101 protein-coding genes, 1 tRNA gene, 3 pseudogenes, 2 riboswitches and 1 other annotated feature (1 of these 108 cut by a window edge) are annotated in these 92,618 nt (G+C 39.8%); of the genes and pseudogenes, 33 read left to right on the forward strand and 72 right to left on the reverse strand.

The annotated features are described in order from the left end of the window. Positions 1-501 carry the 3' portion of a formyltetrahydrofolate deformylase gene (gene purU / locus ACE1TI_RS04375; RefSeq protein ID WP_375006364.1) on the forward strand. The gene continues 372 nt to the left of window position 1, outside the view, so 501 of the gene's 873 nt are visible here — the last part of the coding sequence; its start codon lies beyond the left edge, outside the window; its stop codon occupies positions 499-501. A 36-nt stretch (positions 502-537) separates the two neighbouring features. On the opposite strand, the gene ACE1TI_RS04380 is transcribed toward purU, so the two are convergent. Genes ACE1TI_RS04380 through thpR form a run of 4 tightly spaced genes read right to left on the reverse strand, consistent with a single transcriptional unit; the run spans position 538 to position 3,175 of the window. After that, positions 538-1,488, reverse strand: coding sequence for a nuclease-related domain-containing protein (locus ACE1TI_RS04380; protein WP_375006365.1), 951 nt, complete (start codon positions 1,486-1,488; stop codon positions 538-540). Positions 1,489-1,516: 28 nt separating this feature from the next. Continuing rightward, positions 1,517-2,206: an LrgB family protein gene (locus ACE1TI_RS04385; RefSeq protein WP_375006366.1), complete on the reverse strand. Its 690-nt coding sequence runs from the start codon at positions 2,204-2,206 to the stop codon at positions 1,517-1,519. Next, a complete protein-coding gene (locus ACE1TI_RS04390; RefSeq protein ID WP_375006367.1) occupies positions 2,199-2,564 on the reverse strand; it encodes a CidA/LrgA family protein in 366 nt (121 codons plus the stop codon). Before ACE1TI_RS04390 ends, ACE1TI_RS04385 begins: the two co-directional genes overlap by 8 nt. A 47-nt stretch (positions 2,565-2,611) precedes the next feature. Continuing rightward, entirely contained in the window at positions 2,612-3,175 is a 564-nt protein-coding gene (gene thpR / locus ACE1TI_RS04395; protein WP_375006368.1) for an RNA 2',3'-cyclic phosphodiesterase, read from the reverse strand. Between the two features lie 198 nt (positions 3,176-3,373). On the opposite strand from thpR, the gene cysK reads away from it, so the two are divergent. Together cysK and ACE1TI_RS04405 are read left to right on the forward strand one after the other, a co-directional pair. After that, complete coding sequence (cysK, locus tag ACE1TI_RS04400; RefSeq protein WP_375006369.1) at positions 3,374-4,318, forward strand: cysteine synthase A; 945 nt, start codon at positions 3,374-3,376, stop codon at positions 4,316-4,318. Between the two features lie 554 nt (positions 4,319-4,872). Then, on the forward strand, positions 4,873-5,091 hold the full coding sequence (locus ACE1TI_RS04405) for a DeoR family transcriptional regulator (RefSeq protein WP_375006370.1): 219 nt from the start codon (positions 4,873-4,875) through the stop codon (positions 5,089-5,091). A 46-nt stretch (positions 5,092-5,137) separates the two neighbouring features. On the opposite strand, the gene ACE1TI_RS04410 is transcribed toward ACE1TI_RS04405, so the two are convergent. The 5 genes from ACE1TI_RS04410 to ACE1TI_RS04430 all read right to left on the reverse strand — a co-directional run bounded on the left by ACE1TI_RS04410 (position 5,138) and on the right by ACE1TI_RS04430 (position 10,287). Beyond that, on the reverse strand, positions 5,138-5,860 hold the full coding sequence (locus ACE1TI_RS04410) for a pseudouridine synthase (protein ID WP_375006371.1): 723 nt from the start codon (positions 5,858-5,860) through the stop codon (positions 5,138-5,140). After that, positions 5,857-6,543 carry a hypothetical protein gene (locus ACE1TI_RS04415; protein WP_375006372.1) on the reverse strand — a complete coding sequence of 229 codons (687 nt, stop codon included), beginning with the start codon at positions 6,541-6,543 and terminating at the stop codon, positions 5,857-5,859. Before ACE1TI_RS04415 ends, ACE1TI_RS04410 begins: the two co-directional genes overlap by 4 nt. Positions 6,544-6,612: 69 nt before the next feature. Continuing rightward, positions 6,613-7,743, reverse strand: a complete 1,131-nt coding sequence (gene ftsW, locus ACE1TI_RS04420) for a putative lipid II flippase FtsW (protein ID WP_375006373.1) — start codon at positions 7,741-7,743, stop codon at positions 6,613-6,615. Between the two features lie 125 nt (positions 7,744-7,868). Then, the gene (locus ACE1TI_RS04425) at positions 7,869-9,533 is read right to left on the reverse strand and encodes a putative polysaccharide biosynthesis protein (protein ID WP_375006374.1); all 1,665 of its coding nucleotides are present in this window, start codon (positions 9,531-9,533) and stop codon (positions 7,869-7,871) included. Positions 9,534-9,882: 349 nt separating this feature from the next. Beyond that, a complete protein-coding gene (locus tag ACE1TI_RS04430) occupies positions 9,883-10,287 on the reverse strand; it encodes a secondary thiamine-phosphate synthase enzyme YjbQ (RefSeq protein WP_375006375.1) in 405 nt (134 codons plus the stop codon). 148 nt (positions 10,288-10,435) lie between these two features. Between ACE1TI_RS04430 and ACE1TI_RS04435 the strand changes: the two genes are divergently transcribed. Then, positions 10,436-11,707 carry a BaiN/RdsA family NAD(P)/FAD-dependent oxidoreductase gene (locus ACE1TI_RS04435; protein ID WP_375006459.1) on the forward strand — a complete coding sequence of 424 codons (1,272 nt, stop codon included), beginning with the start codon at positions 10,436-10,438 and terminating at the stop codon, positions 11,705-11,707. 264 nt (positions 11,708-11,971) lie between these two features. Here ACE1TI_RS04435 and leuS read toward each other — a convergent pair whose 3' ends face one another. Further along, positions 11,972-14,389, reverse strand: coding sequence for a leucine--tRNA ligase (gene leuS / locus ACE1TI_RS04440; protein ID WP_375006376.1), 2,418 nt, complete (start codon positions 14,387-14,389; stop codon positions 11,972-11,974). A gap of 159 nt (positions 14,390-14,548) precedes the next feature. Further along, positions 14,549-14,783: a binding site (T-box leader), on the reverse strand. A 230-nt stretch (positions 14,784-15,013) separates the two neighbouring features. Here leuS and mnmL point away from each other — a divergent pair. The 3 genes from mnmL to ACE1TI_RS04455 all read left to right on the forward strand — a co-directional run bounded on the left by mnmL (position 15,014) and on the right by ACE1TI_RS04455 (position 17,244). Then, a complete protein-coding gene (gene mnmL / locus ACE1TI_RS04445) occupies positions 15,014-15,985 on the forward strand; it encodes a tRNA modification radical SAM protein MnmL/YtqA (RefSeq protein ID WP_375006377.1) in 972 nt (323 codons plus the stop codon). Then, complete coding sequence (gene mnmM, locus ACE1TI_RS04450; RefSeq protein WP_375006378.1) at positions 15,982-16,554, forward strand: tRNA 5-(aminomethyl)-2-thiouridylate-methyltransferase MnmM; 573 nt, start codon at positions 15,982-15,984, stop codon at positions 16,552-16,554. Before mnmL ends, mnmM begins: the two co-directional genes overlap by 4 nt. A gap of 132 nt (positions 16,555-16,686) precedes the next feature. Next, positions 16,687-17,244: a beta-class carbonic anhydrase gene (locus tag ACE1TI_RS04455; protein ID WP_375006379.1), complete on the forward strand. Its 558-nt coding sequence runs from the start codon at positions 16,687-16,689 to the stop codon at positions 17,242-17,244. A gap of 148 nt (positions 17,245-17,392) precedes the next feature. Here the strand turns inward: ACE1TI_RS04455 and ACE1TI_RS04460 are convergent, their stop codons facing one another. Together ACE1TI_RS04460 and ACE1TI_RS04465 are read right to left on the reverse strand one after the other, a co-directional pair. Further along, on the reverse strand, positions 17,393-18,472 hold the full coding sequence (locus ACE1TI_RS04460; RefSeq protein ID WP_375006380.1) for a tetraprenyl-beta-curcumene synthase family protein: 1,080 nt from the start codon (positions 18,470-18,472) through the stop codon (positions 17,393-17,395). A gap of 27 nt (positions 18,473-18,499) precedes the next feature. Continuing rightward, the gene (locus ACE1TI_RS04465) at positions 18,500-19,279 is read right to left on the reverse strand and encodes an alpha/beta hydrolase (RefSeq protein ID WP_375006381.1); all 780 of its coding nucleotides are present in this window, start codon (positions 19,277-19,279) and stop codon (positions 18,500-18,502) included. A 135-nt stretch (positions 19,280-19,414) separates the two neighbouring features. Between ACE1TI_RS04465 and ACE1TI_RS04470 the strand changes: the two genes are divergently transcribed. Both ACE1TI_RS04470 and ACE1TI_RS04475 read left to right on the forward strand, forming a co-directional pair. Further along, complete coding sequence (locus ACE1TI_RS04470; protein WP_375006382.1) at positions 19,415-19,948, forward strand: gamma carbonic anhydrase; 534 nt, start codon at positions 19,415-19,417, stop codon at positions 19,946-19,948. Between the two features lie 660 nt (positions 19,949-20,608). Further along, positions 20,609-21,508, forward strand: a complete 900-nt coding sequence (locus tag ACE1TI_RS04475) for a helix-turn-helix domain-containing protein (RefSeq protein WP_375006383.1) — start codon at positions 20,609-20,611, stop codon at positions 21,506-21,508. Between the two features lie 298 nt (positions 21,509-21,806). On the opposite strand, the gene metK is transcribed toward ACE1TI_RS04475, so the two are convergent. Continuing rightward, a complete protein-coding gene (metK, locus tag ACE1TI_RS04480) occupies positions 21,807-23,015 on the reverse strand; it encodes a methionine adenosyltransferase (protein ID WP_375006384.1) in 1,209 nt (402 codons plus the stop codon). Between the two features lie 147 nt (positions 23,016-23,162). Further along, positions 23,163-23,279: riboswitch (SAM riboswitch) on the reverse strand. 28 nt (positions 23,280-23,307) lie between these two features. Then, positions 23,308-23,724: a thiol-disulfide oxidoreductase DCC family protein gene (locus tag ACE1TI_RS04485; protein WP_375006385.1), complete on the reverse strand. Its 417-nt coding sequence runs from the start codon at positions 23,722-23,724 to the stop codon at positions 23,308-23,310. Between the two features lie 210 nt (positions 23,725-23,934). On the opposite strand from ACE1TI_RS04485, the gene pckA reads away from it, so the two are divergent. Continuing rightward, positions 23,935-25,539, forward strand: coding sequence for a phosphoenolpyruvate carboxykinase (ATP) (gene pckA / locus ACE1TI_RS04490; RefSeq protein ID WP_375006386.1), 1,605 nt, complete (start codon positions 23,935-23,937; stop codon positions 25,537-25,539). A gap of 38 nt (positions 25,540-25,577) precedes the next feature. Here the strand turns inward: pckA and ACE1TI_RS04495 are convergent, their stop codons facing one another. Further along, positions 25,578-25,742, reverse strand: a complete 165-nt coding sequence (locus tag ACE1TI_RS04495; RefSeq protein ID WP_375006387.1) for a hypothetical protein — start codon at positions 25,740-25,742, stop codon at positions 25,578-25,580. 178 nt (positions 25,743-25,920) lie between these two features. After that, positions 25,921-26,691 carry an alpha/beta hydrolase family protein gene (locus tag ACE1TI_RS04500; protein ID WP_375006388.1) on the reverse strand — a complete coding sequence of 257 codons (771 nt, stop codon included), beginning with the start codon at positions 26,689-26,691 and terminating at the stop codon, positions 25,921-25,923. An 85-nt stretch (positions 26,692-26,776) separates the two neighbouring features. Here ACE1TI_RS04500 and ACE1TI_RS04505 point away from each other — a divergent pair, with 85 nt between their 5' ends. Genes ACE1TI_RS04505 through ACE1TI_RS04515 form a run of 3 tightly spaced genes read left to right on the forward strand, consistent with a single transcriptional unit; the run spans position 26,777 to position 29,354 of the window. Then, positions 26,777-27,778, forward strand: a complete 1,002-nt coding sequence (locus ACE1TI_RS04505; RefSeq protein WP_375006389.1) for an ABC transporter substrate-binding protein — start codon at positions 26,777-26,779, stop codon at positions 27,776-27,778. Between the two features lie 15 nt (positions 27,779-27,793). Next, positions 27,794-28,573, forward strand: coding sequence for an ABC transporter ATP-binding protein (locus ACE1TI_RS04510; protein ID WP_375006390.1), 780 nt, complete (start codon positions 27,794-27,796; stop codon positions 28,571-28,573). Further along, positions 28,545-29,354 (forward strand): ABC transporter permease, encoded by an 810-nt coding sequence (locus ACE1TI_RS04515; RefSeq protein ID WP_375006391.1) that lies wholly within the window; start codon positions 28,545-28,547, stop codon positions 29,352-29,354. The genes ACE1TI_RS04510 and ACE1TI_RS04515 overlap by 29 nt, the downstream gene beginning before the upstream one ends. Before the next feature lie 36 nt (positions 29,355-29,390). On the opposite strand, the gene ytkD is transcribed toward ACE1TI_RS04515, so the two are convergent. The 4 genes from ytkD to ACE1TI_RS04535 form a co-directional block, all read right to left on the reverse strand. Next, positions 29,391-29,879, reverse strand: a complete 489-nt coding sequence (ytkD, locus tag ACE1TI_RS04520) for an RNA deprotection pyrophosphohydrolase (protein WP_375006392.1) — start codon at positions 29,877-29,879, stop codon at positions 29,391-29,393. Positions 29,880-29,979: 100 nt separating this feature from the next. Further along, the gene (locus ACE1TI_RS04525; RefSeq protein WP_375006393.1) at positions 29,980-30,447 is read right to left on the reverse strand and encodes a YwpF family protein; all 468 of its coding nucleotides are present in this window, start codon (positions 30,445-30,447) and stop codon (positions 29,980-29,982) included. A gap of 171 nt (positions 30,448-30,618) precedes the next feature. Beyond that, positions 30,619-30,783 (reverse strand): hypothetical protein, encoded by a 165-nt coding sequence (locus tag ACE1TI_RS04530; RefSeq protein WP_375006394.1) that lies wholly within the window; start codon positions 30,781-30,783, stop codon positions 30,619-30,621. 176 nt (positions 30,784-30,959) lie between these two features. Continuing rightward, positions 30,960-32,123 carry a MalY/PatB family protein gene (locus ACE1TI_RS04535; RefSeq protein WP_375006395.1) on the reverse strand — a complete coding sequence of 388 codons (1,164 nt, stop codon included), beginning with the start codon at positions 32,121-32,123 and terminating at the stop codon, positions 30,960-30,962. A 926-nt stretch (positions 32,124-33,049) separates the two neighbouring features. On the opposite strand from ACE1TI_RS04535, the gene sda reads away from it, so the two are divergent. Continuing rightward, positions 33,050-33,211, forward strand: coding sequence for a sporulation histidine kinase inhibitor Sda (gene sda, locus ACE1TI_RS04540; protein ID WP_375006396.1), 162 nt, complete (start codon positions 33,050-33,052; stop codon positions 33,209-33,211). Between the two features lie 652 nt (positions 33,212-33,863). On the opposite strand, the gene ACE1TI_RS04545 is transcribed toward sda, so the two are convergent. The 4 genes from ACE1TI_RS04545 to ACE1TI_RS04560 form a co-directional block, all read right to left on the reverse strand. Continuing rightward, positions 33,864-33,939: transfer RNA gene (locus tag ACE1TI_RS04545), tRNA-Ala, on the reverse strand. Positions 33,940-33,996: 57 nt separating this feature from the next. Next, the gene (locus ACE1TI_RS04550) at positions 33,997-34,155 is read right to left on the reverse strand and encodes a hypothetical protein (protein ID WP_375006397.1); all 159 of its coding nucleotides are present in this window, start codon (positions 34,153-34,155) and stop codon (positions 33,997-33,999) included. Positions 34,156-34,232: 77 nt separating this feature from the next. After that, on the reverse strand, positions 34,233-34,631 hold the full coding sequence (locus ACE1TI_RS04555) for a YugN-like family protein (RefSeq protein WP_375006460.1): 399 nt from the start codon (positions 34,629-34,631) through the stop codon (positions 34,233-34,235). 146 nt (positions 34,632-34,777) lie between these two features. Further along, a complete protein-coding gene (locus tag ACE1TI_RS04560) occupies positions 34,778-36,136 on the reverse strand; it encodes a glucose-6-phosphate isomerase (RefSeq protein WP_375006398.1) in 1,359 nt (452 codons plus the stop codon). Between the two features lie 194 nt (positions 36,137-36,330). Between ACE1TI_RS04560 and ACE1TI_RS04565 the strand changes: the two genes are divergently transcribed. Next, entirely contained in the window at positions 36,331-36,558 is a 228-nt protein-coding gene (locus ACE1TI_RS04565) for a DUF378 domain-containing protein (protein WP_375006399.1), read from the forward strand. 97 nt (positions 36,559-36,655) lie between these two features. Here ACE1TI_RS04565 and yugI read toward each other — a convergent pair whose 3' ends face one another. Next, entirely contained in the window at positions 36,656-37,069 is a 414-nt protein-coding gene (yugI, locus tag ACE1TI_RS04570; protein WP_375006400.1) for a S1 domain-containing post-transcriptional regulator GSP13, read from the reverse strand. A 171-nt stretch (positions 37,070-37,240) separates the two neighbouring features. On the opposite strand from yugI, the gene ACE1TI_RS04575 reads away from it, so the two are divergent. Further along, on the forward strand, positions 37,241-38,587 hold the full coding sequence (locus ACE1TI_RS04575; RefSeq protein WP_375006401.1) for a sodium-dependent transporter: 1,347 nt from the start codon (positions 37,241-37,243) through the stop codon (positions 38,585-38,587). Positions 38,588-38,734: 147 nt separating this feature from the next. On the opposite strand, the gene ACE1TI_RS04580 is transcribed toward ACE1TI_RS04575, so the two are convergent. Together ACE1TI_RS04580 and ACE1TI_RS04585 are read right to left on the reverse strand one after the other, a co-directional pair. Further along, the gene (locus ACE1TI_RS04580) at positions 38,735-39,916 is read right to left on the reverse strand and encodes an aminotransferase (protein WP_375006402.1); all 1,182 of its coding nucleotides are present in this window, start codon (positions 39,914-39,916) and stop codon (positions 38,735-38,737) included. Continuing rightward, positions 39,913-40,359, reverse strand: coding sequence for an Lrp/AsnC family transcriptional regulator (locus ACE1TI_RS04585; RefSeq protein ID WP_483860639.1), 447 nt, complete (start codon positions 40,357-40,359; stop codon positions 39,913-39,915). Before ACE1TI_RS04585 ends, ACE1TI_RS04580 begins: the two co-directional genes overlap by 4 nt. A 232-nt stretch (positions 40,360-40,591) precedes the next feature. Here ACE1TI_RS04585 and ACE1TI_RS04590 point away from each other — a divergent pair, with 232 nt between their 5' ends. Then, a complete protein-coding gene (locus tag ACE1TI_RS04590; protein WP_375006403.1) occupies positions 40,592-41,212 on the forward strand; it encodes a cysteine hydrolase family protein in 621 nt (206 codons plus the stop codon). Positions 41,213-41,242: 30 nt separating this feature from the next. Here the strand turns inward: ACE1TI_RS04590 and ACE1TI_RS04595 are convergent, their stop codons facing one another. Both ACE1TI_RS04595 and ACE1TI_RS04600 read right to left on the reverse strand, forming a co-directional pair. Beyond that, positions 41,243-41,713, reverse strand: coding sequence for an S-ribosylhomocysteine lyase (locus ACE1TI_RS04595; RefSeq protein ID WP_375006404.1), 471 nt, complete (start codon positions 41,711-41,713; stop codon positions 41,243-41,245). A 76-nt stretch (positions 41,714-41,789) separates the two neighbouring features. Then, complete coding sequence (locus ACE1TI_RS04600) at positions 41,790-42,518, reverse strand: glycerophosphodiester phosphodiesterase (protein WP_375006405.1); 729 nt, start codon at positions 42,516-42,518, stop codon at positions 41,790-41,792. A 217-nt stretch (positions 42,519-42,735) separates the two neighbouring features. Between ACE1TI_RS04600 and ACE1TI_RS04605 the strand changes: the two genes are divergently transcribed. Further along, entirely contained in the window at positions 42,736-43,950 is a 1,215-nt protein-coding gene (locus ACE1TI_RS04605) for an MFS transporter (protein WP_375006406.1), read from the forward strand. Between the two features lie 90 nt (positions 43,951-44,040). Continuing rightward, the gene (locus ACE1TI_RS04610) at positions 44,041-44,640 is read left to right on the forward strand and encodes a biotin transporter BioY (protein WP_375006407.1); all 600 of its coding nucleotides are present in this window, start codon (positions 44,041-44,043) and stop codon (positions 44,638-44,640) included. Positions 44,641-44,678: 38 nt separating this feature from the next. On the opposite strand, the gene ACE1TI_RS04615 is transcribed toward ACE1TI_RS04610, so the two are convergent. The 3 genes from ACE1TI_RS04615 to ACE1TI_RS04625 are packed head-to-tail and all read right to left on the reverse strand — an operon-like array spanning position 44,679 to position 47,643. Next, positions 44,679-45,755, reverse strand: a complete 1,077-nt coding sequence (locus ACE1TI_RS04615) for a TRAP transporter substrate-binding protein (protein WP_375006408.1) — start codon at positions 45,753-45,755, stop codon at positions 44,679-44,681. A 46-nt stretch (positions 45,756-45,801) separates the two neighbouring features. Continuing rightward, positions 45,802-47,067 (reverse strand): TRAP transporter large permease, encoded by a 1,266-nt coding sequence (locus ACE1TI_RS04620; protein ID WP_375006409.1) that lies wholly within the window; start codon positions 47,065-47,067, stop codon positions 45,802-45,804. A gap of 27 nt (positions 47,068-47,094) precedes the next feature. Next, the gene (locus ACE1TI_RS04625) at positions 47,095-47,643 is read right to left on the reverse strand and encodes a TRAP transporter small permease (RefSeq protein ID WP_375006410.1); all 549 of its coding nucleotides are present in this window, start codon (positions 47,641-47,643) and stop codon (positions 47,095-47,097) included. 546 nt (positions 47,644-48,189) lie between these two features. Here ACE1TI_RS04625 and ACE1TI_RS04630 point away from each other — a divergent pair. Both ACE1TI_RS04630 and ACE1TI_RS04635 read left to right on the forward strand, forming a co-directional pair. Beyond that, positions 48,190-48,669, forward strand: coding sequence for a divergent PAP2 family protein (locus ACE1TI_RS04630; protein WP_375006411.1), 480 nt, complete (start codon positions 48,190-48,192; stop codon positions 48,667-48,669). 15 nt (positions 48,670-48,684) lie between these two features. Next, positions 48,685-49,497, forward strand: coding sequence for a cobalamin-binding protein (locus ACE1TI_RS04635; RefSeq protein WP_375006412.1), 813 nt, complete (start codon positions 48,685-48,687; stop codon positions 49,495-49,497). Here ACE1TI_RS04635 and ACE1TI_RS04640 read toward each other — a convergent pair. From ACE1TI_RS04640 to ACE1TI_RS04655, 4 genes are all read right to left on the reverse strand, one after another. Further along, complete coding sequence (locus tag ACE1TI_RS04640) at positions 49,455-50,171, reverse strand: 3D domain-containing protein (RefSeq protein ID WP_375006413.1); 717 nt, start codon at positions 50,169-50,171, stop codon at positions 49,455-49,457. The genes ACE1TI_RS04635 and ACE1TI_RS04640 overlap by 43 nt on opposite strands. A gap of 377 nt (positions 50,172-50,548) precedes the next feature. Beyond that, positions 50,549-50,878: a YuiB family protein gene (locus tag ACE1TI_RS04645; RefSeq protein WP_375006414.1), complete on the reverse strand. Its 330-nt coding sequence runs from the start codon at positions 50,876-50,878 to the stop codon at positions 50,549-50,551. Positions 50,879-51,110: 232 nt separating this feature from the next. Further along, positions 51,111-51,233 carry a YuiA family protein gene (locus tag ACE1TI_RS04650; RefSeq protein WP_375006415.1) on the reverse strand — a complete coding sequence of 41 codons (123 nt, stop codon included), beginning with the start codon at positions 51,231-51,233 and terminating at the stop codon, positions 51,111-51,113. A 949-nt stretch (positions 51,234-52,182) separates the two neighbouring features. Beyond that, positions 52,183-53,388, reverse strand: a complete 1,206-nt coding sequence (locus ACE1TI_RS04655) for an NAD(P)/FAD-dependent oxidoreductase (RefSeq protein WP_375006416.1) — start codon at positions 53,386-53,388, stop codon at positions 52,183-52,185. A gap of 466 nt (positions 53,389-53,854) precedes the next feature. Here ACE1TI_RS04655 and ACE1TI_RS04660 point away from each other — a divergent pair, with 466 nt between their 5' ends. Beyond that, positions 53,855-54,859, forward strand: coding sequence for an NAD(P)/FAD-dependent oxidoreductase (locus ACE1TI_RS04660; RefSeq protein WP_375006462.1), 1,005 nt, complete (start codon positions 53,855-53,857; stop codon positions 54,857-54,859). Between the two features lie 63 nt (positions 54,860-54,922). Here ACE1TI_RS04660 and erpA read toward each other — a convergent pair whose 3' ends face one another. Together erpA and ACE1TI_RS04670 are read right to left on the reverse strand one after the other, a co-directional pair. After that, complete coding sequence (gene erpA / locus ACE1TI_RS04665) at positions 54,923-55,276, reverse strand: iron-sulfur cluster insertion protein ErpA (protein ID WP_375006417.1); 354 nt, start codon at positions 55,274-55,276, stop codon at positions 54,923-54,925. Between the two features lie 76 nt (positions 55,277-55,352). Next, on the reverse strand, positions 55,353-55,574 hold the full coding sequence (locus tag ACE1TI_RS04670; RefSeq protein ID WP_375006418.1) for a Spo0E family sporulation regulatory protein-aspartic acid phosphatase: 222 nt from the start codon (positions 55,572-55,574) through the stop codon (positions 55,353-55,355). A 256-nt stretch (positions 55,575-55,830) separates the two neighbouring features. Between ACE1TI_RS04670 and mqnE the strand changes: the two genes are divergently transcribed. Continuing rightward, the gene (gene mqnE, locus ACE1TI_RS04675; RefSeq protein ID WP_375006419.1) at positions 55,831-56,928 is read left to right on the forward strand and encodes an aminofutalosine synthase MqnE; all 1,098 of its coding nucleotides are present in this window, start codon (positions 55,831-55,833) and stop codon (positions 56,926-56,928) included. A gap of 42 nt (positions 56,929-56,970) precedes the next feature. On the opposite strand, the gene dapF is transcribed toward mqnE, so the two are convergent. From dapF to ACE1TI_RS04690, 3 genes are all read right to left on the reverse strand, one after another. Then, entirely contained in the window at positions 56,971-57,828 is an 858-nt protein-coding gene (gene dapF / locus ACE1TI_RS04680) for a diaminopimelate epimerase (RefSeq protein ID WP_375006420.1), read from the reverse strand. Beyond that, positions 57,825-58,079 carry a hypothetical protein gene (locus ACE1TI_RS04685; protein WP_375006421.1) on the reverse strand — a complete coding sequence of 85 codons (255 nt, stop codon included), beginning with the start codon at positions 58,077-58,079 and terminating at the stop codon, positions 57,825-57,827. The genes dapF and ACE1TI_RS04685 overlap by 4 nt, the downstream gene beginning before the upstream one ends. Before the next feature lie 214 nt (positions 58,080-58,293). Next, complete coding sequence (locus ACE1TI_RS04690; RefSeq protein WP_375006422.1) at positions 58,294-58,530, reverse strand: YuzB family protein; 237 nt, start codon at positions 58,528-58,530, stop codon at positions 58,294-58,296. Positions 58,531-58,775: 245 nt separating this feature from the next. On the opposite strand from ACE1TI_RS04690, the pseudogene ACE1TI_RS04695 reads away from it, so the two are divergent. Continuing rightward, positions 58,776-58,895: pseudogene (locus ACE1TI_RS04695) on the forward strand (TetR/AcrR family transcriptional regulator); the annotation flags it as partial. A gap of 450 nt (positions 58,896-59,345) precedes the next feature. After that, complete coding sequence (locus ACE1TI_RS04700) at positions 59,346-60,416, forward strand: NAD(P)/FAD-dependent oxidoreductase (protein ID WP_375006463.1); 1,071 nt, start codon at positions 59,346-59,348, stop codon at positions 60,414-60,416. A gap of 19 nt (positions 60,417-60,435) precedes the next feature. On the opposite strand, the gene ACE1TI_RS04705 is transcribed toward ACE1TI_RS04700, so the two are convergent. Further along, positions 60,436-60,765: a YuzD family protein gene (locus ACE1TI_RS04705; RefSeq protein ID WP_375006423.1), complete on the reverse strand. Its 330-nt coding sequence runs from the start codon at positions 60,763-60,765 to the stop codon at positions 60,436-60,438. A gap of 197 nt (positions 60,766-60,962) precedes the next feature. Here ACE1TI_RS04705 and ACE1TI_RS04710 point away from each other — a divergent pair, with 197 nt between their 5' ends. After that, positions 60,963-61,205 (forward strand): NifU family protein, encoded by a 243-nt coding sequence (locus ACE1TI_RS04710; RefSeq protein ID WP_091581395.1) that lies wholly within the window; start codon positions 60,963-60,965, stop codon positions 61,203-61,205. 93 nt (positions 61,206-61,298) lie between these two features. Here ACE1TI_RS04710 and thrB read toward each other — a convergent pair whose 3' ends face one another. The 4 genes from thrB to yutH all read right to left on the reverse strand — a co-directional run bounded on the left by thrB (position 61,299) and on the right by yutH (position 65,836). Continuing rightward, positions 61,299-62,219 (reverse strand): homoserine kinase, encoded by a 921-nt coding sequence (gene thrB / locus ACE1TI_RS04715; RefSeq protein ID WP_375006424.1) that lies wholly within the window; start codon positions 62,217-62,219, stop codon positions 61,299-61,301. Then, entirely contained in the window at positions 62,209-63,279 is a 1,071-nt protein-coding gene (gene thrC / locus ACE1TI_RS04720) for a threonine synthase (protein WP_375006425.1), read from the reverse strand. Before thrC ends, thrB begins: the two co-directional genes overlap by 11 nt. Further along, positions 63,279-64,580, reverse strand: a complete 1,302-nt coding sequence (locus ACE1TI_RS04725; RefSeq protein ID WP_375006426.1) for a homoserine dehydrogenase — start codon at positions 64,578-64,580, stop codon at positions 63,279-63,281. Before ACE1TI_RS04725 ends, thrC begins: the two co-directional genes overlap by 1 nt. Positions 64,581-64,789: 209 nt before the next feature. Continuing rightward, positions 64,790-65,836, reverse strand: coding sequence for a spore coat putative kinase YutH (gene yutH / locus ACE1TI_RS04730; RefSeq protein ID WP_375006427.1), 1,047 nt, complete (start codon positions 65,834-65,836; stop codon positions 64,790-64,792). A 149-nt stretch (positions 65,837-65,985) separates the two neighbouring features. On the opposite strand from yutH, the gene ACE1TI_RS04735 reads away from it, so the two are divergent. Next, on the forward strand, positions 65,986-66,477 hold the full coding sequence (locus tag ACE1TI_RS04735; protein WP_375006428.1) for a phosphatidylglycerophosphatase A family protein: 492 nt from the start codon (positions 65,986-65,988) through the stop codon (positions 66,475-66,477). Between the two features lie 12 nt (positions 66,478-66,489). On the opposite strand, the gene ACE1TI_RS04740 is transcribed toward ACE1TI_RS04735, so the two are convergent. Both ACE1TI_RS04740 and ACE1TI_RS04745 read right to left on the reverse strand, forming a co-directional pair. Continuing rightward, positions 66,490-67,254, reverse strand: a complete 765-nt coding sequence (locus ACE1TI_RS04740) for a TIGR01457 family HAD-type hydrolase (RefSeq protein WP_375006429.1) — start codon at positions 67,252-67,254, stop codon at positions 66,490-66,492. Between the two features lie 21 nt (positions 67,255-67,275). Next, complete coding sequence (locus ACE1TI_RS04745) at positions 67,276-67,719, reverse strand: DUF86 domain-containing protein (RefSeq protein ID WP_375006430.1); 444 nt, start codon at positions 67,717-67,719, stop codon at positions 67,276-67,278. Positions 67,720-67,887: 168 nt separating this feature from the next. Between ACE1TI_RS04745 and glpX the strand changes: the two genes are divergently transcribed. The 3 genes from glpX to ACE1TI_RS04760 are packed head-to-tail and all read left to right on the forward strand — an operon-like array spanning position 67,888 to position 69,504. Then, positions 67,888-68,862, forward strand: coding sequence for a class II fructose-bisphosphatase (glpX, locus tag ACE1TI_RS04750; RefSeq protein WP_375006431.1), 975 nt, complete (start codon positions 67,888-67,890; stop codon positions 68,860-68,862). 12 nt (positions 68,863-68,874) lie between these two features. Beyond that, positions 68,875-69,144: a DUF3055 domain-containing protein gene (locus tag ACE1TI_RS04755; RefSeq protein WP_375006432.1), complete on the forward strand. Its 270-nt coding sequence runs from the start codon at positions 68,875-68,877 to the stop codon at positions 69,142-69,144. Positions 69,145-69,201: 57 nt separating this feature from the next. Beyond that, complete coding sequence (locus ACE1TI_RS04760) at positions 69,202-69,504, forward strand: cytosolic protein (protein ID WP_375006433.1); 303 nt, start codon at positions 69,202-69,204, stop codon at positions 69,502-69,504. A gap of 102 nt (positions 69,505-69,606) precedes the next feature. Here ACE1TI_RS04760 and ACE1TI_RS04765 read toward each other — a convergent pair whose 3' ends face one another. Then, a complete protein-coding gene (locus ACE1TI_RS04765) occupies positions 69,607-69,912 on the reverse strand; it encodes a YutD family protein (RefSeq protein ID WP_375006464.1) in 306 nt (101 codons plus the stop codon). A gap of 135 nt (positions 69,913-70,047) precedes the next feature. Here ACE1TI_RS04765 and ACE1TI_RS04770 point away from each other — a divergent pair, with 135 nt between their 5' ends. Then, the gene (locus ACE1TI_RS04770; RefSeq protein ID WP_375006434.1) at positions 70,048-70,647 is read left to right on the forward strand and encodes a YhcN/YlaJ family sporulation lipoprotein; all 600 of its coding nucleotides are present in this window, start codon (positions 70,048-70,050) and stop codon (positions 70,645-70,647) included. A 51-nt stretch (positions 70,648-70,698) separates the two neighbouring features. Here ACE1TI_RS04770 and lipA read toward each other — a convergent pair whose 3' ends face one another. Continuing rightward, positions 70,699-71,607, reverse strand: coding sequence for a lipoyl synthase (gene lipA, locus ACE1TI_RS04775; protein ID WP_375006435.1), 909 nt, complete (start codon positions 71,605-71,607; stop codon positions 70,699-70,701). 199 nt (positions 71,608-71,806) lie between these two features. Between lipA and ACE1TI_RS04780 the strand changes: the two genes are divergently transcribed. Next, positions 71,807-72,802: a M23 family metallopeptidase gene (locus tag ACE1TI_RS04780; protein WP_375006465.1), complete on the forward strand. Its 996-nt coding sequence runs from the start codon at positions 71,807-71,809 to the stop codon at positions 72,800-72,802. A gap of 47 nt (positions 72,803-72,849) precedes the next feature. Here ACE1TI_RS04780 and ACE1TI_RS04785 read toward each other — a convergent pair whose 3' ends face one another. From ACE1TI_RS04785 to ACE1TI_RS04880, 20 genes are all read right to left on the reverse strand, one after another. Beyond that, the gene (locus ACE1TI_RS04785) at positions 72,850-72,966 is read right to left on the reverse strand and encodes a methionine/alanine import family NSS transporter small subunit (RefSeq protein WP_375006436.1); all 117 of its coding nucleotides are present in this window, start codon (positions 72,964-72,966) and stop codon (positions 72,850-72,852) included. Positions 72,967-72,968: 2 nt separating this feature from the next. Continuing rightward, positions 72,969-74,495 carry a sodium-dependent transporter gene (locus ACE1TI_RS04790; RefSeq protein ID WP_375006437.1) on the reverse strand — a complete coding sequence of 509 codons (1,527 nt, stop codon included), beginning with the start codon at positions 74,493-74,495 and terminating at the stop codon, positions 72,969-72,971. Positions 74,496-74,719: 224 nt separating this feature from the next. Beyond that, positions 74,720-75,583: a sporulation protein YunB gene (gene yunB, locus ACE1TI_RS04795; protein ID WP_375006438.1), complete on the reverse strand. Its 864-nt coding sequence runs from the start codon at positions 75,581-75,583 to the stop codon at positions 74,720-74,722. A 61-nt stretch (positions 75,584-75,644) separates the two neighbouring features. Continuing rightward, positions 75,645-76,133, reverse strand: a complete 489-nt coding sequence (locus ACE1TI_RS04800) for a dihydrofolate reductase (RefSeq protein ID WP_375006440.1) — start codon at positions 76,131-76,133, stop codon at positions 75,645-75,647. After that, a complete protein-coding gene (locus ACE1TI_RS04805) occupies positions 76,130-76,924 on the reverse strand; it encodes a thymidylate synthase (protein ID WP_375006441.1) in 795 nt (264 codons plus the stop codon). Before ACE1TI_RS04805 ends, ACE1TI_RS04800 begins: the two co-directional genes overlap by 4 nt. Before the next feature lie 156 nt (positions 76,925-77,080). Further along, on the reverse strand, positions 77,081-77,380 hold the full coding sequence (locus ACE1TI_RS04810; RefSeq protein ID WP_375006442.1) for a YunC family protein: 300 nt from the start codon (positions 77,378-77,380) through the stop codon (positions 77,081-77,083). A gap of 75 nt (positions 77,381-77,455) precedes the next feature. Beyond that, positions 77,456-78,859 (reverse strand): bifunctional metallophosphatase/5'-nucleotidase, encoded by a 1,404-nt coding sequence (locus ACE1TI_RS04815; RefSeq protein ID WP_375006443.1) that lies wholly within the window; start codon positions 78,857-78,859, stop codon positions 77,456-77,458. A gap of 47 nt (positions 78,860-78,906) precedes the next feature. Next, positions 78,907-79,731 (reverse strand): sulfite exporter TauE/SafE family protein, encoded by an 825-nt coding sequence (locus tag ACE1TI_RS04820; protein WP_375006444.1) that lies wholly within the window; start codon positions 79,729-79,731, stop codon positions 78,907-78,909. Positions 79,732-79,821: 90 nt separating this feature from the next. Beyond that, the gene (locus ACE1TI_RS04825) at positions 79,822-80,685 is read right to left on the reverse strand and encodes a DUF72 domain-containing protein (protein ID WP_375006445.1); all 864 of its coding nucleotides are present in this window, start codon (positions 80,683-80,685) and stop codon (positions 79,822-79,824) included. A gap of 81 nt (positions 80,686-80,766) precedes the next feature. Next, positions 80,767-82,164, reverse strand: coding sequence for a Fe-S cluster assembly protein SufB (gene sufB, locus ACE1TI_RS04830; protein ID WP_375006446.1), 1,398 nt, complete (start codon positions 82,162-82,164; stop codon positions 80,767-80,769). A gap of 125 nt (positions 82,165-82,289) precedes the next feature. After that, complete coding sequence (gene sufU / locus ACE1TI_RS04835) at positions 82,290-82,736, reverse strand: Fe-S cluster assembly sulfur transfer protein SufU (protein WP_375006447.1); 447 nt, start codon at positions 82,734-82,736, stop codon at positions 82,290-82,292. Then, positions 82,723-83,946 carry a cysteine desulfurase gene (locus tag ACE1TI_RS04840; protein ID WP_375006448.1) on the reverse strand — a complete coding sequence of 408 codons (1,224 nt, stop codon included), beginning with the start codon at positions 83,944-83,946 and terminating at the stop codon, positions 82,723-82,725. Before ACE1TI_RS04840 ends, sufU begins: the two co-directional genes overlap by 14 nt. Further along, positions 83,946-85,256: a Fe-S cluster assembly protein SufD gene (sufD, locus tag ACE1TI_RS04845; protein WP_375006449.1), complete on the reverse strand. Its 1,311-nt coding sequence runs from the start codon at positions 85,254-85,256 to the stop codon at positions 83,946-83,948. Before sufD ends, ACE1TI_RS04840 begins: the two co-directional genes overlap by 1 nt. Before the next feature lie 18 nt (positions 85,257-85,274). Continuing rightward, a complete protein-coding gene (sufC, locus tag ACE1TI_RS04850; RefSeq protein ID WP_375006450.1) occupies positions 85,275-86,069 on the reverse strand; it encodes a Fe-S cluster assembly ATPase SufC in 795 nt (264 codons plus the stop codon). 331 nt (positions 86,070-86,400) lie between these two features. Continuing rightward, on the reverse strand, positions 86,401-86,535 hold the full coding sequence (locus tag ACE1TI_RS04855; RefSeq protein ID WP_375006451.1) for a YuzK family famiily protein: 135 nt from the start codon (positions 86,533-86,535) through the stop codon (positions 86,401-86,403). Positions 86,536-86,785: 250 nt separating this feature from the next. Beyond that, the gene (locus ACE1TI_RS04860) at positions 86,786-87,172 is read right to left on the reverse strand and encodes a carboxymuconolactone decarboxylase family protein (protein WP_375006452.1); all 387 of its coding nucleotides are present in this window, start codon (positions 87,170-87,172) and stop codon (positions 86,786-86,788) included. 423 nt (positions 87,173-87,595) lie between these two features. Next, the gene (locus ACE1TI_RS04865) at positions 87,596-88,510 is read right to left on the reverse strand and encodes a MetQ/NlpA family ABC transporter substrate-binding protein (protein WP_375006453.1); all 915 of its coding nucleotides are present in this window, start codon (positions 88,508-88,510) and stop codon (positions 87,596-87,598) included. A 20-nt stretch (positions 88,511-88,530) separates the two neighbouring features. Continuing rightward, a complete protein-coding gene (locus ACE1TI_RS04870) occupies positions 88,531-89,211 on the reverse strand; it encodes a methionine ABC transporter permease (RefSeq protein WP_375006454.1) in 681 nt (226 codons plus the stop codon). Next, positions 89,211-90,230: a methionine ABC transporter ATP-binding protein gene (locus ACE1TI_RS04875; protein ID WP_375006466.1), complete on the reverse strand. Its 1,020-nt coding sequence runs from the start codon at positions 90,228-90,230 to the stop codon at positions 89,211-89,213. Before ACE1TI_RS04875 ends, ACE1TI_RS04870 begins: the two co-directional genes overlap by 1 nt. Positions 90,231-90,512: 282 nt before the next feature. After that, positions 90,513-90,632, reverse strand: a riboswitch (SAM riboswitch). A gap of 399 nt (positions 90,633-91,031) precedes the next feature. Next, positions 91,032-91,205, reverse strand: coding sequence for a hypothetical protein (locus ACE1TI_RS04880; RefSeq protein ID WP_375006455.1), 174 nt, complete (start codon positions 91,203-91,205; stop codon positions 91,032-91,034). A 232-nt stretch (positions 91,206-91,437) separates the two neighbouring features. Here ACE1TI_RS04880 and ACE1TI_RS04885 point away from each other — a divergent pair, with 232 nt between their 5' ends. Next, positions 91,438-91,803: an HlyC/CorC family transporter associated domain-containing protein gene (locus tag ACE1TI_RS04885; protein ID WP_375006467.1), complete on the forward strand. Its 366-nt coding sequence runs from the start codon at positions 91,438-91,440 to the stop codon at positions 91,801-91,803. Here ACE1TI_RS04885 and ACE1TI_RS04890 read toward each other — a convergent pair. Together ACE1TI_RS04890 and ACE1TI_RS04895 are read right to left on the reverse strand one after the other, a co-directional pair. Then, positions 91,742-91,879 (reverse strand): annotated as a pseudogene (locus ACE1TI_RS04890) (hypothetical protein); the annotation flags it as partial. The gene ACE1TI_RS04885 and the pseudogene ACE1TI_RS04890 overlap by 62 nt on opposite strands. A gap of 80 nt (positions 91,880-91,959) precedes the next feature. Then, positions 91,960-92,185 (reverse strand): annotated as a pseudogene (locus ACE1TI_RS04895) (ABC transporter ATP-binding protein); the annotation flags it as partial. Between the last annotated feature and the right edge of the window lie 433 nt (positions 92,186-92,618).

A 92,618-nucleotide genomic window follows, 5' to 3' on the forward strand; every position in this document is an offset into this window, starting at 1 on the left:
ATCGTTATCAGCAATCATGAAGATTTAAGAGATATCGTTGAAAGTTATGGTATTACTTTTCATTATATTCCAGTCACGAAGGAAACAAAACAAGAAGCAGAAACAGATGCAAAATCTATAATGAAAGATTATCAGGTAGATTTCATTGTGCTTGCTCGCTATATGCAAATTCTTTCTCCGGAGTTTGTTAAATCATTTGAACACCGTATTATAAATATTCACCATTCCTTCTTACCAGCTTTTATCGGGGCTAATCCGTATAAAAAAGCCTTTGATCGAGGCGTAAAATTAATCGGCGCCACCGCCCACTATGTTACCAATGATCTTGATGAAGGTCCGATTATTGAACAGGAAGTGCTTCGCGTTAACCACCGTTATGATACCGGAGAATTAAAAATAGCAGGTCGTAATGTAGAAAAAATTGCTTTAGCTAGAGCCGTAGATTGGCATATTAATGATAAAGTCCTCGTTTACGAAAACAAAACTATTGTATTTAATTAAGAAAATCAGCCCTGCAATACCAGCTTTTGTGCAGGGCTAATTTTCGATGTTTTCATTTTCATCAAATAGATCTTTACGCCGGAAAGAAGTTGTTAAGGTGTGCTGAAGTAGTAATTCTGCCATTTCCAGCTGAATTTTCTTTAATGGAGAAGGATGTCTTTTCATTTTTTCAAGCCATCCTTCGTGATTTCTTTTATCTATCATCTTTACTTTCATTCCTGCTGCTCGATGATCGATTATAGCATTCGGAGTTAAAACGATCTTCTGCAAGTTCATGCTTATTTTTTTATCTTGAATAATATCTTGAACGATGCCGATCATCCGATTTAATGAAATCACTGGACTCACTCTTCTTTTTCGAATTCCATCCACATATTCATTCCAGAATCTTCCGGAAGAGGTTTCAAAAACGCTCGTTTGTTTCCCATCTATCGTGGTAATAAAGTAAACGTCAGTAGGGCTTAGTAAAATAATATCCATTTCCACCCTGGCAGTCCCAATTAAAAAAACTGGATTATACAGAACCATGTAGTTATCTGGAAATTCGCGCAAAAAATAGCGAAGGTTCCGGTCGTATTTATATTTAGGATTCAACCCGGATTCATCGAAGAGAGATGAACTTGCCCAGCGAAGCTGAGCTTGAAATAAATCCTCATAAAATATATCTTTTAACTTTTCTACTGTTTTTCCTTTATAAAAATTAGCAGCGTCATCTTGCTCTTCTAATAATTCATCTAATACTCGTTTTCTACCTGAGAAATTTTTCAGGCGATCGAGAGCAAAAGAGAAAAAACCGTTGTTCACCTCTTCAAACCAATCATCCAATTTATCTGTGTCTTCTTTTGCTGTTTTCCGATTCACTCTTATCCATTCTCTTCTCATATACTGCCAGCGATCTTTTTTTAACCGTGTAAATTGACTTGGGTAGCGCTGGATGTCGTGTTGGTATCTTGACGTGTAATCTTCCACTTTTAATAAATGGGCCACTTTTTCACCCCTTTCCGTTATAAGTTTACTAGAAGAGAAGGAGAGCAAGCACCGGAATGATAATAGAGACTATAATGGCACTCAATGTCATAGCCACTGAGCTGGCAGCTCCCTCTTTTTCACTGTTTTCAAGTGCTTTAGCTGTTCCAATTGCGTGAGACGCATTTCCTATTCCTATACCCTTTGCAAGAACATGATTAATCCTGAACCATTTGAAAAGATAAGGTGCCACCACAACTCCCCCAATACCCGCAACCATTACAAATACGGCCGCAAGCGGAGGAGGCCCTCCTATGGATGCTGCCACTTCCATTGCTACAGGAGTAGTAACAGATTTAGGAAGCACGGATGCGATAAACTCTTGTTCCACACCTGCCAGCCGTGATAAATAATAGCCGGATAAAACTCCGGTGAATGCGCCAATTGTCACACTAATAATAAGGGGTAAAAAATAAGTTTTTAACATTTCTCTTTGTTTATATAATGGATAAGCAAGTGCTACTACAGCAGGTCCCAGCAGGTGCTCTATCCATTGACCGCCAAGCATGTAAGTTTCATAAGAAATTCCTGTTCCTAATAATACAGCAATAATGACAATAGTGCCTGTTACAATTGGAAGAGTTATGGGGTGAGAAAAACGCTGGTAAAATTTCCTTGCTCCAATATACACCCCTACGGTACCAGCTGCCCCCAATATAGCAGCTATCCAGTCAATCATGCTGTTCCCTCCTCCTTGCAAAAAACTGAGCTGTTAATCCTGAAACTGCCATAACGAATAAAGTGCTGATAAATGCTATTGCAATCAGCCACAAACCTGACCCGGAAAATAATTCTAAGTAAACAATGGTTCCTGCAGTTACCGGCAAAAATAAAAGAGGCATATGAGAGAGCACTAAACTTGTTCCCATTGCTATCCATTTCGGTTTAATAAGCTTTGTATAAAAAAACATAAGCAATAAAAGCATACCTATAATACTTCCAGGTATGACCAGCTCAAACCACTCTTGAATCCACACTCCTGCATAATAAAAAAGATAAAGTATTCCAATGTGCATTACCATGCGTACGACATCCATTATTACGTTTCTCCTTCTCCTTCAGAAAACAAAAGAAAACTTCTCTTTTATTTATCGGCTTTTAATGGAAATGTTTCCACTGTTTCGTATTTCGGTTCACGGTCCAGATGCGTTCTGTATATCACAAACTTTTCAACGGTCCAAAAAACAGTATCAATCGGCGATAACGGTATTGACTTTTGAAATGATTCTTTCCCCACCCATTTTCTAGCAACAGTGATATGCGGCTTGTATGGCCTTTTATCCGCAGAAAAACCAATTTCTTCGCATCGATTAGAAATGGATGTTTGCAAATGGTACAATGCTGAAGAGCCCTCTGCGCCCATCCAAAAAATTCTTGGCTGAGCAGGTTTTCCAAACCATCCGGATTGAGTTAACTGCATGAAAAAACTTTGCTTTGATAACGATATCCTCTTCATCTTCTCTGATAATTTTTTAAGCTCGTCATTATTTGAAGCTCCTAAGAAAAAGAGCGTTATATGAAAATCTTGAGGATGAACCCATTTTTTAAAAGAAAGCTTGTCCATCGTTTTTTTCTTCCAGTCGTTAATGTGGTCTTTTACCTCAGGTGGCAGAGGTATAGCTATAAAATAATGGGGATTTGTAGTCACTCTGATTCCTTCCTTTTTTTCAATTGTTAATTTATCTTTCAGCTATTCCTATCATAGTTTAACGAATAATGTACAGACCGGCTAAAATTGGAATCTATATAATTCTAACTAATGTTATGGGATTTATAAAGTTAGGTATGTTAATATTAATTTTAAAAGTGTTTATTATGAGGATGCAGATAAAGGAAGTGACCGTGAATGCATGTAGTTAATAACATGTCAGACCTTGTAGGACAAACTCCATTAGTAAAATTAAACCGTCTTCCTGACCCAAAAGGCGCAGCTGTTTATTTAAAATTAGAATTTCAAAACCCAAGCGGCAGTGTGAAAGATAGAGCTGCCAAAAATATGATAGTACAAGCAGAAAAACAAGGTCAGCTGAAACCAAATTCTGTCATTATAGAGCCAACATCCGGAAATACAGGGATTGGATTAGCTATGAATTCTTCTGCTAGAGGCTATCGTTCCATCTTGGTGATGCCGGATACAATGTCCCAGGAAAGAATTAACTTACTTAAAGCGTATGGAGCAGAAGTAGAGCTAACTCCTGGAGATAAAAAAATGCCCGGAGCCATTGAACGGGCTCATGAGCTGGTAAAAGAAATTCCCAACAGTTTTATGCCGATGCAATTTGAAAACGAAGCAAACCCGGACGCTCACCGCCATACGACAGCTTTAGAAATTAAAGAAGCTATGGATGAAATCGGTAAGCCGCTTGGTGCGTTTGTAGCTGCCTCAGGAACAGGCGGTACCATTACCGGAACAGGAGAAGAGCTCAAAAAATATTATCCAGGTCTTCCCGTATTTGTAGTAGAACCATTCGGCTCCCCCGTGCTGTCAGGCGGTAAACCAGGACCCCACAAACTTGTTGGTACAAGTCCTGGTTTTATTCCTCCAGTTTTAAACCAGGAGGTTTACAATAAAATTTATAAAATAAAAGATGAAGACGCTTATTCTGCCACACGCGGTCTTGCCAGAGAGGAAGGGGTTTTGGTCGGACCTTCATCTGGAGCAGCTTGCTTTGCCGCAATGGAAACCGCTAAAAAGATGTCGCCTGAAGAAACAGTCGTAGCTATTGCATGTGATACGGGAGAACGCTATTTATCAACCGACCTTTTTGATTTTGTAAATAAAAGCAAGTAACAGAAGATTCTAATGAAGCTGCCTTAAAAACCAAGGCAGCTTTTTTCAGGGTGTTAGACCAGTTCTACATCCTCTATCTCACATTCAAAAGCTGTAAACCTTTTTACAAAAATTTGATCTTGTTTACATACTAATAAAATAAATTAAAATAAATTGTCCTTTCTTCTTACGAATACAGCTCTAAAACCGCTTTCTTTCAGTATAACAGAGCAGCTCATAGTTACCATTATTGTAAAATATATATTAAAATTATCCCGTTTTTCCTTATCTTTACTCCTATTCAATATCCTGTGCTTTGCGAATTGTTCGAAATTATTGTACAATACTCATTAATAAATGGGGCCATTGATAAGGTGAAATTTATTATTGCTTGTATCATTTCCACTCTGGCTTAATCATACTATTAAACACAGTACCATTCCATGTAACGTTATAAATTGATTGCTGAATCGTAGACCTGTCAATGTTACATCATGCAGTTCACACTGATTTATGCCCCGGGAAGCATAGCTTCTACTGTGCTTTCCTATCAATTAATGCTAAGGAGTGGTTTTTTGAGGCCTTCAACCGACCGAATGATCACCCGTGTAAAATCCATTTACCTTTATATTAAAGAGAAAGGAACGGTGACAACAAAGGAATTGGTTGACGAATTCGGAATCACCCAGCGTACGATTCAGCGAGATCTGAACGTCCTGGAATATAATCACCTCGTGCATAGCCCGTCAAGGGGGAAATGGACAGCAACCCGGAAAAAAGTAAAAGCATCTTAGTTAGAATAGCAGCAACAAACTAAACCGTCTCTTCAAGAGGGACGGTTTAGTTTTTCGTATAAGCTTCTTGAAGCAGCTCCTCCACTTCCTTCTCTGACATATCACGGTATTCACCAGGCTCTAGTGTTTCATCGAGTGTAAGATTTCCAATAGAAATCCTTCTTAAAAACAGAACTCTCTTCCCTACAGCTTCAAACATTCTTTTTACCTGATGATATTTCCCTTCTGTAATAGTTAAATAAATTTCCGTAGCAGAATGCTCTTTTATTTGGAGATCAGCAGGTTTCGTTTGGTACCCGTCATCAAGCACAATTCCTTTAGAGAAAGATACTATATCTTCTTCTGTTACAGCTTGGTCAATGATTGCTTCATATGTTTTCGCAGCTCCTTTTTTCGGGGAAGTCAATGCATGAGCAAACTTTCCATCATTTGTAAGAAGAAGCAGTCCTTCTGTATCTTTATCGAGCCGTCCAACGGGAAAAGGTTCACGTACCGCATCGTCAAATTCTAAAATATCCAGCACCGTTTTATGTATATCATCCACGGTAGCTGAAATTACACCCTGAGGTTTATTCATTAACAGATAAATAAATTCCTTGTATTCAATAACTTCTCCCAAAACAATAATTTCCTGTGAATCTGGATCTACCTGAGCTGCTCCGCTTTTCAATTTTTGTCGATCGACTTCTACCGCTCCTTGCTTTAAGAGCTTTTTTACTTCTTTTCGGCTTCCATACCCTGTATTGGCCAATAGTTTATCTACTCTCATTTACTTTCGTCCCCTTTTAACCCTTCCATTTTGTCTAACACCTGTCTTGCAAACGCTCCATGTCTTCCTTCTAAATGAGCATGAAGAACACCTGCAGGAATTTGAGAGATAACGGCTTCTCGTATAGGTTTAGAAACTCCCTCCTTTTCTAAACGCTCAGCTAATTCAATCGCCAGTTTAATGGTTTCTTCTACGGCTTTCTTATTTGCTTTTTTTACCATATCTTCCGTACCGTTTACCACTGTAAACGCATCACCCAGCCACCTGTCTAAAGAAGCACTTTCATTTTTAAACTCACCCGGTACCACAAACGTGCCTCCCCTTTTTTCTCTTACAGCCTGTTTTGCATGTCCTGCAAACTTAGCTGGAATAATGTAATGACGCGGTGCTGTTTTTTTCAGGTCATCAGCTTTGAGGTTTGTTGAGGTATGAAAAATAACCGTGTCATCTGGAAACAAACTTTCAAATTGTTTTAAAAATGAAAAGCAGGCTTCGGGCGGTAACGCAAGAAATACAGTCGTAAATGTATGGAAGCGATGAGACGAAGTATATTGGAGTCGTTTATCTTTCATAGCATCTTTCTGAACTTTTTCAGCTGTGCGATTAAAAATATAAAAGTTCTTCTGTTCTTTATTTAAAGCAATAATCATTTGAACCAGCTTTCCATAACCTGCTAGTAACATGTTACGTTACCCCTTTCAAACTCAAGGTTCAAAGCTTTGAAAAAACGCTGTCCAAAGGGGACAACGTTTTTAAGCAGCTTCAGTTGATATCTGTCTTCTCTTTTCTATTTTGTTTACTCTCGATATGTTTGCCAGAATTCCTATAGCTGCAAGAGATACCAAGAGCGAGGACCCTCCATAGCTAACGAAAGGAAATGGCAAGCCGGTAATAGGAAGCAGTCCGGTAGCCGCTCCAGCGTTAACTAAAGCCTGACTGACTAATTGAAACACAAGACCAAATGCAAGCAATGTTCCAAACGTATGTTTACTGCGTGAACCAATCAGTAAGCCGCGCCAGGCAATTATCGTCAAACAAACCAGTACAAATCCAATTCCAAAAAAACCCAGCTCTTCAGAGATGACAGCCAAAATAAAATCTGTATGCGGCTCCGGCAGAAAGTGCATTTTCTGGACGCTTTGCCCAAGACCAGCCCCTGTGAGACCTCCGTGAGCAATAGCAACATATGCCTGAATCAGCTGGTAACCTCCGCTTGCCGCCTCTGCCATTTCAAATGGATCCTGAAATGCAGTTAATCTCTGAATACGATATGGTTCACTTATAGCAAAAAAACTAATAACAGAAACAGACAGACTCATAAGGACTGCGAGGTGCCTCATTTTCGCACCTGAGAGAAAAACAATAATTCCTGCCGTCATAAGGATAGCCGCAGCGGTTCCAAGGTCGGGCTGAAGCATAATTAATGAAAAAATGAAAGTAATGACGACAAGAGGCGGGATTACTCCTCTTATAAATTTATTAATATAAGCTTGTTTTTGCGAATAAACTTGAGCTAAATAAATAATAACTGCCAGTTTTACAAACTCTGCAGGTTGTATACTAAAAGGGCCAAAGGCAATCCAGCTTTTTGCTCCATTCACTTCCCTGCCCACTATAATTACTAATAAGAGAATGATAATGGAACCAAGAATGAAAATTGGAGAAAGCTTTTTTAAAAAAGAATAACGGAAGTGCATAAAGAATAATAGCAAAACAAGCCCGGCCCCCAACCATATTAGCTGTCTAACAAAAAAATAGGAAGGGTTCTCATATAAATCAATGGCAAGAGGAAAGCTTGCACTGTAAATCATAATAACTCCAAACAGGCTTAAAGCGATTGCTGCTCCAATCAACCACCAATCGTAATCTTTATATCGTTTCATAGTTCCTCCCGGCGGTAAGCCGATTTTTCTTCTTAATATAAAAAAAGGAATAAATTTCTGATTTCTGATATGGTTGTTATATTATACCACCTCGTCCCCCTTGAAAAAAGAGCATATTGGTGTGATTATGAATTAGGTTTTTTCAGTATAGAAAATCTTTCACCGAGTACTATGCCGGCAAGACCGCTTTTAACACTAATTATGAAATATAAACCAGCTCCGGTAATAACGCTGAATAACTCCACTAAAAACGCGTTTCTCCAAGACTGAAGCGGAAACATAGTTAATGCCCCTTCTTTCACCACAATAATAGCCGCCGCCATACACAACGTTATAAACAAAATGAGTAAAGTGTGTTTAAGGAGCTTTCCGTAATGAAACTCTGCAAATTTGCCAATGGCCCATATATTAAAAGCAGTCGCTGCTCCAAAACCCGCTATGGTACTAAAACTGCCGCCAACAGGGCCCAATATATACAGAAAAGTATAAGCTGTTAATCCTTTAATCGTTAAACCTATTACTAATGAAAATACAGCATAGCGCTGCCGGTTGATTCCTTGCAATATAGCAGCAGTCACAGAAAATAGGGAAAACAAAACTGCTGCAGGAGCATAATACCGAAGTAGATATCCTCCTATATTTACATCCTCAAATCCAAACAATACGGAAAAAGTAGGGTATGCAAGGATGAATAAACCTGCTGCTGCAGGGATAGAAAGAAATAGAATCACTTGGAAAGTTTGAGTGACCTGTTGTTGTAATAACGACTTATCTTGATTCGTAAACGAGTTCGTTATCGTTGGAATTAATGTGACTGACATCGCCGTAGCTATAGCTACCGGGATGAGTATTAGTTTATGTGCCGATCCTGCAAACGCACCATAAGCAGTTTCTGCTTCCCCCTGGGAATACTCCCCCGTGGCCATTAGTGCATTGTTAAAAGTAAACAGATCAACCATTTGAAAAAGCGGGATGGCCAATCCAACAAACGAAAGAGGCAGCGCATAAGAAATCAGCTCTTTATACATGGAAGACAAGGGGATATCATAATCCGCAGTACTTTGTTCAACTTCCTTTTGAATAAAGGATTTGCGTTTTTTCCAATAAAACAGCAGCACCACTAAGGCTCCAAGTCCTCCAATAAATGCTCCGAAGGTTGCAAAGCCAATAGCAGTTCCCAGTTCTCCTTCCCATATGTATAAGATCGTAAAAGCCATTGATAAAATAAAAATAATACGAACAATTTGTTCGACCACTTGAGATACTGCAGTAGGACCCATAGACTGAAACCCTTGAAAATAGCCGCGGAAAACCGACATTGCTGGAATCAAAAGCAACGCTACGCTCACCATCCTAATGGTAAATACTACATCAGCTATAGAGTTTCCATTTAAGTCATCAGGCTTGGAAATGATCCATCCTGCGATCACAGGGGCAAGAAAAAATAATAATAAAAACGCGATAAATCCAGTGATGGTCATAAAAAAGAGACCGGAACGAAACAAACGCTGTCCTGTCCTGTAATCACCTAACGCATTATATTTTGATACAAATTTAGACACTGCCATTGGCACTCCTAATGTTGCCAAACTCAATAATATTGTATACGGCTGATAACCGTATTGATATAATGCTAAGCCCTGCTGTCCAACCATTGCGACAAAAGGAAATACATATATCATCCCAAGAAATTTGGATAGAAACGTTGCAATCGATAATATCATGGTACCCCGTAAAAACTTTGATTCAGACATACCTTCATCTCCAATAATCATAACGTCATTCACCATTGAGTGAACTGCTTTCTAAGAAATTTTACCATACTCTCAGGATATATTCTTCCTATGAGAATGCAGGAGCTGTCCTATAAGTCAGTTCTCGGCAAACACAACTGGAATATACTCGCTTTCACCCTTAGGGCACAAGTGCGACATCTACTCCAACTCTCTTTGCTCGTTCTCGTAGTGTCTTCTTTGCCGCGGGAGACGGCTCAGCCTCCTCGTGAGCAAAAACCGCCCACTGCGGGGTCTTCACACTGCCCTTTTTCCCACTGGAGTCTCGCATATTCCAGTTGCTAGATGACTAAATAACCTTTTGAGACAGCCCCTGTTTTCGGTTTAATAGGTATAGAAAATCCATTTAAGCATCATTTACTCCTTTTATATACATGGTGCGGCGCCTTGGGCCGTCAAACTCACAAAAGTAAATACCTTGCCATGTTCCAAGGACGGGCTTTCCTTTTTCAATAATTATCGTTTGCTGAGTTCCTACCGTACTCGCCTTTAAATGAGAAGCAGAATTACCCTCAGCATGTTTATATTTTGGGTGTTCCCAAGGATACACTTCATCAAGTTTCATTAACATATCATGCTTTACATCCGGATCTGCATTTTCATTCACTGTTATGCCTGCTGTGGTGTGAGGACAATACACTACTGCTATTCCATGTTTCATCCCTTCTTCTTTAATAAAAGCTTTAACTTCTCTTGTTACATCAATCATTTCATCTCTTTTATTCGTATCAATCGTCAGTTTTTTTAGCATCTTCCTTCTCCTCCTTCGTTTTCGCGTATTGGAAAGTTTGATATGATAATTTAAGTTTATCATGCATGATAATGTTTCGTTTTCCCTTTAAAGGAAAACATAAATCATAATGATCGAAAAGATCAATACGTAAGGCAGGGAATGAATGATGAAATATAATGTGATTATAGTGGGCGGCGGACCAGCCGGACTTATGGCGTCTGTTGCTGCTGCCCGGCATGGTGCAAGTGTACTCATTGTCGATAAAGGAAAAAAACTTGGCAGAAAACTTGCTATTTCAGGAGGCGGCCGCTGCAACGTTACCAACCGGATGGACCAAAAAGAACTAATTGCTCACATCCCAGGGAACGGAAAATTTATGTACAGTCCCTTTTCTGTTTTTAATAATGAAGATATTATTGCTTTTTTTGAAAATTTGGGGATTGCTCTTAAAGAAGAGGATATGGGCAGAATGTTTCCAGTTAATGACAAGGCTGTCACTGTCGTGCGAACCCTCTTAAATAAAATGGAAGAGCTTGGTGTGGAATCATGCCTAAATACTAAAGTAACTTCTCTTATGTTTGAAAACGATAAAGCAGCAGGGATAGAGTTAGACAATAACGAGAAAATAAAAGCAGATGCTGTAATTATTGCTACCGGCGGGATGTCCGTTCCCCATACAGGCAGTACCGGAGATGGTTACCCGTGGGCTGAAGCTGCAGGTCATACCATTACTGAGCTCTATCCAACAGAAGTACCAATTACTTCTGCTGAACCGTTTATAAAAAATAAACGCCTGCAGGGACTTTCACTTTCCGATGCCGCTTTAAGTGTGTATAACCCGAAAGGAAAAAAAATAATAACACACAGAGGCGGAATGGTGTTTACCCACTTTGGGATTTCTGGCCCTATCGTGCTCAGGTGCAGTCAATTTGTGGTTAAGGCATTAAAAAAATACAAAACAAAAACAGTAACAATGGGCCTTCACCTATACCCAGACACAAACCAAGAAGCTTTCTTTCAACAATTAGTAAAATATAAAAATCACGACGGCGTTAAAGCAAGTAAAAATGCATTAAAAGATATTGCTGCCGAACGGCTTCTTCAATTTCTTTTAGAAAAAGCTAAAATTAATCCCTCCACTCCGCTTCAAGAGATTTCTAATGAACGCCTTCGTAAATTAGCAGCTCTATTTACTGACTTTCATTTTGAAGTAAATGGCACGTTGTCGATTGAAGACGCTTTTGTTACAGGGGGCGGTGTGTCCATTAAGGAAATTCATCCAAAAAGAATGGAATCAAAATTCAAAGAAGGTTTGTATTTTTGCGGAGAAATCTTAGATATTCATGCCTACACAGGCGGTTTTAATATAACTTGCGCATTTTCCACCGGTTATACGGCAGGAAAATCAGCAGCAGAAACTGCTGGGATAAAACAATAACTTTCTCCACAAACTTGTGGATAATTCGGCACGCAACTATGTAGCGAACAAACCGCTTTTTATTAGAGTTTTAAAACGGTTACTTTATTGCAGTGGAAAACATTATGGTTTATTCACAAATTTATACACATGGATAATAGTTATCCACAGGTTTACCCACAAATACACACGTTCGTATCTCAAGCATGCATTAAATAGCATACAAAATACAAAAGGGCTGTCTCATAAGTCCATTTTTACCGACTTGAGACAGCCCCATTTGCTTTAATTCGCCACTATATTAACAAGTTTTCCAGGTACAGCTATTACTTTTCGAATGGTTTTTCCTTCTATTTCTTCTTGAACTTTAGAGTTTTCCTTAGCAACAGCCTCCATCTGCTCTTTATCGGCGTCTTTAGGAATGACTGCTTTGGCGCGAACTTTCCCGTTCACTTGAAGCACAATTTCTACTTCATCTTCTACCAGCATGTTTTCATCGTAAAGAGGCCAAGCTTCATATACAATAGTCTCCTTGTGGCCAAGCAGCTCCCAGATTTCTTCTGCTAAATGAGGAGCCACAGGAGACAGCAATTTCACGAAGCCTTCCATATATTCGCGAGGAAGATTATCCTGCTTGTACGCTTCATTTACAAAAACCATCAACTGGCTGATCCCTGTATTAAAACGAAGATTTGTAAAGTCATCCGTTACACGTTGTACGGTTTGGTGGTAAGTGCGGGCAAAATCTTTGTTTCCATCTGTGTCGGTAATCGATGCTGTCAGCTGATCACCTTCTGTAAATAAACGCCATACTCTGTCTAAGAATCGGCGAGCACCGTCCAAACCGTTTTCTGACCATGCGACCGATGCATCAAGAGGTCCCATGAACATTTCATAGAGACGCAGTGTATCCGCTCCATGAGATTCCAAAATATCATCAGGATTTACTACATTCCCTTTGGATTTGCTCATTTTCTCATTGTTCTCACCAAGGATCATTCCTTGATTATATAAACGCTGAAATGGCTCTTTTGTCGGAACAACACCGATGTCATACAATACTTTATGCCAGAAACGAGCATACAATAAATGCAGTACAGCATGCTCCGCTCCTCCAATATAAATATCTACCGGAAGCCAGCGTTTAAGTTTTTCTTCATCTGCTAATGCTTCCTCATTGTCAGAATCGATAAAACGCAGGTAATACCAGCAGCTTCCCGCCCATTGCGGCATGGTATTTGTTTCACGGCGCCCTTTCATACCTGTTTCTGGATCGGTGACTTCAAGCCATTCTTTTGCATTGGCAAGCGGAGATTCTCCTGTACCAGATGGTTTGAATTCATCCATTTCCGGAAGCTCTAATGGCAGTTCGTTTTCAGGAACAGCGCTCATCGTGCCATCCTCCCAATGAATAACAGGAATAGGCTCTCCCCAATAACGCTGACGGCTAAAGAGCCAATCGCGGAGGCGGTAGGTAATCTGCTTTTTACCTTTCCCCTCTTTTTCTAACCTTTCAATCATTTTGCTAATAGCTTCCTCTGTGTAAAGGCCATTTAAAAATTCTGAGTTTACATGCGGCCCATCCTCTGTGTATGCTTCTTCCTCCAGATTTCCGCCTTCTACTACTTCCACAATTGGAAGCTCAAATTGTTTCGCAAATTCGTAGTCACGTTCATCATGACCTGGTACCGCCATAATTGCGCCGCTGCCGTAACTTACTAATACATAGTCTGCAATCCAGATTGGAAGTTTTTCACCGTTTACCGGATTTACAGCATAAGCACCAGTGAAAACACCTGTCTTTTCTTTTTGAAGCTCCGTCCGCTCCAGATCACTCTTTGTACCAACTTCTTTTTTGTATGCTTCCACCTCATTTTTTTGTTCAGAAGTAGTGATTTTATCAACCAATTCATGCTCCGGAGCAAAAACGCAGTACGTAGCACCAAATAATGTATCCGGACGCGTTGTAAATACCGTAAAAGTTTCGTCTGTACCTTCAATTCCAAAGTGTACCTCCGCGCCTTCTGAACGACCGATCCAATTCCGCTGCATATCCTTTACACTTTCAGGCCAGTCCAACTCTTCCAGGTCTTCGAGCAAACGATCTGCATACTCGGTAATTTTCAGCATCCATTGTTTCATCGGACGGCGTTCTACAGGATGTCCCCCCCGCTCACTTACTCCGTCAATCACTTCTTCATTGGCGAGTACTGTGCCAAGGGCTGGACACCAGTTTACGGCTACTTCATCCATATAAGCCAGACCTTTTTTGTAGAGCTGCAGAAAGATCCACTGAGTCCATTTATAGTATTTGGGATCAGTTGTATTAATCTCACGGTCCCAATCATAAGAGAATCCGAGCGACTTGATTTGTCTTTTAAATGTTTCAATATTTGCCTGGGTGAATTCCCGAGGGTGTTTTCCTGTATCAAGCGCAAACTGTTCTGCAGGTAAACCAAAAGCATCCCATCCCATTGGATGGAGCACATTATAACCCTGCATGCGCTTCATACGTGATAGTATATCCGTTGCCGTATAACCTTCTGGATGACCTACGTGAAGCCCTGCTCCTGAGGGATACGGAAACATATCGAGAGCGTAAAAATCTGGTCCTTCTCCCGGTTTATCAGACGTTTTAAATGTTTTATTTTCTTCCCAATATTGCTGCCACTTTTTTTCTATGTCTTTATGCGAAAACGCCATTGTACGTCAACCTCCTTCATCTTTTTAATACAATCATGAGTACATTCATTCGTGATTAGAACGAGCCTGAGAGTTATAGGCCGCCTTATACTGTTTATCGATAAAACTGGCTGCTTTCTCCAACAATGCAGAAAAACCTCCCATCCCTAGCATGCTTACTTTAGGGACGAGAGGTTATTAGTTGTAGTTCCCGCGGTACCACCCTGGTTGGCATGCTTTTAAAACAAGCATACCCGCTCTTAATATCCGTAACGCGGATGATACGTCAAAGGTTACTTTTCCTTCTCCTTTGCAACTAAAAGGGGAGTTCATGGCAGCTTTCGTCTAGCTTCCACCAACCGCTAGCTCTCTGATACCCGGCATGACCATTACTGATCCTTCTCCATGTTTTTCTTTTATTCATTTTACAATTCGCGGTCGTCTGTCAATACTTGATATTTTATGAATTTCCTATTTTTCTGTCAAGACTTTCATTAATAAAAACAGTGTAATCCAAATTATTAAAAACTAAACGCTCCTGTCCTATTAAAAAAAACTATCATTCACAATTTGGGCTTTATTATTATAACATGCTAAAATACAAGGGAAGAAATGCAAAGGCCTAGTTTTAAGGAGAGATAGATAATGTTTCAGCCAAATCAAGAACCCGTGCCTCTCTCGTGGGGAGAGAAACGGTACCATACATGGAATTATCATCTTCGGGAACATTTCGGAGAAAAAATATTTAAGATACCACTAGATGCCGGATTTAACTGTCCTAACCGCGATGGAAAAGTAGCCTCTGGCGGATGTACGTTTTGTTCAGAGCGTGGATCCGGTGATTTTGCAGGTGACAGGAAAGACGACCTTGTTACTCAATTTCACACAATAAAAAATAGAATGCATAAAAAATGGAAGCAAGGAAAATATATCGGCTATTTTCAGGCTTTCAGCAACACTTATGCACCTGTAGAAGAACTTAGGGAACTTTTCGAAGTCATCCTCGAACAAGAAGATGTTGTAGGGCTGGCAATTGCAACGAGACCAGACTGCCTTCCTGATGATGTGGTGGAATACCTTGCAGAGTTAAATGAACGAACATATTTATGGGTGGAGCTGGGACTGCAAACCGTTCATGAAAGAACCGCTATGATCATCAACCGTGCTCACGATTACCAGTGCTATAAAGATGGAGTAAACAAGCTCCGAAAACATGGTATACGTGTTTGCTCACACATTATTAATGGTCTTCCGCTTGAATCAAACGAAATGATGAAAGAAACAGCAAAGGAAGTTGCCAAGCTGGACGTCCAAGGAATTAAAATTCATCTTCTGCACTTACTGAAGCGGACCCCTATGGTAAAACAATATGAAAAAGGCATGGTTGATCTCATGAACAAAGAAGATTATGTGAAACTGGTTGTTGACCAGCTTGAAATGTTTCCGCCTGAAATGATTGTCCACCGATTAACTGGGGACGGCCCTTCTGATTTAATGATCGGCCCGATGTGGAGTTTAAACAAATGGGAAGTTCTTAATGCGATTGATAACGAGTTAAAAAATAGAAACAGCTGGCAGGGCAAATACTACGAACCAGAGCCAGCAGCTGTAAAATGATCCTGCCCGGCATTCTTCCATTTGTTCGTGAGCTGATCGACCGCTGTTTAACAGAGGGAGATATTGCGGTGGACGCTACCGCTGGAAATGGCTTAGATACTCTCTATCTTGCCAAAAAAGTAGGAGATAGTGGTAAAGTCTACAGCTTTGACATTCAACTTGCAGCCATTGAAAAAACCAAGGCCCGGCTCAAAGAACATCATCTTGCACACCGGGTATCCTTAATACAAAACGGGCATGAACAAGCAGTCACATGCATTCCCAAAGAGGAGCTTACCTTACTGAAAGCAGCAGTTTTTAATCTTGGTTACCTTCCTAGCGGTGACAAATCAATTACCACTAAAGGTGAAACAACTATTCAAGCTGTTTCGCAATTACTTGAAATCATGCAGTCTGGAGCCCTTATCATTCTCGTTATATATCACGGGCATGAAGAGGGTAAGAAGGAAAAACAAAAAGTAGAGACATTTTCTGCACAGCTTGACCAAAGAGAAGTTCAGGTTCTTCGCTATGAATTTATGAATCAGGTGAACAATCCACCGTTTATTATAGCATTAGAGAAAAAATAATCTTGGTGGCCGGGGCGCGCACCCTCAGCCTTTTTTAAGCTAGTTACATGTTATCTGCATTTATCTTATTTCTTGACTTTTATACAAATTTTTCAGAAACTAACCATGTAAAGAAAAAGGAGTGTGAGCAGAATGTCAGTGCTGGATTCTATTCTTGAATTTAATGAAAAATTTGTAGAGAAAAAAGATTATGAAAAATACCAGACGAGCAAATTCCCCGACAAAAAAATTGTCATTCTCACATGCATGGATACCCGGCTTTTGGAGATGCTTCCACGCGCATTAAATCTTTCCAATGGGGACGCTAAAATTATTAAAAACGCAGGAGCTATGATCTCCCATCCCTTTGGAAGTATTATGCGGAGCATTATTGTCGCTTTATATGAGCTACAAGCAGAAGAAGTAGCTGTCATAGGGCACTATGGGTGCGGGATGACCGGGCTCGAATCCAAATCTATTTTAAATAAAGCAGAAGATAAAGGAATCGACCTTACAAAAATTGAAGCAGCCTCCTATGCAGGGGTGGATGTAGATAAATGGCTTCATGGGTTTGACGATGTAGAAGACAGTGTGAAACAAAGTGTGGATATTATTAGACGCCACCCTTTATTACCAGAAAACACACCCATTCACGGTCTTGTAATTTCACCGGACACCGGAAAGCTCACTGTCGTAGAAAAAGGTGAATAAATAAATTTTCAATACACACAGATAGAAAAAAGCAAACGAATCAAATAGGCCGGTTCCAGAATTATTGGAACCGGCTGCTTTTTACATTTAATAAGTCAGGAGCATAATAAGCGTCACAAGAGCCCCGCGCCAGCGCATGTCTTTTTCATTACGTCTCGCCGTGGAGTGCTTGAGTTTTCCGCCTGTAAATCCAGGAGTTAAAATAAAAGAATGCAGTTGGAAGTCCGCTGAAGCGGATGAATCGATTAGCAGTAGATTTCAAATCAGGATTAGTCTGCACTTTATCATCAGCTAAATATATAGCAACTATCCCTTTGCTAATCATATAATGAAATTTAGCGTCAGGGAGAATGGACACACTTTTGACAGCTTGCTGTTTAAAATGCCGAACCCTTTCAACCAGTTTTTCTTCATCTGGATAATAAGCACAGAAATTCAGCTCATCATCTCTAAGATCTTCTTCTTGATCAATAAAGTAATCCATTAAAATATGAAGACCTTGTACATAAGGAAAATAGGCTGCTTTAATAGATTGAGCCTGCACCTTTGCTAAATGACTTCTCGAAGCATATGCAGCAAGTGAAAATATCCCTAATGTAGATCCTGCGCAGGCACTAAACTCATACCACGTCATGTCAGGCAGGTTATTATTATGTTTCTCAAACCAATCTTTCAGCAGCGGCTCTCTATCTGCTTTGACTACATGTTTATATACTTGAAGGTCCCGGTAATATGCTGACAGCTCTTCCATTTCACCTTGAGAGTTTTCAAAGCCTGGAAAAGTATTTAACGTCTGCTGGCATGTCTCCACTAATGACTTCAAATATCCTCCGTCTTCTTTTGCCTGGTGGAATTTATAATAATCGTCTTTATCTGCGGATGGATCAAGAGCATGCTTCATCGCTGAATGAAGCATTCGGAAATCTTCTGGATCCTGTGATTTGCTCCAATCGCACAAGCTGTCTAGATAATCACTAATTGTTTGGTAAGCAATAATAAATTGAAGCAGGTCCGTGCGCTTTTCTTCTCTTGTTAGTAGCGCATAAACACCCGCACCTTCACAATGGAAAGCTTTTTTTTCAATACTCCCAAGAGCATGCTGGCGCAGTTCATCATCTGGTATCTTCTCTGCCCTTTTTTTCCACTCTCCTAGAATTTGATGTACTTCTGGGATAACTTCCTTAAAAATACGATACATAAGTGTCCATGTTTTCGTTGGTACCTTCACAAGGATCCTCCTTTATTATTTCACATGCTATAGTCGTTGGTGAATGAAATTCATCATAAAGCGAAAGACTTCTTCGCGTTCCGGTTCGTTCAGCAGTTCATGATAAAGACTTTTCCATTCTTTCATAGAACGGTCGGCAATTTCCAGCCTATTAAACCAGCGGTGGGATGCATGCTTATCCACAATATAATCTTCTCCAGCCTGCATGACCAAAAGTGGTATGTTCGGAAACCTTTCTGCTTCAAGCAAGCTTCGTTTCATTGCTTTTAATGTTTCTTGATACCATCTGGCTGTAACAACGGAAGTATTAAATTCGTCTTTCTCATAGGCAGCACGCGCTTCAGGGTCACGTGTTATACGTTCTGCTTGCAGTCCCGATTTAGCTGTTAAAGTTGGGGTGATTCTATGAAACATTCTCGTGGCGACATCTGCCAATCTATTCGGGTATTCATATAAGCCTAGACAAGGAGAAGATAGTATAACCCCTTTTACCGGCATATATTTTTCCATTAAAGCACGTATAACGATAAGTCCCCCCACACTGTGCCCGAAAATAAAAACAGGGAGTTCATAAGACGCCGCTTCTTTATACCAGGCGTATAGAGCATCTATGTATTGGTCAAAGTGGTCGATATGCCCCCTTTTTCCTCTTGTCCTGCCATGTCCTGGCAAGTCACCGCTGACGACATGAAATCTTTGCTTATTCAGGTATTGAATGACCCAGCTATAACGGCCGTGATGTTCTCCTGCTCCATGAACAATCAAGACAGTTCCTCGAGCACGATCACACATCCAGTTTTTCATCATTTTCTAAAACCTGCCTTTCCCAACAACCATCCATTACCCTTCTTATCATAGAGATTGCTCTATTCATTTTACTACTTTTTTTGCTAAACTTACATTAGATAATAGGAATTTACTAAAAAGTTGGGAGGACATGTGATGATCTATTCATATAAAGGAACATCCCCAAATATAGCTAAGTCCGCATACATTGCGGATTATGTTACAATTACCGGCGATGTGTCTATTGGAGAGGATTCAAGTGTATGGTTTAATTCAGTCATTCGAGGAGATGTAGCCCCTACGGTAATAGGCAACCGAGTCAATATACAAGACAATTCCGTCCTGCATCAAAGTCCAAAAAACCCGCTCATTCTCGAAGACGATGTTACTGTCGGCCACATGGTCCTTTTACACAGCGCCATTATTCGAAAAAACGCTCTGATCGGTATGGGAGCACAAATACTTGACGGTGCTGAAATAGGCGAAGAAGCTTTCATAGGAGCCGGCAGCCTCGTCCCACCTGGAAAAACGATCCCGCCAAGAACACTAGCCCTCGGACGCCCTGCAAAAGTCGTTCGCGACCTTAACGAAGAAGACTTCCAGGAAATGCAAAGAGTCCGAAACTCGTATATAGAAAAGGGAAAATACTATAAAGAAAACTCGACGATTGACGAGCCTGAAAGGCGATGACAGAGGCGTAGTTGCACTTATACTATCTTTCTAATCATTCTTTTAAGATAGTATAAAGAAAACTCATCGAGTGCCAAGCCGTAAGGCGCCGGCAGAGATGTAGTTGCACTTATACTATCTTCCTTTTATTCATCCAAGATAGTATAAAGAAAACTCGCCGATTGGCGAGCCTCAAAGGCGATGACAGAGGCGCAGCAGCCTATACTATGTTTTAAATAGAGGCAAAGCCAAATCGTTTAAAAGAGGCTTAGCTTTTCTTTCAGTTACATATATTGCAGGCGGCACATGAAACTGTTGTTTTCCTCGTTGGGTAAAAATAAAACCCGCCATTGGCGAGTTGAAAGGAAAGCTTGTCCTTAATGTTTATGTGGAAGATCAAAAACGAGAAACGCATCATAAGAAATATCAAAAGTGCCGCCAGTAGTGCTAAATATAATAGCCAAGGTTAAGAATAAAGCAGAAATTATTGTTTTCATACTACTTGTCACCTCCCCTAACTTCTAACTATGTCGTGGTTCTATTTGAGTATAAAATATGTTGAAAAAACGTGAATTTTGGCTAACGACGTTTCTTATTTCATTTTTCCGAAATTTTCTACTTCCTTCTTCCATTCTCTTCGATTATGATAATTATAGGCATATACGGGGAGGGGACGAAAAAATGGATTTTTCCAGAGTGGGAAAAAAAATTCAAGAGTTAAGAAGGTATCATAGTTTGACACAAGCTGACCTTGCTAATGGAATCTGCACGCAAGCTCAAGTGAGCAAAATTGAAAACGGCACTATCATACCTTACTCCAACACCCTTTTTCAGATTTCCGAGCGTCTTGGAGCCGACATGTATTACTTTTTTGAAGAAGCTAGATCGGACAGGCCTGATTATGTAGAAGAAGTGTTCGAGCAGCTGAAAGAATTTCGGTTTAACCAGGAATACAAAGAAATTCGTTCTATTCTTCAGTATGAAAAAGCCAATCCCCTTTTCCAGCAAGGCTACTATAAGCAATATATGATGTGGCATGAGAGCATCTGTCTTTACCACCTGGATCGAAAAACAGAGGAAGCTGTCCAATTAATAAACGAGGCATTCAGTGTGGATGACAATCCTACATTTACTGAACGTAAAGGGGAAATGATGAACACGCTGGCTATCTTTTATGACCTGGAAAAAGATTATAAAAAGGCTTCAAAAATATGTAAAGAAGCTCTCTATAACCTTCACCAGCTAAAACGAATTAAAAATGTCTCTATAGAACTCCGCTTAATTTATACACTTACGAAATCGTTAACTAATCAAAAGCAGTACGAGAGCTCAGTATTTTGGTGTGAAAAAGGCATTAAACGCTGCATTGATTCCAACAACATGTATGTTTTCGGCGAATTGCTTTATCAAAAAGGAAGAAACTTAATATTTCTTGATAAAAAAGAAGAAGGTGCTAAAAGCTGGAGCAAAGCGCTCGCTGTCTTTGAGGTCACATCCCAAAAGCATCTGGCTGAGATTGTCAGAAAAGAATTACAGCAAATCAATGCCGAAGGAACATTCGAAGATTTAATTTACGAATAATTAGAAAACTCTGCTTGTCATTTAAAAGGTAACCGGCTAAAGAAAAATTGCAGATTGACACGCCTGGAAGGGGATGGCAGTGGCGTTAGTTGCACTTATACTATCTTCCGATTATATTGTCCATTTGATAGTATTAAAAACACCACGCCCTGTGACAACGGCCGCATTAGTACGTCCTGTACGTTGAATGCCGTAGTTTTAACTTATACTGTTTAGAAATAAAATCTCTTATACTTTTATACAGTGCAAGAAAAGAGCCTGCACCCGCTGAAAAGCGATGTCAGGCTCTCTCTTTTTATTATTTTACTTCTGCTGCCATTTGTTTCAATACATCGGCTTTATCGGTTGTCTCCCAAGGAAGGTCGATGTCCGTGCGGCCAAAATGTCCATAAGCAGCAGTCTGCCGGTAAATCGGCCGGCGCAGATTCAGCATTTTAATAATGCCCGCCGGACGCAGATCAAAGTTTTCACGTACTAGCTTAACGAGCAGGTCTTCAGAAACTATTCCTGTTCCGAACGTTTCAATGGAAATGGAAACAGGCTCAGCTACCCCAATAGCATACGCAAGCTGGACTTCGCACTTTTCCGCCAGTCCTGCCGCCACAATGTTCTTGGCAACATAACGAGCAGCATAAGATGCAGAACGGTCCACTTTAGTAGGATCTTTGCCGGAAAAAGCACCGCCGCCATGCCTTGAATACCCGCCATACGTATCAACGATGATTTTTCTTCCTGTCAATCCAGCATCTCCTTGAGGACCGCCAATCACAAAGCGACCGGTTGGATTGATGAAATACTTTGTTTCTTCGTCTAGTAAGTGAGACGGCACTACCGGTTCAATAACATGTTCTTTTAAATCCCGGTCAATTTGTTCTAATGTCACATCCGCATGATGCTGCGTAGAGATAACAATGGTCTCGACACGCAAAGGAGCACCGTTTTCCCCATACTCCACAGTCACCTGCGTTTTCCCGTCCGGGCGTAAATAAGGAATGATTTCATTTTTTCGTACTTCTGTAAGTCTTCTGGCCAATTTATGAGACAGTGAAATAGGAAGAGGCATGAGCTCTTCTGTTTCATTATCGGCATAACCAAACATTAAACCTTGGTCTCCTGCACCGATAGCTTCAATCTCTTCATCTGTCATCTGACCTTCTCTTGCTTCTAATGCCTTGTCCACACCTTGAGCAATGTCAGAAGATTGTTCATCAATAGAAGTTAATACCGCGCAGGTTTCATAATCAAATCCGTATTTTGCGCGTGTATAACCTATGTTTTTTAACGTATCTCTGGCAATTTTTGGGATATCGACATAAGTAGAAGTCGTGATTTCACCAGCTACCAGTACTAATCCCGTGTTAACTATTGTTTCACACGCTACACGAGCATTAGGATCCTTTGTAATAATTTCATCTAGAATTGCATCTGATATTTGGTCACAAATCTTATCAGGATGCCCTTCCGTGACCGATTCTGAAGTAAATAATCTTCGTCCTGCAGTTGCCACGTGTACTGCCTCCTTTACCAAGTTTGGTATTACGGCACTCATACCCTGATACATATTAAGACGAGAAGGAGAAAAAATTTCTGTAAAAAATACAAAATCCCTTTTCCATGGCGAGGAAAAGGGATAGTAGCCGTTCACCTTTTTCGCCTCTTATCTTCCAAGACGATATCCGTCTTTCCAGGTTAGCACCTTTGCCCCTCCTTTTGTACGGGGATGGTTGCCGGGCTTCACAGGGCCTGTCCCTCCGCCAGCTCGGGATAAGAGTATCCGTTCGCGAAATATCATAACGCAGTTAACTGTTTCTGTCAAATGAATCACTTTTTATTTCGCAGGCTCCAGAAGGACATTTCTCTCCTAGTAAAAGATGACGATTTTTTGCAATTTGTTTATAAACCTGCTCTCCAGCCCAATCTGCTCCGGGAAAATATAAAAGGGGTGTAAATATTTTTCCCGCTGGAAATAATTGAAGGATTCTTTTTACAGCAGCAAACCCTGTATATAAATAGGTACCTTCTTCAAGAAGATGCATTTCCTGCTGAATTCTATCTTCTTTTAAAAAGGGGTATTCTTCTAATATAGAAGGATCTTCAATCGAACGCCATGTTAAGACCTGGTGTTTGTCCCACTTTTCTATCTCTTGTTTTGTTTTTTGGCACAATGTGCATGCTCCATCATAAAAAACCACAAAAACCTTATTTGAAATTGTCACTGTACCATCTCCTTCATAGGTTAAACCCATTCTAACACGTGAACTCACTCAAAAATAACGACTGGCTTTTAAAACAGTAAAATGAAAATTATCGTTTTTGTATAAATCTTTTAACAAAATTTGCGAATTAGTATAGACTAAATAAATAAATGTGTTATACTAATTCATAATTAAATGATCATTATTAATCAGAGAAAGGGTTTTGCCGCCATGACGACGATTCATTTTTCAAACGAGCTATCCGAGCTTCTTCATGGAGGAAATGTGCTTCAAGATCTGCCAGTATCTAGATTGATTGAAAAATCCCTGCAGCGTAATGAGGGGGTATTAACGTCTAACGGCGCTTTAAGCGTAGAAACCGGAAAATATACGGGACGGTCTCCAAAAGATAAATATATTGTTGATGAATCTTCAGTTACCAATCAGATTGATTGGGGCCCTGTAAACCAGCCAATCAGCAAAGAGGTTTTTTCCTCCCTTTATAAAAAAGTCATTGAGCATCTTAAAGAGAAAGAAGAATTGTTTGTAACTCGTGGTTATGCCGGTGCAGACCCAGCTTACCGCCTGCCTATTCAAGTTATTAATGAATACGCCTGGCATAATGTGTTTGCAAGACAATTATTTATCCGGCCTGAACAGGAAGACTTGAATAAGCATAACGCTGACTTTACTATCATCGCAGCTCCTAACTTTAAAGCGGACCCTGAAGAAGATGGGACAAAATCAGAAACCTTTATCATCATATCTTTTGAGGAACGAATCGTTTTAATTGGCGGAACAGAATATGCCGGAGAAATGAAAAAATCTGTGTTTTCGGTGATGAACTTTCTGCTGCCTGAACAAGAAGTCCTTCCGATGCACTGTTCTGCCAATGTTGGAACAGAAGGAGATACGGCTCTCTTTTTCGGATTGTCAGGCACAGGGAAAACGACATTGTCTGCGGATCCAAACCGGAGCTTAATTGGTGATGACGAACATGGATGGTCCCATAATGGCGTATTTAATATTGAAGGCGGCTGCTATGCAAAATGTGTTAACCTGTCTCAGAAAAAAGAACCGCAAATTTGGAATGCGATTCGGTTTGGTTCTGTTTTAGAAAATGTTTATGTAAACGAAAACACGGGCGATCCCGATTACGACAACACAGATTTAACAGAAAATACGAGAGCGGCTTACCCAATAGAAAACATTCCAAATACACTACAACCAAGCATGGCCGGCCATCCATCAGCTATTATCTTTTTAACAGCTGATGCGTTCGGGGTTCTTCCGCCTATAAGCAAGCTAACAAAAGAACAAGCCATGTATCATTTCTTAAGCGGATACACAAGTAAACTTGCAGGTACAGAGCGCGGCATTACTCAACCTGAAGCTACTTTTTCTACTTGCTTTGGTTCTCCTTTTCTTCCGCTTGAGGCGTCCCGATATGCAGAAATGCTTGGAGAAAAAATCCTCCAGCACGATGTTAATGTTTTTCTAGTTAACACAGGCTGGTCCGGGGGTCCTTATGGGATCGGTAAACGAATGAACCTTCCTTATACTAGAGCAATGATTCAGGCGGCATTGCTTGGAGAATTAGACGGGGTAGAAACGACAGAAGACCCAATATTTGGTGTTCATATTCCTCTACACTGTCCTGGAGTCCCAGACGAAGTCCTGCAGCCGCAGGAAACTTGGAATGATAAAGAGGCATATCAGCAAAAAGCAAAAGAATTAGCCTCAAAATTCCAGAAGAATTTTCAAAAGTTTAAAGACGTACCAGACCATGTGAAACAAGCAGGCCCCAGAGTGCTGACACCAGAAACCGCCGAATAATAACCTGCTTTAAAAAGGAGCAGCTGTCATAAAAGCCCTTACATGGTAAAAAGCCGGTCGTGAAACGAAATTACGTCCGGCTGTTTTGCTTGTTTTTTCTCTTTTCTGCAGGCGGTGTGATTGCGCTTAATCAGAAAATTGGCAACGGTACTCAACGTGACTTCGATACCGGACGCCAATACCCCTTCTTGGTTACACTGCATCATTGACACTCCAGCACTGGGTTTCAAAACCTCTTCTTTGATGACCGGTTCACCTTTCTTTCTCCTGTCTCGGGTTTCAAGCCCATTGCCTGGCAAGGAGGCGTAAATACTGAAAGAAAACATATAGCTAAGTAAAAGGCCTACCCCTCAAGTACTTTCTAGATCTATTTTGATTTTTTCAGCTGTGATTCTTACCATCCATCCATTTAATCATCTCAGAGATCGCTTTTTGTCGGACTGGTGGAAGAAAATGATGGGGCATGTTTGGGTACACCTGCTTTAACACCGGGAGGCCGGCCGCTTTTAAATAAGCTTCAAGCCGATGCGCATGCTCCACCGATACGTGTTCGTCTTTTTCTCCATGCAGAATGAAGACAGGTGCTTTTAGGTCACCTATTTGTTTCAAAGGGGTCCGCCATTCATATTCGAGGGGGCGTGTTATTGGATCTCCTCCTGTTACTCGTCTTAACATTTTTCTTAGGTCAGATCTTTCTTTATACGTAAGAGTCATATCGCTCACTCCGCTCCAGCAGACAATAGCAGAAGCTGTTTTTTTCATACCTGTAAATAAAGCCATAACGGCTCCACGTGAAAAACCAACAATGTGAAGAGGCTTTCCTTTTGTTTCCTCAAGCGCTGCAAGCACGTCAAAGCCGTTCATTGCATCTTCGCGGTCGTACCCGCAGAAGTCTTCTTGCCCTTCTCCCCCTTCATTTCCTCGGTAATACGGAGCGAACACCACATATCCATTGTGTGCTAATTCCGCAACCCACTCTTTTTTTACCATTCCAACCTTTTTCAAACCACCCCGGAGATAAAGAATTCCGGGAAGAGTTCCAGTTTCATTTGGAACCCCTAAGCAGCCTTTGACTGCATATTTTCCGCTTTTATAAGCCACTTCAAAAAGGTTGATATTATTGATGCTGCCTAGCTTCTTTTTTTCTATCATTTTTTTCTCCTTTTTCTAGGAACGGGATACCAGCCCTGTTCATAAAATGTAAAATCAGCCGCTGTATATAGGAGGAAGAAGAATAATGACTAAAAATATGTTAACTGCACTATTGTGCTTCTTTATGTTTATAGGAACATTAACAGCTTGTAGTTTTCAAAAAGAAACGACAGAAACGATTCGTCTAGCTGAAGTCACACGATCTATATTTTACGCTCCGTTATATGTCGCCATAGAAGAAGGATATTTTGAAAAAGAAAATCTCAACATAGATCTTACCACTACTTGGGGCGGAGACAAAACCATGACTTCCTTATTATCGGACGGAAGTGATGTCGCACTAGTCGGGGCTGAGACATCGATATATGTGAATTCTCAAGAACCGGCTGAGCCAATTATTAATTTTGCCATGCTCACCCAAAGCGATGGAACCTTTTTAATGGCTAGAGAAGAAACAGCAGAGGAATTTGATTGGGAAGATTTAAAAGGAAGCACATTTCTTGGTCAGCGTAAAGGCGGAATGCCTCAGATGACAGGAGAATTCGTATTAAAAAAGAATGGTATTGACCCGCACAATGACCTGGACCTGATCCAAAACATTGATTTTGCAAATATCGCCAACGCGTATGCTTCTGGTACTGGAGAATATGTACAGTTATTTGAACCACAGGCTACCTTATTTGAACAAGAGGGGCTCGGAAACATTGTCGCTTCGTTCGGAGAAGAATCCAGTGCCGTGCCTTACACTGTGTTTATGGCAAAGAAAAGTTATTTAGAAGAAAATGAGGACACTGCCGAACGCTTTACTCGTGCTATTCACAAAGCACAGCAATGGATCTACAACTCAACTCCAGAGGAGATAGCTGAATCGATAACACCTTATTTTGACGACACCCCAGAAGGAATTATTGCTGATGCAGCAAAGCGTTACCGCGACCAAGAATCCTATGCTACAACACCAGTACTAACAGAAGAAGCATGGAATAACCTTCAAGATATTATGGATGAAGCAGGCGAACTGCCGGAACGATCTGAATACAACGAGTTTGTTAATAACACATGGGCTGAAAACGTTATGAATGACTAAGAAGGAGCGTTTTACATGCTTTCTTTAAAAGACGTTGAGAAAGTGTATTTAACCGATAGCGAAGCCGTTCAAGCTGTATCATCTATTCATTTAACCGTAGCAGGCGGTGAGTTTGTATCATTCATTGGACCAAGCGGCTGCGGCAAAACTACAGTACTATCGATGATTGCCGGATTGTTTAAACCGACATCCGGCAAAATTTTAATGAACCATAAAGAAATTACAGGCCCTACAAAAGAGACTGGATATATGCTTCAAGAAGATTATCTGTTTCCGTGGCTTACTATCCAAAAAAACATAGAGCTGGGATTGATTATTACTAATTTATTCAATGAAAAAACGAAAAAAGATGCCATGGATCTTTTAAGCGAATTAGGGCTTGCCGATAAAGCTGATGCTTTCCCTTCAGAACTCTCTGGAGGCATGAGGCAGCGTGCAGCACTTGTAAGAATGCTCGCTCCTAAACCTTCTCTTCTCTTACTAGACGAACCCTTTTCCGCATTAGATTATCAAACCAAGCTAAAATTGGAAGACTTAGTTTATTCCACTCTAAAACAGCAGAAAAAAACAGCCATACTCGTTACACATGACCTTAGTGAAGCAATAGCGATGTCGGATCGGATCTTTCTATTCAGCAGCCGGCCTGGTACCATCCATCGTGTTTTTGACGTGCCTGAGGTGTTTAAAGAAAAACTGCCATTAGAAGTTAGAAACGATCCAAATTTTCATCCATTCTTCCAAAAAGTATGGAAGGAGCTGGAGACAGTTGAAGACCAAAACACAAACACTTCATAGCCGCTACCTGCAAACGAAACGAAAAAATAAACGCCGGGTTATAAGCTGCCAGTTCATTTTATTGGGAATATTCTTTTTAAGCTGGGAAATTTTCAGCAGAATGCAATGGTTAGATCCGCTTATTTTCAGTATGCCTTCTAAGGTTTGGAACTTAATGACTGCTAAAATCGCTGATGGCACACTGCTAACGCACGCTTCTATCACTCTTTCTGAGACCATAATTGGTTTTATATTAGGAACTGCTGGCGGCACTTTAATTGCAGGTATTCTTTGGTGGTCGCCTTTTTTGTCAAAAGTTTTAGATCCCTATCTAGTCGTACTAAATTCCATGCCTAAAGTAGCGCTCGGACCTATTATTATCGTTGCTTTTGGCCCCGGCATGACTTCTATTATCGCAATGGGAGTTCTGCTTTCTATCGTTATCACTACTTTAGTTGTATACAATGCATTTCTTCAGGTTGATGAAAATTATAAAAAGGTGCTGCTTACCTTTGGGGCAAACAAAAAACAACTCTTTCATTATGCTGTTTTACCTGCTTGTTTTCCAACAATTATATCAACGTTAAAAGTTAATGTAGGGCTTGCCTGGGTGGGAGTTATTGTAGGCGAATTTCTCATCGCTAAACAGGGGCTGGGTTATCTCATTATTTACGGATTTCAAGTTTTTCAATTCCAGCAAGTGATGATGAGCTTAATCGTAATAGCTATATTAGCTGCCGTTATGTATAAAGCCATTGAATCTTTAGAAAAAATTCTTATAAAACGAGTTAGTAAAAGTTAGCATACCCTAATTAAACCCTCGTTACTAAACGAGGGTTTAAGCTTTTTTTGTGATATCTTTTTTTTCTAAATAGGAGAGAGTATGCGGCAGCACTTCATCTTTCATAATAAAGCTGTACGAGTTGTTATATTTTATATTATGAGGGAGTGTTTGTATTAATACGGGCCCTTTTGTTTCCATATAGTCATCTTTTGGTTCCATTTCCTTTATATCAGCATAATAAATATTTTTTACTACCGTTTCTGCTTTACCGTAAACCTTGTATTGGCCAAGTTGAACGATGTACCCTACTTTTCCTCCTGTTTCTTCCCATACTTCTCGTATAGCTGCATCTTCTGCCGATTCACCAGGTTCTACTTTCCCTCCTGGAAATTCCAGACCTCTGCGGGGGTGATGGGTTAAGAGCCATTGTCCTTTGTATCGGCAGACTACCCAAACATGACCAGGATTGTTGGAAAAAGGAACATTTTCAAAAGCAAGGTGAACTTTATTTTGATAATAGTCGAGAAAGGTAATCTTCTTCATTCTAATCGTCCTCGTTTTTTACATAGTGTAACCTTGTCGTTTGCTTCTGTATTGTTTGTTCCCTTATTACACGTTATTCCTCACTTAAAGTTTAACATTTCTAAGAATCTTTGATTTCTTTATATATTTTTTCCGCTAGTTTTTTTGACCACTCCATTTGGTCATTCTTTCGGTACATAAATTCGTTCAGCAGCTCTTCCCCTGAATAACCATCTTGAACTATTCCTTCTAAAATGAGATTTGAAACATCATCTTTACCGGCTGCCATTTTAGCATCAATCATTAAACTGTAATTTTCACTTAAATCAGTGAGCTGACGTATGTTTCCTGTCATTAAAGCTGGTTCATTGCTTCGTTCCGTAATAATTACTTCAAAAACTAACTTTTGATTTTTTATTTCTTTTAGAAAGTCTTTTTCTTCTGCTGGAATCACGGCTTCTATAAGCCAGGAGCTGTTGCTTTCTTCGCGGTTAATAATAAGCCCGTCCTGAAGCGGAACTGACCGGTGAATCACTTTATTCTTTTCCATTAAAATAATTTGCAGAGATATTAATCGGAATGTTTTCATTGTTTTCCTCTCTTTTGCGAACAATTCTTCTTTTAAAACAGGAAAGGCTGCCCCAAAGATACCTCTTTTGTGACAGCCTTTTGACATTGTAAATATCCGTCAATAATGTGTGAAAACCTTCTTATTTTCAGTAGATACTTGTCACAATGTGCCTTACACGTTGTTGTCTGCCTATCTCTCTGCTTCTAAAACAGGGCCTTTCCCTACTAATCTGCCATTTTCCCTGCATTGACGATCAGCCATCCATTCAATAAATAACGTTTCTTCTTCTGTTAAAGTGCGGCCAAGTTTACTCTCACATTCCTCACGAAGCTCTTCCGTATAACATTTTTGCATGATAAACAGGGCTCCTTTTTGTACGTACAGAATGTTTAATTTTACGAATTAACCAGTTTTCCTTGTCACGGCCTGTCATCTACAATCGGCTGCATTGTTTTTAAACACCTTGTACTATACTATTTACTCTATTCGATATCCCTGTTAAAATTCCTCTTTTATTATGAAATACGTAACTATCTGTTATTGTAAGCTTTTTGTAAACGACTGAGACCTTCCTCTACGTTATTTCGCGGACATGCAACGTTAATTCGGGCAAATCCGGCTCCTTCCTCGCCGAAAATATGGCCGTCGCTCAAAGCAAGCTTTCCTTCTTCTCTAAGCCATGACTGCAGCTTTGAAGCTTCCATATTTAAGCCGCTCATATCTACCCATACCAAATATGTTCCTTCTGGTTCAATCACTTTCATTTCAGGCATATTAGTCTCAATATACTGCTTAACAAATTTTACATTGCCTCGTACATAGTCGAGTAAATTCTCAAGCCACTCTTCTCCTTCTCGATAAGCAGCTTCAGCCGCAACCGTAGCAAAAGGATTATCTATCTCAACAAATTGACGCTTCAGGTGGGCTTCATATTTTTTCTGAGAAGCTTTCTTTTCAAAAACAACATAAGACAGCTGAAGTGCTGCTAAATTAAATGTTTTACTTGGTGCCATACAAGTAATAACCTCAATATTCTTCTCTGCTGCAGCTTTAGAAAATGGTATATGTTTGCCTTCAAGTACTAAGTCGGCATGAATTTCATCAGACACAACAAACACGTCATACTTTTCACAAAGATCTGCTACTGCTTCCAGCTCTTCTTGCTTCCACACTCTTCCAATAGGGTTATGAGGACTGCAAAGCAATAACATTTTTGCACCGGCTTGCATTTGCTTTTCCAAGTCTTCTAAATCAACAGTAAATCCATTTTCTGTTTCTTTTAATGGATTGCGCAGAAGCTTACGTTCATTGTTATCGATAAGAGCATAAAACGGATAATAGACAGGGGGCTGAATGATAATTCCATCGCCTTTTTCCGTAAATGTTTGAATTAAATGGCTGATTGCTGGTACCACACCTGGGGTGAAAACAAGCTGATCATTGCTTAACGTCCAGTCAAATCGTTTTTGAATCCAAGATGTCGTGGCTTCCCTTAACGATGCAGGCCTTCTATGATAGCCAAAAATCCCGTGGTCAAGTACTTTTTGCATAGCATCTAATACAGGCTGCGGAGCTTGAAAGTCCATATCTGCAACCCACATAGGCCATAAGTCGCTTGAACCGTACCGTTCTGAAACAAAGTCCCATTTCATCGAATTTGTTTTATTTCTATCAATAACTTTTTCGAAATCCATAACTGCATCCTCCCAAGCATTTAGCTAACTAGATATATTAAGGCTTTTCGTATAAGTTTGCCTCTTTTTAATAGATTTTTCAAGCTTTTCCTTATGAATTCACCCTATTCCGCATTTTCTTTTTCTTCTATCCGAGCACGGTGCAGACAGCCAGCACCGTTTCTTTCCTTTAAAAAACGGCTTCAAGGAAGAGAAGCCGTTTTTTTTCATTAAGCCAGCACGATTAGTTACTGCTGTTTTTTTAAGAAGCATAAGTGGATTTGTGGAAACAGTGCCAAAAAATAAAAAAGCAAAGTTCATCGTTAGGCCAATGAAAGATGCATAAACGGTTAATACTCCTAAAATCAAACCTAAGCCTACTTACACTTCTCCATATGCTACTGCAAAACTAAAGATATTCTCAATCGGCAAAGCTATTTTTTCCAAAAAAACATTATACTATGGAAACGCTGCTTCTCCAGCTTGATTTGTCACTGGTTCAGCAATGGCTCCTTGCATGAACCCACCTGCTTCAAAGTCCCCTGTTACTACTTCCCCCAGCCAGAAGTTAGCCATCTCCAACCAAGATAATTACGCAGTACTGCTAAAATTTCCGCAGTGTATAAACTATTTCTAAGCATATTCATAACCACAAAAACTCCCCCTGAAAAATATTGTGAAAAATTTCACAATTAAATTGTATACGGTTCGATCATTTTTATCCATGCTTTTTACATATTTGTTAATAAGTTTTTATTGCATTTCACCCCAAGTATGCCTATAAGAATATTCCCTGACCGTATTGCGAAACAAAATTATTTCGTATACAATAACACATAGAAACCAATAAATTCCTTTTTTACATACCCTGCTTATATACTTTAAAGGGTTTATTTGATGTGATTAACGTTTTTTATATGACAAATGTTGAGTAAAGGAGAGCACCTATGCATTACATTAGTGACGGGGTGTTGATGGAAGCTTATGAAAAAGCAGTAGAATTACATTTAGAGGAAGAGTTCATTGAACTGCTTTACTCTGAAATAAAACGCCGGGGATTGACATCACCATCTTCTGCCCAGAATTATTACATGGAAGTTGGCAGATAAAACAAATTGGACCAGTTAAGAAAAATCGAAGGGTTTCTCCGTATAATATGGTGAAAGCCTTCGATTTTTCTTAATGTGTATATTCCGTTTTTTCCGTTGATTTGTAGTGGCCGCTTATAATCTTATCCTCTATTTTATTATGAAGTTACTTATATAACCGACCTTTTTCTTCGATTTTCTCCCTTTTCCTTAAACTCTTTCATTCCCTTAGTCATGTTCCCACATTTTAACTTACTTCACCTTAACCAGACCCACACATAATATTAGAAAGGGCGCTGAGTGCCATGTTATCTGTTCCGTTCTCTGTCTAAAAGAGGGTCATTTTAATGGGATTTCTCTTAATAATGGAAAGAATTTCCACATACACCTTGGATAGTAACCTGTTTGTTTAAAATTAAGGAACAAATGTCCTCGACCTTCCATTCCGAAACCTTCCATTTTCAATGCGACCTTCACCAGCGCATAAAAAAAATAACGCCGGGCCGAGGTTCTCCTCAAACCGGCGTCATTGATACTATGTAGGCGCACCCTATGGGTACATGTTAAAGAGTTGTCAAGCTTACTGGGAACACAGCCAGCGCTCATTATTATATGGTGCACCCTCTGGGCACTACCATATTCGCTTTCGACGTAGATGCGTCTCAGTGTTATATGGTGGAGCATAGCGGGCTCGAACCGCTGACCTCAACACTGCCAGTGTTGCGCTCTCCCAGCTGAGCTAATGCCCCTCGCCATCAAACGATATTTTTTATTATAAGCGCGTTTAAAATTCCTGTCAATATATATTAAAAGATTATTTCTAAGAGAAACCAGCCGAGCGCACCCGCAGTTCCTGCCAAAAAAGATTCCAGTACTTTGACCTTCCGCCACTGTTTTTCTTTGGAATAATCCAGCAGCATCCAGCCTGCCAAAACTGCAGCACCAAAAATAACAGCCTCTCCCATCCACCTGTCCCCCTGCTCCGCCACAAATAAAGTATGCTATAACATTAGCAAATCATACGGGAAACAGCAATGAAAATTTAAGATAATAATACTTCTTCTAACTCTTTGTTGAGCCGTTCAGCCATTTCTACAGAAGATCTAGGTACTTCCGCGTCCTGATCGACTGGCTCGGCAAACTGGTTGAAAACAGCATTATAAGGCTCCGTGTTATTATCTATATCTCCCTGGTACTTATGAGTCAATACAAATGGGCTTCTCAGCTGTACCTTTACCCCTTTTTGCTCTAGCTCTCCTTCGACAGCCGTGAACGGCACCCGAAAAAATTGATATCCTCCCTCATCAGAAATCTTGTAATCAAAACTGCCATGATCGTAATCCCAATTCCCGCCAATTTCATATCCGAGCGGTTTTAATTTTTTTTCAAGATCATACAGTACAAATTTATGATTTTCTATCTTAGAAGGTATCTCAATCACCATACCCAGCTCCTTTATCATAAAATGAATTGTTAATAGGTTTCCACCCCTTATTTTTTTCATGCTTCTTCCTTCGAAAAAAGTAAGCTGCTCCGCATGCCTTTCTTCATAAAAAAACCTCAGCTTCCGTGCTGAGGTTTTTACAATTAAGATTGATTTAGCCTATTTTGTAATGCTTCTTTCCTTTCTTCAAAACCAGGTTTTCCAAGAAGCGCGAACATATTTTTCTTGTATGCTTCTACACCAGGCTGGTCAAACGGATTTACTCCGAGTAAATATCCGCTGATAGCACAAGCCTTTTCGAAGAAATACACGAGATAGCCAAAATAATACTCATCTAGTTTAGGAATCTGTAAAACAAGGTTAGGCACATCTCCATCTGTATGAGCAAGAAGTGTCCCTTCAAATGCTTTCTTATTCACAAAATCCATGGACTCGCCAGCAAGATAATTTAGGCCGTCAAGATCATCTTCGGTTTCTTCAATAGTAACTTTTTTGTCGGATTCTTCGATTTGAAGAACCGTTTCAAACAGATGGCGGCGTCCTTCTTGAACATACTGCCCCATGGAATGAAGGTCTGTCGAAAAATCTACAGACGCCGGGAAGAGTCCTTTTCCATCTTTTCCTTCACTTTCTCCAAATAGCTGCTTCCACCATTCCGAAACATAATGAAGCTGCGGTTCATAATTCACTAATAATTCAATGGCTTTTCCTTTTTGATAAAAAATGTGACGAAGCACCGCATATTGATAAGCATGGTTCTTTTTCAGATCCTCTTCACTGAGGTCTTTACGCGCGTCATTTGCACCTGTCATCATATTCAATATATCAAGCCCGGCAGAAGCAATGGGCAGCAGTCCAACGGCAGTTAATACAGAATAACGGCCGCCTACATCATCAGGAACAACAAATGTTTCATAGCCTTGTTCATCCGCCAATGTTTTTAAAGCGCCTTTTTCTTTGTCAGTTGTAGCATAAATGCGTTTTGCTGCTTCTTCTTTTCCGTATTTCTTTTCTAAATAATTTCGGAAAATACGAAACGCAATAGCTGGTTCTGTTGTTGTGCCGGATTTGGAAATAACATTAATCGAAATATCTTTTCCTTCTAACATATCCATTATATCCTGAATGTAGGACTGGCTGATTTGATGGCCGGCAAAATAAATCTCAGGACCGCTGCGCTTTTCATCATTGAGTTGATTTCGGAAAGAATGGCTTAAACTTTCAATAGCTGCTTTTGCCCCAAGGTAGGAACCGCCAATTCCGATCACTAATAATACGTCACTGTCTTTTTGAATTTTTTCGGCTGCTTTTTGTATTCGTGAAAACTCATCTTTATCATAGTTTTCCGGAAGGTCTACCCATCCAAGAAAATCGTTGCCGGCACCAGTTTTTTCGTGTAAGGCATGATGAGCGTTCTTCACAGCACCATTTAAGTATTCCATTTCTTCTTCGTTCACAAAAGATAATACATTACTGTAATCTAAGGTGATTCCTTTTGCCATAAAAATCTCCTCCAATAATAAACGTATATTTTCAATGTAAAGAAGCCTGTTCATCAAATCAAGCACTTTTCTATTTGTAAACGTCTACATGAGATAAATTTTAAATTTGTGCATAATCTAACATAATTTATTTCATCCTAAGCTTACGAGCGAGAATAATTGCTTATGAGGAAAGGTGAAGGGGGGTGAAAGGTATGAGCGGATTGCAGCGTACTGCTCTTGTACTGGCTATTATTGGTGCTATAAACTGGGGGTTAATTGGCTTTTTCGGTTTTGATTTAATTGCCTCTATTTTTGGAAGCCAGGCGGCCGCTTTATCTCGTGTTATTTACGCGATCGTGGGAATTGCTGGACTCTATTGTATCTCTCTCCTATTTAAACCTGATGAGGAATTAGAAAAAAGCCCCGAACCGCAGCGTTAAAAAAAGCAAGCGATCAAACAGCATTTCGAAAGCTGCTTTTGGTCGCTTGCTATCAAAAGAAGGGAATATTTTCAAATACCCTTCTCATCCAATAATTTTATTTTCTCATTCTTTTATTTAAGTCAGCTTGTATTTCGTTTGACTGTTTAAGCCAATCTTTGAGTTTATCCTCAAGCGTATTAAATCCTTGGTTTTTTTGGTTGTTGTTTCGGCTGCCGCCTTTAGGAGCGCTCCGCTGACTGCGTGTTTCTTTTCCTTCGGGGACAGGTTGAGTATCACGAATAGATAAAGAAATTTTCCCGGAATCCTCATCAATGGATTTAATCTTAACCTTTACTTGATCACCAACAGATAATGCTTCATGAATATCTTTTACATACCCATGGGCTACCTCTGATATATGAACAAGTCCTTGTTTGTTATCGTCAATTGCTACAAACGCTCCAAAGGGTTTAATACCTGTAACTTTACCTTCTACAATACTTCCAACTTCATACTGCTTAACCGACATGCAAACATCTCCTAACTATTTATTAGCCCACAAATTATAACATGAAATACGAAAAACAGCAATTTTAGTACATACAAAAAGAAGAGAATCCCTCCTCAAAAACTTGACAATGTAGGGACTTATCCGATATTCTGTTTAAATGTCTAATTATCTTTTAGAGAGGAGAAACCTATGAGTAACACAGGAGACCAATGGAAGTCTAAAATAGGTTTTATATTGGCAGCGGCAGGCTCGGCAATCGGCCTTGGTGCTGTTTGGAAACTTCCATATGTAGCAGGAACAAGCGGGGGCGGCGCTTTTTTTCTTATATTTTTGGCTTTTACCTTAATATTAGGAACTTCCTTATTACTCTCGGAATTCGTAATTGGAAGAAAAACACAAAAACCACCAATTCAGGCATATAAAGAACTGGCACCTGGCACGCCATGGTACTGGGTTGGAATTCTTGGCATTATCTCTTCTTGTTTAATTTTATCCTTCTATGCTGTAGTAGGCGGATGGATTCTTACTTATTTTGTCCGCAGTTTATCCGGCGGCTTAACCAACCCTTCTACTGGGGACTACGGAATGCTTTTTGAGAGTATTATTTCGAATCATTGGGAAGTCGGCATTGCCCACCTTGCTTTTATAATTATGACTATTCTTGTTGTGCAAGGCGGCATTCAAAAAGGGATTGAACGGGCCAGCGGTATTATGATGCCTGCCCTTTTTATCATTTTTATTGTTTTAGTATTACGATCCCTAACTCTTGAAGGGGCAATGGAAGGTGTCAGATTTTTCTTGCAGCCGGATTTCAGCAAAGTCGGCGGGGACACCATTCTATTTGCGCTTGGTCAAGCTTTCTTTTCTCTTAGCCTTGGGGTTTCGGTAATGGTAACGTACAGCTCTTATCTTGACAAAAAAGAAAACCTTGTCCGATCAGCTTCTTCCATTGTCGGATTAAGTATTTTAATTGCCTTCTTATCTGGTTTAGCTATCTTCCCAGGGGTTTTTGCTTTTGGGTTAGAACCTAATGAAGGTCCTAGTTTAATCTTTACCGTTTTACCTGCTGTATTTAGTGAAATGGCATTTGGCGGAGTTTTCTTATCATTATTTTTACTGTTACTATTATTTGCAACACTGACTTCTGCTTTTTCTTTACTTGAGATCGTTGTATCTTCTGTAGCAAAAAATCATCCTGGTCGCAGAAAAGCAGCGGCATGGATTGGCGGCCTTGGCATTTTCGTACTTGGCATTCCGTCTAACCTATCTTATGGCGTGCTTGCCGAGTGGTTTGTTTTTGGAAATACATTTTTCGACAATATTGATTTTCTAGTTAGTAATATACTATTACCATTGGGTGCCCTTCTTATTGCCCTTTTTGTTCCATTAAAAATGAGTCATCAAGACCTGAAGGAGGAGCTGCTTCGCGGCTCCGGCCTGGGAGAAGAATTTTTCCGAAGCTGGATGGTCATAATTCGTTTTATCACACCTGTAGCTATATTATTTGCGTTTTTAGATGTCTTAGGTGTATGGTAAAAATTTCAAATTCAGGGATTAAAAAGTAAAAAAGAGGGAAAATAATAATGTATTCCCCCTCTTTAGAGACAAAGCAGCTATCGCTTTGTCTTTTTTTATTAGAAGATTAAAAACCTGCACCTTATTAGGCGCAGGTGATACATAATGTTAACCGTGTTTTTTCAAGAAACGTCCTATCCGTTCTATCGCTGTTTGTAACGAATCCATGGAGGTAGCATAAGAGCAGCGTATATGGCCTTCTCCTCCTTCACCAAAAACATCTCCAGGAACTACTGCTACTTGCTCTTCTTTTAGCAGCGCTTCTGCGAACGCTTCAGAACTCAGTCCAGTTTGTTCAATAGACGGAAAGGCATAAAAGGCACCACCCGGAAGGTGACATGACAGGCCAATTTCCGTAAAAGATTTTACGATAAAATTACGGCGCTGCCTATAGCTGGTTACCATTCGCTCCACCTCTTCTCTGCCGTTCCGCAGAGCTTCCAAAGCCCCATATTGAGCAAGAGATGAAGCACACATCATCGTATATTGATGAATCTTAAGCATTGCTGCAGAAATATCTGTCGGGGCGCATACAAAACCAAGACGCCAGCCGGTCATCGCAAAGGCTTTTGAAAAGCCTGATATAAGAATAGTACGTTCTTGCATAGCAGGCAGTCTCGCAAAACTGTAATGCTGATTATCATAGCTGAGCTCTGCATAAATTTCATCTGATAGAACGAGCAGATTATGCTTTTCAATAACCTCCGCAATTGGTAGGAGTTCTTCTCTTGTCATCACTGCTCCCGTCGGATTATTCGGAAAACACAACATAACTGCTTTTGTATTTGGTCTAATAGCTGCTTCTAGTTCCTCTTTTGTTATTTTAAACTCATTTTCTTTTTTGGTTCCGATAGAGACCGGGACACCGCCAGCCAAAGAAACAATCGGCGCATATGCTACAAAACCAGGTTCTATAATAATGACTTCTTCACCTGGGTTTACCGTTGCCCGCATAGCAATATCTATAGCCTCACTTGCTCCAACCGTTACAATGATTTCAGATTCTGGATCGTAGGGGGTGGAAAACTGCTGTTCCAAATAAGCAGCAATTTCTTCTCTTAGTTCTATTATCCCGGGGTTTGCTGTATAAGCAGTGAACCCTCTTTCCATAGACGCAATGCTGGCTTCTCTTACATTCCATGGCGTTACAAAATCAGGTTCTCCTACACCTAGGGAGATAACATTCTCCATGGTAGAAGCCATATCAAAAAATCGGCGAATCCCTGAAGGGCGAATGTTTTGAACGGCATGAGAAAGCCTTCCTGTTTGTTTCATTGAAGAAATTGTCATGGTGACACCACAATCCTTTTATCATCGTCGTCCTCATCACCAAACACAACCCCATCATGTTTGTAAGTTTTCAATCTGAAATGAGTGGTTGTTGAAATAACTGAATCTAATGCTGAAAGTTTTTCCGATACAAAGCTTGCAATTTCTGACATCGTATTGCCGTCAACAACGACAGACAAATCATAAGCACCCGATACTAAATAAAGAGCTTTCACTTCCGGAAAGCGGTAAATTCGTTCTGCTACTTCATCAAAGCCAACGCCTCGCTGCGGAGTCACTTTTACATCAATCATAGCTGTGACCCCTTCTCGATCATTCACCTTACTCCAATCAACGACTGCAGCGTAGCTTAATATTACTTTTTCTTTTTCTAATTTATGGATAATCGCCTGAACGTCTTCTTCTGATTTGTCTACCATTTTGGCAATGGCAGGAACATCCATGCGTCCATTTTCTTCTAATAATCGTAAAATTTCCAGCTTATCTTCCACCTTGATGACTCCTTTCCATTGAAAAACCGTGCGCTAATTTTCATTAAAGCATAAAAGTAATTCTTATATATTTAACGTCTATCTTATCATATTCCACTATACTCGAGGAGTTGTATTTTCAGATTTAAGAAATTAAATAAAGGGAAAAGTAAAATGACATAAAAACATTAGGAGGGGAAATAATTTGGCAGAAGATCTTCCTCATATTGAAGAAAAAGCGAGTGCAGCGTTACTCATTATTGATATGATAAATGATATGGAATTTAAAGATAGTGAAAGACTTTTTCCGCAAGCTCTCCAGGCAGCTGAAAATATAGCAAGTTTGAAAAAAAGAGCAAAACAGCATGACATTCCAGTTATTTATGTTAATGACAACTACGGCCGTTGGCAAAGTGATTTCAAAGAGCTTGTAGACCATTGCAAGCAAGATACCGTAAAAGGAAAACCTATTACAGAGCTGATTGAACCAGCCAATGACGATTATTTTGTATTAAAGCCTCAGTTTTCGGCTTTCTTTGCTACACCGCTTGACCTGCTGCTTGAATATTTAGAAGCAAAAACGCTAATAATTACCGGGGTAGCAGGAAATATGTGCATTCAATTCACTGCAAACGATGCTTATATGAGACATTATAAACTCTTTATTCCTTCGGATTGCACAGCTTCCAACGAAAAAGAAGATAATGAACAAGCGCTGGAATTAATGAGCAAGGTATTAAAAGCAAATGTTTCTTCTTCTTCTACTTATGACTTCCCAAAAATCTTAAAAAAAGCACGAGAATATTATACACAAGAAAGGAGCTGACAATTTCAGCCCCTGTTTTCTATGCGCATTTTAAAAGACTTCTTTTAAAGCATCTTTATCTTGTTCTAACCAATACTTCATCCATTTTTTTGCACCTTCAAGGTTATGAAGCTTCGCTTGCCCGCACTGCTCTTCATTTGCAGCAGGCACTTCTTCTAAGTCCAATGAATAATTCATTGTTTTTTCCAGGACATCAATTAATTCTTCAATTTTAGGCTCACCGTTCATGATTAAATAAAATCCGGTCTGGCAGCCCATAGGTGACAGGTCTATAACCTCAAAATGATTGTATTCTTCGGCAAAACGGCGGATGTTTAATGCTAATAAATGCTCAAGCGTATGAATGACCGGCGGCTGAAGGTTTTGTTTATTTGGCTGGCAAAAACGGATATCAAATTTGTTCACCACACCATCTGATCCAACTCGCTGGACGCCTGCATGCCGGACATAAGGTGCTTTTACAATAGTATGGTCTAACTCAAAGCTTTCTACACGAGCCATTTTAACACTCCTTTTTTATTCCTCTTATTATGATCATACAACGCAGAGGCTTTCTTTGGCAATGAAGACGATAATGTCACCGCTGCTTCAATGCTAATTTAACATTATCTGTGAAGATAGCATCCACTCCAGCTGTCTTCATTTTTTTCATTTTTTCATTGCTGTTTACCGTCCAAACGTTCACTTCGTATCTCTTTTGATGCATCCGATCTATAAAGTTTTTATTCGCTAAACGATGATGAGGGCAAATAGCATCCACTTTAGCCTGGTCTAGCCGGGTTTCAGGATAATAATCTTTCCAGTATGAAAATTTTTTAGAAGAAGAGCTAAATAAGGATTTTCCGACAATCAAAGCAGTTTGAAAGGTTTCATTAATATTTTTTATTCTTTTAACAACTTCGTCTTCAAAAGAAGAAAACAATAAATGCTGCGTAGGATAAGAAGAAGGAAGAGCGGCAATAACTTCATCTTCTAATCCATGCTCCTTTAATTCAAGATTCAGCGGAATTACTCCTTTACACAGTTCAAAGACTTCTTCTAGAAGAGGAGGACGCCATCCTTCCTTGTCCATTGTGTTCTTTTTCCAATGTTCATACGTCATATCCTTTATTATTTTTCCGTTCCAATCAGGGTTATGAGCACAGACTAACTTTCCATCTTTCGTTTTTCTTATATCTGTTTCAATCATATCAGCTTGCAGATCTATTGCTCGTTGAAACGCCTCTATCGTATTTTCTTTAATACTTTGAGTAGTTGATCCTCGATGGGAGATAATTTGTAAACGCGTTTTTGTTGATGATTTCATAGATCCTTCATTCCTCCGTTTACACTTAAGTTGTTCACTACCTATTTATGTTGTCGTATTTATTATACGTTCCCGTTTTACTTATTCCAAATAAGAAAAGCATAAGACCCTAATGTCGATCTCTTTTCAGCGCTTCGTATTTATTTTATAATATTTAGAGTATCGAAATATTTAAGGATGATGACTTATTTTTATTGAAAACAGAAATTTGCTGATTATGTGGATTGCTAACTTTTTTGTGGCAGCAAGTGCAACCATGGTACTTCCTTTCATATCTTTATATATAGAAACGTTTGGAAACTTTTCAGATGTTTATGTGCAGCGTTGGGCCGGCTATATTTTTGGGATTACTTTTTTAGTTGCTTTTTTTGCTGCTCCTATATGGGGTAGATTTGGTGATAAATATGGACGAAAATCAATATTACTCCTCACAGGGTACGGTATCGCAATATGCATACTTTGTATGGGTTTTGCTAAATCTGTAGAAAGTTTATTTTTCATCCGCCTGCTCATGGGTATTGTCACAGGATTTATTCCTACTGCTACCGCTCTTATTTCTGCTCAAAGTGCTAAGAAAGATGCTGGGGACAAACTAGGGACCCTGCAGACTGGTACAGTATCAGGGGGATTATTTGGTCCTATGCTTGGGGGGCTTCTTGCTGACACTGCCGGTTACTTTTTGACGTTTATTATTACTTCAGGAGTGATTGCTGCTGCCACTACATTGGTATGGTTAGGAATCAAGGAAGTTATTTATACTGATAAAAATGAGTCACATCAACAATACTCGAGCAAAGAGACATTGCTGTTTATATTTAAACGTCCTGTTTTAATCTTGATAATTGGTATTTCTATGATTATCCAAACAGCAAATTTCAGCATTCAACCGCTTCTTGCTCTTTATGTTAACCAATTAAATCAGTCAGAGAATATCGCTTTTCTAGCAGGTATGGCTTTTTCTGCAACTGGACTTGGCAATTTGATCGCTACAAGAAAATGGGGCCAGTACGGGGATCGAATTGGGCATGAAAAAATTGTATTGCTGCTTTTAATCCTTTCTGCCTGTTTTTTTATACCTCAAGCATTTGTCACCAGTATATGGCAGTTAATAATTCTCCGCTTTTTATTTGGTATGCAAATAGGCGGATTAATTCCTTGTATGACAGCATACATTCGTCAGGTTTGTCCTGTGTCGATGCAGGGTGAAATACTTGGCTATCACATCAGTTTTCGATTTCTTGGAAACGTCATTGGTCCAGTAATGGGAGGGATTACAGCCAGCTTATTTAATATATCATCTGTTTTTATTGTTTCAGGTGTTCTCTTTATCATAAGTGCGTTTATTTTATGGGTAATACTGCAAAGAGAACGATTATGTCCTTGCCATCCATCAAAAGAAGAAAAAGTAAAACAGCCTGCCACATTGGATTAAGCATTTCGTTAACCTAAATAAAAATTAAGTTGACGATAAGCCTTTTATTCCTATACTATAATAAAAAAGCAGTTACATAAAAGGCAGGCGATGGTTGTGAAGTTAAAACCAATTGAAATGGTTTTGGCAGCACTGTTTGCCGCTCTCATGGGCATAGGTGCTAATATTACAGCTTACTTAGTTATTGGAGGGGTCCCAATCACACTGCAGCCTATTATTGCAATTACAGCAGGGGCGCTTCTCGGAAGCAGACTAGGGGCTTTATCAATGACGATTTATATGCTGACAGGCATAGTCGGCATGCCGGTTTTCGCTGAATTTTCCGGTGGATTCAGGGCCCTGGTAAGCCCTACTTTCGGCTTTATTTTATCTTTTATACTTACAGCTTTCTTAACAGGGAAAATGATAGAACGTAAAAAGGATCCTTCTAAATTAGTATTTTTCACGGCTTCCTTTACTGGACTTTTTGTTATTTATTTAATTGGCACCAATTATATGTATTGTGCTTATCTTTGGATTGCTGAAGCTCCTGATGGATTTTCCTACTCGATGGTGTGGACCTGGATGGTGCTCCCTCTCATTAAAGATATCATCATTACGGCATTAACAGCAGCCACAATACCTAAGCTTTACCGTTTATTCCGAAAAAAAATCAATACCTCATTACGTCCGTCTCAACGCACAGCGTAAAAAAGGAACCCCGCAAACACGGGGTTCCTTTTTAAAGTTTATTCACCTTGAAGCTCTTCAATTTCAGATTCTATTTTGTCTAGTATCTCTTCTGCTTGATCACCAGCGTTATCTCTATAGAAATCACGCTGTGGAATAGCTAATTCACGGAACGCCTCACGCTGTTCTTCTGTTAATTCTGTAACTTCTGTTGGGTTTTCTTCGTTATCTTCAATTTCAGACAACAGTTCATCATTTAACTCGTCTTGAAGCTCAAATCCTACATCTCTCATTTCTTCTACTGTTTCATCAATCATTTCTTTAATATCATCTGGAAGATCATTATAGAAAGTCGGATTTACGGTTGTCATTGCTACATAAGTGTTGTGGTTAGAAATGGTCATATAATCCTGAACTTCATGATAAGAAGAGTCTGCGATAAAGAAAATTGGATTTTCCTGTCCATCTACTGTTCCCTGTTGAAGCGCCCCATAAAGGTCTCCTGCACTCATAACAGAAGGATCAGCTCCATACGCTTTATAAGATTCTTGAATTAAAGGAGAATCCTGCGTTCTCATTTTAAATCCTTCAAAGTCCTCAGGTGCAGTCAGTTCTCTATTTCCTGTCCATTGCATAGCCCCTTCTGTCCAAAAGGATAGAGGTTTAATGTCATTTTCTTCATACAATGCAGCTAAATCTTCGTTTAAGGCTTCACTAGTATTTAATAGTTCATGTGTGACTTCTTGATCATCTGGAAGCAAAAACTGCAGCGCAAAAATTTGCCCTTCTTCTACCATTGTTCCAGTAAACCCAGGTGAAACGATAGCAAATTCTACAGCTCCGCTTTGAAGCTGTTCTACTTGGTCCACTTCACTTCCAAGTCCACCAAACTCATAAACATCCATCGTAATCTGTCCGTCTGATTTTTCTTCCAGACGACTGGCAAATTCTTCTGCATATTCATACTGAACTTGTCCATCATTTTCTTCTGTTACGAAACGCCATTCGTATGTTTCTCCTTCTCCCCCAGCAGAATCTTCATTCCCTCCATCATCAGATCCTCCACCGCAAGCAGCTAATACAAGGGAAGATACAAGTGCTGAACTAATTAGCCAGCCAAACTTTCTCTTCTTCATGTTACATTACCCCCTTAAAATTTCTTTAATTTATCTCAACCCCTGTTTATAACAGGAAAAGAGAAATCTCTGGAAATACAATTAGTAATATACAAACAACAACCATCATGATAATAAACGGTGGTGTTCCCCTGATCGTATCTAGATATGAACGGTTAAATACCGCACTCGCTGTAAATATGTCCACCCCAAATGGTGGTGTAGCTGAACCTAGAGCCGCTTGGAATGTTATGACTACCCCAAGGTGAACAGGATCCACCCCAGCCTGTTGAGCTGCAGGAGCAAAAATTGGAGTTAAAATCAAAATAACTACTATTGGATCGACAAACATACAGCCGATAAAAAAGAAAATAGAAACAATAATTAAAACATATATTGCCCCAGGATCACCGCCTAAGAACGTTTCAGTGATTAGTTGAGGTATTCTTGCATACTGTATAGCCCAGGCAAATGCCTGCCCCCCAGCTACAAGAATAAATACAGCAGATGTAACCAACCCAGTTGAAAGTGCAACTTTAGGGATTTTTAACGGGCTGAATGACCTGAAAATAACAATTTCTAATAGCAGAGCATATAAAACCGATATCCCTGCAGCTTCCGTTGGAGTAAAGAACCCAGAGTAGATACCTCCGATAATGATAACCGGGAACATAAGCGGGAATACCGCTCGCCAAGTAAATGCAAAACGTTCCTGCCAAGTTGCTTTGTCAGCTAATGGAATGTTAAATAGTTTAGCATGTATGTAAGCATAAATAGCAAAAAATAAGAATATTAGCACTCCAGGACCTATACCTGCAATAAATAAATCCCCAACCGAAGTTCCAGATATAAGACCGTAAATAATCATTCCGATACTTGGCGGAACTAATAAAGCTACGTCACTTGAGTTAATAATAAACGCTATCGCTGTAGAATCCTTGTAGCCAATCTTAAGCAGGCGCTCCCGCATAGGTTTCCCGATCGCTACAACGGTTGCCTGCGTAGAACCCGAAATGGACCCAAACAATGTACATGCAGCTGCTGTTGTAATAGCATAACCACCGCGGAGATGCCCCACAAATGAACCTACAAAATCAAGCAGCCGCTTAGAAGTCAACCCCATTGACATGATATCTGCCGCAAAAATGAACAACGGCACAGCAAGAAGTGCAGGTTCTGAAATTCCATTTAACATTTGCTGAATCATTAAGTAAGGTTCTAAGTTTGGAAAAAAGATAATAACAACTACCAAAGGAGCTAAAATTAATGGAATGACCATTGGAAAACCTAATACTAAAAATACAACCATAATGGCTAATAGTGTTATAACCATCTGCAATTCCTCGCTATTCTAAATATTTTAGACCGAACCGGAACGCTCTATATCATCATCATCATCGTAATCTTTACGTTCCGCAGCCAGGCAAACATCTTTATTTCTAACGTTCACCCAGAAATTTCGGAGAAATTGAAGACCTCCTAAAACAAAACCGATCGGCACCCATATCAGCATCCAGTAATATGGAAAACGTAAAGCAGAGGTCACTCGGCCAGAATTATTTACAGACTGAACATAATCATATGAGTAGAAAGCCAGGACAAACAAAATAATAGCTGTCACTAAAGGAATCAATAATGCCAGCGTTTTTCTAAATTTGAAAGGTACGTTGTCAAACAATGCTGACATACTGATATGACGGCCTTTCCGGGCTACATAGCTTATCCCCATAAAAGTTGCCATGTACAAAGCTAGCTCGCTAATTTCTTCTGTGAATGACCAGCTTCTCCCAAAAAAGTTCCTGCTTATAGCGTTTCCAGCTACCATTACTGTTATCGTAATAATAGAAAGGCTTAATATAACCTCTTCGAGCCTTCTAAGCATATTATCCAACCACTTAATAATTTTCATGATAATCAGCATCCACTCCGAACATTTCGTGGTTTTTGTAAGTTTACTTATTTTTCGAATAAATAGAACAACTTTCATCTTACTTGAATTAAAGGTCCAGAATCAAATGACGTATGCATTCATTAGACTTTAAATTTCATTGTAAAATATGCTTAGTATAAAAAAGATCCCTATATCTGAAACAACCCTCCTTTATGTATGCTACTTCCGCCTGATTCCTTTTACCTATATTCAAAAATAACTGTTTTGCATAGAAAGTAATACAGAAATACAAAATGCCTTTCACAGTTATTAGAGAAAATGGTAAACGGTACCTTGTTTTTGTGTGATATAATTAGGTTATTGAAAAAGAAGGATAGAATGGGTTACATGCCAATATTCAAAACTATCCGAAAACTTTAGATAATTAATAGTATAACAGTTGTTTGAAAAATATAAAAGAGCCAGTTCTTTTAGACTGCTAATTATTGGTAATTTTTCCAATGCAGCCAGATTAATAATCACTGCCTTTTCTAAATGCTGTTAAACTGAAAGGACGTTCTATCAATGGAGCTGCTTAATAATTTCCCTTTATGGATTGCTCTTATTTCTATATTATTTGCTCAAGGTATTAAAATACCACTTGCATATATTGCTTCAAAAAAATGGGACCTGACTCTTGTTACGAGTACCGGCGGAATGCCTAGTTCCCATTCTGCTGCAGTTACGTCAGTATCTACTGCTATTGGAATAGAACACGGTTTTGATTCAGCTCTTTTTGCAATATGTATGGTTTTTGGGGTCATCGTTATGTTTGATGCTACCGGGGTCAGACGTCATGCCGGTTATCATGCTACCGTTTTAAATCAGCTAGTTGTAGATTTTAATAAATTTGTTACAGAAGCCAAATCTTGGCAGCAGAAGGAAGAAACAGAAAAAAGAGAAGAATTAAAAGAACTGCTTGGCCATCAGCCGATTGAAGTATTTTTCGGCGGTCTTTTTGGAGTGCTTATCGCCGTTATTGGTCATTATGTTCTGTTTGGATGATGAGAGGAGATAAATATGCGGATTGTTTCACTTTGCCCAAGTAATACAGAAATTGCAGCTTATTTAGGGTTAACGGACCAAATCGTTGGGGTTGATAACTACTCTGACTGGCCACCATCTGTCAATAACCTTCCCCGCCTTGGTCCTGACCTTTCTATTGACATGGATAAAGTAGAAGAATTAACACCTGATCTTGTGCTTGCGTCTTTAAGTGTTCCAGGGATGGAAAAAAACGTAGAAAAGCTGAAAGAAAAAAACCTGCCTTATATTGTGTCCGAACCAAATTCACTAGACGATGTCCGCCGTGACCTTCTCATTATCGGTGAAGCAGCGGAAACTTATAAAAAAGCTCAGACTGTAGTAAACCGCATGGATCAAATTCTCGATGACTATGAAAGAAAAGCAGCCGGATGTCATCCAGTTCGTCTATACTGGGAGTGGTGGCCAAAACCTGTTTTCAGTCCAGGAGGCGGAAATTGGCTGAGTACCATAAGCAGATTGGCCGGAGGAAGGAATATATTAGAAGACAGAGATGAGGCCAGCTGTCAAGTAAGCTGGGAAGAAATAAAAAACTTAGAACCTGATCATATTTGCCTGGCCTGGGTTGGAGTACAAACTGAAAAGGTTAGACCGGAAATCTTACAAAAAAGAGAAGGCTGGACTTCCATGAAAGCCCTAAAAGACGGTAAAGTGCATGTTTTAGAAGAGCCTTTATACTGCCGGCCTTCTCCAAGACTATTGGCAGGTTTACAAAAGCTTGCTTATCTTTTACATCCCGATGTATTTCAAAAACCGGATAACACCGATCCTCTTTTAGCAGAATTGTAACTTCCAAAGGAAGGGCTTTGCTGAACTACTGGTAAAGCACCTTCTTTATTTAATGCCATTAAATCTTTTTCTCTCAGGGTGCCATCTCCTTTCTTCAACACATAAACTTTAACATTTCGTTTTCCCCATTCATCATAGACTTCTTCTACCGTATCATAATATAGATCCAGTTTTTTTCCCTTTATAGAAGAGCCTGTATCCGCCACAATGCCATACCCGTACTCTGGAATATATAAAACCGTTCCAATTGGAAAGTACTTCGGATCCGCTGCAATCGTAGATACTTGATCACGTCTTACTTTGACACCAGAATACGTAATGCCATAGGCAGGGTCTTCTTCTGTTTTCCCTGTTGATTCATATCCTGCTGTGTACCCTGTTGCGGTCACCATTTCTGTTGGTCCTTCCGCTTCAAATAAAATTTCTGCTTCTTCATTAAAAGCGGGCTCCTGGCCTTCCTCATTTATACCGCGCTTAAAATGGTTTGTCCCCTGCTTCTCTGGAACATCCGAAATTCTTTTATCATTAGTATATTCCGTTTTAAAATATTCATAAAAATAACCAGGCAGCTCTTGAGCTTTTACATTGGTAACAAAAGATAAAGTAGTAGTGACGGCGATGACAAAAAATAAAGTCATAGATAAACGTCTGTAAATCGTTATTTTTTTTTCCATTTCAATCACTCCTCTCACAGAAACAGCATCTCCAAAAAAAGAGAATTTATTCCTGTAAGAAAAGTACAAGCGTTCTATAATTGACGTTCGGTTAAGGTTAATGAACTTCTACTTAATTCGAACACGTCCTGTAACAACGCCGAACTGGATTGCACAGGACGTGCTGACTTTTGCCCTGTGGCATTAGCGACATTAGCACATCTTTTTTGCGTCGTTGTTCGCGATTTTATCAAAAGATCCTTTCAGAAAGGGCTTCCGAGAGGCTGGGCGCTGAATCTCGACATCAAAGCGCAAAATTATGTACTTTTTTGTCTATAAAAAAAGCGGAAGCGACCGTTTTTGCATAAAAAAGGAGCTGCTTCTCTATAGAACAACTCCTAAAACATTTGATACCCTCGTACTCGAAGCATCCTTATTGCAATACCTGCAATAATTGCTCCAACCATACCGCTCGACAATATAAGTATATCTACAAGTTTTAACGAGATAAGATCATTGCCTAAAGCACTGAAGGACGATGCCGGTGATAGAATATAATCAATGAAGCCAACATTATCTATGATTGCGATAACCACAAGCGGATAAACGACAGCCATTATCCAAGTAGATCGTAAAATCATATTCAAAAGAAATCCAATTCCAAAAAATAACAGCAAAAACAGCATCATCGATATAATTAATTGAGGAAGGCTTCCAATGCCGCTCATTCCCGTTCACCCCCCAAATCATTGTAAGTGTATAAAAGGATGAAAACAACGTCAACTCATACACTTTTTCTATTATACACGATATATATGACCAAAGTGTGAAACGTTTTTATACACCAAAAAAAGAGCAGTTCTCAGCGGAACGCTCTACTATGGTTTGCCTTGAATGACTTCTCTTCGTCAGCATCCCTATTCATTTAAAAAATAACAGCCAGGACCTTACTTTTGAAACTTAATTTCGAACTTTTCCCCTGCCGCTGCAATATTCACACGTTTCAGTCCCGCCAACCATTAATTGAAAATATCCTTTCCCTGTACAATAGGGGCATGATTTATTACTTTCTCTTTTTTTCATTTTCTCTTTACCTCCCTCTTTATATTTGAATTTTCAGATAATATATCAAAAATTTAATGGTTTGGAAAGTTTTCTAACACACCTTTAGCCTTCATGAAAGCGCAAACATCATACCACTACTCATTTGTTTCCGCTCATATTCTTTTTTTCACGTAGACATGGGCTATTCTTGAAATTCAGCGATAGGGGCAGGCATATAGGTAGGCAGGGCAAACAAGGGGTCACCCTAGGTTTTAATTATCACTCGAACTTCTTTTTTTTCAGTTTGTGATTAAAAAGACCTGGAAGTCCTTCCTAAAACAAGGATGTTGAACCCCTAGACAAGAGACAGATATATGAAGTGGTAATCAAGGAGGGCTCTTGGCTCCCAGTATCAGAGGAACAGTGATGAAACGGGCACTAAGAAAGGGGTCTGCTTCGAAGCAGGAGCGAGCGAAGTGGGACGGTAACCTAGGAAAACTCTTGGTACCCGGTATCAGAGGAACAAAAGAGAAACGGGCTTTAAGCAACCGGCTTGGATCCTTAAACAGGAGAAAGAAAAGCCGAACGGTAACCAAGAAAGAGTTTGAAGGCTTCGTTACCTTCATTTCACCTGAACATTATGAAAAATAAAATGATGTGGGCGCTGCCAACTTTCTGATAAGTGCGCAATGGCACCGCCTGCAGAAAAGTAAACGAACAAAAGCGCAAGTGCCCTGTTCAGCCTCGACAGGTAAATGTTCTTCAGTCATGAAAGGCGCTCTTTGCCTTTCATGACTGGAGGTTATTTAACCCCGAGAGGCTGAACAGGGCGCTGAAGCTAGACGAGCATCAAACAATATGGAGATAGTTATCCACAACTTGTAAAAACATAATTTCCTAAACAACAAGCAAAACAGCCGGTCGTGATTAATATTCACGACCGGCTGTTTACCATGCGATGGTTTTTGATCAACTCCTGCTTATTTCATTAAAATGGATTCTTTCCTTTTTTCAAGGTAAGGCCTGCGCCGCCCAGAATCCAAAGATAACGATTATCAATCATTTTCTTCATGAAATTAGCGGATGTTCCAAAGAGTTTTTTATTGCCGACAACACCAATAGCTTCTTTTCCTCCAAGAGAAGCAACCGTACCTTTAATGTCTGGTTTAAATTCTTGGAGTTTTTCTCCTTTAACAAGAGCTTTTAGATTTTTAGCTACTGTTTCCGCCTGCTGCATTGCGATTTGTGCAGTAGGAGGATAAGGTCGTTCGGTCTCTTCATTTATCATTAAAGAGCAGTCCCCAATAATAAAGATATTGTCGTGGCCCGGAGCACGGAGGTCAGGATCTACTTTGACCCGTCCTCTCATGTTTTCAAAACCGGAATTTTCGATAACCGGATTTCCACGGACACCAGTAGCCCAAACAACAGTTGCTGATTTTATTTCTTCACCATCTTTTAAGACCACACCATTTTCAGTTACTTCACTGATAGGGGTGTTAATTTTAAATTCTACACCGCGGTTTTCAAGGAGATTCATAGCGTATTCCACCAGCTCAGGGTCGAATCCCGGCAATGCAGTAGGTGCTGCTTCAATCACATACATTTTTACTTTGTTTTTAGGAATGTCATATTCCTTGCAAAGCTCAGGAACACGTTCACTCAATTCTCCAATGAATTCAATCCCTGTAAAGCCTGCCCCTGCAACTACAAAAGTTAATAGATGATCTTTTGGTTCAGGTTCATTATTGTATTTAGCAAACATATATTCAATATGCTCTTTTATTTCACGCACGCCGTTCACTGTCCATTTATTAAAGGCATAATCGAACACACCCGGCACTCCAAATGTTTCCGGTACAGCACCGAGAGCTGTTACAAGATAATCAAACTCAACTTGTCCGCCGTTTTTCAATGAAACTTTATTCTCTTCTCTGTGAATTTCTACTACTTCATCTTGGATAAAATTGATTTTATTAATATCAACGACATCATTAATTTTCATGCGGGTTCTATCGTGGTGGAGCGTTCCTGCTGCAGGTTCATGGAGCCATGTAGTTTGGTAATGATAATCATGTTTACTTATTAACGTTACATTTGCCTCGTTGTGCCCTAACTCTTTTGTAATTTTAGTCGCCGTTACCATACCGCCGTAACCAGCACCTAAAATTAAAATATTCGGTTTGGTGGCCATCATAATCACATCCATTTTCTAAAGTATTTACTTAATATCTTTCCCGGAACCTTTTTATTAGAATATAATAAATTCACATGTGATTGATTTCACGTAGATGAGGTAAGAAAAATCCCCTTCTCTTTTCCGGGATGAAAAAACGAAAAATAGCAAATATGAAGTTTATTAATAGAAAAAAGCTAATCTCCGTTCAAAAAATTCTACAATATGTTGCATAATAGTCACAAATTACATGTATTATGATATTTCTTTTTTCTATGTTTTTCAACCTTTTTTTCAAAAGTTCTTACATAGCATGTAAAGATAATGATGTATAGGAGAAAGGGGACTGGTGCCAATTCCTTCTGGTACAGCTTTAGCTTCTTCGATAAGATTATAGATACCGACGTTAATAGTAATAACCCTCTTCCTTTTAAAAAATATAGTCATATGCTTATAATAGAAGGTAGTGTTTTATGAAGTTCATATGGAGGTGGACGTGTTGACCCTAGAAAATGAAATATATGATATTACAATTATCGGGGGCGGTCCGACGGGATTATTTACCGCTTTTTATGGAGGTATGCGGCAGGCAAAAGTAAAAATAATCGAAAGCATGCCTCAGCTTGGCGGACAGCTGTCGGCCCTATATCCTGAAAAGTATATATATGATGTTGCCGGCTTTCCTAAAGTCAGGGCTCAAGAATTAGTTGACAACCTTATTGAGCAAATGCATACGTTCGAATCGGAAGTTGTTCTCGAACAGTCCGTCCAAAATGTTATAAAAACAGACGATGAAATATTTGAACTGCATACTGATAAAGAAATTCATTATTCCAAAACGATTATAATTACAGCAGGCGTTGGTGCGTTTCAGCCTCGCAAATTGAAGGTAGAGGGAGCTGAACCTTATGAAAACAGCAACCTGCACTATTTTGTAAATGACTTAAAAGAATTTGCGGGACAAAAAGTCATGATATGCGGCGGCGGCGATTCTGCTGTGGACTGGGCAAATATGCTGGATCCTATATCTGAAGTAACCCTTGTCCATCGTCGTGATAAGTTTCGGGCTCATGAACACAGCGTAGAACAGCTGCGTCAATCGGGGGTAAATATTGTTACTCCATTTCAAGTAAAAGAGCTGATCGGAGACGGAGAAAAAATTAAACAAGTCGCTATAGAAGAAGTAAAAGGAGAGGCCGTTAAAACAGTTGACGTGGACGCTTTAATCGTCAATTACGGCTTCATCTCTTCTCTAGGTCCGATTAAAGAGTGGGGCCTTAACATTGAAAAAAACATGATAGAAGTGAATTCGAAAATGGAAACAAACATTAAAGGTATTTACGCAGCTGGAGATGTTGCTACCTATGATGGTAAAGTAAAACTTATTGCTACTGGATTTGGTGAGGCGCCAACTGCTGTAAACAACGCAAAAGCATATATTGATCCAAATGCCCGCCTCCAGCCTGGGCACAGTTCTCATATGTTTTAAGGTAACATTAAAACTTTCAAAAAAATCCCTTTGCAGTTTTAACACCGCAAAGGGATTTTTCATTTAGCAGTCTTCTGGAGTACCTGCGTTAGTAGCTGTTTTAAAGGAAGATCCGCAGCCACAGGAAGCAATGGCGTTTGGATTATCAATCGTAAAGCCACCGCCCATCATATTTTCTTTATAGTCAATAACAACGCCGTCTAAGAGCGGTGCACTTTCTTTATCGATAAGAATTTGAAAGCCGTTTTCCTCCTGTACATTGTCCGTATCTTCGACCTCTGTATCAAAACCCATACCATACGACAATCCGCTGCAGCCGCCGCCTTTTACACCAACACGCAGTTTCAAGTTATCATCATTTTCTTCTTTCATCATATTCTTCACACGCTCAATCGCAGCGTCTGTAATATTAATCATGAAAAATCCTCCTTTTCATTAATAAGCCGGAGTTTTGTATTCCTTAAGGAGAGTATATCGTTTTTTGGAATACCTATCAAATAATCTGCCAAGTTCTTTGGCTGGAGTAGGGTACAGAAGGGAGGGATTTGTTTTTGGGTTTCAACTCAAGCAGTTTATTATGCTTTTGATCAACTTTTTGACTGTAATGAAGGACTAGAGGATGCTCTATGCCATGTAGTTCAGCAGCTTCTATCATCTTTTGACGGAGACTTTCTAGTTCTTTTTCCTCCAAGGTAGTGAAAACATTTTTACCCATTGCCTTCCCTCCCTAACAGGGTACATCTTCACATTTATATTATTTCTATTTTATCTTAATTTCCATAAAAAAACAAATATTATCATATAATGTTTGGTTTTTGCATATTCTTTTCACTGTTTTATCTCTTAAACTTTTTTATTTGAACTCTTAGTATTTCGGTTCTCTACATGTCTCTCTTTTATTTCAAACCCTCAAGATGTATAATGAATTTATATTGCCGTGGGCATTAACGTATTCAGAAAGGAAGGATACAATGGCAGTCACTTTAACAAAAGATGCCAAAATGCAGAATATAGCCGATAAAATACAACAAGGTGAGCGCCTTTCCATTGAAGATGGCCTTTATTTATATGAAACAAGTGACCTTTTAAGCGTAGCCCAGTTAGCTGACCAAGTTAATGAACAGAAAAACGGAACTAATGTTTATTTTATAGAAAATATGTACATTAACCCTACAAATGTTTGTGAAGCAAGCTGCGGTTTTTGCGGTTTCAAACGAAAGCCTGGTGAAGAAGGCGCTTATACCATGCATGAAGAAGAACTTCTAGAATATGTAGAGAAACGATGGAATGACAACATACAAGAATTTCATATCGTCGGCGGACATAATACAGAGGTTGGCTTTGACTATTACCTCAACACTATTAAAACTTTAAAAAAGCATTACCCTCAGGCAGCTGTCAAAGCATATACAGGCGCAGAAATTGAATTTTTCGCCCGTCATGCTGGGCTTACCATGAAAGAAGTACTTGAAGAGTTAATGAAAGCCGGACTGGACACTCTTCCAGGCGGCGGCGCTGAAATATTAACAGAAAGATACCGAGCTAAAATGAGCCCGGATAAAGCTTCTACAGATGAATGGCTTGAAGCCCATGAACTAGCTCATGAGCTTGGAATGAAAACTCATGCGACAATGCTTTACGGTTCCATTGATACCTTTGAAGAACGACTCATCCATATGGATCGATTACGCCAGCTTCAGGATAAAACGAATGGATTTATGGTTTTCATCCCTCTTGCTATGCAGCCTCGAAAAGTAAATGCGGGCTGGAACCGCCGTACTTCTGCATACGATGATATGAGAACGATCGCTATCTCACGTTTGATGCTCGATAACTTTGATCATATCAAAGCATACTGGATTAATATTGGAGCGCAATTAACACAAATGGCTCTCACCTTTGGTTCTGATGATATTCATGGCACACTTATTGAGGAGAGAATCTCCCACTCTGTAGGGGCACTCACCTCTCAGGGGCTGACTCGCAAAGAACTGATCCATCTCATAAAAGGGGCAGACAAACAACCTGTCGAACGTGACACATTTTACAATGTTATCAAAAAGTATTAAACATAAAAATGGGAAAAGGCAGCTGCTCTTTCCCATTTTTTCTTACTTTCTTATTCTATACGTTCCTTCGCATATTGTTTCCGCCGGGCCAGTCATCCAAATATTCCCTTCTTCTTTCCAGGTAATATGCAGATCTCCTCCGAGAAGGTGTACGGTAATAGTTGTTTCCTTTTTGGATCGATGTGTAAGAACAGCAGCTGCTACAGCAGCGCATGCCCCCGTACCGCAGGCTTGTGTGATGCCTGAACCTCTCTCCCATACGCGAAAATGCATTTTATCTTCAGCAATCATTTCTACAAATTCAATGTTTGCTGATTCTAGAAACATATCATGCTTCTCCAGCACAGGACCGGCCTTCTCGACTGGAGCTTTGTTAATATCATCTACAAAGAAAACGGCGTGGGGGTTGCCCATAGAAAGGGCCGTCATTTTTAAAGTAGCTCCAGACACTTCTACTTCTTCTTCAATCGTTTTGCTATCAGGATCACCTTTCAAGGGAATGTCTTTTTTTAATAACCTGGGCGGTCCCATATCTACAGAAACAAGCTCTACCTGCTGCTCATCTTCACTTAAATGAACGCTTGCTTTTACTGGACCTCCAAGCGTTTCAACTGTGAAATCCTTTTTTGAGACGAGATTCTTTTCATAGGCCAGTTTTGCTACACAGCGAAGTCCATTACCGCAATTTTTTGCTTCTGAACCGTCCGCATTGAACACTCTCATCCGGATGTCTTGTTCTTTTGATGGGCCGATCAATATCATTCCATCTGAACCGATGCCCGTGTTTTTATTAGAAATCTGTACAGCAATATTTGATAATTCTTCTTCTTTTAACGTTTCTTCAAAAAGGTTTATATATATATAACTATTCCCTAAACCATGCATTTTGGTGAATTTCATTTTTTGCTCCCTCGTTTCCTCAACGAATCTGTCGTCCAAAAGTAATCATTATCTGCTTGAACAATTGTCATTTTGTTATGACAACAAGGCATGATAAGGGTTGTTTTTATTTCCTCCATTGCGTTTTCTAAGTCCTCCGGTTTCATATATGTAAGCACATTTTTAGCATCGCAATAGGGGCAGTCCTCGATATAAATATCATCACCCATCTTCTCAAACGGCCATGTATTTTCAAAAGGAATTAATTTCATTTATATCCTTTTCCCTCCCTATTTTATAAGTAACAGAAAATTTTTGAAAGTGTATTATTAGAAAAACTCGGCTTGCCGCCAAGTCCTTATGGCGGAAGTCGTAGTTTTACTTATACTTTGAACCTTTAACAAAGTTAAACATTCCTAAAGTATAAAGGAAGCTGTTTCCAAAGCAAAGCTATCAGCTCCAAGCTTAGGAAACAGCTCCCTATTACTAAAACATTGGATTTTCATCCAAGTATTTATAAATATTGGAGAGCAGCTCTTCTGAAGTTTCCCCTTCAACGACTTCTCCGTTCACCAGGGCGTACATGCTGCCAGCACACTGACCGCAGTTTCCGAGACAGCCGTATTCGATAATATCAAGATTGGGGTCTTTTTCTAGTTCTTCTTTCACTTTCTGAGTGCCGCTCGCCAGATTACTTAAACAAAATTCTATAATCGGCCTCATTATTCTCACCTCTTTAAGGGTCTGCAATTATCCTATCGCTGCAGCTGCTATTAGTCAACATGTTTTACTCAATAAGAATACAGGGGATATGTCTATTAAAAAATGCTCAACTTCACAAAATAGTTAGATTTTTTATGGATTGTTGTAAATTTGCCATGAAATCGTTATAATCTGAAGTGACCGAGGTCATTTTTTACATATACATATAAAAGACGTCTTCCTCTTATCATATTGGAGAGATTAAAATGAAAAGATCTGAAAAAAAACAACAAACCAGGGGAAAAATATTAAAAGCGGCAGTTGCCCTGTTTCGCGAAAAAGGGTTTGAAGCAGCTACTGTTCAGGAAATAACAGAGAATGCTGAGGTTGCAAAAGGGACGTTTTTTAATTATTTTCCAACAAAAGAGTCTATTATGGAAGCTTTAGCAGAGGATAGGCTTTATCAGGTGGATGAATACCTGACAACATACGGTCTGCAGACCATCACGTTTATCTCAAAGCTCCGCGCTCATTTCAGCTTTTTTCTTGGAGAATACCATTTCAATCCGGACTTAACACGGCGGATTTGGCAGCATGTCGTAGAAAGTGATTCTCTTCTTCTTGAGAAATGGCGTGAGCTTTTAGAAACTGGCGTTCAACGAGAAGAAGTAAAAGCCGATACCGATCTTACCCTCTGGTCGAACGTCATTAACAGTCATTTTTATTACACACTGGCATCCTGCAAGGAAGATACACGGGAAGCGTTTTTAGATGAACTGATGCTGCTGATGCATACCAGCTTAAAAGGAATTCTAACAAAAAGGGGAAATCGTGCTATGAAGAAATTAGTTATTTTAGGAGGAGGATATGGAGGCATGCGTATATTGCAGAGGCTGCTTCCTAACGACCTTCCAGACGATATAGAGTTAGTACTTGTAGACAAACTGCCATACCACTGCTTTAAAACAGAGTACTATGCATTAGCTGCAGGTACGGAATCGGATCATGATGTTAGAGTTCCTTTTCCTAAACATGACCGTCTTTCCCTTCATTTCGGCACCGTAGATTCTATAGACAGAGAAAATAAACTTATTCATATGAGAGGAGAAGAACCTCTTTCATATGACCTTTTAATTATCGGACTTGGTTGTGAAGATAAATATCATGGCGTTCCAGGAGCAGAGGAAAATACGTATAGCATTCAAAGCATGGAAAAAACAAGACGAACGTATGAAGCTCTTAATAATCTCCCTGCTCAATCAGTCGTTTCTATTGTTGGAGCAGGGTTAAGCGGAGTGGAAGTAGCAAGTGAGCTGCGGGAAAGCCGTTCCGATTTACACATAAAACTTTTTGACCGCGGGGAAACAATTCTCCCCATGTTTCCGAAACGCCTTAGTAATTACGTCCAAAATTGGTTTGTAAAACATGAAGTAGAAGTTATTAGTAATTCAAATATCACTAAGGTACAAAAAAACGGTCTTTACAATCATGAGGATTTTATAGCCTCTGATGCTATTATTTGGACAGCGGGCATACAGCCAAACAAGGTTGTACGTGATTTGGATGTAGAAAAAGATGAAAAAGGTCGGATAGTATTAACTCCTCATCATCATCTCCCAGACGATGAGAATACCTTTGTGGTTGGAGATTGTGCCAGCCTTCCTCATGCACCAAGTGCGCAGCTGGCAGAAGGTCAGGCAGAGCAAATTGCAATGGTTCTTAAAAAACGCTGGAATGGAGAAGCTCTTCCGGAAAACCTACCTAAAATAAAATTAAAAGGAGTTTTAGGATCCTTAGGAAAGAAACATGGCTTTGGGGTGATGGGAGATACAGCTGTAACAGGAAGAGTAGCACGATTACTTAAAAGCGGCGTGTTATGGATGTATAAACACCATTCTGGTGTCTAAAAAAGCTGCTTGCAGCAAGTTATTGCTGCTGCAGCTTTTTCTCTATTGTATTATACAGCGTTTTTAACCTGGGATTCCCTTCTGCGGCTATCTCTCCTTCAATCGTCACGAGAGGATAGAAATATTCATCAGCGAGAATTTCTTCTGCTAATTTTAAATCCTCTCCTTCTAATAGATCCGTTTTTTCTATATCTATATATAGAAAATAAAATGATTCGTTTGGATACTTTCGATTAATTGCTGCTTCAAGCCATTCCTTTGTCTCAAGACTAGACGGGAGATTAACACAGCTGGGACATTTCTTTTCTGCTCCATAAATTTTCACTTCCATTGATTTTGTTTCTGTCATGCGTTTTCTCCCCTTTTTTCTATCTTACTATCAGAAGTCGGTTAAAGCAACGACAGAAAAGTATATTTTTACACCGCCTCATTGGTTGTCATTAACAAGCGTTTCATAGTAGAATATGGATTAAGCCCTAATGATTATGGAACATATCCGAACAGGATAATATAATAAGGGGAAAGAAAGAAAGGAGAGATGAAAGCATGCCAAACACAACCGAAGACATGCACGCTCAAGTCCAGGAAGTTCTCGAGAAGCTGCGTCCGTTTTTGCTGCGTGACGGTGGAGACGTTGAATTAGTTGATGTTGAAGACGGCATTGTGAAAGTTCGTCTAATGGGAGCATGCGGCTCTTGCCCATCTTCCACTATTACATTGAAAGCAGGAATCGAGCGTGCTTTGCTTGAAGAAGTTCCTGGTGTAGTGGAGTTAGAACAAGTATTTTAATGACCATTGGTTATTTAAAAGGGTGTCCCTTTAACGAAGGGACACCCTTTTTTCAGTAAAAACCATTTTACTATAAAGCAGGTGCGAGAATAATCAGCTTGTTTTTGCTGTGAGCTTCTGATAACGTACAGTTGCTCCAAATGGTGCTGGTTTAGCTGTCTGCACTTCAAACTGAGGATAATCTTTTTGAAGTTTTTTGCAAACCTCTTCTCCTTTTCCCCGTGGCGCAAGACACATTATAGTTGGACCTGCTCCGCTTAAAGCGGCCCCATAGGCACCGTAATCTTGAATGTTTTCCATAATATCTATCAATCCAGGAACCAGTTTTTCCCGATATGGATGATGGAAAACATCCTGGACCATCATTTTTCCTACCAGTTCCCAATCTTCTTTTAATAAAGCAGCAATCAGGACGTTGCTTACAGAGCTGCCTTTAATAGCTTTATGATACTCTAGAGAGTCTGGTAAAATCCCTCTTGCTTTTTTTGTCATTAATTCAGAAGCTGGAACGGCCATCACTAAATCAATATCAGGAACTCCGCAATGCACCATGTTTGTATCATTTTCATTGTGAGAACCAACAATCAGGCCTCCATATAAACATGGTCCTACGTTATCAGGGTGACCTTCCCACAGGCTGGCAAATCTCATTTTTTCCTCTTTCAGAAGCGAAGCATTGGTTAACTTATCTGTAAGCTCAATAGCAGCTATAATTGCTGCTGCACTGCTTCCCAGCCCTCGGGCAAGAGGTATATCACTGGTCATCTTAACTTCGCATGCTGGCAGTTCTTTTCCCAGCTGCCTTGCCAACTCTTCTGCTACTTCATATACCAAATTATCTTTTCCTTCTGGAATATCAGCTAACTCAGGAGAATATGAATAAAACCTCCACTCTGAAGAGCGTTCTGCCTCTAACGTTAAATGACGATTCACCGCAAGGCCGATTGAATCAAATCCCGGCCCTAAATTAGCAGAACTGGCCGGCACAGTGATGACCAATTTCTCACCTGCCACTTGTAACCCCTCCTTTGAGCTGTTCAAGAAAGGCCTCTTCTTTGTTTGGTATAACAGTAGGTTTTACAGTTACCGTGTCAATGGCTGTGCTTGGATCCTTCAGTCCGTTTCCGGTTAATACACATACAACCTTGGACCCTTTTGGAACAGCGCCACTTTCGATTTGTTTTTTCAAACCTGCAATAGAGGCGCAAGAAGCAGGCTCAGCAAAAACTCCTTCTTTTTGAGCTAGAAGCTGATAGGCTTCTAATATTTCTTCGTCTGTAACGATGCCAATTTGGCCATTTGACTCGTTAGCAGCTTCCACCGCTTTCGACCAGCTGGCTGGATTGCCTATGCGGATAGCTGTAGCTACAGTTTCCGGTTCTTCGATCACTTGATCTTTTACGATAGCAGCAGCACCTTCTGCTTCAAATCCATGCATTTGAGGAAGGCCCGTGCGTTTCTTCTCATGATATTCTTTAAAACCTTTCCAATAGGCTGTAATATTTCCTGCATTACCGACTGGAATAGAAAGCACGTCCGGAGCTTCCCCAAGAACATCACAAATTTCAAAAGCGGATGTTTTTTGTCCCTCTATTCTATAAGGGTTAACAGAATTAACAAGCGTAATGTTTTCCTTTTTGCTTACAGACCGGACAATGTCTAAAGCGTTATCGAAATTTCCTTGAATCTCAAATACTTCTGCACCGTACATCACAGCCTGCGCAAGCTTGCCAAGTGCGATTTTCCCTTCTGGTATGACAACAATACAACGCAGACCAGCCCTGGCACCGTATGCAGCAGCTGCAGCAGAAGTGTTACCGGTAGAAGCGCATATAATGGCTTTGCTTCCTTCTTCTTTTGCTTTTGCTACAGCCATAACCATTCCCCGGTCTTTAAAAGAACCAGTTGGGTTTGCCCCCTCGGTTTTAACAAAAATTTCTGCTCCCCATTCTTCTGATAAACGTTCAAGCGGGATCAGAGGTGTATTTCCTTCATTTAAAGTTAAAAGCGGTGTGTTCTCGTGCACCGGCAAATATTCTTTATAAGTGTGAAGCAATCCCTTCCAGCTGCTCATTACGCTTGTCCTCCCTCGACGCGGTAACTGCTTTTCACATCCAGTACAACGTCCATGTTTTCTAATTCTTTATATATTCTTTCATACACAGCTCTATTGGTAGTATGAGTAATAATAACAACTTCAGCTACAGGTTCGTTTTCATCCAAAGGCCATTGCAGCAGTTTTTCAAAGCTGACATCTTCTTTTGCAAATAAAGAAGTTAACGCATCAAAAGTGCCCGTTTCATCTTTCACCTGCAAACGTAAAAAGTATTTAGAGTGAACTTCTTCATCAGTCTTTAATTCTTTTTTATGAAGCGGAGAATTAATTGTTCTGCCGCTTACTCCCAACCGCAGGTTTTTCACGACAGTGACTAAGTCAGATACTACTGCTGTAGCCGTTGGAAGAGATCCTGCACCAGGCCCATAGAACATCGTTTCTCCGACAGCTTCTCCATATACATAAACCGCATTATATTCATTTTGCACGGCTGCGAGCGGATGGCTGTTTGGCAGCAGCATCGGCTGTACAGTCAGCTCTACACGCCCTTCTGTCCGCTTTGCAAGACCTATCAGCTTTAACGTAAAGCCAAGCTGTTTACAATAGTTCATATCCTCCGTCGTTACGGTGGTAATACCTCGAACAATGACATCTTCAAGGTCAACATTCATAGAAAAACCGAGTGTCGCCAATATTGCCATTTTACGTGCTGCGTCCAGGCCTTCTACATCTGATGTAGGATCACTTTCGGCAAAACCAAGTTCTTGAGCTTCCTTAAGAACTTCTTCATAATCTCTTCCGTCTTGCTCCATTTTAGTTAAAATATAATTCGTTGTACCATTTACAATTCCCATCATCTGGGTAATACGGTCAGAAGCTAAACCTTCAGTGAGGCCTCGTATAACAGGAATGCCGCCAGCTACGCTTGCTTCATAAAACAAGTCACAGCCGTTTTCTGCTGCAACTTTAAGCAATTCTGCTCCATATAAAGCCATCAAATCTTTATTAGCTGTTACGACATGTTTTTTATTATTAAGAGCCTGAAGAATATACTCCCGAGCTTGCTGTACTCCTCCCATTACTTCTATAACAACATCTATGTCAGGGTCATTTAAAACCTCATCTGCATTCAAAGTTAATTGATTCTGGGATATTTGTGACCCCCGGTATTTATCTTTATCTCTGACAAGCGCCTTTCCAATTGTAATACTGCATCCAACTTGGTGCTTAAGTTCTTGCTGATGCTCGCTTACGATCTGGATAACTCCGCTTCCTACAGTACCCAGACCGAGCAAGCCAATAACCACTCCATGTTCCATACTCTCTCCACCCCTTGCTGCCTGTTCCGAACTTTACTTGAATAGTACATATCATGGCATAAAAGTCTCTAAAATGTCAATTAGTATATCTTTTTATGTTTATATAGAGTAAACAATTGTCTCTGTATAAAGGACATTATATAAGGTGATTCCCTGTTTTACAAGAGGTATTCAGTAAAGATTTTAAAAAGCTCTGTAAACCACTATCTTTATAACAATTTATTAGAAGGATAAAATGAGGAAGTAACTGTACCGGTGAGCCACTTTGGCATCTCTTCTTTTCTTGGGAGAAATGATGGAAATAATGCAGATAATTGTTTTATTCTATCTGATTCTTTTTCCCATAATAATTGTAATTTTTTTAATGCATCTTCCTGCCCTCCTGTATTTTCACGCAAATACGTTTGTTCTAGCTGCTCCATATAATAATAGGGAAATAATAAACGCCCTAGGACAAGCTTGCGGCCAAAACCGCTTAATTCATTTTTTTGTTCGTAATTATGAAGAAAATCATATATTTCATTTTCTCTTTTCTCTTCTTCCATCGCATGTCGTATCCATTCTGCTACATCTCTTGAAGGATGATCATACAGCCAATCAGATGGAAGCTTTACAGGCGGGCTGTGTTGATCTAGTGTCACCCAGGTTTTCGAAGTGAAACAGAAATGAGTGATACATCCAGGCTCTTCTCTATTTTCAACTTGCCAGGACGTTTCTTTCAGCCACTGAATGGCATTTTCAGTACGGCCTATATAATAAGGAAAAGTTTGCAAAAACCACTTATCCATGGGTGAGTAGGTGGTTTTTTTTCGAACATTTGAATACCAGGTTTCTAATTGTTCTAACCTCGTTTCCCACCAATCGCACCATCTATCCGAAAAAGGGCGGGGTGCGGCATGAGGAAATAAGTTCATCCCTCTTTTATGAAAATCTCCCAGCATTGTACCTTCTTGGTTCAAATTTCTTCCTTCTGCAGATTTAGGAGGAACAACCTGAAACAGTAACTGCTTCTCTCCATCTACTGGGACGGAATACTCTCTAGTATACGGAGAAACAAACACAGCAATGGATTCATCTCCTAGCCACCTTAATTGTTCGGCCCAGCTTAATTTATCTTCCCACTCATCTGGCTGCTGTGAAAGATCCGGTACGAGTAAATACATAGAATTACCATCACTAAAACCTGTGTAATCTCCTGCCTTAAATGAGCCATTGATATAAATTCCGTAATGTTCATACACATTCCGCTCCATCATATAAAGGAACCTCCTCTGCCTTCGCTTATCATGATTGTATGAACATGGTTCTCCAGTTAACCCTTCCTGTTATATTTTCAATCGGATACATTGTAATAAAACGGAGACAATAAAAATGGAAAATAACTAAATGGAAAGTAGGAAATGTGATGGTTTACAAGCATCATCCATTAGAAGAAACCACAAAAAAAATGCTGAAAGACCGAGGGGTTCTTATTGAAGACATTGCAAAACTGGTTCACTTTTTGCAAGAAGAGTATATAGAGGGGCTTAACCTTGAAACATGTGCTGAACATGTAGCAGGTGTTTTATCAAAAAGAGAAGTTCAAAATGCAGTGATAACTGGTATTGAGCTGGACAAACTTGCTGAAGCAGGCCAATTATCTGAGCCTCTGCTTGAAATCGTCCAGAATGATGAAGGTCTTTATGGGGTGGATGAAATAATCGCATTATCCATCGTTAATGTGTATGGAAGCATTGGGTTTACGAATTATGGGTATATTGATAAACAAAAACCGGGTATCATAGGAAAGTTAAATGATAAATTAAACGGAGAATGCCATACGTTTCTCGATGATATTGTCGGAGCGATTGCTGCTTCTGCTTCAAGCCGGCTTGCACACCGGCTTGACCACAGATAGTAATTTTACTTTTTATATTTTCCATTCTGATAAAGATGAAACATTGTATGTAGCAGGTTGAGACTTAGATGCCAACTCTTCTACTGTTGTAACTCCCGTTGCGACGTGCACAGTATCCAGGCCTGCCTGGATACCTGCCAATATATCGGTATCATAATTATCTCCAATAAGGACAGTTTCTTCGTGAGAAAGACCTAATCTGTTCACTGCCTCATCGATCATGATCCGCTCAGGCTTCCCTATAAAAGTTGGCTGCACACCTGTAGAAACGGTAATCACAGCAGTTATTGCACCATTACCAGGCATAAATCCCTTTTCGGTTGGTAAGGCTACATCAGCATTTGTTGAAATAAACCTGGCTCCATTTCTAACTGCTAAACATGCTTTGGCTAGTTTATCATAGGTAACATGACGGTCAAGTCCGACCACAACAAAACCAGGGTTTTCTGCTTCGTCTTGAAAACCTGCTGAATGTATTGCTTGTTTCAACCCATTTTCCCCAATAATAAACGCAGTTTGATTTATAGCTTCTCTAGCTATGTATGAAGCAGCTGCCATGCTTGTAGTTACAACATGTTCTTCCTCACACGGTACTCCCATGTTCTGTAACCGTCCAGCAACTTCTTCGGGGGATGCAGTGGAATTATTCGTAACAAATAAATAGGGAATTTTACGATCCTTCAGCTTTTTCACAAACGCTACGGCTTCGGGAATTGGTTCTTCCCCCCGGTAAATGGTTCCGTCTAAATCTAACAAATATCCGCTGTAATCTTTCATGTTACGTCTCCTCCATTATTGTTACTCTTCGGGTAAAAATGCGGACACTGGCCCGAGTTCTTTTTCGAGGTAGTTTCGAATTCTTTCTGAGAAGTTTTTAATAGCAGCTTCATGCTCAGAAAACATTTTTTGAAAAGCATCATGATTAATTGTTGTATAATGCTGTACCAAGTCTTTTCGTAAAGTAAGTACCTGCTTCAATGCTTTTGCTTCTTCGCTGGGAATTACTTTTTCATCTTCTAATATGTCAAGAATGTCTTCATAACTGCCAGGATCTCTCATAATAAAGCCGTCAATCATTTGATTGCCAACATCAATCATACCTTCAATCCAGCCCTGTGCAATTCGTTCCAATGCTAGTTGTTCTAAGGAATTATCAGCGTTTCTGGCCTCTGGAAAAATTGTATATAAATTATCCATATAAGTTAATATTACTTCTATTTTCTTTCGATCAACAAAATACATATTATGCTCCTCCTTTATTTACCGAATTCTCCGCTATCGCCCAGTATATCATATGATTACTATTTTTCTCTTTTAAAGTTGATTATTCAACAACCTAAGAATGTGATAGTATAAATACGGAATTATACATCATATTAGCAGATTTATTTTATCTGGAGGGATAAATCAGTGGATAGAGAATTAGCGTTAGAAATTGTTCGTGTTACTGAAGCAGCAGCTATAGCTTCTGCTCAATGGCTTGGACGAGGCAAAAAAATAGAAGCAGACGACGCAGCGACCACTGCTATGCGGACCATGTTTGATTCTGTCAGCTGCAGCGGGACAGTGGTAATAGGGGAAGGTGAAAAAGACGAAGCTCCGATGCTGTATATTGGGGAAGAAGTTGGCAGCGGAAACGGCCCTGAAGTTGATATCGCCGTGGATCCGCTTGAAGGTACTAATATAGTGGCTAATGGACGAGCTAACGCAATGGCTGTTATTGCAGTTGCTGACCGAGGAACATTGCTTCACGCTCCGGATATGTATATGGAAAAGCTTGCTGTCGGCCCTAATGCTGCCGGCTTAGTCCGCATTGATGACCCCATTGAAAAGACAATCGATATTGTTGCAAAAATGAATAACAAACGTGTTCGTGATCTAACTGTTATTATTCAGGATCGAGAGCGTCATATGGAGATTGTTGAAAGAATCCGTGTAAAAGGGGCACGAGTGAAATTATTTGGAGATGGGGACGTTGGTGCATCAATCGCTACCGCCCTGCCGCAGACAGGGATTGATTTGTTCGTAGGAAAAGGGGGTGCTCCAGAGGGTGTTATCTCAGCTGCTGCTCTAAAAGCTCTTGGCGGCGATATGCAAGCACGCCTTGTACCGCATACGGAGGAAGAAGCTTCCCGCTGTAGAGAGATGGGACTCGATGATCCTTCCCAAATATTAGCTCTTAATGATTTAGTAAAAGGAGACGATGCGATCTTCGCTGCTACTGGTGTCTCTTCTGGAGAACTTCTTGAAGGCGTTCGTTTTCTAGGCGGTGATTTAACGGAGACAGATTCTATTGTGATGCGTGCCAAAACAAGAACTGTTCGTTATATTAAAGCACACCATCGCCTTGAACATAAACCTCACCTCGTTATGGAGGAAGAATAAGGAGGGTAAAAAGTGGGAGAAGAGCGATTTTATTTATATGATGATGTAGAAGATACAAAAACACGCTTTGTCAGCTTTATGGGAGAAGAAGAACGTTTTGATCTGGCAATAACCACCACTACTCGTCATTACGGAAAGCATTTGGTGCTTGATATGCAATCTAACCGCTTTGCCATCATTGGAACCGATGATTTAGAAGAACCGGGATATTTAGAAAAAGCCTTTCAATTAAACACAAAAAATGCTGCCGAATTAAAGGACTTTTTATACGAAGTTATTTAACCTTAAAATCGTATGTTTACTCTTGAAAAGGGAAAGATAGACTTGAGGGGGGATACCATGGAAGATAAGTATAAAAAATATCGGCAGGCTCACGAATCATCTAATTATACCGACTTCGCAAACGTAGAAACGGGCAGGCGGTATTTGACATCGGAAACACTGCCTGAGGGCCCGTACGGATCTCCAGTCAATCGAGAACTTGGAAAAAGTTCTCCCTGGAAAGAAGGACAGCGCCATTATAGTCCGTTCAACTATGAATATAAAGCGTTCCACCAAAACATTCCAAGAAAGTATCCCGGTGCCCATCCGTTGCATGACAATCCTAACGACCAAGAAGAATATCTTGATACTTCCAAATAATATTTTCCCCTTATATTTTCTTTTTCTGAAAAAATTTGGCTTGCTTCTATATTGGTTTGTAACAACAAAAGCTCCCTTCTGCCACATGCAGAGGGAGCTTTTTTATTCGGGATTTCTTATTTTTTTTAAAACAAAATAAGCGCAGCCAAAATTGCAATATTCATAAATATAATCCTGCAGTGTTCCAATTTTGGTATCAAAAGAGACTTTTTTTCTCGAATCATCATAAAAACCGCGAAGCCTTAATTGATTATGGCCCCAGTCCCCTACAACAAAATCATATTTATTCAAGACATCACTATAGCGTTCTTTAAATGTTTCTTCGTCCCAGCCATTTCGAATGTTTTCAATAAGTTCAAAATGCTGCCCTTGTATTTGAATCAAATCCTGCCACCTCACTTCTTCCATTTTTATTGTACCATAACCCCAACCCTTCCAAACATCTTCTCTTTTTGTATTTCCGCGATTTCCCACCTTTTTTTCCTTTTTGAAAAGCCATACTAAAAACATAACCGACTTTTTATGGAAGGGGGAAAAAGACGGATGAAAAAAACGATTATTTTTATTTTGATTACTTTTCTCGTTTTGCAGGGTTGTGCCGGAATACCAAATGACAATAATGAAGACCTAGGTGCAGAATACGGCCCGGAGCATCCTCTTGATTATGTATCAGATACAGATAACACCGATCCTGGGTCTAACATCAAAGGGAATAACTTCGGCTACAGCAGAAATCAAGAAAATGAACCGAATTTAGACGATCAAATGACAATGCATGACGTTATTGATCGTCAGCGAATTGCTAATGGTATCAGCAATCTTCTTGTCCAGTCTCCTGAGGTGCATGAAGCAGGTGTTTTAATTACAAATGAATATGCTCTTATTGCTTTTAGACCGAACAATGAAGAAGAGGAAGACGCCGTAAAGCATGTAAAAATGATAACTGAATCCATTGTGCCTTATTATTATGTGACTGTCGTTACCGATAATCCAAATATGATAGAAGATATTGAGGCGTTTAAAGGGTTGGACGCTCGTTCTCGTGAAGGTCACACTGCTCTAGAAAAAACAATCAATGATATGAGACAAACGACCGAACAGCCAAAAACTTCAAAACGTAAAGCAGATAACAATCATATGTAAGATAAAAATTCCTTGATTACAATAATATAATCAAGGAATTTTTCATGCCATTTAGGCTTTTTTATATTTGTTCGCTTCTTCATGGACCTGGGCTTCGTTTACTTGTTCATCCGCATGATAAGAGGAACGGACTAATGGACCAGATTCGCAATGACTAAACCCTTTCTTCATTGCAATATCTTTTAGTTCGGCAAATTCATCCGGAGTATAATATTTTTGTACTTTTAGATGTTTCTTTGTTGGCTGGAGATATTGACCAATTGTCATAATATCTACATCATGCGCTCTTAAATCATCCATCGTGTTAATAATTTCTTCTTTTGTCTCCCCAAGCCCAATCATAAGACTTGATTTTGTTGGGATATCCGGATGCATTTCTTTTGAACGCTGTAAAAAGGTGAGTGATCTCTCGTATGTAGCTCTTGCTCTAACACGTGGTGTCAGCCTTTCTACAGTTTCAATGTTATGATTTAAAATATTTGGGCGGGCTTCCATTAATATCTCAAGGTTCTCTTTTTTACCCATCATGTCAGAAGGAAGAACTTCAATCGTGCAGTAAGGATTACGGCGTCTTACGGCTCTCACGGTTTCAGCAAATACTTCTGCTCCACCGTCTTTTAAATCATCCCGTGCAACGGCTGTAATAACGACATGTTTAAGACCCATTTGTTCGACCGATTCTGCTACACGCTCTGGTTCCTGCCAGTCCAATTCATTAGGAAGTCCCGTTTTTACTGCACAAAACCGGCAAGCCCGTGTACACACGTCTCCTAATATCATAAATGTAGCAGTTTTCCGTTCTGCCCAGCATTCATGAATATTAGGGCATTTAGCTTCTTCACAAACCGTGTGCAGGTTTTTCTCCCGCATCATTTTCTTTAATCCTTTGTATGATTCATTTGTATTGAGCTTAATTTTTAACCATTCCGGTTTACGAAGGTACTCCTCTGTTTTGGCCAACACACTCACTCCCGTTCATAAACTTAAATCTATAAGGATGCTACCCTATGGTTTTTATTTTCCATTTTCTCTCTTACTTTAACATGTCCAATGCCTGTGCGCCAAATGTCTTGTTTTTTCCAATGATTGGCCATTATGAAACAAGCCTCCTATAGACAAACTAAAGATTAGAAATTACACAAAAAAGGATCGGTTGATGATGAAAAAAGTATTAACAGCTATTTGTACAATTATTATATTCTTTTCTAATTTAACTTTCTCGAATATGGCAGACGCTGCTGAAAAATCTTCCGAAGAAATTTATAAAGAACGTCTTGCTTTATACAAAGAAATGGAAGCTGTCACACAGGTACCCTGGTTTTGGCTCGCGGGGGTGGATACGTATGAAAAAGGACTGCGGCGTGCTAGAAATGACCGGGAAGAAACGCAAGGCGTCATCAATATATATTTTTCTCCAAAAGAGTGGGCAGGACCATTAAATCCTAATTTAGAATCGGATGATCCTTCTGCTATAGCTTTATTTGATGGAATCGGTTTAGATGGAAATGGAAATGGAAAAGCCTCTTTAAAAGAAGATGCAGATGTTTTGTTTACTTTTGCAAACTACCTTTCCGATTACGGCTATGATGATGATAATATACAAATCGGCCTTTGGGAATATTACCAGCGTGATCAAGCTGTCAATATTATTACAGGTCATGCAAGAATTTATAAAAAATACAATCGAATCGATTTAGACGATGAACATGCGTTTCCCGTTCCATTAAACTACAATTACAGCTACCGCAGTACATGGGGAGATAAACGGGGCTGGGGCGGACGGCGCATTCATGAAGGTACCGATATATTTGCCGGCTACAGAACTCCTGTAAAAGCCACTTCTCATGGAATTATTGAATTAAAAGGATGGAACAAATTCGGCGGATGGCGGCTGGGTATTCGGGATTTGTCTAATACGTATCATTACTACGCCCATTTAAGCGGGTTTGAAGAGGGAATTAAAAAAGGAGATATTGTTGCTCCAGGGGATGTTATTGGTTATGTCGGCAGTTCCGGTTACGGTAAACCGGGGACACAAGGTAAATTTCCTCCGCATTTGCATTACGGCATGTACAGAGATAACGGATACAGCGAATGGTCATTTGATCCTTATCCATCATTAAAATCCTGGGAAAAACAAGAACGAAGAAAATAACAAATCAGCCGGCTGTTCATTAAGAAGGAGCCGGCTGATTGTATTATTTAAGAAGCATTGTTATTTTGTTTGGAAACCTTTCTGGCATGCATTATACTTGCAGCCATTCCTCCCCAGATGATGATCATGCCTACTAACATCATAAATATAGCACTGCCTGTCATAATCAGCTCGCCTCCTCTGTTTCTTCTCGTTCTTCTTTATTTTTCCATCGAATAAACATAAAGAGTACACCCGCAACCAGAGCAAAAGCAGCTACTGCCCAGCCGCTGTAAATGATAAAGGCATCTGGGTAACCTTCATAGTTACCATTGTCGGTATCAAACTGTCGCAGTATATTTTGTTTAAACAAGTCGAACATCATATAACCTAATACAACCGGGGTGATAACACCCAGACAAATTTTCCACCATGCTCCTAACTTGATGTCCGAAATACTGTTCGCATGATTTTCGAAATCACCAAGCTTACGCATAAACCAGGCAATAGCTACAACTTCAACAAGCCCAACAAGAGCAACACCGAACTGGTTAATAAAGTAGTCGGCTGCATCAAGGAAGTACAACCCGCCATCGGTAGCATAAATTAACGATATAAGAGCAGCTAATCCCCCGCTTATTCCAACAGAAGCAGCTCTTGAAATACCGAACTTCTCGGAAATCCCTTTAACATACGTTTCTGAAATAGAGATAAGTGAAGACAGTCCGGCTAATACCAATGAGGCAAAGAATAAAAATCCAAACAATCCACTTAATGCCGGAAACTCATTAATGATCTGCGGAAAGACAACAAATGCCAGCCCAACACCGCCTGCTACAACTTCTTCAACTCCAACTCCAGCTTGAGAAGCCATGAACCCTAAGGCTGCAAACACTCCAATACCCGCAAGTAATTCAAAACTGGAATTACCGAAACCTGTAATAAACGCGTTGTTTGTAATATCTGATTTCTTTGGTAAATAACTGGAATACGTAATCATGATCGCAAATGCTATAGACAAACTAAAGAAAATTTGGCCGTAGGCTGCTACCCAAACGCCTCCAGAGGCAATAGCATCAAAGTTAGGCTCAAAAAATGCTGTAAGACCTTCTGTGGCCCCTGGAAGAGTTACTGCACGAATAACAATAATGAAGAAGATAACAACTAGTGTCGGGATAAAGATACGATTTGCCATCTCAATCCCTTTTTTCACACCTTTAAAGAGAACGCCTAAAGTGATGGCCCAAACAATAATTAATGGAATCAGTACGGAAGGTACGAGCGCCCCAATTTGTCCTGGAACGTCTGGCACCTGCAAATACTCACCAAACAGGAAAGCTTCTGTATCAGCTCCCCATGACTGGTTGAACGAGAAAATACTATAAGAGATAGCCCAGGCTATAATAACGGAATAGTAGGTGGAAATAACAAATGAAATGAATACCGCCCACCAGCCTATCCATTCAGCTTTTTTGTTCATTCTAGAAAAACTTAGCGGAGCCGAACCGCGGTATTTATGCCCTATAGTAAACTCCAAAATCAACAGCGGAATCCCGGCCGTGAGCAAGGCAAATAAATATGGAATAAAAAACGCACCGCCTCCGTTTTCATAAGCTGTGGCTGGAAAACGCCATATATTTCCCAGGCCAATTGCCGATCCAACCGCAGCCATTATAAAACCAGCCCGCGTTCCCCATTGTTCTCTCATACTCATGGGATAATCTCCTTTCGACTAGGAATAATGAAAATTCTGAAAATAAAATTCTTTAACTAGTGTACCAGAAATGCTTTTCAAATAATAAAATTTTTATTTTTGTTCACTCCAAAAGTACATTTGTATGCATGACACAGTCTCCTCCCATATAACTTTTGTCTGATAATTCGTTATTTTATTATAATTATTAATACCTATTTTGTCAAAATATTTTTTTGAATTACTTATTCTGTTATAGGAATTTCCTTTGGTTCTTCAGGTTCTTCTTCTACTTCAGCCTCTTCGTCCTCCTCTTCTTCTATAACATCTTTTAGTTCCTGTTCTTGAATAATAGCTGGCGACGGCATATCTCCATCTCCGGCATTATAGAATTGAGGTACATCTCCTGATATAAACACCATTCCTACTGGAATAGATGTAGAAACAACGGCTGTATCAGTTGCAAATGGAATTACTACTCGTACATCAACTTCAATATCTACAGAAATTCTCATATAAGTGTTATTAATTCCAGATTCAAAAATGGATTCACTCATCGATGATTTTACATCACCAATTGCAGAAAACTGGACAGGGACTCTCGGTCCAAGCTGAGCAAGCAATGCATTATTTGTTGCCTGCCCAAGCGGAATCACATGAATAATTCCCTGGTCAGTAAAGTTTTCTGTTTCCAGTTCCTGTTCGATTTCATCAGGTAGTCCTAAATCTTCAATGGTGCCTTCTTCAACCATTTTTAAATATTTCTGTGTTCGTAGTGTTGCTTCTGATAATACACGGTTATACATTTCCGAATTGAAATTAACGGAAGTGACCTGCCCATGGCTGTCTTTTTCAATTTGTATCATGTCTTCAATATCGATTGATTCCACAATTTTATTAGATATAGCATCATTTATAGCCTGCGTAGCAATTTTTTGTGTTTCTGTATGAGCAATTGCCATGAGAGTAGGACGTATTCCTTTTTCCACCAGCCACAGACCTTGTACGGTAAATAGTGTAAATAATAAGAGAGAAATAATTAAAACATAGCGAAAGGGGAGCGGACCCTTTGGACGGCTTTTGATTTTAAAGAATCGACGATTTTTCATACGAAACCCGTCCTCCTTTGCTTGTTTTATATATATGCAAAGAAAAACGGGTTCAGCCCATTTATTCGTGTTTTCTTTCGAGAGTATAAAATGTATGAGGGTAGGGGTTTTTTTCATTGAAGGATCCTTGCTTTTTCTCGGATATACTCCATTCTTCTTCGTGCCAGGCAGGAAAATGCGTATCCCCTGGGAAAGTATCATGAATGATGGTGAGATACATTCTGTCAGCAGAGGGCATAAGCTGTTCAAACAGTGTTTCTCCACCAATAACGAAGATTTCCTCTTTTGTATCGGCAAATTTTTTCACTTCTTCTAAGGAATGAATAACTTCACATCCATCTGCAGAAAAATCCTTATTGTTTGTAACAATAATATTTCGGCGGTCTGGCAGAGGTCTTCCTATTGCCTCAAAAGTTTTCCTTCCCATAATAATCGGGGAGCCGCTTGTTACCTCTTTAAAATGCTTTAAGTCAGCAGGAAGGTGCCAGGGCATTTTATTTTCATAACCAATCACCCGATTTTCATCCATTGCAGCAATGAAAGAAATCATACAGACACTTCTCCTTTAATGTGTGGATGAGGATCATAGCCTTGAAGCTCAAAATCATCAATAGTGAAATCAAAAATAGACTGAACCTCGGGATTGAGTTTCATTTCAGGGAGTTTTCTAGGCGTCCTCGTTAGTTGTTTTTTAATTTGTTCCACATGATTTAGATAAATGTGGGCATCCCCAAAAGTATGTACAAATTCATAGGCTTTTAATCCACATACCTGCGCTACCATCTTTGTTAAAAGTGCATAAGACGCAATATTAAAAGGCACGCCAAGGAAAACATCTGCACTTCGCTGGTAAAGCTGGCAGGAAAGCTTTCCGTCATTCACATAAAATTGGAAAAGACAGTGACACGGAGCAAGAGCCATGTCGTCAATTTCAGCTGCATTCCAAGCGCTGACAACAAGCCTCCGGGAATCCGGGTTCTGCTTAATTTCCTGAATGACATTACTTATTTGGTCTACTGTTTTACCGGATGCTCCTTTCCACGACCTCCATTGCTTTCCGTATATTGGTCCTAAATCTCCGTCTTTATCCGCCCATTCGTTCCATATCCTAACGTTGTTGTCCTGAAGATATTTTACATTTGTGTCTCCTTTCAAGAACCACAGCAGCTCGTGAATGATAGAGCGTAAATGTAACTTTTTCGTAGTCACTACTGGAAAACCATCTTCAAGATTAAAACGCATCTGCCATCCAAACGTACTGATTGTTCCAGTGCCTGTTCGATCACTTTTTTCTGTGCCATTTTTTAATATATGCCTGCATAAATCTAAGTATTGTTCCATTCTTTTGCCGCCTTTCCCAAACAAATCGTAACAATCATTATATCATACGTTGACTTTTTCATTAAGCGAGCCACAACTTGTAATGGTCAGGTAATATAAGCAGCTGCTGTTTACTTAAAAACATCAGCTGCTTATAATTATCGGCAATAATTTTTGTTACATAAATTGTAATGCATCTTTTCCCTTCATACCTGCTTTTACTCCTAATGCTTCTGCTGCTTTTGTGACAGACTCCAACGGAGCTTCCAGTAATTCAGCAATCGAACGTACGCCTAGTGCTCTGCCGGCTGCTATTTTTCTTGTTGGCCACTTCGTGTTTAATATATCAATATCCAGGGCACCGCACATAATGTATCCTTTTTTACCAGATACAATCAGCAGTGTAGTATCAGGGATCTCTACAATAATAGAAGTATAAAACTGATCATGAAGTACTACCGGTTCCATTTTTATCATCTCCGGTTCCCTCTCTTTCTGTCAGCTTATTACTAAGTTATGAAAAAGAACGGAAAGTGGAAACTTGTTTGATAGTCAAGCGTAATGTTTTTTTAACATATTTGCGAGCACGTCTCTCATCATCTCAGGCATAAAATACTTTTTCTTGCTGCTTTGAGACAATCCTGGATAAAGAGGGCCAAAGGTAAACATATCGACAGTGGCCAGTTTATATATTTTCTTTGGGTCCAGAGGCTCGTCCTGTATGGAGATATTTAAAATACGAGGGTCGTCGCCTGTCGATTCATCAACTTCTACCGTCATGCCGGCAAATGCCATCCTTCCTAGCTTTTCCCCTCTGAAGCCAAGACCTTTCAAGGGAAGGTGAATCATTTTTTCCGTGAAAGCTGCGGCTATCGTCTCCTTTAATACAGAGCCCTTTACATGAACGAGACAAGGATTAATTGGATGAGGACAGAGATAATGCAGTTCTTTGCGAGTTACATTTCCAGATTCTAATGACCCTAATAATATCCCAGAGTTCAGCATGGAAATGTCAGCATTGCACCAATCCTTCAGTCCCTCGGCCAGCATATCAGCAAAGGCTGAAGGAGCCGTCCATGAAATGGGCAGAGGTTCCGGTATAACTGCTATAGGTTCTTCTAAAATTTTATTAGCTTTTTCTTCCAAGCGTTCTAACAATTGCTTGGTTTCTAATGCAGGAGGTTCATGGCTTACATCTTCTGCTGCTCCTGATTTTTTCACTACTTTTTTTGCTTCTTTATCATACAGCAGCTTTATCTGCCCAACATAATAACTGTTTTTGCCGCATTGCGCCACCAGGGTATCATTGATTAAAATGGAAGTCTTCAAAAGATGATGGGTATGAGCGCCAAGAATAACATCAATCCCATCAAATTGTTCCGCTAACTCTTCATCCTGCGGATAGCCGAGGTGGGATAATAACACTACAATATCAGACTGCTTTTTTACCTCTTCTAGTAATCCAGGAAGGATTTCGAGCGGGTCTTTTATATCCCAGCCCAGCTCTTTATAAAAGGGATAAAAAGGCACCGTCAAACCAATAAGCCCAATTTTCACGCCTTCTGGAGTTTCTATAATATCAAAAGGCTCCGCCCAGCTTGGACGACGATTCCCTTTTTGATCAAATAAATTTGCAAGCAGAACTTTAAACTGAGCCTTATCATACAAAGACTCTAATTCCTTTTTTGAAAGAGTGATTCCCTCGTTGTTTCCGATCGTCACATGGTGAATCCCTGCTTCATTTAAAAGATCCACGTTTCCTTTACCTCGTGTAGCCTCTGTAATAGGGTGAACCCGGTCAGCATGATCGCCAAGATCAAAAAACAGTGCTGTTTCGTTTTTCTTTTTATGGAAGGTTCTGCGTGCATTTATGTAATAAACAGCTGATGGCCATTGCTGCAAGTTGCTGTGAAGATCATTCGTATGATAAATATAAATAGGTATCAATGAAGACAATGAATGCACCGCCTTTTTAATGTGAAAGTTCATTCTTGTGTTCTATTTTATATCCCGGCAAAACCTTGCCACATTAATCGTAGTCCAATGATAATCAGAAATATTCTAAGCACCGTTACAAGTGTATTACTTTCTAACCTTCGATTGATTGCTGCACCTGCTTTCGCTCCAATCCAAGCTCCTGGTATCAGGGCAAACGCATAAAGCCATTCCACATTACCCAGTGCAATATGTGAAATAGAGCTGACAAACGCCGATAATAATACCATAAACATAGATGTAGCTACTGCTAAATGAGGGGGAAAACCGAATAATAAAATCATAACTGGTACCATTAAGGAACCTCCGCCTATCCCAAACAGTCCCGAAAACATACCTACACAAAAAGAAATGACAATAGCTATAAAAGGAGTAAACCCATATTCTATTTCCATGCCGGTTTCAGTGTGATACGTTCGTCTAACACCTCTTCCTTTAATAGGAAGAGGATTTAATTTATTACGTATAAGCAAGATAAAAGAAACAATGACGACAAACATGCCAAATAAAATAAGAAAAGGAGCCACGTCAAGATCTTTATTTAACCAAACGCCAAATAACGCCCCTGGTCCGCTTCCGATAAAAAAGATACCCCCGGCCATATAGTCGACTGTTTTTTGTTTCATGTAAGCAAGGGTAGAAGATAAACCAGTAAAAATCATAATTAAAAGCGAAGTTCCTACGGCAGTCTGCGGTGTAATATCTGCAAAAAAAGGACTCAATACGCTAAAGAACATTAAAGCAGGAACGATAATTATTCCTCCGCCTAAGCCCATTAAACTTCCTAGTGTTCCTGCTGCAAGCCCCGTAAAAAACAATACTGCCCAAACCATACTAACCCTCTTTCCCGATGTTTACAAAAACAGGACAAAACATTTATCTTTTTTGTTATTATCCGTTTTTTTCGCTATCTTCCTATTTTACTATGATTCTGTGTCATCAAACAACGATAATTGCTGAGGTGCCAATCCTTCATAAGTAATGCCTGATACTTCTAAAAACTTCTTAGCATTAGGAGCAGCATGGCCTCCTGAATTGTTATTAAAAATAAAATAAATGTTGTTTGTTTCTTTTTCTAATGTCCGAAGATGATTTATCCATTCATCCATTTCTGCTCTGGAATAATCATATAAGTATCGAATATTTCTCCAGTTATCTCCCTTTACCGGACGTTTCCAAGCTTCTTTATTTCTGCCATGAAGCCTTACCAAGGTGTTCTGCTTATCTGTCGGTCTTAAAATAATGGGAACGGAACCTTCTTCTACTTGAGGTTCGTCACAAATGCTGTGTATCCATTTTTCTTTTTCCATAAATTCTAATGTTTTCTCTTTATATTCTTCTGAGAACCAAGACTGATGACGAAATTCTAAGGCACAAGGAAATTCTGCCAGCTTCTCTCTCACATAACGAAGGTAGTCTATGTTTTCTTTATTACACTCAAACCAGGGAGGAAACTGACATAAAATCATACCCAATTTTCCTGCTTCTGTAACCGGTTTTAAAGAATCTTTATAAGCTGCGAACATTTCCTCATTTGATGCAAAGGGAATTTCTCCTCTTTGATGTCCCGTCATGCCTTGATAAGCCTTAACAATAAAAGAAAAGCGTTCCGGGGTTTGTTTTACCCATTTTTCATAATTTTTTATAGGCTGTATTGCATAAAAAGCTGCATCCACTTCTACTGTAGGAAAATGACTGCTGTATACTTCTAACTTTTCCGTTTGGCGTGTTCCCGGAGGAAAAAGCAAGTCATGATCTCTCCATCCAGTCAAGCCGACATAAATCATCTCTCTCCTCCTTTACGTGCAAAAAGCGAACCCAGCTGAGGGTTCGCTTTTATGATAAACGATATTGAAACTACTGCAAAATTAACCGATAGAGCCTTCCATTTCAAACCGGATCAAACGGTTCATTTCTACCGCATATTCCATTGGAAGTTCTTTTGTAAATGGCTCAATAAAGCCCATTACAATCATTTCTGTAGCTTCTTCTTCTGAAACACCGCGGCTCATTAAATAGAAGAGCTGCTCCTCAGAAACTTTAGAGACGGTAGCTTCGTGTTCAAGTGTAATGTTGTTGTTCATGATTTCATTGTAAGGAATAGTATCCGAAGTTGATTCATTATCCATGATCAAGGTGTCGCATTCCACTTTGGAGTAAGAGCCTTCAGCTTTACGGCCAAAGTGAGAAATTCCCCGGTACGTAACCTTACCGCCATGTTTTGAAATAGATTTAGATACAATAGTGGAGGAACAGTTTGGTGCAAGGTGCATTACTTTTGCTCCTGCATCCTGGTGCTGGCCTTTTCCAGCAATTGCAATAGAAAGTATGGTTCCTTTTGCACCCGGTCCTCGCATAATAACGGAAGGGTATTTCATTGTCAGCTTAGAACCAATGTTACCGTCTACCCATTCCATTGTTGCGCCTTCATCAGCTACTGCACGCTTCGTAACAAGGTTATAAATGTTAGGTGCCCAGTTCTGAATAGTGGTGTAACGGCAATATGCGTTTTTCTTAACGATTATCTCCACCACAGCACTATGAAGAGAGTCAGTAGAATATACGGGTGCCGTACAGCCTTCAACATAGTGTACAGAGCTGTCCTCATCAGCAATAATAAGCGTACGCTCAAACTGTCCCATATTCTCTGAGTTAATACGGAAATATGCCTGCAGCGGTGTATCCGTTTTTACGCCTTTTGGAACATAAATGAATGAACCGCCAGACCAAACCGCAGAGTTAAGCGCAGAGAATTTATTATCAGATGGAGGAATCACTTTGCCAAAGTGTTCTCTGAAGATGTCTTCGTTTTCTTTTAGTGCTGCGTCTGTATCTTTAAAAACGATCCCTTGTTTTTCAAGGTCTTCTTGCATATTATGATATACAACTTCTGATTCGTACTGAGCTGAAACACCGGCAAGATATTTTTGCTCTGCTTCAGGAATTCCTAACTTATCAAACGTATTCTTAATTTCTTCCGGCACTTCATCCCATGATTTCTCTGAACGTTCGGAAGGTTTTACATAGTAAGTGATATCGTCAAAAACAAGCCCGGAGAGATCTCCTCCCCATTGCGGCATCGGCATCTTATAAAATTGCTCAAGCGACTTAAGACGGAAGTTTAACATCCATTCCGGCTCTTCTTTAATACTAGAAATTTCCCGAACTACATTTTCTGTCAATCCGCGTTCAGAACGGAAAATAGAAACATCTTTATCATGAAAACCGTATTGGTATTCTCCGATTTCCGGCATTTTCTTAGCCATGCGGGTGACCTCCTTTTAGGAAAATACAGAGAGCGTTCTAAAGGTGTCCTTTAAGAACGGTGTCTCCTTTTATTATAGGGCCTCCTTCCTTTAAAAAGAAAGGGGCTGTGATACATTTCTGCAGATTATTCATTTTCCTCTTCATTGAGTCCTTTTTCCATGGCCTTCCATGCAAGTGTAGCACACTTAATACGCGCTGGAAACTTTGTTACTCCTTGAAGAGCTTCAATATCGCCAAGGTCAAATTTTTCGTCGTCATATTCCTGGCCCTGCATCATATTTGAAAAGGCTTCTGCCATCTCCAGGGCATCTTCTACTGTGCATCCTTTGACGGCATCTGTCATCATTGAGGCGGAAGATAAGCTGATTGAACATCCTTCTCCAACAAACTTAGCGTCAGAAATTTTATTATCTTCCACTTTTAACTGTAATTGGATTCTGTCGCCGCATGTCGGATTGTTCATGTTTATATGCAGTGTCTCGCCTTCAAGCTCTCCCCGGTTTCTTGGATTTTTGTAATGATCCATTATCACCTGGCGGTATAGAGTATCTAGATTACTATGCAAAGACATCACCAAAATACTCCTTTGTTTTTATTAAGCCTTCAGTAAGGGCATCAACATCTTCTGTTGTGTTGTAGAGATAAAGGCTTGCTCGGGCTGTAGCGGCAACATTAAGCCACTTCATTAAAGGCTGGGCACAATGATGCCCGGCACGCACAGCAATACCTTCTGCATCGAGTACAGTAGCTACATCGTGAGGGTGAACGTCATCCATATTAAATGTAATAAGGCCTGCACGTTTCTCTGGTCCATAAATATGAAAGCCATCTACTTCTTTTAATTTATTTACAGCATAATCGGCTAGCTTTGTTTCATGGGCTTCGATGTTGTTCATTCCAACTTCTTCAAGAAAATCAATAGCAGCACCAAGACCAATTGCTCCAGCAATGATTGGTGTTCCGCCCTCAAATTTCCACGGAAGCTCTTTCCAGGTAGAATCATACAAATCCACAAAGTCAATCATTTCTCCACCGAATTCTACCGGTTCCATGTTCTCTAACAGATGTTTTTTTCCGTACAGAACACCAATCCCGGTCGGACCTCCCATTTTGTGACCTGAGAAAGCATAAAAATCACAGTTGAGCTCCTGGACGTCTACGCTCATGTGAGGGGCACTTTGAGCACCATCAACCACAATCACAGCATCGTTTTCATGAGCGATTTTGGCAATTTCTTTTATCGGATTTATTGTCCCCAGTACATTAGATACATGAGAAACAGCTACTATTTTAGTGTTTGTAGTGATTGTATTTTTTATATCAGTTAATGAGAGAGAGCCATCTTCCTGTAAAGGAATATATTTTAATTCTGCTCCTGCAGCTTTAGCTGTCTGCTGCCATGGAATCAGATTACTGTGATGCTCCATTGGCGTGAGAACGATTTCGTCCCCTTCTTGCAGATTGCTTCTGCCGTAGCTGTAAGCTACCGTATTAATTGCGGTAGTGGTGCCTCTGGTGAACACCACTTCCTGCATACTTGATGCATGAATAAATGAGCGGACTTTTTCTCTAGCACCTTCGAACTCATCTGTTGCCAGACTTCCCAGTGTATGCACACCACGGTGCACATTAGAATTATAACGGCGGTAGTAGTCATCAAGCTTCTCAATCACTTTCAGCGGCTTTTGAGAAGTAGCTGCACTATCTAAATAGACAAGGGGATGTCCATTTACTTCTTGATGCAATATAGGAAACTGTTTGCGTATTTCCTTAACATCCATTAATAAACTTTCCTTTCAATAACTTCAGTCAGGCGGTCTTTAACGGCCTGAATTGGAAGTTGGTTTACAACCGGTGCTAAGAAGCCATGGATAATTAAACGTTCTGCTTCTGTTTTTGAAAGACCGCGGCTCATCAAATAGAACATTTGCATAGGGTCTATGCGGCCAACAGAAGCAGCGTGACCGGCTGTTACATCATCTTCGTCAATCAAAAGAATTGGATTGGCATCCCCGCGTGCTCTTTCGCTAAGCATAAGAACACGTTCTGTTTGTTCACCGTTCGCTTTTGTTGCTCCATGTTCAATCTTTGTAACCCCGTTGAAAATGGAAGAAGCTTTATCTTTCATTACACCATGAGTTAGAATTTGGCCATCTGAATGCTTGCCGTGATGGATAATATGGGTCCAGAAGTTTTGGCTTTGGTCTCCGCGGCCAATTGAAACAGATTTTGAATCAGCGTATGAACCTTCTCCAGCAAGTACAGTTGTATTGTCAGAGACTGTGTTTCCTTCGTTCATCTGGCCAAGTGCCCAATCAATACGGCCGTCCTTTTCCACATAGCCGCGGCGGTTCACATAGGTAGTAACACCCTTTTCAAAGTGATCCACTCCACCATAAGAAATTTTAGCACCAGCTCCGGCATATACTTCTGAAATAATATTAGCCACGGAAGATTTCTCTTCATCAAAAGACACATAATTCTCGAGATAAGTTACTTCACTATTGTCTTCAGCAGCTACAATAACATGGTTGAAAAGAGCTACTTCAGGATCTTCCTGCCAATAAACAACTTGCAAAGGTGCTTCAACCTGCACATTTTTCGGCACATATACAAACGTACCGCCATTGATTAATGCCACATGCAAAGCAGTTAGTTTGTGTTCATCTACATTAACTGCTTTTCCCATGAAATATTGGCGCAGCAGATCACTGTGCTCTTTTGCCGCTGTTTCTAAATCAAGAAACAATACGCCTTGCTCTTCTAAACGTTTGCTGATCGCCCGGTAGACTGGTTTACCATCACGAAAAACAATCAGGTTTTGCTCTTCTGTACTTTGGTCAATTAATTTTTGAACATCCTCGTGAAGACTATCTACATTGCTTATATTTTCTGCTTCACCTGATTCATGTTTAAATTCAGTAAAATTCCATGTTTTAATATTCGTTTTTTCGGGCTTTGGAAGCTCGAGCTTTTCCGCCAGACGGGCAGCAGCAAGACGCTCCTCAGTGAGCCACTCGGGTTCTCCGCGATTTTGGGAGTACTCTTTAACATATTCTTCATCGTATGTCCATTTTGTATCCACTGACATCATAAAACCTCCCTGCTATTACGCTTCTTGTTGCTGCTCGCCGACTTTTTCGTTTTCGATTCCAAGTTCTTCTTTGATCCAGTCGTAGCCTTCTGCTTCCAAACGCTGTGCGAGCTCTGCTCCACCAGATTTAACAATGCGTCCCTGCATCATAACGTGTACTTTATCTGGAGTAATATAGTTAAGCAGGCGCTGATAGTGGGTAATGATTAAACAGCCAAAATCAGGGCTTCTCATGTCATTTACACCTTTGGAAACTACTTTTAGAGCATCAATGTCTAGACCAGAGTCAATTTCATCGAGAATAGCGAATTTCGGCTCCAGCATTAGAAGCTGCAGGATTTCGTTCCGCTTCTTCTCCCCGCCGGAAAATCCTTCATTTAGATAACGTTGAGAAAAGGATTGGTCCATTACCAATGAATCCATTTTATCGTCCATTTTTCTAATGAATTTCATCAAAGAGATTTCATCGCCTTCTTCACGTCGTGCATTAATAGCAGAACGCATGAAGTCAGCATTTGTTACACCGCTGATCTCACTTGGATACTGCATGGCAAGGAACATGCCTGCTTTAGCACGCTCATCCACTTCCATTTCAAGAACATCTTCTCCGTCGAGGTGGACAGACCCATTTGTGATTTCATATTTTGGATGTCCCATAATGGCAGAGGCCAATGTTGATTTACCCGTACCGTTCGGTCCCATAATTGCATGGATTTCTCCTGTATTAATCTCTAAATTAAAGTCTTTAATAATTTCAGAACCTTCAATTTCTACGTGAAGATTCTCGATCTTAAGGGTTGAAGCTGCCATGTGATAATACCTCCATCATCTAATATTAAAGGATTCTATAAAGATCCCTCTGATTCTCAATTTATTCTCATTATAATTTTAAAACAAATCCAATTAGACTTCAAGAAAAGTACGTTTCTTCGATCAACGCCCTTCCATTATTTTTTCCTATTTTCTCTATAATAATAGTGAAAAAGGGAGAATAATAAAAGAGGGAACTGCCTAAAGCATCCGTCTTCAGGTCAGCCCCCCTATTTTTAATATCACTTTTCGTATTATAGCAGATTAAATTTCATCTTAAAAGAAAAAGAAAACCTGTTTGAGTTTATAAGGTTTTCTTTTTCTTATTATTTTAAGATCTGTTTTGAAACTCTGCAGCGATCTGACAGCTGATTTTGTGTTCTAATTCTCTTGAAACTTCTACTTCTAATCGTTTCTCAAGACTGCGGTTGTATTCCGCATACCCGAAGCCGTAAGATTGGTACATGGCTTTTTCCATTTCATTCGTGTGATTGTTCATCAGTGTGTGGATAATAAATCCATCCTTTCTGTGTTTTTAACACATATACAACTATAGCAAGTAAATTTTCTGAAAACAAAACGCTATGATTGTTATATTTTCTGACAATTAACTCTGAGAAAGGATGGTCCACAACACATTCTTTCATTGATAAAATTACGCAAATATTCTCTCCATTTCTCCTTAATTGGAGATTTTTTAACATAGGTAATGGAAGTTAATGTGTTTTATTTGAGCCTTGCAGCTCCTGGATAGCTTCTTGGACTAAAGTTACTGCCTGACTCATTGCGGCGCCGCCGCCAAAAGCTGCTGTTACACCAATCGTTTCAAGGATTTCTTTCTCAGAGCATCCCTGATCTAAGCAGCCCTTTGTATGATAAATAATACAATACTCATCCTGAGAAAAAACACTAACACCTAGGGCTATCATTTGTTTTTCTTTCTGAGAAAGAGCTCCTTTAGCAAAGCATGCCTCGGTAAATGCATTGTACTTTCGGGCAATATGCGGAATTTTTTCAGTGAAATGTCCCAGTCCTTCTTTATATTCTTGCAGCGCCTGCTGAATCATTGATGATTGCTGATTGTCTTGTTGTTCTTGATCCATTGCATTTCCCTCCTTTATTACCTTTTAGTATGCGGCATATTTTAACTAACATTCATAAATCGAGGGGAATCATGGCTGCGTACAAAAGTGTTTATAGGATGCTCCTCTTTATTCAGCAACTTCAATTGGAATACACTTCGCTTTCCGCGGGCAACGCTTCAGCTTCCTCGTGAGCAGAGAATGCTCACTGCGGGATCTTAGCTGTTGCTTTTCCCGCTGAAGTCTGCGTGTATTTCAACTGTTACTTGCCATTTCATTTCTTAGCAGGTAAAAAAACAGAAAAAATAAAAAGAAACCACTCCTTTTGATAAAATGGTAAGTGACCAAACAAACTAAAAGAAAGGAGACGGTTTCTTTGTTTAAAATACAAATAAAGAGCTGTCCTAAGGTATAAAAACCCTTATGGGACAGCCCCTTCATTTATTACTCTTCGTCATTTTCTTCTTGTTCTTCCGCTGGTTCCTCTTCTGGTATTTCAGCACCTTCTCCTGTTGCAGGAACGACAGCTCCGTCGTATTCTTCTTCAATAAATTGTGCTACTTCATCCGAATGAAGAACTTCCAGTAATATCTGAATTTCTTCTTTTTCTTCATCTCCACTGCGAACAGCTATAATGTTAACGTATGGATTGTTCTCTTCGTCTTCCATCGCAATAGCGTCTTCTCTAGGACTTAACCCAGCATCCAGGGCATAGTTGGAGTTAATTAACACAGCATCTCCTTCACCATTTTGGTAGGCCTGAGGAAGTGTAGCCGCTTCTACATCATCTCGGAAATTAAGGTCTTTTGGGTTTTCTTCAATATCTTCAATGGTAGCGTTAATACCTGAACCTTCTTTTAGAGTTATAAGCCCTTCTTCTTCAAGCATCATAAGAATTCGTCCATGATCCGCTACAGAACTGCTCATGATGATTTCAGCGCCTTCTGGAAGATCATCAAGGCTGTCATATTCCTGGGAATAAACACCAATCGGTTCTATATGAACCCCGCCTGCATTTTCAAAGTCATAATCGTTTTCTTCGATTTGAGACTCAAAATAAGGGATATGCTGAAAGTAGTTAGCGTCTATTTCTCCCTCAGCAAGAGCTTGGTTCGGGACAATATAATCATTAAAGGTTTCAATATTAAGATCGATGCCTTCTTCAGCAAGCTTTTCCGAAGCAAATTCCAAAATTTCAGCATGAGGTACATTTGAAGCACCAACAGTTAATTCCGTATTTTCTTCCTCTCCAGCATCTTCACCATTATTATCAGACTCACCTGGTGCTTCCCCTCCGCCACAGGCGGCAAGTAAAAGAATAAGGGTTAGGGCAGCTAATAGTTGCAGCCATTGTTTCATCTTTCATTTCCTCCTTTAAGTTAACGTTTGTCTAATCTATGGGTAATCCAGTCGCCGATCCACTGTAATATAAAGACGATAATAAGGATAGCGATGGTCGCAACAAAAGTTACATCAGGGTTACTCCGCTGGTAACCTTCTCTGAAAGCTAAATCACCAAGCCCCCCTGCTCCAATCACTCCAGCCATAGCGGTGTAGCTTACTAATGCAATCGAAGTTACGGTTATTCCGGAAATGAGGGCAGGCATTGATTCAGGGAGCAACACTTTAAAAATAATGTGCCATTGATTGGCTCCCATGGATTGAGCTGCTTCAATTACTCCTTTGTCTACTTCGCGCAAACCGATCTCAACCATACGAGCATAAAATGGGGCTGCTCCTATAACTAACGCCGGCAGCGCAGCGCTTGGCCCCAGCATCGTACCAACAATAAAAGTCGTAAAAGGGACCAGCAATATAATCAGTATAATAAATGGAATAGAACGAAATATATTTACAAACGCAGCAGCTCCAGCATGAACCACTTTGTTCTGCCATAGATTCCCTTTATCTGTAAGGTAAAGAATTAAGCCTAAAAAAATACCTAAAATAAAAGTAGCAGCTACAGCCAAAGCACTCATATAAGCTGTTTCCAATGTAGCCTCCCACATATTTTCCCAATTTACATTTGGAATGAGATTTTCTTGAAGGTTCTCTATCATCAGTTAAGCACCTCCGCTTCTATACGATGTTCCTTTAGAAACAGCAGTGCTTTTTCTAGGTTATTCTTTTCGCCTTGCAGCTGAACAAATAAGGTTCCATAGCTTCCTTCTCTTGTTTTAGAAACTTTGCCCTGCAGTATATTCACACTGACACCGCAAGTTTGAATCAGCTCTGTCATTACTGGCTGTTCGGCATCTTCACCTAGGAACATCAATTTAACGACCGGACCAGTGTCTCTTTCATCCAGTAATTCTTCTATAGCTTCCATTGTTTCTTCAGGTTCGGTCACTTGTTTTACAAATTCTTTTGTCATCTCTTGCTGAGGGTTTCTAAAGACATCAAGAACCTGGCCCTGTTCCACTACCTTTCCGCCATCCATTACTGCTACACGATGACAAATCTTACGAATGACATGCATTTCATGTGTTATAAGTACAATAGTCAAACCAAGCTTTTTATTTATATCTGTTAAAAGATCAAGGATAGAATCAGTTGTTTTTGGATCAAGAGCGGAAGTAGCTTCATCGCATAATAATACTTTTGGGTTATTCGCCAGCGCTCTTGCTATACCAACCCGCTGTTTTTGACCGCCGCTCAGTTGAGAAGGATACGCCTCTCCTCTTCCTTTTAAGCCAACTAAATCAATAAGCTCTTCGACTCGTTCGATTCTTTTATTCTTAGAAACCCCGGCTATTTCTAAAGGAAAAGCTATATTTTCTTTAACTGTCCTGGACCACAGTAAATTAAAGTGCTGGAATATCATGCTGATTTCCTGTCTGGCGTTTCTCAAAGAACGCCCAGAAAGCTTTGACATATTCCAGTCGGCTACAGTAACTTCACCCTGGCTGGGACGCTCAAGCATGTTCAGCATACGGATCAATGTACTTTTACCAGCGCCGCTGTATCCAATAATACCAAATATTTCTCCTTTATTAATCGAAAGATTCACATTATCGACTGCTGTTATATTACCGCTTTTTGATTGAAATATTTTCGATAAACGATTTAATGTTATCATTTTCATCCCTCGTTCATTTAAATCCTGATAAAACTTATCAGAAAACTCAATAAAATACCCTAGAAAAATCCGGCTGGTAAGCGTGGATAACCATTGCCTATTCCCTTGAACCATACAGGTCATTGAATCCCTCGTCAACTGCTTTACTTTTGGAAAAACCTGTGTATGACAATAAAGAAACATCCTGCCTTAGAATCTAACTATCTCTATTTATACTTTTGGACGCAGAAAATAAAAAACCTTTCTGCCGGATAACAGAAAGGTATAATGATCATTTCCTTTCTCTCATCTCTCAAAGCAACTTATACTTTGCAGGATTTGGCACCTCTTTCCATTATTAAAACATTAATGGCTGGTTGCCGGGCTTCAAAGGGCCAGTCCCTCCACCGCTCATGATAAGAGTCCTACTATACAATTTTATGAAGACAAAACGAATAATAGCATGTGTTACAACGCTTGTCAACTGGAAAATGGCTGAAAGAGAAATTCATCATTAAATCCCCAAGGAGCTGTCCCATAAGTCCGTTCTCGGCAAACGAAACTGGAATATGCTCGCTTTCACCCTCAGGGCACAAGTGCGACATCTACTCCAACTCTCTTTGCTCGTTCTCGTAGTGTCTTCTTTGCCGCGGGCGACGGTTCAGCCTCCTCGTGAGCAAAAAAACGCTCACTGCGGTGTCTTCACACTGCCGCTTTCCCCGCTGGATTCTCGCATATTCCAGTTGCTAGGACGACCATCATACCCCAAACTAACCTTTTGAGAATCCCCGTAAAGAAAGATTTTATCCTGCATCCAGCACATTAAATTTGAACACGTACAAGCCGGTAATACTCTCCGCCTTTCTTCATTAATTCATGGTGTCTGCCTTGTTCAATAATACGCCCATGAAAATAGTTGAAATCAATGCAGTGTTTGCGATGGTTTAACCCCCCTCTTTTGCAAAAACTTATTGCATAGTTCACATTCGTTTCCATATTTTCTGACTTTCCCTTCAACAATACCTCAACAGTTAGGTCGAGTTGTATTCGATACTCCCCCACAAAAAAGTAATTGCTATATATAACACTTTAACTCCTTCTATTTTTTAAATAGTTGGCCATTGTCGTGGACGAATATGGTGGCACAGCGGTTTTGGTTACCGTCGAAGATATTATCAAGGAGATATTTGGGAAGATTCACGATGAACTTGATATAGACGAAGACCCTATGTATGAACAACTAGATAATGGAACCGTTATATTAAACGGTAAGTTCCTTATTTCTGACACCAATGAATTGCTTGGCACTGATAGTGAACTAAACACGATTGGTGGCTGGTTTTTAACCCAGGAAGTAGAAGCAAAAACAGGCACTACGATTGAATACAACAATTATCAATTTATCGCAAAAGAGGTAGACGGTCATCAAGTAAAATCAATTAAAGTACAACCAGCAGATTCGGCCGTTGATCTTCCAAAGCTCCTTTTTTCAACAATCTACTCAGGCGCTCATGAAAATGATTTCCGGCTTCATCATTATCAACGCACGAAATCACTGTTTTTACATCATGGCCGTTTTGATTTAACTCTATAATCGCGTCAATCAGAGATTTTTCTTTGAGACCACTCATGCTTTTCAACCGTGTGTGCCGCACTTTTCTCTTTTTCACAGACCAGTAGGAAAGGAGATCAATAGGGCTTTCAAAGATGGCGACTTTATCAATGTTTTTCCCTACATCAATCGTAAATCTAATACTATAATTTGATCGGCTTCTTTAATCGTAGAGGGCAATCATAATGGCTGTTCGTCCTTCCAACAGCTTCTTTAAAGCTGATTGGATGATCTGTTCGGTTTCTGTATCGATGGAAGCTGTTGCTTCATATAGAATTAATATACGCGGGTAAGCCAGCAGAGCTCTAGCAAAAGAAATGAGCTGCCTTTCGCCAACGGATACTACATTTCCGCGTTCTTCTACTCTCGTATACCTTGGAGACTTTCGTTTAAATGAGAATTTAAAGTGGATTGTTTAATTGCCAGACCTTTGTGCACAGTATTCTTACTATAACGATTTTTAAATAACTAAGCGAGATAAAAGCCCACCTGTAAAACATTGGAAATCAAAGAAAAAGGAAAGTATTAGTGTGAGATTTCTCATTATGCTTTATATTCGAAATTTAAATATTTTTAAAGAGAGGAACACTTATTTCGTTTTCCTAAGTATAATATAATACAAATAAGAAAAAAAGGGTTCTATGTCAAATGTTGGGGTAGGAGTGCCTTACTCCTACTCCTTTATCCTACTTGAAATTCCGTTATTTTATATTGGTGATGTAATAAGACACGTAACCTTAAACGATCATAACGCTTGAAGCCAAAAGCGTTTCGTTTAATCACCTTTGTTTGATTGT

Origin of the sequence: Alteribacillus sp. JSM 102045 (assembly GCF_041949975.1) — a bacterium.
GTDB lineage: Bacteria > Bacillota > Bacilli > Bacillales > Marinococcaceae > Alteribacillus.

Excerpts from the sequence above, each read along its gene's own strand:
- ACE1TI_RS04390 (WP_375006367.1), bottom strand. The coding sequence starts at position 2,564 with ATGGATGTCGTACGCATGGTAATGCACATTGGAATACTTTATCTTTTT.
- ACE1TI_RS04735 (WP_375006428.1), top strand. The coding sequence starts at position 65,986 with ATGGTTTACAAGCATCATCCATTAGAAGAAACCACAAAAAAAATGCTG.
- ACE1TI_RS04550 (WP_375006397.1), bottom strand. The coding sequence starts at position 34,155 with ATGGGAGAGGCTGTTATTTTTGGTGCTGCAGTTTTGGCAGGCTGGATG.
- ACE1TI_RS04860 (WP_375006452.1), bottom strand. The coding sequence starts at position 87,172 with ATGGATCAAGAACAACAAGACAATCAGCAATCATCAATGATTCAGCAG.
- ACE1TI_RS04425 (WP_375006374.1), bottom strand. The coding sequence starts at position 9,533 with ATGGTGAATGACGTTATGATTATTGGAGATGAAGGTATGTCTGAATCA.
- ACE1TI_RS04415 (WP_375006372.1), bottom strand. The coding sequence starts at position 6,543 with ATGTTACTAGCAGGTTATGGAAAGCTGGTTCAAATGATTATTGCTTTA.
- ACE1TI_RS04535 (WP_375006395.1), bottom strand. The coding sequence starts at position 32,123 with ATGGATTTCGAAAAAGTTATTGATAGAAATAAAACAAATTCGATGAAA.
- ACE1TI_RS04530 (WP_375006394.1), bottom strand. The coding sequence starts at position 30,783 with ATGCAAAAATGTTATACGGAAGAGCTTCGTGAGGAATGTGAGAGTAAA.
- mqnE (WP_375006419.1), top strand. The coding sequence starts at position 55,831 with ATGGCAGTCACTTTAACAAAAGATGCCAAAATGCAGAATATAGCCGAT.
- ACE1TI_RS04510 (WP_375006390.1), top strand. The coding sequence starts at position 27,794 with ATGCTTTCTTTAAAAGACGTTGAGAAAGTGTATTTAACCGATAGCGAA.
- ACE1TI_RS04625 (WP_375006410.1), bottom strand. The coding sequence starts at position 47,643 with ATGAAAATTATTAAGTGGTTGGATAATATGCTTAGAAGGCTCGAAGAG.
- ACE1TI_RS04685 (WP_375006421.1), bottom strand. The coding sequence starts at position 58,079 with ATGAAATTAATTCCTTTTGAAAATACATGGCCGTTTGAGAAGATGGGT.
- sufU (WP_375006447.1), bottom strand. The coding sequence starts at position 82,736 with ATGTCTTTGCATAGTAATCTAGATACTCTATACCGCCAGGTGATAATG.
- ACE1TI_RS04710 (WP_091581395.1), top strand. The coding sequence starts at position 60,963 with ATGCCAAACACAACCGAAGACATGCACGCTCAAGTCCAGGAAGTTCTC.
- ACE1TI_RS04765 (WP_375006464.1), bottom strand. The coding sequence starts at position 69,912 with ATGGAAGAAGTGAGGTGGCAGGATTTGATTCAAATACAAGGGCAGCAT.
- ACE1TI_RS04780 (WP_375006465.1), top strand. The coding sequence starts at position 71,807 with ATGAAAAAAGTATTAACAGCTATTTGTACAATTATTATATTCTTTTCT.
- ACE1TI_RS04660 (WP_375006462.1), top strand. The coding sequence starts at position 53,855 with ATGGAGGTGGACGTGTTGACCCTAGAAAATGAAATATATGATATTACA.
- ACE1TI_RS04820 (WP_375006444.1), bottom strand. The coding sequence starts at position 79,731 with ATGGTTTGGGCAGTATTGTTTTTTACGGGGCTTGCAGCAGGAACACTA.
- ACE1TI_RS04885 (WP_375006467.1), top strand. The coding sequence starts at position 91,438 with ATGTATGAACAACTAGATAATGGAACCGTTATATTAAACGGTAAGTTC.
- thrC (WP_375006425.1), bottom strand. The coding sequence starts at position 63,279 with ATGAGCAGCTGGAAGGGATTGCTTCACACTTATAAAGAATATTTGCCG.
- erpA (WP_375006417.1), bottom strand. The coding sequence starts at position 55,276 with ATGATTAATATTACAGACGCTGCGATTGAGCGTGTGAAGAATATGATG.
- ACE1TI_RS04770 (WP_375006434.1), top strand. The coding sequence starts at position 70,048 with ATGAAAAAAACGATTATTTTTATTTTGATTACTTTTCTCGTTTTGCAG.
- ACE1TI_RS04410 (WP_375006371.1), bottom strand. The coding sequence starts at position 5,860 with ATGAGAGTAGATAAACTATTGGCCAATACAGGGTATGGAAGCCGAAAA.
- yutH (WP_375006427.1), bottom strand. The coding sequence starts at position 65,836 with ATGATGGAGCGGAATGTGTATGAACATTACGGAATTTATATCAATGGC.
- mnmL (WP_375006377.1), top strand. The coding sequence starts at position 15,014 with ATGTTTCAGCCAAATCAAGAACCCGTGCCTCTCTCGTGGGGAGAGAAA.
- ACE1TI_RS04600 (WP_375006405.1), bottom strand. The coding sequence starts at position 42,518 with ATGAAATCATCAACAAAAACGCGTTTACAAATTATCTCCCATCGAGGA.
- leuS (WP_375006376.1), bottom strand. The coding sequence starts at position 14,389 with ATGGCGTTTTCGCATAAAGACATAGAAAAAAAGTGGCAGCAATATTGG.
- ACE1TI_RS04525 (WP_375006393.1), bottom strand. The coding sequence starts at position 30,447 with ATGAAAACATTCCGATTAATATCTCTGCAAATTATTTTAATGGAAAAG.
- ACE1TI_RS04670 (WP_375006418.1), bottom strand. The coding sequence starts at position 55,574 with ATGGGTAAAAATGTTTTCACTACCTTGGAGGAAAAAGAACTAGAAAGT.
- ACE1TI_RS04615 (WP_375006408.1), bottom strand. The coding sequence starts at position 45,755 with ATGAAGAAGAGAAAGTTTGGCTGGCTAATTAGTTCAGCACTTGTATCT.
- ACE1TI_RS04700 (WP_375006463.1), top strand. The coding sequence starts at position 59,346 with ATGAAGAAATTAGTTATTTTAGGAGGAGGATATGGAGGCATGCGTATA.
- sda (WP_375006396.1), top strand. The coding sequence starts at position 33,050 with ATGCATTACATTAGTGACGGGGTGTTGATGGAAGCTTATGAAAAAGCA.
- ACE1TI_RS04630 (WP_375006411.1), top strand. The coding sequence starts at position 48,190 with ATGGAGCTGCTTAATAATTTCCCTTTATGGATTGCTCTTATTTCTATA.
- ACE1TI_RS04790 (WP_375006437.1), bottom strand. The coding sequence starts at position 74,495 with ATGAGTATGAGAGAACAATGGGGAACGCGGGCTGGTTTTATAATGGCT.
- ACE1TI_RS04785 (WP_375006436.1), bottom strand. The coding sequence starts at position 72,966 with ATGACAGGCAGTGCTATATTTATGATGTTAGTAGGCATGATCATCATC.
- ACE1TI_RS04740 (WP_375006429.1), bottom strand. The coding sequence starts at position 67,254 with ATGAAAGATTACAGCGGATATTTGTTAGATTTAGACGGAACCATTTAC.
- ACE1TI_RS04800 (WP_375006440.1), bottom strand. The coding sequence starts at position 76,133 with ATGATTTCTTTCATTGCTGCAATGGATGAAAATCGGGTGATTGGTTAT.
- sufB (WP_375006446.1), bottom strand. The coding sequence starts at position 82,164 with ATGGCTAAGAAAATGCCGGAAATCGGAGAATACCAATACGGTTTTCAT.
- ACE1TI_RS04580 (WP_375006402.1), bottom strand. The coding sequence starts at position 39,916 with ATGACAATTTCTTCAATGAAACAAACAGGAAGGCTTTCTCATGCCGTT.
- ACE1TI_RS04805 (WP_375006441.1), bottom strand. The coding sequence starts at position 76,924 with ATGGAACAATACTTAGATTTATGCAGGCATATATTAAAAAATGGCACA.
- ACE1TI_RS04645 (WP_375006414.1), bottom strand. The coding sequence starts at position 50,878 with ATGAGCGGCATTGGAAGCCTTCCTCAATTAATTATATCGATGATGCTG.
- ACE1TI_RS04725 (WP_375006426.1), bottom strand. The coding sequence starts at position 64,580 with ATGGAACATGGAGTGGTTATTGGCTTGCTCGGTCTGGGTACTGTAGGA.
- yugI (WP_375006400.1), bottom strand. The coding sequence starts at position 37,069 with ATGTCGGTTAAGCAGTATGAAGTTGGAAGTATTGTAGAAGGTAAAGTT.
- ACE1TI_RS04690 (WP_375006422.1), bottom strand. The coding sequence starts at position 58,530 with ATGAGGCCGATTATAGAATTTTGTTTAAGTAATCTGGCGAGCGGCACT.
- ACE1TI_RS04465 (WP_375006381.1), bottom strand. The coding sequence starts at position 19,279 with ATGATGAAAAACTGGATGTGTGATCGTGCTCGAGGAACTGTCTTGATT.
- ACE1TI_RS04560 (WP_375006398.1), bottom strand. The coding sequence starts at position 36,136 with ATGGCAAAAGGAATCACCTTAGATTACAGTAATGTATTATCTTTTGTG.
- ACE1TI_RS04825 (WP_375006445.1), bottom strand. The coding sequence starts at position 80,685 with ATGATTTATGTCGGCTTGACTGGATGGAGAGATCATGACTTGCTTTTT.
- ytkD (WP_375006392.1), bottom strand. The coding sequence starts at position 29,879 with ATGAAGAAGATTACCTTTCTCGACTATTATCAAAATAAAGTTCACCTT.
- ACE1TI_RS04565 (WP_375006399.1), top strand. The coding sequence starts at position 36,331 with ATGAGCGGATTGCAGCGTACTGCTCTTGTACTGGCTATTATTGGTGCT.
- ACE1TI_RS04840 (WP_375006448.1), bottom strand. The coding sequence starts at position 83,946 with ATGGATGTTAAGGAAATACGCAAACAGTTTCCTATATTGCATCAAGAA.
- ACE1TI_RS04620 (WP_375006409.1), bottom strand. The coding sequence starts at position 47,067 with ATGGTTATAACACTATTAGCCATTATGGTTGTATTTTTAGTATTAGGT.
- sufD (WP_375006449.1), bottom strand. The coding sequence starts at position 85,256 with ATGTCAGTGGATACAAAATGGACATACGATGAAGAATATGTTAAAGAG.
- cysK (WP_375006369.1), top strand. The coding sequence starts at position 3,374 with ATGCATGTAGTTAATAACATGTCAGACCTTGTAGGACAAACTCCATTA.
- ACE1TI_RS04575 (WP_375006401.1), top strand. The coding sequence starts at position 37,241 with ATGAGTAACACAGGAGACCAATGGAAGTCTAAAATAGGTTTTATATTG.
- ACE1TI_RS04455 (WP_375006379.1), top strand. The coding sequence starts at position 16,687 with ATGTCAGTGCTGGATTCTATTCTTGAATTTAATGAAAAATTTGTAGAG.
- pckA (WP_375006386.1), top strand. The coding sequence starts at position 23,935 with ATGACGACGATTCATTTTTCAAACGAGCTATCCGAGCTTCTTCATGGA.
- ACE1TI_RS04605 (WP_375006406.1), top strand. The coding sequence starts at position 42,736 with ATGTGGATTGCTAACTTTTTTGTGGCAGCAAGTGCAACCATGGTACTT.
- ACE1TI_RS04475 (WP_375006383.1), top strand. The coding sequence starts at position 20,609 with ATGGATTTTTCCAGAGTGGGAAAAAAAATTCAAGAGTTAAGAAGGTAT.
- ACE1TI_RS04880 (WP_375006455.1), bottom strand. The coding sequence starts at position 91,205 with ATGGAAACGAATGTGAACTATGCAATAAGTTTTTGCAAAAGAGGGGGG.
- ACE1TI_RS04650 (WP_375006415.1), bottom strand. The coding sequence starts at position 51,233 with ATGAAAAAAAGAGAAAGTAATAAATCATGCCCCTATTGTACAGGGAAA.
- ACE1TI_RS04640 (WP_375006413.1), bottom strand. The coding sequence starts at position 50,171 with ATGGAAAAAAAAATAACGATTTACAGACGTTTATCTATGACTTTATTT.
- ACE1TI_RS04435 (WP_375006459.1), top strand. The coding sequence starts at position 10,436 with ATGAAATATAATGTGATTATAGTGGGCGGCGGACCAGCCGGACTTATG.
- ACE1TI_RS04655 (WP_375006416.1), bottom strand. The coding sequence starts at position 53,388 with ATGGCCACCAAACCGAATATTTTAATTTTAGGTGCTGGTTACGGCGGT.
- ACE1TI_RS04470 (WP_375006382.1), top strand. The coding sequence starts at position 19,415 with ATGATCTATTCATATAAAGGAACATCCCCAAATATAGCTAAGTCCGCA.
- ACE1TI_RS04760 (WP_375006433.1), top strand. The coding sequence starts at position 69,202 with ATGGAAGATAAGTATAAAAAATATCGGCAGGCTCACGAATCATCTAAT.
- ACE1TI_RS04810 (WP_375006442.1), bottom strand. The coding sequence starts at position 77,380 with ATGATAAAAATGGAACCGGTAGTACTTCATGATCAGTTTTATACTTCT.
- ACE1TI_RS04430 (WP_375006375.1), bottom strand. The coding sequence starts at position 10,287 with ATGCTAAAAAAACTGACGATTGATACGAATAAAAGAGATGAAATGATT.
- ACE1TI_RS04585 (WP_483860639.1), bottom strand. The coding sequence starts at position 40,359 with ATGGATGTTCCTGCCATTGCCAAAATGGTAGACAAATCAGAAGAAGAC.
- ACE1TI_RS04745 (WP_375006430.1), bottom strand. The coding sequence starts at position 67,719 with ATGTATTTTGTTGATCGAAAGAAAATAGAAGTAATATTAACTTATATG.
- ACE1TI_RS04855 (WP_375006451.1), bottom strand. The coding sequence starts at position 86,535 with ATGTACCAATCTTACGGCTTCGGGTATGCGGAATACAACCGCAGTCTT.
- ACE1TI_RS04595 (WP_375006404.1), bottom strand. The coding sequence starts at position 41,713 with ATGGCTCGTGTAGAAAGCTTTGAGTTAGACCATACTATTGTAAAAGCA.
- ACE1TI_RS04870 (WP_375006454.1), bottom strand. The coding sequence starts at position 89,211 with ATGATAGAGAACCTTCAAGAAAATCTCATTCCAAATGTAAATTGGGAA.
- ACE1TI_RS04495 (WP_375006387.1), bottom strand. The coding sequence starts at position 25,742 with ATGCAGTGTAACCAAGAAGGGGTATTGGCGTCCGGTATCGAAGTCACG.
- ACE1TI_RS04635 (WP_375006412.1), top strand. The coding sequence starts at position 48,685 with ATGCGGATTGTTTCACTTTGCCCAAGTAATACAGAAATTGCAGCTTAT.
- ACE1TI_RS04865 (WP_375006453.1), bottom strand. The coding sequence starts at position 88,510 with ATGAAACAATGGCTGCAACTATTAGCTGCCCTAACCCTTATTCTTTTA.
- ACE1TI_RS04705 (WP_375006423.1), bottom strand. The coding sequence starts at position 60,765 with ATGACAGAAACAAAATCAATGGAAGTGAAAATTTATGGAGCAGAAAAG.
- sufC (WP_375006450.1), bottom strand. The coding sequence starts at position 86,069 with ATGGCAGCTTCAACCCTTAAGATCGAGAATCTTCACGTAGAAATTGAA.
- ACE1TI_RS04385 (WP_375006366.1), bottom strand. The coding sequence starts at position 2,206 with ATGATTGACTGGATAGCTGCTATATTGGGGGCAGCTGGTACCGTAGGG.
- ACE1TI_RS04505 (WP_375006389.1), top strand. The coding sequence starts at position 26,777 with ATGACTAAAAATATGTTAACTGCACTATTGTGCTTCTTTATGTTTATA.
- dapF (WP_375006420.1), bottom strand. The coding sequence starts at position 57,828 with ATGAAATTCACCAAAATGCATGGTTTAGGGAATAGTTATATATATATA.
- yunB (WP_375006438.1), bottom strand. The coding sequence starts at position 75,583 with ATGAAAAATCGTCGATTCTTTAAAATCAAAAGCCGTCCAAAGGGTCCG.
- ftsW (WP_375006373.1), bottom strand. The coding sequence starts at position 7,743 with ATGAAACGATATAAAGATTACGATTGGTGGTTGATTGGAGCAGCAATC.
- ACE1TI_RS04500 (WP_375006388.1), bottom strand. The coding sequence starts at position 26,691 with ATGATAGAAAAAAAGAAGCTAGGCAGCATCAATAATATCAACCTTTTT.
- ACE1TI_RS04610 (WP_375006407.1), top strand. The coding sequence starts at position 44,041 with ATGGTTGTGAAGTTAAAACCAATTGAAATGGTTTTGGCAGCACTGTTT.
- mnmM (WP_375006378.1), top strand. The coding sequence starts at position 15,982 with ATGATCCTGCCCGGCATTCTTCCATTTGTTCGTGAGCTGATCGACCGC.
- ACE1TI_RS04875 (WP_375006466.1), bottom strand. The coding sequence starts at position 90,230 with ATGATAACATTAAATCGTTTATCGAAAATATTTCAATCAAAAAGCGGT.